This is a genomic window from Streptomyces sp. NPDC048696 (assembly GCF_043198895.1).
GTDB lineage: Bacteria > Actinomycetota > Actinomycetes > Streptomycetales > Streptomycetaceae > Streptomyces.
In genome coordinates, this window is sequence record NZ_JBICVJ010000004.1 from 233,319 (window position 1) to 347,373 (window position 114,055).

A 114,055-nucleotide genomic window follows, 5' to 3' on the forward strand; every position below is an offset into this window, starting at 1 on the left:
TCTTCGGCTGAGGGGTGTCGCCTTGCTGCGGGCAGGGGGCAGCAGGCGGGGTGCGGGTGCCTGGCGGCGGGCGGGGCGCGGGGATGGGCCGTATATTCGCGATATTCGGCGTGATGCGCGCGATATGCGCCATTCGGGGCAAAGGGCGGGGGACCGTCCGGCCCGTGATCGCCGCCGCCCGCGCCCCCGACCCTAGGTGAGACCCATGGACATCCTGGCCTTCGGTGTGCAGGCTGACGAGCGGCCGCTGATCGAGGCGGGCTTCGTGGGGCAGCACGACGTCCGGTGCCTCGACGTGTTCCTCACCGAGGACACCGCGCCCATCGCGGCCGGGTACGAGGTGATCTCGACCAGCGTGAACGCCGTCCTGGACCGGTCGGTGCTGCAGACGCTGGCGGTGGGCGGGACGCACATGATCGCCCAGCGTTCGACGGGGTTCAACAACATCGACCTGGAGGTCGCGGAGCGGCTCGGCATCACGGTGGCGCGGGTGTCGTACTACTCGCCGCACTCCGTGGCCGAGTTCGCCTGGACCCTGGCGATGGCGGTCAACCGCCGGATCGTCCGCGCCTCCAACCGCACCCGGGACTTCGACTTCCGGCTCGACGGGCTGATGGGCCGCGATCTGCGCGGGCGTACGGCGGGGGTGCTCGGCACCGGGAAGATCGGCGAGGCGTTCACCCGGATCGCCCATGGGTTCGGCATGAACCTGCTCGGCTGGGACGCGGCGGAGAATCCGGCGTGCCTGGAGCTCGGCATGAAGTACGTCGAGAAGGACGAGCTGCTGGCCGACGCGGACGTGGTCAGTCTGCATGTGCCGCTGCTGCCGTCGACGCATCACCTCATCGACCGGGCGGCGCTGAAGCTGATGAAGGACGACGCGATCCTGGTGAACTCCAGTCGGGGTGGGCTGGTGGACACGGAGGCGCTGGTGAGCGAGGTGCGGGCGGGGCGGTTCGCGGGGGTGGGGCTCGATGTGTACGAGGCCGAGGCGGGCCTCTTCTTCCTCGACAAGTCGCTGGAGGTCGTCGAGGACGACACGCTGGCGCGGCTGGTGACGTTCCCGAACGTGGTGGTGACGTCGCACCAGGCGTACTACACGCGGGACGCGGTGGGGCAGATCGTGGCGGCGACGGTCCGGAACGTGGCGGACTATGTGGCGGGCCACCGGAACGAAAACGTCCTGGTCCCCCGGGGGTGAGGCCCCTCCCCACCCCTTCCCCAAACCCTCCTGGGGTGGGTGGGGGCGGAGGTGGTTTCCCGGGGGCTGGGCCCCCGGACCCCCGGGCGGGGGCTGCGCCCCCTGCACCCCGCTTCGGGGCTCCGCCCCGGATTCCTGGGGTGGGTGGGTAGCAGCGTGCTCGTCTGCGGATCGTGCTGGGTTGCTCGCTCCCCCAAGTTCTCGACTCCGCTCGAACAGGGGGGACCCCCACCGCGGCGGAGCCGCAAATCGACACAGCCCCGCGCCCCTAAGAGGGCCCTTCGGGCCCATCTCCAGGAGGGCCCGAAGGGCCCATTGAGGGGCGCGGGGAACTGCGCGACCAGCCCCCACCGGCCCGCAGACGAACGACATCCGCCGGAGGCTTCAGGGAAGGGGCGGGGTGGGGAGGGAATCCCGCACGGCCGACAGGAGTTCCCCCACCACCCCCGGCCCCCGCAGGGTCAACACCGACTCCGGGTGGAACTGGACCCCCGCGAACCCCGGACCCCGCACCGCGTGCACCTCCCCCGTCGACGGGTCCGCCGACACCTCCACACCAGCCCGCACCACCCCGTCCCACCGCGCCACAAAGCTGTTGTAGAACCCCACCGTCTCCTCCCGACCGAACAGGTCGACCCGCACCTGCGCCCCCTGCTGGGGCACCCGCTTGCGCACGATCGGCAACCCCAGCTCCGCCACGATCAGTTCGTGCCCGAGGCACACGCCCAGCAGGCCGTGGCGGTGGGAGCGCAGGAGGTCGGCGGTCAGCGGGCGCAGCAGGCGCATCTTGGGGTCGTCCGGGTCGGACGGGTCGCCGGGGCCGGGGCCCAGGATCACCGGGCCGGGGTGCGCGAGCGCACGCTCCCGCAGGCCGGGCGTGTCGTAGCGCAGCACCGAGACCCCCAGCCCGGACGAGCGCAGCAGATGCGCCAGCATCGCCGTGAAGGTGTCCTCCGCGTCCACCACCAGCGCCTCGCCCACCGGCTCCACCACCCGGTCCTGCATCCGCAGCCAGAACGGCGCCAGGTCGGCCCGCCGGGCGTCCAGAGCCGCCCGCACCCGGGGGTCATCGGCGAGAGCCGGTGCGGGGGAGGCGCCCGGACCGGCCGGGCGGCCCTCCCGTACGCCCAGTGCCGCCAGCACCCCCGCCGCCTTCGCATGCGTCTCCGCCACCTCGCCCGCCGGATCCGAGTGGCGCACCAGCGTCGCGCCGACCGGGACCCGCAGCCGCCCGTCCGCCGCGATGTCGGCCGTACGGATCAGGATGGGGGAGTCCAGGGTCTGGGCGCCGCCCTCGTCGCGGCCGAGCAGAGCCAGGGCGCCCGCGTAGTAGCCGCGGCCGAGGCCGTCCGGGCCGGCGGGCTCGTACCGTTCGATCACCCGGCACGCGTTCTGCACCGGTGAGCCGGTCACCGTCGCCGCGAACATCGTCTCGCGCAGCACCTCGCGCGCGTCCAGCGAGGTGCGGCCGCGCAACTCGTACTCGGTGTGCGCGAGATGGGCCATCTCCTTGAGCCGGGGGCCGATCACCACGCCGCCCCGGTCGCCCACCGTGCACATCATCTTCAGCTCCTCGTCCACCACCATCGACAGCTCGTCGATCTCCTTGCGGTCGGAGAGGAAGGTCAGCAGATCCTCGGGCGTCGGACCGGCCGCCGGGTAGCGGTAGGTCCCGCTGATCGGGTTCATCACCACCGTCCCGCCCGACATCCGCACATGCACCTCGGGGCTCGCGCCCACCAGCGTGCGCTCGCCGGTGTGGACCACGAACGTCCAGTACGCCCCGCGCTCGCCCGCGAGCAGCCGACGGAACAGGGCGAGCGCGTCGGCCCGGCCGAAACCGGGGATCTCGCCGGTGAAGGTGCGCCGGATGACGAAGTTGGCGCCCTCGCCCTGCCCGATCTCGTCCTCGATCACCCGCCGTACGACCTGGGCGTACTCCTCGTCCGAGACGTCGAAGCCGCCCTCCTCGACCTGTACCTCGTGCGTGGGAAGCGCCGACAGGACCTCGGCGAGCGGCAGTTCGTACGTCTCGTCGGCGACCAGTACGGCCAGCGGAGTGCCGTCGTCGCGTACGTCGAAACCGCGCTCGCGGATCTGGCGGAACGGGACGAGGGAGAGGGACGGCCGCTCGCCGTACGGGATGTCGGCGAGCCGTTCCACCTCGCGCACCTCGCCGATCAGCAGCTCCACGACCTCGTGGTCGCGGCCCGGCGTGCGGCGCCGGAGCAGGGCGAAGGGCGGGCAGTCGGGGTCGAGGAGCCGGGCGAGGGCGAGGGCGGTGTGCGTGTTCGTGGACGGCATGGGGTTCCTTCCGGTGCATCGGAGAGGAACGGCCTGCGGAAAGCAGAAAAGGCCGCCCCTCGGGCGGCCTTTCGCGTTTTCGTGTACGCGCGATCAGTGGGCCGCCGGATGAGCGGTCCACCACCAGTTCTGGTTCGAGTGCGCGAACATGCCCCGCACCTTAGCGGAAGTTCTGGCGTCCTGCCCTCTCATCCCGAAGGGCCCGCTCCGTCCACTGGATGGAGCGGGCCCTTCCATGTACCGCCGGTCCGGCTCAGACCAGCAGGTTGAACATCTGCCAGCCGCCGCCGACCTGGGTGCGCCCGGCGAACGGGGCGCCCGTCGCGCTGCCCGTGCCCCGGTAGATCCAGAGCACGCCGGAGGAGTCCCGGGCCAGCAGGTCCGGGTCGCCGTCACCGTTCAGATCGCTCGGGCCGACCATCGCGTGGCAGGCGAGCGATGCTTTTCCGCCACCGGCTGGTTTCTTCACGTCTCACAGGGTGGGCGCGGGGCTGGACGTCTTGGCGGACCCCGTAAGGTTGTGGAGGTGACCGTGAACGAAAACACCTGGCGTGACCTTCCCGCGGCGCAGCAGCCCGAGTACCCGGATGCCGAGGCTCTGCGCGATGTGATCGCGGACCTTGAGTCGTATCCGCCGCTCGTCTTCGCGGGCGAGTGCGACCAGCTGCGCGCCCGGATGGGGGCCGTCGCCAAGGGCGAGGCGTTCCTGCTCCAGGGCGGCGACTGCGCCGAGGCCTTCGACGCCGTGTCGGCCGATCACATCCGGGCCAAGCTCAAGACCCTGCTCCAGATGAGCGCCGTGCTGACGTACGCCGCGTCCGTGCCGGTCGTCAAGGTCGGCCGGATCGCCGGCCAGTACTCGAAGCCGCGCTCCAAGGGCACCGAGACCCGCGACGGCGTGACCCTGCCGACCTACCGCGGCGACTCGGTCAACGGCTTCGACTTCACCGAGGCCGCCCGCGTCCCGGACCCCGAGCGGCTGAAGCGGATGTACCACGCGTCCGCCTCCACGCTCAATCTGGTCCGCGCCTTCACCACCGGTGGCTACGCCGATCTGCGCCAGGTGCACGCCTGGAACCAGGACTTCGTCAAGCAGTCCCCGTCCGGCCAGCGCTACGAGCAGCTGGCCCGCGAGATCGACAACGCGCTGAACTTCATGAAGGCGTGCGGCACCGACCCGGCCGAGTTCAAGGCCGTCGAGTTCTACGCCTCGCACGAGGCGCTGCTGCTCGACTACGAGTCGGCGCTCACCCGGGTGGACTCGCGTACCGGCAAGCTCTACGACACTTCCGGCCACATGGTCTGGGTCGGCGAGCGCACCCGCCAGCTCGACCACGCGCACATCGAGTTCGCCGCCCGCATCAGCAACCCGATCGGGATCAAGCTCGGCCCCACGACCTCGGTCGACGAGGCGCTGACCTACGTGGACCGGCTCGACCCGGACCGCGAGCCCGGCCGGCTGACCTTCATCGTCCGCATGGGCGCCGACAAGGTCCGCGACAAGCTGCCCGAGCTGGTGGAGAAGGTCACCGCCTCCGGCGCGGTCGTCGCCTGGGTCACCGACCCGATGCACGGCAACACCTTCGAGGCGGCCTCCGGCCACAAGACCCGCCGCTTCGACGACGTGCTCGACGAGGTCAAGGGCTTCTTCGAGGTCCACAAGGCGCTGGGCACCCACCCGGGCGGCATCCACGTCGAGCTCACCGGTGACGACGTCACCGAGTGCGTGGGCGGCGGCGACGAGATCTTCGTCGACGATCTGCACCAGCGCTACGAGACGGCCTGCGACCCGCGCCTGAACCGCAGCCAGTCCCTGGACCTGGCGTTCCTGGTCGCCGAGATGTACCGCGACCAGTGAGCGGCCTGCGATAGGCAGCTTCCTACGAGCCGTGGGGCGTGGATCTGTGATCCGCGCCCCACGGGCGTATCCGGGGCTTTCCGTCCACCCCGACATTGGGTACGGTTAGGTAAGCCTCACCGAATACGGGGATGGCTGGTCGGACCGTTCCTGTCAGGGAGGTGAACCGCGTGTACGTCTGCTCTTGCTTCGGCATCACCGACAAGCAGGTCGAGCAGCACGCGGCCGCCGGCGCCTGCACCCCGCGTCAGATCGCCTCCGCCACCAAGGCGGGCACCGACTGCGGCTCCTGCGTGCGCACCATCCAGGGCCTGCTCGGCCGGGGCGCCTGCCCCCGCCGGGAGCTGCTGGAGAAGGGCGAGGTCAGTGCTGTGCTGGCCACCGACCAGGAGCTGGCCGAAGCCGCCTAGGCGCGCCGGGAGCGTCAGCTCTCCGGCTGCTCGATCAGCTGCGCGATGTACAGCGCCTCTCCCAGCTTCTCCACGAGCTCCAGCTGGGTGTCGAGGTAGTCGATGTGGTGCTCCTCGTCCGCCAGGATCGACTCGAAGATGTTCGCCGAGGTGATGTCGCCCTTGGCCCGCATGACCTCGATCCCGCGCTTGAGCCGGTCGATCGCCTCGACCTCCACCTGCCGGTCCGCCTGGAACATCTCCGTGACGGTCTGACCCACCCGGACGTGGAAGAGCCGCTGGTAGTTGGGCAGCCCGTCCAGGAACAGGATCCGGTCGGTCAGCACCTCCGCGTGCTTCATCTCGTCGAAGGACTCGTGTCGCGTGTACTTGGCGAGCTTCGTCCAGCCGAAGTTCTCCTGCATCTTCGCGTGCAGGAAGTACTGGTTGATCGCGGTCAGCTCGGCGGTCAGCTGCTCGTTCAGGAACTCGATGACCTCGGGGTCGCCCTGCATCGCAGAGGCTCCTTCCACGGGGGAGAGGGGCAGATTCGCGCGCATCCTCGCATCGCGCGCAATGACCGTCCAGTAAGTGCACGCTTAGTACGAGTTGCCCGAATCCGGGCGCAGCTGGTCATGACCACCCCTCGCCGTCTGTCACCATGGAGTCATGGGTCAGCCGGAACGCCCGGAGCAACGGGAAGCAGCGCAGTCGGAGCTTCCCCCGGGGCAGCGGCTCCAGCGCGGCTGGCCGGTCACCCACTACGGCCCGGTCCCCAAGTTCAAGCCCGAGCGCTGGGAGTTCCGCGTTTTCGGGGCGACCGCCGACGGTGACAAGCACTGCTGGAACCACGAGGAGTTCACGGCGCTGCCGTTCGCCACCGTGGTCGCCGATCTGCACTGTGTCACGAAGTTCTCGATGACGGGGGCCGAATGGGGCGGAATCCTCGCCCGTACGGTCGCCGAACTCGCGCCGCCCGCCCCCGACGCCACCCATGTGATGGTCTGGGCCGAGTACGGCTTCAGCTCCAACCTGCGCCTTTCCGACTTCCTCTCCGACCGCACGGTCTTCGCCACCCACAAGGGCGGTGAGCTCCTGACCGCCGAGCACGGCTTCCCGGTGCGGCTGGTCGTGCCGCATCTGTACGCCTGGAAGGGCCCGAAGTGGGTCCGCGGCATCGAGTACATGACCGCGGACCGGCGGGGTTTCTGGGAGGAGCGGGGCTACCACAACATCGGCGACCCCTGGCGGGAGCAGCGCTACTCGTACCAGGAAGAGCCCGGGGACGGCCCCGAGCTCTGAGTCCTGCCGCCGCGCCGGTTCCGGCCGGTCAGTGGTGGTACCGGTGCACCACCGCGTGGCCCTTGCCGCGGCCGATCATCCACTTGTTGACGGGCGTCGTGGCCACGAAGGCGAGCGCCAGCGAGAGGGCCAGCGAGCCCCAGAACAGCCCCTGCCCGAGCGTCGCGTTCATGGCGGCCGGCCACACCGCGATCACCCCGTTGTCGATCAGCTCCATGACCGCGATCGACAGGGTGTCGGCGGCGAGGGCGACCTTGAACGCCGTACGGAAGTCGACACCGGCCTTGGTGATCCCGCGCAGGGTCAGCGAGTAGCCGAAGAAGAAGGCGAGCACGGTCGCCAGGACCATCGTCGCCATGTTGCCCCACCCGAAGGCGGTGCCCACGATCATGCCCAGGATCTCGCCGACGGCGCACCCGGTGAGGCAGTGCAGCGTGGCCTGAGCGGCCATGGCCCAGGTGACCTTGCCGCCGCCGTGGCCGTGGTGCTGGTGGCCCCCGTGCCCGGCGTGACCCTCGTGGCCCGTGTGCTCGGCGTGCGGGACGTGCAGGGCATGGCCCTCGTGGCCCGTGTGCCCGACGTGGCCTTCGTGCCCGGCGTGCTCATGGTGCTGGTGGTGCGCCGCGTGCTCGTCGTGGCCGTGGTGCTCGGTGTGCTCGGTCTGTACGTGTCCCTCGTGCCGCATGACTTCCCCCAACGCCGGATGACCGTCCCTGTCGATGACTGGAACGGTATACCCCCCAGGGGTATTCCTCAAGGGTTCATGAACGACTTCGTTGTCATGGACGCAGCTTCTTCAGCAGGGCGATGTCCGCCGCCTGCCCCTCCTTGCCGCCGGGCGTCTCGATGATCAGCGGTACGCCCTCGGTCGCCGGGTGGGCCAGGAGCTCGCGGAACGGCTCCGCCCCGATGTGGCCGGCGCCGATGTTCACATGGCGGTCCAGGTGCGAGTCCACCGCTTCCTTGGAGTCATTGGCGTGGATCAGCTTCAGACGGCCCGGGCCCACGGTCTCCACCAGCAGGTCGAGCGTCTGCGCCGCCCCGCCGGGTCCGGCCAGGTCGTGCCCGGCCGCGTGGATGTGGCAGGTGTCCAGGCAGACGCCCAGCTTGGGGTGGGCGTCCAGCGCCTCGAAGTACGGGCCGAAGTCCCAGGTCCGCGAGCAGAGCGAGTATCCCTGCCCGGCCGTCGACTCCAGGAGCAGATCCGGGTCGTCGTCGCGGGTGAGCTCGTCGAGCAGCGGCAGCAGCCGCTCGCGCACCTGCGCCAGCGCCTCGGCGCGCGGCCTGCCGCCGGTCGCCGAGCCGGTGTGCACGACCACGCCGAGCGCGCCGATCTCCCGGCCCCGCCGCAACGAGTGCCGCAGCGACTCCACCGACTTCTCGACGGTCGCCTCGGTGTGCGAGCCGAAGTTGATCAGATACGGGGCGTGCACGTACGCCGTGATCCGCTCGGCCTCGCACCGGGTACGGAAGAGCTCGTCCTGGGCCGGGTTGCCGACGGGGGTGGCCCAGCCGCGCGGGTTGGCGACGAAGACCTGGACGGTCTCCGCCTCCAGCTCGCGCGCGTAGCCGAGGCCGACCGTGGCGAGGCCGCCGGCCACCGGGACGTGGCCGCCGATGGGGTTGCGCATGGAGTGGTTCAGAGTCCCTTGGTCTTGATGGTGATCGTGGAGCCCTCGGGCGCCTGCTGGCCGCCGTCCACCGACTGGCTGGCGATCTCGTCGCTGAGGAACGGGAAGCCGTGGTCGACCTTGACCTTGAAGCCCGCCTTCTCCAGCTCCTTCTGCGCGTCACCCGACTTCTCGCCGGTCACCTTGGGCACGGTGATCATCCGCGGGCCCTTGGAGACGGTGAGCGTGACGGTGTCGCCCTTGGCGGCCTGGGAGCCCTCGGCCGCGGACTGGGCCGCGATCTTGCCCGCGTCCTCGGGCGAGTTGACCTGATCGGGCGCGATCTCCACGTTCAGACCGGCGTCCTTCAGGGCGGCGGTGGCGTCCGCCACCGAGTCGCCGACGACCTTGGGGACCTCGACGGGGGCGCCCTTGCTGACGACGAGGGCGACGGCGGAGTCCGCGCGGCGCGGGGCGCCGGCGGCCGGGGCCGTACTGACGACCGAGCCCTGGTCGGTGTCCTCGTTGAACTCCTGGGTCACCGAGCCCGGGGTCAGCCCCGCGTCGGTGAGCGCCTTCTTGGCCTCGTCCAGCGACTTGCCCGTGACGTCCGGGACCTTGACCATCTCCGGGCCGCGCGAGACCACCACGGTCACCGAGGCGTTGCCGCGCACGCGCGCGCCCGTCGCCGGGTCCGTCTCGATCACCTGGCCGCGCTGGACGGTGTCGCTGTAGCGGCGGTCGACCTTGCGTACGGAAAGACCGGCGTCCGAGAGCCGCTTCTTCGCGGCGCTCTCGCTCTGCCCGATGACGGCCGGGACGTGTGTGAACTGGCCGGAGTTGATGTACCAGACACCGGCACCGACGCCCAGGACCAGGAGCACGGCGGCGATCAGCGCGATCAGGCCGCGCCGCCCGTTCAGTACGAGCCGGGGGCGCCGCCCGCCGTGCCCGCGCGCGGGGGCGGGCTCGGGCGGCGGCATGACCAGCCTGCTCGTCCGGTTCATCGGGTCCTGCTCGGCCGGGAGCGGGGCGGCGCCCGCCGGGGTCGCGGAGGGCCGCGCCGGGGTCGCCACCGCGCGCGGTATGACGCTTGTACGGTCCTCCGAGCCGGAGGTGCCCGCGGCCGGGCGGGCCTGCGGCGGCACCGCGTCCAGCTGCTCGTCGCCCAGCGCGGCACGGGCCTGGCGGGCCTGCGCCAGCAGCCCCACCGCGTCGTACGGACGGACGTCGGGGTTGCGCGCGGTCGCCGACGCGACCAGGTCGTCCAGCTCGACGGCGAGGCCGGGCACGGCGGCGGACGGCGCGGGCACGCCCTCGTGGAGGTGGGCGTAGAGGATCTGGGCGGCGGTGTCGCCGGTGTGCGGCTTGGCGCCGGTCAGCATCTCGTAGAGGACGACACCGCACGCGTAGACGTCGGCGCGGGTGTCGGCGGTGCCCTGCTCGATCTGCTCGGGCGCCAGGTAGGAGACGGTGCCGAGGACGCTGCCGGTGGTGCTGGTCACCGCGTCCACCGCCCGTACCAGGCCGAAGTCGGCGACCTTGACCCGGCCGTCGTCCCCTATCAGCACGTTCTCGGGCTTCATGTCGCGGTGCACGAACCCGGCCCGGTGTGCGGCGCCGAGCGCGGCGAGGACCGGCTCCAGGATGTCGAGCGCGGCCCGGGGCTGCAGGGCGCCGCGCTCGCGCAGCACGTCCCGCAGGGTGCAGCCCGCCACGTACTCCATCGCCAGATACACGTATCCGCCGGCCGTGCCCTGGTCGAAGACGCCCACCACATTGGGGTGCGCGAGCCGGGCCACGGACTTGGCCTCGCGGATGAACCGCTCGACGAAGGAGCCGTCGGCGGCGAGCGCGGGGTGCATCACCTTGAGGGCGAGAACCCGGTCGAGCCGGGTGTCGACGGCCCGGTAGACCGTGGCCATACCGCCGACGGCGATGCGCGCCTCGACTCGGTAGCGGCCGTCGAGCACCTGCCCGACGAGGGGGTCCTGAAGGGTCGTATCCACGCAGGAGAGTCTACGAGCGGCCACGGACAGGGCTGCCGCCCTGGGTGTTTTCGGGGCGGGACTGCAGCGGAGCTGTGACGCGAGGGGCTTTTGGCGGGGCTGGCCGCGCCCCTAGGGGGCCCGAAGGGCCCATCCCGGGGCGCGGGGAACTGCGCGAGCAACCCAGCACGGCCCGCAGACAAAGGCGACCCGCAGGCCCTCCGAGGGGCGCGGGACTGTGTCATTGTGCGGCTCCGCCGCGATGGGGGTCCCCCCTGTTCGAGCGGAGTCGAGAACTTGGGGGAGCGACCAGCCCGCACCGGCCGGCAGTCGCAAAACTCCCGGCGGAGCCGGAGCGCGCCGCTCAGAACGCCGGGCGCTCCGGGTCCAGGACCGCACGGCCTTCCGTCGGCGACGACGCCTCGGCGAAGTGGCGGCGGGGGATGCGGCCCGCCCGGTGGGCCAGACGGCCCGCCTCCACCGCGTACCGCATCGCCTCCGCCATCAGCACCGGCTCCTGCGCGCGCGTGACGGCCGACGCGAGCATCACCGCCGCGCACCCCAGCTCCATCGCCAGCGACACATCGGACGCCGTGCCCGCGCCCGCGTCCAGGATGACCGGGACCGTCGCGCGGTCCACGATCAGCTCGAAGTTGTGCGGGTTGCGGATGCCGAGCCCGGAGCCGATGGGCGAGCCGAGCGGCATGATCGCCGCGCACCCCACGTCCTGGAGCTTCCGCGCCAGCACCGGGTCGTCGTTGGTGTACGGCAGCACCGTGAAACCGTCGTCGACCAGCACTTCCGCCGCGTCCAGGAGCTCGATCGGGTCGGGCAGGAGGGTGCGCTCGTCGGCGACCACCTCCAGCTTGATCCAGTCCGTGCCGAGCGCCTCGCGCGCGAGGCGGGCGGTGAGCACGGCCTCCCCGGCCGTGAAGCAGCCCGCCGTGTTCGGCAGGACGGCGATGTTCAGCTTCTCCAGGACGGACAGGACCGAACCCTGCACCGTCGGGTCCAGGCGGCGCATCGCCACCGTCGTCAGCTCGGTGCCGGAGGCGGCCAGGGAGCGCTCCAGGACGTCCAGGCTGGGCGCCCCGCCGGTGCCCATGATCAGGCGCGAGGAGAAGGTCGTACCGCCGAGCGTGAACAGGTCGTCGGCCATGGCTCAGCCTCCCTGTACGGCGGTCAGGACCTCGACGCGGTCGCCGTCGCCGAGCGTGGTGGCGGCCCACTCGCCGCGCGGCACCACGCTCTCGTTGACGGCGGCGGCGACCCCGGCGGGGGCGGGGGTCAGGGTGGCGACGAGCGCGTCGAGGGTGGTGCCCGCGGCGAGGTCGCGTACCTCGCCGTTCACGGAGACGGTCAGCACGGAGACGGTCATACGGTCAGCTCCTGCGGTGCGGACTCCGCCGGGGCGGAGGTGAAACGGCGGGGGGTGAAGGGTCGGGCCTCGTCCGGCAGTTCACCGGTGGTCAGCGCGTGCGCGAGCGCGTCGCCGGTGACGGGGGTGAGCAGCACCCCGTTGCGGTAGTGGCCGGTGGCCAGGTGCAGGCCGGGCAGCGCGGTCGGGCCGAGCAGCGGCGCGTTGTCGGGCGAGCCCGGGCGCAGCCCGGCGCGGGTCTCGGTCAGCGGCAGCTCGGTGATGCCGGGCACCAGCTCGTGCGCGTCGCGCAGCAGCTCGTAGACCCCGCCGGCGGTGACCGTGGTGTCCCAGCCCAGCTCTTCGCTGGTGGCGCCCACCACGAGCTCGCCGTCGGCGCGCGGCACCAGATAGACATGGCTGCCCCGGACCACCGCGCGGACCGTGCGGGACAGGAACGGCGCGTACGCGGGCGGCACGGTGAGCCGCAGCACCTGGCCCTTGACCGGCCGCACCGGCGGCAGCAGCTCGGCCGGGACGCCCGCGAGGCGCCCGCTGAGGCTGCCGCCCGCGAGCACCACCTGGTCCGCGGTGAGCGCCCTCCCGTCGGTCAGGACGGCGCCGGTGGCCCGCTCCCGTACCACCGAGAGCCGTTCGGCCCACGCGCGGTGGAACCGGACCCCGGCCCGCTCGCACGCCACGACCAGCGCTCCGGCGAGCCGGCGCGGGTCGATCTGGTGGTCGCCGTCGACGCGCAGGCCGCCGCGTACGCCGGGTGCCAGCATCGGTTCGAGCCGTCGGCACTCGCGCCCGGTCAGCCACTGCGAGTCGAGCCCGGAGCGCTGCTGGAGCGCGTGCAGTTCGCGCAGATGGGCGCGGTCGTCGGCGTCCAGGGCCACCGCGAGCGTGCCGCAGGCGCGATAGCCGGTCTCCTGGCCGCTCGCCTGCTCCAGCTCCGCCACGAAGTCCGGATAGCGGTGTGCGGAGGCCAGGTTGAGGCCGAGCAGTGTCTCCTCGCCGTAGTGCAGTTCGGTGACGGCGGCGAGCATGCCCGCGGCCACCTGGGCGGCCCCGCCGCCCGGTTCGGGGTCGGCGAGCGCGGTGCGCAGCCCGCGCTGCGCGGCCCGCCAGGCCGTCACGAGGCCGATGATGCCGCCTCCGACGACGAGCACGTCCGACCCGTTCTCGGATGAATGCATGGGCGTCCAGCCCCTCCCTTCGCCGGCATGACCCGGATCAGGTTCGTACGGTCGGAGGCCGCCTCAGCCTCCCTCTCAGCCCGGTGCGTCCGGGCTCCCGCGAGATGGTTTTCGTCCCGCCGGGGCCCTCGGGGCAGGGCCCCTGGACGACGGCGGTACGTCGGCCAGACTAACCCCAGCGCCCCGTCGGCAGTAGGGAGCGTCCGAGCCGGGGTACCTGACGCTTCGTCAGATGTTTATGGTGATCAGGTGAGCGAACAGCAGACGCATGCGGAACAGCGGCACGTGGTCGTCGTCGGCGCGGGCATGGCCGGCGTCCAGACGGCGGTGGCCCTGCGTGAACAGGGCTTTCCGGGCCGGATCACCCTCATCGGGGCCGAGCCCCACCAGCCGTACGACCGGCCCCCGCTCTCCAAGGCGGTGCTGCTCGGCAAGGCGGAGGGCTCGGCCTTCGAGGTGGACTTCGACGGGCTCGGCGTGGCGCTCCGTCTGGGCGAGAGCGTCACCGGCGTACGCGCGCGTGAGCACGAGATCGACACCGCGTCCGGTCCCGTCCCGTACGACGTCCTGGTGATCGCCTCCGGCGCGGAACCCATCACCCTGCCGGGTATTTCGGAGCTGCCCGACGTGCATCTGCTGCGCACCCTGGACGACGCCGGACGGCTGCGCGCGGTCCTGAGCGACCAGCGGCGGATCGTGGTGGTGGGGGCGGGCTGGATCGGCGCCGAGTTCGCCACGGCCGCGCGCGAGGCGGGCTGCGCGGTCACCGTCGTCGAGGCGGCCGAGCGGCCGCTCGCGGGCGCGCTGCCCGCCGAGGTCACCGAGCCGATGGCGGCCTGGTACGCGGAGAGCGGCGCCGAACTGCTCACCCGCGCGCGCGTGGCGGCCCTCGAACCCGGCGCTGTCCTGCTCGCGGACGGGCGGCGCCTGGCGGCCGACGCGGTCGTCGTCGGCATCGGCGCCCGGCCCACCACCGACTGGCTGGAGGGCACCGGCATCGAGCGCGGCCGCGAAGGCGCCATCACGGCCGACGACCGGCTGCGCACCTCGCTGCCCGATGTGTACGCGGTCGGCGACTGCGCCTCCTTCCCTTCGGGAAGGTACGGAGAGCGGCTGCTCATCCACCACTGGGACAACGCCCTGCAGGGGCCGCGCACGGTCGCCGCGGACATCGTCGGCGAGGCGGTGCGGCCGTACGACCCGGTGCCGTACTTCTGGTCGGAGCAGTTCGGGCGGTTCGTGCAGTACGTCGGCCACCACCGCGGCGCCGACCGGCTGCTGTGGCGGGGCGACCCGTCGGGCGCCGCGTGGACCGTGTGCTGGCTGCGGGACGGGGTGCTCGTCGCCCTCCTGGCCGTCGGCCGACCGCGCGATCTGGCGCAGGGCCGCAAGCTCATCGAGGCAGGTGCGGCACTGGATCCGGCCCGCGCCGCCGACCCGTCCGTCCCTCTCAAGGCGGCAGCTGGCTGAGCTCCGGCTACCGGCTGTCAGTGGCAGATGGCAGGCTTGTCCCGTGACCGAGATTGACGCAAAAACCGATGCACTCGTCCCCGCCTGGCTCCACCTCCCCGACATCGCGGAGATGCTCGATGTCGAGGTGACGCGCGTGCGGCAGCTGGTCAAGGAGGGCCAGCTCATCGCCGTGCGCCGCGGTGAGAGGCGGACGCTGCAGGTGCCCGCCGCCTTCATCGACGGCGACAAGGTCGTCAAGGGCCTGGCCGGGACCCTGACGCTCCTGCGGGACGACGGCTACTCCGACGAAGAGATGCTGGAATGGCTCTTCACCCCCGACCCGACCCTGCCCGGCACCCCCGCGCAGGCCCTGAGCGAGAATCGCGGCACGGAGGTGAAGCGCCGCGCCCAGGCGCTCGCCGTCTGACCTGATCGTTCGACAGGTGGGTACGGACCGGATCGCCCGGTCCGTACCGCACCGGACCCAACGGGGGACCTTCATGCCCACGGCCCGTGAGCGGCTCGCCGACGCCCGGCTCTACCTCTGCACGGACGCGCGCAGGCGCCAGGGCGACCTGCCCGCGTTCCTGGACGCCGTGCTCTCCTCGGGCGTGGACATCGTCCAGCTGCGGGACAAGGGCATGGAGGCCGCCGAGGAGCTGGAGCACCTGGCCGTCTTCGCCGACGCCTGCCGACGGCACGGCAAGCTGCTCTCGGTGAACGACCGGGCGGACGTGGCGCACGCCGTCGGCGCGGACGTGCTGCACCTGGGCCAGGGCGATCTGCCGGTCCCGGCGGCCCGCGCGATCCTCGGCGACGAGGTCCTGATCGGGCGCTCCACCCACGCCGACGCGGAGGCCTTCGCGGCCGCCGTCGAGCCGGGCGTGGACTACTTCTGCACCGGCCCCTGCTGGCCGACCCCGACCAAGCCGGGCCGCCACGCCCCGGGCCTCGACCTGGTGCGCTACACGGCCTCGCTCGGCACCACGCGGCCCTGGTTCGCCATCGGCGGCATCGACGCGAGCAACCTCGACGAGGTGCTGGACGCGGGCGCGGACCGGATCGTGGTCGTCCGCGCGATCACCGAGGCGGACGACCCCGCGGCGGCGACGGCGAACCTGGCGAAGCGCATACGTGAACGCGCGGTGGCTCGGTAAAGGTCATTTGTCCGAGGGGTGGACAAGAGTCCGACAACGCGGACAAATTACCTTCCCCTTGTTGGGCGACCGGCAGGGCCTGGCTAACCTGCGAGTATGGCCCTTGGCACAGCTTCCACCAGGACTCATCGCGCGCGCACCGTGCGCGAGATGCTCGCGACCGGTGAGACGACGTATTCGTTCGAGTTCTGGGCGCCCAAGACCGAGAAGGGCGAGCGGAACCTCTGGAACGCGCTGCGCCGGGTCGAGGCGGTCGCCCCGAGCTTCGTCTCCGTCACCTACGGTGCGGGCGGCTCCACCCGCTCGGGCACGGTCAAAGCCACCGAGCAGATCGCGGCCGACTCGACGCTGACCCCGGTCGCGCACCTCACGGCCGTCGGCCACTCCGTCGCCGAGCTGCGCAACATGATCGGGCAGTACGCGGACGCCGACATCCGCAACATCCTCGCGGTCCGGGGCGACCCACCCGGCGACCCGATGGGCGACTGGGTCCGGCACCCGGACGGCGTCACCTACGCGGCCGACCTCGTTCGGCTGATCAAGGAGTCCGGCGACTTCTGCGTCGGCGTCGCGGCCTTCCCCGAGATGCACCCGCGCTCCAGCGAATGGGACACCGACGTCCGGCACTTCGTCGACAAGTGCCGTGCGGGCGCCGACTACGCGATCACCCAGATGTTCTTCCGCCCCGAGAGCTATCTGCGGCTGCGCGACAAGGTCGCCTCGGCGGGCTGCACGACCCCGATCATCCCCGAGGTCATGCCCGTGACCAGCGTGAAGCAGCTGGAGCGGCTGCCGCAGCTCAGCAACGCCGAATTCCCGCCCGAGCTGAAAGAGCGGATCCTCGCGGTCAAGGACGACGCGGCCGCTGTACGCTCCATTGGCATCGAGTTCGCCACGGAGTTCTGCGCGCGGCTGCTCGCCGATGGCGTACCCGGGTTGCATTTCATTACCCTCAACAACTCCACGGCGACGCTCGAAATCTACGAGAATCTGGGGCTGCACCAGCAACCCTGATCTGTCGCATCAGGTGTACCGGCCGACCGTCCCGACAGGGGGCGGCGGCCGTCGGGAAGAGGGGCGTACATGGGCTGGGCGGTCCTCTACATCGCGTTCGGCGTCGTCGCGCTCTGGCTGCTCGGCGAGGTGCTCCTGCAGTACAAGGCGCGGCTGCGCTGGCGGCTGCTGGCCTTCGCGGGGTTCATGGGCGTGGTCCTCGGCGTGCTCCTCCCGTCCGTGTTCGTGATCATCGTGGGCGCCATCGCCTTCGCGGTCGGCCAGACCTACGTCACGCTCTCGTTCCGCCGGGGCTTCTCGACCGGGTGGGCGGTCGGCGGCAGGCCCGGCGCCAGTCGTCGGCGCCGCGCGGGCAGGGCGGCCCCGCTCCAGGACCCGGTGCTCCAGGTCTCGGACATGCGCGACGAGTCCGAGGGCCCGGCCACCGACTTCGACGCCACCTCCCAGCACCCGGCCGACGCCGCCGACCCGGCCACGGCCACGCAGGCGGGTTCCGTCTACGAGCCGCAGCCGCTGCCCGACGAGACCGGCCAGTACGGCATCTACACCGAGACGGCGTACGCCAACTCCCAGCAGCCGTACGGCGGCTACGACGCCGGACAGCAGCAGTACGCCGACCCGTACGCAGGCCAGTACGGCTACGGCACGGAGAGCGGACAGCAGCAGTACGCCGCGTACTCCGACCCGTACATCGGCAGCACCACCCAGGCGTACGGCTCCGGTGCCTATGACGTCTATGCCGCGCCCCAGCAGCCCTACGGCGACCCCTACACCCAGCAGTACGGCATGGACACGCCGCCCGGAGGCGTCTGGGTGCCGCAGCAGCGCGACAGCGAGCCGCAGCAGTACGGCGAGGAGCAGCCCCCGCCGTACCCGCCGGGCGGCGCGTACGGCAACGGCACCGGCTACACCAACGAGCAGCAGCCGTACCACTATTGAGTGACGGTGGCGCGGCGGCCGCGGCCTCGGCGCCGCGGCCCCCGCTCACCTCGGCCGCACAGGTTCACTGCGAGCCGCGGAAGTCGTCGCCCTCCACGATCAGTCCGCTCACCAGCGACCCGGACATCCCGGCGTGCGCGAGCCCGCCGCCCGGATGGGCCCAGCCGCCCGCGAGGTAGAGCCCGGGCAGCCGGGTCCTGTTGCCCGGGTGCAGATGGTGGGCCCGCGCTCCGGCGAGCGAGGGCGCCGGGACCGAGCCGCCCTCGGCGCCCGTCTCGGCCGCCGTCTCGGCGGGCGTGCGCACCACCCGCCACAGGGTCCGCTCCCGCAGCCCCGGCACCGCCGCCTCGGCGATCTCCGTCAGCGTGTCCGCGTAGCGCTCGCGCAGCTCCGCGTCGGTCCAGTCGACCGGGCCGTGCGGGGCCACCGTCGCGGTCAGCGTGACGGCCTCATGGGCGGCGTCCGGGCGGGTCGTGGGGTCGTCGGGGCGCAGCACCGTCACCGTCGGCCGTATCGCCGGGTGGCGGGTGGTGAAGACCGACGCCGCCTCCGCCGCCGTGTCGGGGGAGTGGATCACCGTACGGTGCACCGTGTCCGCCGGGCGCTCGCCGCGCAGGGCGAGCAGCACCGTGAACCGGCCGGGGGCCGGCGTCCCGCGCGGCCGCACATCACCGTCCTGCCAGGGCTCCCGCTCCCGCAGCGGACCGTTGCCGGGGCGGGGCTGGGCGGCGAGGACCACCGAGTCGGCCTCCTGCACGGTGCCATCGGCGAGCTCCACGCCCGCCGCGCGGCCGTCCTTCTCGTGGATGCCGGTGACCTCGGCGTCGAAGACGAACGTGACCCGCCGGGCCAGGCACCGCTCGTACACCGCGCGCGCCAGCTCCCGCATGCCGCCGCGCACGTACCAGCTCCCGAACGTCTGCTCCAGATACGGCAGCAGGGCCGCGCTCGCCGGGGCGGTGCGCGGGTCCAGGCCCTCCGCCAGCGCGTAGCCGCTCAGCAGCGCGGCGAGCCGGGGGTCGCCCAGCTCCCAGGCGCCGACCTCGGCCAGCGTGGTGGCCTGGCGCGCGGAGCGCAGCAGGCGGCGCTGCTTGGGCGCCGGATACGGGTCGCGGGCCAGGACCTGCCAGTCGGGCCACAGCGGCTCCTCCAGGAGCGGCCGGCGCGAGCGGTCCCAGGCGTCCCGCGCCCGGCCCAGGAAGTCGCCCCACTTCTCGCCCGCGCCCGCGCCGAGCGCCGCGTCGAGGGCCGAGACCACGCCCGCGCGCGAGGCGTTGGGCAGCGAGAGCGCCGTGCCGTCGGCGAAGAGATGGCGGGAGGCGGGGTCGGTCGGCGCGAGCTCGACGCGGTCCTCCAGCGGCTCCTTGCCGGTCTTGAGGAACAGATCCCGGTAGACCGCGGGCAGGCGCAGCAGACCTGGGCCGGTGTCGAAGGTGAACCCGTCCCGCTCGTACCGCCCCAGCGCGCCGCCGTACGTCGACGTGCGCTCGTACACCGTCACCCGGTTGCCCGCCACGGCCAGCCGGGCGGCAGCCGCCATGGCGCCCATCCCGGCGCCGATCACCGCAATCCTTGCCATGTCGGGGACTTTATCCGCCGCCACTGACAACGGGCTCCGGCGGGCGCGGCGAGCTATCGCTCAGGGCCCGTCGCACCAGCCGCGGCCAGGCGCTTCTCCTCGCGGCGCTGGGCGCGGCGGCGCCGGAAGCGGCGGATCTGGCGCCACAGGACGACCAGTGTCACCAGGCCGAGCAGGAGCAGGGCGCCCGCGATGATCGCGGCCGCCAGCGGGTGGAAGATCGCGAAACTTATGAGCGCGGCGACGCCCAGGTCCTCGGCCGTGCTGAGCGCGATGTTGCTGAACGGCTCGGGCGAGGTGTTCACCGCCATCCGCGTCCCGGCCTTCACCACATGGCTCAGCAGCGCGCTGGAGCCGCCGATCGCGCCCGCCGCGATGTCGGGCAGCGACCCGCTCTGCCCGGCGAGCAGCGCGCCCACCACGGCCCCCGCGATGGGCCGGATCACCGTGTGGACGGAATCCCAGACCGAGTCGACGTACGGGATCTTGTCGGCGACGGCCTCGCAGAGGAAGAGCACGCCGGCGACGATCAGGACGTCGGGGCGCTGGAGCGCGTCGGGCACCTGGTCGGTGACGCCGGTCGCGCCGAAGACGCCGAGCAGCAGGACCACCGCGTACGCGTTGACCCCGCTGGCCCAGCCGCTGGTGAATACCAAGGGGAGAACGGACACGGACATGATCGTAACGATTTCCGACTTTGCCGTGGCTGAGGTTGAGCGCGGACGCCTGAGTATCCGTACTTAGAACATGAGATGAGTAGGAGCGCGGATGGGGTGCCACCTGTGCGAACGGGAGAGTGGAGCGCACGGAGGGGGCAGACGCGTCCGGACCGCCGACACGGGGCGGCGGAACGGCGCGCCTCCCCTGACGAACGGGGTACGGGGGAGAGCCCCGTGAAGGGGGCGCGGGGACGTGCCCGGGCCCACGCGCCCGGCCCGGCCCCCTTCATCGGCGGCCCCTTATCGTCGGCGGCCCCCTGCGTCGGAGCCCTTGGGCTCAGCGGCGCCCTTCGGTTCAGCGCCCGCTGACCCGCCCGTGCAGCAGCCGCGAGAGCGCCGCGTGCACCTCGTCGAGGGAGCGCTCGCTCTGGAACGCCTGCCAGTCGAGCGCGGCCACCAGGACCATCCCGACCAGCGCGGCCGCCGTGAGCGGGATGTCGATCTCCTCGCTCAGCTCGCCCTCCGCGACGGCCTCCCGCAGCACCGTCTCGACCACGGCCACCGCCTCCTGGCGCACCACCATCAGGGTGGACTGCCAGGCCCGGTTCGTCCGCCACAGCTCGGCCACGTACAGCTGGGTGAAGGCCGGATACCGGTGGATGAACTCCAGACCGGCCCGGATCATGGCGTCCAGCGCCTCGACCCGGGTGCCACCGCGCGCGTGGGTGGCGTCGGCCGCGTCCCGCAGTGACACGGTCAGCAGCCCGACGCCGTGCCGCAGCAGCTCCTCGAAGAGCTCGGTCTTGCTCTTGAAGTTGTAGTAGACCGTGCCCTTGGCGACTCCGGCGCGCTCGGCGATCTCGTCCACGGTGGTGGCCGAGAAGCCCTGCTCGGCGATGAGCGTCACCGCCGCCTCGTAGAGCTTCTGCCGGGTCGCCTGCCGTCTGGTGCTGCTGTCCATGCCGTCGATTCTCACAGGTCTTCGCCCCTCAGAGGCTCAGCTCGGGGTGGAGCCGGTCCAGCGTCCAGACCTGCTTCTTGCGGGCCGAGAGCGCGGTCAGGGCCAGCGACCCCGCCGTGAACGCGGCCAGCACCGCGCACGCCTGCCAGACCGGGCCGAGCCCGCCGCCCGTGATCAGCCGCCGCAGGCCGTCCACCACGTAACTCATCGGCAGATACGGGTGGATCGCGGTGAAGAACGCCGGGCTCGTCTGGACCGGATAGGTGCCGCCCGCCGATGTCAGCTGGAGCATCAGGACCGCGAGCACCAGGATGCGTCCGGCCGCTCCGAAGCGGGCGTTGAGCCACTGCACCATGGCCGCGAAGCAGCCGGAGACCAGCACCAGGAAGCCGATCGTCCCGGCCGCGCGCTCCATCTCCAGGCCGAGCCCGAAGTGCAGCACGGCCATCAGCGCGCCCACCTGGAGCACCCCGACCGCCGCCACCGGCAGCCAGCCCGCCAGCGCGATCCGCCACGCCGAGGCGCCCGCCGCGAGCGCCCGCCGGTTCATCGGCTGGATCAGCATGTACGCGACCATCGCGCCCACCCACAGGGAGAGCGGGATGAAGTACGGGGCGAAGCCGGTGCCGTAGTTGGGGGCCTTGTGCAGCGCGTGCGAGGCGAGCTGGACCGGGTCGGCCATGACGCCGGTGCGCTTGTCGCGGTCCTGCTTGTCGTAGTCGGGGATCTTGCCGACACCGTCGTGCAGGCCGCCCGCGAGCTCCGCGGAGCCGTCGGAGAGCTTGAGCAGGCCGCCGTCGAGGGTTCCCGCGCCCTTCTTGAGCTTGCCGACGCCCGTGTCGAGTTCACCGGCGCCCGACTTGGCGGAGGCCAGGCCCGTGTGCAGGGCGCCCGCGCCCTTGGCGACCTGCTTGGCGCCCTTGTTGAGGGCGTTGACGTCACCCACGGCCTTGTCGAGGTCCGTGGCGAGCGTCGGGGCGTTCGCGGCGAGCCTGCGCGCCTGCTTCTGAAGGTCGGCGAGGTTCCTGTCGAGCGTCCTGACGTCGCTGTTCTGGTCCTTGACGACGGTGTTCAGGTCGTCGGCGATGGTCGCGACGGTGGCCGCCGCGTCCTTGGCGTCCTTCAGCTTCGGGCAGAGGGCGCCGGGCGTCGCGGTGGACTGGCACAGCGACTTGTAGTCGTCGTTCAGGCGCTCGGAGGCCTTGCGGGACGCGGACGCGGCGGCGGGCGCCGCCTTGATGACGTCGGCGAGGTGGTCGCGCACCGGCTGCACCGAGTCGTCGACCAGCTTGGCCGTGTCGCCGATCGCCTTGGCGTTCTCCTTGAGGAACGGACGCGCCTTGTCCGCCGTGGTGTTGACCTTGTCCGCGAGGGTCTGGGTGCCCGCGGCGACCTGCCGGGCGCCGTCCTGGAGGTCGGCGGAGCCGGAGTCGAGCTTCTTGATGCCGCCCGCCAGCTTGTCGCTGCCGTCCTTGGCGTCGCTGAGCCCGTCCGCGAGGTCCTTGGAGCCCTTCTTCGCCTTGCCGAGGCCGCCCTTGAGGTCGGCGGCGCCCTTGGCGGCCTTCTCGGTGGCGTCGTGGAGGTCGGAGAACGAGATGAAGATCTTGTCGAGGAACGTACGGGACGCCTTGGCGGAGGCCGCCGAGCGCACCTCGGAGAAGACCGTGCGGGAGATCGACCCCACGATGTAGTTGTTGGCGTCGTTGGTGCGCACCTGGAGGGCGCCGGTCTCGGGGGAGTCCCCGGAGCTCGACGCGACCCTCTTGCTGAAGTCGGCGGGCATCGTCAGGGACAGGTAGTACGTGCCGTCCTCGACGCCCTTGCGCGCCTCGGCGTCGCTGACCTCCCGCCAGTCGAACGTCTTGCTCGCGCGCAGCCGCTCGGCGATGCCGTCGCCCATGGTGATCTTCTGGCCGCCGACATCCGCGCCCTTGTCCTCGTTGACCAGCGCGACCGGCACCTTGTCGAGCCGCCCGTACGGGTCCCAGAAGGAGCACAGGTACAGGCCGCCGTACAGCAGCGGCAGCAGCAGGAGCGCGATCAGCGCGAGGCGCGGCATCTTCCCCCTGCCGAACCGCCTGAGCTCAAGCGCGGCCAGTTTCGGCGAACGCATCCCCCGCCCCCTCCTCGTCGTTCTGCCGAGCCCCGTCCCCCGGGACCGGTCCGGTCGTGCTCATGTCCGTGCGTACGTCGTCCGTCGGTATGCCGTGGGCGTCTTCCGTACTTCGTACGGTGATGTCGGCGTCCCCGGGAGCCTGGCTGCAGACGGCGATCACCGTCGTACCGGCGTCCGCGACCGACCGCAGCAGGGCCCAGGCCTCGGCGCGCTCGGCGTCGGAGAGCTTCAGGTCGATGTCGTCCACGCCGATGAGGCGGGGCCGGCCGATCAGCGCGAGCGCGACGGACAGCCGCAGCGCCTCCAGGCGCTCCAGATCGCGCACCGAGGTGCGCTCGCCCTTGGGCAGGGCGCCGAGGTCGAGCCCGGCCTCCTTCAGCGCCCGCGCGATCGCGGCCTTCGCCTCGGCCCGCCGCTCGGCGGGGGAGCGCAGCAGGGCGCGTACGGAGCCGTCGAACCAGCGCCCCAGCAGGGCCCGTTCACGCAGGTGCTCGGCGACGGTCAGGGCGGGGTCGAGTTCGCTGACCCCGGAGACCTGACCGAGCGCGCTGAACCGGCGCACGGCGGCCATCCGTCGCGGCAGCCGCTCGCCGCCCACTTCGGCATGGCCCTCGGCGGGCTTCATACGGCCGGTGAGCGCGAGCAGCAGACAGGTGCGGCCCGAGCCGGACGGTCCCTCGACGGCGATGAGCGAGCGGGGCGCCGCGTCGAGGCGCACGCCCCTGAAGGCCCAGCCGCGTGGGCCCTTGAGTCCGAAGTCCTCGGCGCTGACGCCTGCCCCGTGCGGGCTGTCCACGGTCCCCCCTCGTGCAAGGCAACTTTTGAACTGACTGGTCAGTACAAAAGATAGCCCGAACCTGCGTACGGGACAAAGGGGCAGGTCAAGAGCGGGCCGGAGGCGGGCCCTCGGCGGCCCGGCGGCGGGCCGCGGGGGCGCGAAAGCCGATTGTCAGTGGTGGCCCTCACGATGGACACATACGGCCACAGCGCCGTCACACGACGACAGGAGGTTCGTCATGGCCAGCCATCGCGCGGCAGCCGCCCAGCGGCACCGCACCACCGGCCCTGCCCCCTCACTGACCGGTCCCGCGAGCGACATCCACCCCGTGCTGCGCCGGGACGGCGCACCACCCGCCGCCCTCGATCTGCTCGCCCAGGCCCGCGGCGGTCTGGACGAGGCCGCCGTGCTCGAAACCCCCAACGAGCGGTACGCGACGGCGCATCTGGCCGCGCTGCGCACCGCCGCCGCCGTCCTCGCCGCCCGCGGCCGCCCCGAGACCGCGCCCCATCGGCGCCGCCGGATCCGCAGCGCGTGGGAGGTGCTGCCCGAGATAGCGCCCGAACTGACCGAGTGGAGCGCGCTGTTCGCCTCGGGCGCCACCCGCCGGGCCCGGGCGGAGGCGGGCATACCGGGCGCGGCGACGGGCCGCGACGCCGACGACCTGATCCGGGACGCCGCCATGTTCCTGCGTCTGGTCGAACGGCTCCTGGTGCTCCAGCCGCTGCTGCCCCAGCCCAGGCCCCGGGAGCCGGACGCCGGGTGAGGCATGGGGCGGGGCCGGGTGGGACGGACGGCATGCGCGGGGGGTGAGGTGCGGGGATGAGCCGGGGCGGGCACGCGAGGCAATAGGGTGGACGGGTCTTCACCGTTATTTGCCCCGCCGTCACGCGGCGGCACCGCGCCGAGGAGTCAACTGCCGTGCCGGACCCCATGCGCCCCCGCGCCTCCCTCCGTACCGCCGTGGTCTGGGACGTCCTCAAGGACGCTCTCGACCGCCGGGTCAAGGCGACCGGGCGCGAGGCGTTGGACGTCCTCGACACCGGCGGCGGCTCGGGCAACTTCGCGGTGCCCGTCGCCCGCCTCGGCCACCGCGTCACCGTCGTCGACCCCAGCCCCAACGCGCTCTTCGCCCTTGAGCGCCGCGCCGCCGAGGCCGGGGTGGCCGACCGGGTGCGCGGCGTCCAGGGCGATGTGCTCGGGCTCTTCGACGTGGTCGAGCGCGGCGGCTACGACGCGGTGCTGTGCCACGGCGTCCTCGAATACGTCGAGGACCCGGCCGAGGGCGTGCGCAACGCGGTGGACGCGCTGCGCTCCGAGGGCGCGCTCAGCCTGCTCGCCGCCGGGCTCGGCGGCGCGGTGCTCGCCCGCGCGCTCGCCGGGCACTTCACCGAGGCCCGCCGCGCGCTCGGCGACCCGGCCGGCCGCTGGGGCGACGGCGACCCGGTGCCCCGGCGGTTCACGGCCGAGCAGCTCACCGCGCTGGTCGCCGCGACCGGCGTCGAGGTGGGCGCGGTGCACGGCGTCCGGGTCTTCGCCGACCTGGTCCCCGGGGTCCTGGTGGACACCGAGCCGGGCGCCCTGGACGCGCTGCTCAAGCTGGAGGCGGCGGCCGCCGAGCTGCCCGCCTTCCACGCCGTGGCGACCCAGCTCCACGTCCTGGGCGAGAAGCGCGCCTGAGCCCGGCCGGGCGGCGCGGACCGATCCGGGGCGAACCCGGCGCACGCGTCCTTGGCACCCGGCGGGCCCGCGCCCGGCCGTCCCGGCGCTGATCAGCGGCGCAGTCCCGGACGGCGTAGCGCATGGAGTACGCCACAGGCCACCCGATCGGCGGCTCCGCCCCGTATGATCGAGGTACATGGTCCGGCATGGCGGGTCGGTCGATGGGGCATTGACTCCCCACCGGCCGAGCCGCCGTGGCGGCTCGGATTGGCGAATTGGCGTAGAGGGCGGGTTTCACGGGGGCGATTCCCTGCCTATCCTGAAGGGGCCGCATCCGGTCGCCCCCCGCGACCGACGAGTAGGAGGACTCCGTGCCGCTCTCGGAGCACGAGCAGCGCATGCTCGAGCAGATGGAGCGAGCGCTGTACGCCGAAGATCCCAAGTTCGCGACAGCGCTTGAGGGAAGCGGGCTGCGTACGTACACCCGACGACGGGTCTACCAGGCGGTCGCTGGCTTCCTGGTGGGTATCGCGCTCCTCATGATTGGTATCGGGCAGGGGATCTGGATCAGCGTGGTCGGGTTCCTCATCATGCTCGGCTGTGCCGTGCTCGCGGTCACCGGCTGGCGCAAGGCGCCACGGCGCGGTGAGCAGCCGGCGGGCGGCGGCGGTGCGACGCGGCGGCAGGCCGCGCGCGCACCGAAGCAGTCGATGATGGACCGTATCGAGCAGCGCTGGCAGCGGCGCCGCGACGAAGGCGGCCGCTAGGCCTGGCGGCCCTGCACCTGGATGTGGCTGAGGGGTGATCACCTGTGAGGTGATCACCCCTCAGTCGTGTTCGCGGGCATGACGTGCCCCGGTACCCGCGTCGGCCGCAGGCCGGAGCGGGGGGAACGCTCGGCCTGCGGCCTTGCTCGTCCTCGAACGCCGGACGGGCTGACAGTCCCGCCCGGCGTTCGCAGAAGAACGCCTACCCCCGCTGTCGCGAAGGCCTCCGGATCAGCGTCGTCGCACGCGCCGCCAAGCCCGCAGTCGCCTTCTCCCAGCGGGCCGAGGCCGACCACAGCACCCGTACGGCCGAGCGCGGGGCCAGGTTCGCGCGCAGGCGGGTCCAGGCGGTGACCGAGGCGCGCAGGCCCGCGCGGGTGCGGTGGGCATCCTCGGCGAGGTCCGCCACCGGCTGCGGCCGTGGCGCGTACAGCACCTGCTCCACCGCGCTCGCCGCCCGGTGCACCGACTCCGCCGCCGCGCCGTCCAGCCGGCCGAGCCGCACCATCCGCGCGGCCGCCCTGCGGGGGGTCAGCGACTCGTCGGGGACCAGGCCGTGGTCCCAGGCCGTGTCGATGATCTCCCGCCACACGGCCAGCGTGGCGGCGGTCGGGTCGGCGTCCGGATGCCCGCCCGCGCCGAGCCGCCTGGACCGCACCCGGACCCGCCACAGCCAGGGCAGCAGCGGCAGCCCCAGCGCGGCCAGCACGCCCAGCGACACCGCGGCGACGGTGGCCAGCGGGGTCCCGCTGTGACCGCCGACCGTGGTGGCCGCCGGGGCGACCGGGCCGCAGTCGTTCTGCTTGCGCTGCTGCGCCGTGCAGGAGGACGAGGGGGCCGGCTCGGCCGAGGGCTGCGCGGAGGGGCCCGCGGAGGGCTTCACCGGGTTGACGGGCGAGCCCGACGAGGTGTCCGGCCGGGTGTAGTCGGGGGCGTAGCCGCGCGAGGGGGTCGGCTCGAAGCGGGTCCAGCCCACTCCCTCGAAGTACAGCTCGGGCCACGCGTGCGCGTCCCGCAGACCCACCGACATCGTCCCGTCCGGGCGCGGGTCGCCGGGCGTGAAGCCCACCGCCACCCGGGCCGGGATGCCCAGCGTCCGCGCCATCGCGGCCATCGAGAACGCGAAGTGGACGCAGAACCCCTGCTTGTCCTTGAGGAAGCGGGCTATCGCCTCCGTACCGCTGCCGGACTCCACCTGGGTGTCGTACGTGAACCCGCCGCGCACCGCGAACCAGTCCTGGAGCATCACGGCCCGCTGGTAGTCGCTGGTCGCGCCCTTGGTGACCTGGCGGGCGGTGCTGTTCACCACGCGCGGCAGGGACGGCGGGACCTGGGTGTACTCCCGTACGAGAGCCGCGGGCGCGGGCTGGGCCGAGGCCAACTGGTCCGCCGTCGGGCGCACTTGCAGGCTGCTGACCTGGTACTGCGCGCCACGCGTGGTCTGCCCCCGGTCGCCGACCAGGGTCCGGCCGACCGGCTCGAACCGCCAGTGCCCGCTGATGTCGACCTTGGTCGCCGGATACGGCATCGGCAGCCAGTTCTGGGTGTACCAGCCGGCGGCCGACACGCTCGTCCTGATCTCGGCGGTGCCGATCGCCGGGCTCAGCCCCTCGGGCTGCGGAAGTACGTCCGGCACGTCCCTGATCTTGCGCTCGGACGACTTCCAGGAGGTGCCGTCGAACTGGTCGAGCGCCACGATCCGCAGATACATGTCCTGGCTGTCCTGCGCGTTGGTGCGATAGCGCAGGACCTCGCGGTCCTCGGGCTGGTTGAGGCTGTTCTGGAGCGAGACCAGCGGATTGACCGCCGAGATCGTGCCGCCCCCGCCGCCCTCGCCACTGCCGCCGCCGGCGCCGAGCAGCCCGCTGCCCATGGCGGGCAGCGCGGCCGGGATCACCAGGGCGATGCCGAGCGCGAGCGCGCCGATCCGCCGCCCGGTGCGCACCGGCGCGAGCGGGGCGCCGTCCCCCTCCAGCAGTGCCTGCGGCCGATGGGACGGCGCGGCGCCGCCGAACACCCGCCCCCACTGCGAGAGCCGGTCGCGGCCCTCGGCGAGCAGAAGCAGCAGATAGCCCGCGGCCGCGAGCACGAACCACAGCCAGCTCGCCCCGCCGTTCGACAGCCCCGCGGCCACCGAGTAGAGCGCGAGCAGCGGCAGCCCGGCCGGGGCGGCGCTGCGGAAGGTGACGGCCAGCGCGTCCACCGCGAGCCCGATCACCAGCGTGCCGGCGACCACCATCAGGCGGATGCCGTCGGTCGCGGGCGCCGGGATCGCGTACCGCCCGACGTCGTCGGAGCCCTGGCCGAGCAGGGTGGAGAGGTGCTCGAAGGCCTCCGGGCCGGGCAGCAGCCCGCCGAGCGCCTGGTCCCGGGCGAACACCAGGGTGAGCACCACCAGCGTCACCACGGCCTGCGCCAGCACGGTGAGCGGCCTGGCCAGCGGCACCCGCCGGGCCAGCGCGCCCACCCCGCTCTGGATCGCCAGCAGGAACGCGGCCTGCAGGATCCAGCTCGCCGGATTGACCAGCGGCAACAGCGAGCACGACGCCATCACCGTGGCGGCGAAGGCGCACAGCGCCAGCCGTCCGCGCCCGCTCATGACCATGCTCCCGACATTCCCGAGGTTCCCGACGCGTGCGTGGCGCTGGTGAAGGAGGCGCCCGAGCCCGTCCGTTCCTGACCCGCCTGGCGCCACAGCGCGGCGAGTTGCGCACCGGGCGGCACGGCGAGCGCCGACCAGCCCGCCTCGCGCAGCAGCCGCAGCGACCGCTCGGCCGGGCTCGGCCCGCCGGGCGGCGGCGAGCCGTGCGTCCACAGGTCGCTGTCGAGTACGAAGGCGACCGCCGCGCCACTGCGCCGCCGCATGTTCGCCGCGACCGCGGCCTGTTCGTCGTCGAGGTCGCCGAAGAACCCCACGAGCAGCCCTTCGTTGCCGCCGCGCAGCACGTCGTAGGCGCGTGAGAGGCCGCCGCCGTCGGAGTGGTCGACGACCGCGAGGGTGTCCATCATCAGCCCGGCCGAGTCCGAGGAGTCCTGGGAGGAGCCGGCGAACCCGCCGCCGCCCTCGCCCGGGACCGAACTGCCGGTGTCGGTCAGCAGCCGTACCGAGTAGCCGCGTTCCAGCATGTGCACCAGCGCCGAGGCCGCGCCCGAGACGGCCCATTCGAAGGCCGAGTCGGGGCCCGCGCCCGCGTACGCGATGTCACGGGTGTCCAGCAGCACCGTGCACCTGGCCCGCTGCGGCTGCTCCTCGCGGCGCACCATCAGCTCGCCGTAGCGCGCGGTGGAGCGCCAGTGGACCCGGCGCAGGTCGTCGCCGTGCCGGTAGCCGCGCGGGATCACGTCGTCCTCACCGGCCAGCGCCAGCGAGCGCTGGCGCCCCTCGCCGTACCCGGCGGCCTCGCCGGACAGCCGCACCGGCGGCAGCGGCTCGGTGCGCGGTATCACCGTGAGGGTGTCGTACGCGCTGAACGCGCGCGTGAGCTCGCACATCCCGAACGGGTCGCTGAGCCGCAGCTGGAGCGGCCCGAGCGGATAGCGCCCGCGCAGGTCGGAGCGGACCCGGTAGGACACCTCGCGCTTGCCGCCCGCCTCCACCCGGTCGAGCACGAACCGGGGCCGGGGCCCCAGCACGTACGGAACGCGGTCCTGGAGCATGAGCAGGCCGGTGGGCATCCGCGAGACGTTGTCGACCCGCAGGTGCACCCGGGCCTCGGAGCCGGCGGGCACGCGCGCGGGGGACAGGCGGCGGCTGCCCGCGACCCGGTACCGCGTGCGGTACAGCACCGTCGTGCAGACCAGCGGCAGCACGGCGAGCAGCAGCCCGACCCGCAGCAGATCCTCCTGGCCGAGGACGTACGCGCAGATCGCGGCGGCGATGCCGGCCGCCAGGAACGAGCGGCCGCGGGTGGTGAGCCCGGACAGGGCGGCGCGCACGCCGCCCTTCTCGGCGTCCTCGGGTCCGGCTCCCGCCGAGGGTCCGCCGCCCGCCATCACAGCCGCCGGTTGCCGGGCTGCTGCTGGCCGTAGAGCGGGCCGCCGGCCTGCGGCACCGGGGTGCGCTGCAGGATCTCCAGGACGACCTGTTCGGCGGTGCGGCGGTTCAACTGGGCCTGGGCGGTGGGCAGCAGGCGGTGTGCGAGGACGGCCACGGCGAGCGCTTGGACGTCGTCCGGCAGCGCGTAGTCCCGGCCGCTCAGGGCGGCGGACGCCTTGGCCGCGCGCAGCAGGTGCAGCGTGGCGCGCGGCGAGGCGCCGAGTCTGAGGTCCGGGTGGCTGCGGGTCGCCCCGACCAGCTCCACCGCGTATCTGCGGACCGCGTCGGCGACGTGCACCTTGCGGACCGCGTCGACCAGCTTGACGATGTCGTGCGCGTGCGCCACCGGCTGCAGATCGTCCAGCGGCGAGACCGAGCCGTGCACGTCGAGCATCTGGAGCTCGGCCTCGGCCGACGGGTAACCGATCGAGACGCGGGCCATGAAGCGGTCGCGCTGGGCCTCGGGGAGCGGGTAGGTGCCCTCCATCTCCACCGGGTTCTGGGTCGCCACCACCATGAACGGGCTGGGCAGTTCGTAGGTCTGCCCGTCGATGGTGACCTGGCGCTCCTCCATGGACTCCAGGAGTGCCGACTGGGTCTTGGGCGAGGCGCGGTTGATCTCGTCGCCGATCACGATCTGGGCGAAGATCGCGCCCGGCTTGAACTCGAAGTCCCGCCGCTGCTGGTCGTAGATCGACACGCCGGTGATGTCCGACGGCAGCAGGTCCGGCGTGAACTGGATGCGCCGCACCGAGCAGTCGATGGACTTCGCCAGCGCCTTGGCCAGCATGGTCTTGCCCACGCCGGGCACGTCCTCGATGAGGAGGTGCCCCTCCGCGAGCAGTACGGTCAGCGAGAGCCGTACGACCTCGGGCTTGCCCTCGATCACACCCTCCACCGACCTGCGGACACGCTCCGCAGTGGCGGTCAGATCTGTGAGGCTCGCTCGCTCGTCATAGGTCGTCACCCGGCCCTCCTCGGCCCTTCCCCGCGCTCGTCGAGCAGGGATACCCCAGTTACCTGGTGGGCCGGCGCGCTGAGAGCGGCCCGGCCCACCTCGACATACGGACACCTGGCCCGAGGCGTTCGGACGGTGTCACAACCGCATTCTTGTTGCCGTCGCCGCGTTGTGTCACTCGCCTGTGGATAACTGGAGGGGATATGTCGGGGGTTGCCGTGTTTTTATCCCCGAAGGCACGGCGAAAAGATGCCGAAGCGATGCTTCCGCTTGTCCTGCGAGAGCCCCCGAGAGCCCCCGAGAGCCCCCGAGAGCCGCTCGGGCCCGGCGAGGCCTCAGTCCGCCGGGTCGATCTCGCGCAGCAGACCGGTGGTGACGTCGAAGACGAAGCCGCGTACGTCGTCGATGTGCGGCAGGAACGGCGAGGTGCGCACCCGCTGCATGGACTGGCGTACGTCCTGGTCGACGTCGCGGAAGGACTCCACGGCCCAGGCGGGGCGCTGGCCGACCTCGTCCTCCAGCTCATGGCGGAAGTCCTCGGTGAGCGCCTCCAGGCCGCAGCCGGTGTGGTGGACCAGCATGACGCTGCGGGTGCCGAGCGCCCGCTGGCTGATCGTGAGCGAGCGTATGACGTCGTCGGTGACCACGCCGCCCGCGTTGCGGATGGTGTGGCAGTCGCCGAGTTCCAGGCCGAGGGCGGCGTGCAGGTCGAGCCGGGCGTCCATGCAGGCCACGACGGCGACGCGCAGGACCGGCCGGGCGTCCATGCCCGGGTCGCTGAACGCGTCCGCGTACCTGCGGTTCGCGTCGACCAGCCGGTCCGTGACGGTTCCTCCGTCACTGACCGCGAGGTGGGGGCGGACGGGGGGCTCTGCGGGGCGGTGCGCAGGAGTCGACATGTCTATGACGGTAGTCGCCGGAGATCGTCCAGTCGCGTCCTGGAGAGGGAAAAATCCCGTCAACTCGGTCGGTTGTGAGGTAACCCACAAGAGTGCTAACCGGTAATCCGTACGGGTGAAAAGCGAACCCCGCGACGCGCTGGGCCGTTGATTGACCGAAAGGACCGGTGGACTAAAGTGACGCGAAGTGGGAGGGGTGACACGCTCCGGCCCGCTTGCGGGGACACACCTCGTGTCCGCAGTACAGAGCAGTTGCACAGTTTCCCCCCGCGTGCGCGGCGTGCGTACGGCTCGGCCTCCTCCCGCTCGCCGGTCGGCTGACGCCACTTCCCCGGCGCCAGCAGACCCGCCCCTTACGAGGGGCACCTCCCGGCGTCAGCCGGGGGAGGGCGGGGGCCCGGCAGTATGCGCGGCGTCCGCCGGACCTGAGAGGGCCAAAGTGACAGGGCGCGAAGCGCTTCCTTGCAAGGGTGGCGGTGGGCGACGGGAGGGACAGAGTCGACACGTCCCGGTGATGCTCCAGCGGTGCCTGGACCTGTTGGCCCCGGCCCTGACCGAGCCGGGCGCGGTCGTCGTCGACTGCACCCTGGGCCTCGGCGGCCACAGCGAGGCCCTGCTCACCCGGTTCCCCGAGGCGCGCCTGATCGCCCTCGACCGGGACAAGGAGGCCCTGCGGCTCTCGGGTGAGCGCCTGGCGCCCTATGGAGAGCGCGCCACGCTGGTCCACGCCGTCTACGACGAGCTCCCGGACGTACTGGACCGGCTCGGCGTCCCGCGCGTCCAGGGCGTCCTCTTCGACCTCGGCGTCTCCTCGATGCAGCTCGACGAGGCCGACCGCGGCTTCGCGTACGCGCAGGACGCCCCGCTGGACATGCGCATGGACCAGACCACCGGTGTCAGCGCCGCCGAGGTCCTGAACACCTACCCGCCGGGCGAGCTGGTGCGGATCCTGCGGGCGTACGGCGAGGAGAAGCAGGCCAAGCGGATCGTGTCGGCGATCGTCCGCGAGCGCGAGAAGGAGCCGTTCAGCAACAGCGCCCGGCTCGTCGAGCTGATCCGCGACTCGCTGCCGCAGGCCGCCAAGCGCACCGGCGGCAACCCGGCCAAGCGCACCTTCCAGGCCCTGCGCATCGAGGTCAACGGCGAGCTCTCGGTCCTGGAGCGGGCGATCCCGGCCGCGGTGAAGGCGCTCGCCGTGGGCGGCCGGATCGCGGTCCTGTCGTACCACTCACTGGAGGACCGGCTGGTCAAGCAGGTCTTCGCGGCCGGGGCCGCCAACACCGCCCCGCCCGGCCTGCCGGTCGTGCCCGAGCAGTACCAGCCGCGTCTGAAGCTGCTGACCCGAGGCGCCGAACTGCCGACGGAGGAGGAGATCGCCGAGAACCGGCGGGCCGCCCCCGCCCGGTTCAGGGGCGCGGAACGCATCCGGGAGGATCTGTGAGCGAACCGGCCGGGCAGTTCAGGGGGCGGGCCGCGCGGCTCGGCAGGCTGCTGCCCTCCACCGGCGGGCGCAGCGCCGCCCGCACCCCGTTCGTGCTGCTGGTCGTGGCGCTCCTGGGCGGCGGCCTCATCAGTCTGCTGCTGCTCAACTCCTCGCTCAACGAAGGCTCGTTCAAACTGAGCGAGCTGCGCCGCAAGACCACCGAGCTCACCGACGAGCAGCAGGCGCTCCAGCACGACGTGGACGGCCTGTCCGCCCCCGACGCGCTCTCCCGCCGGGCCACCGAGCTCGGCATGGTCCCCGGCGGCAGCCCCCTCTTCCTCAACCCGGACGGCACGGTCAAGGGCGTCCCCGCCGCGGGCTCCGTCCAGCCGTCCCCGGCGCTCAGCCCCGAGCTGGTCCAGGGGGCGGCGGTGACGGTCCCGGCCGCCGAGCCCCCGGCCCCCGCCGCCTCCCCGGCCCGCCCCGCGCCCGAACCGGCCGCGTCCGCGCACCCCGCCCCGGAGCCCGCCGCGCGCACCCCGCAGGCCGCCTCGCCGCACCTCGCCGAGCCCCCGGCGCACGCCCCCGCGAAGACCTCCCCGACCCCCGGCAGGTGACGCAGTGAGCCCCCAGGAACCTCCGCGCCGCCGGGTGCCCGGGCCCGCGCGGCCGCGTCCGGCGGCCCGCCCCGCGCAGCGCCGCCCCAAGGCCCCCGCCCGCATAAGGCTCGGCAGCCCCCGGCCCCGGCTGCGCCTGGTCAGCGTGCTGCTCGCGCTGGTGATGATCGCCTTCGTGGTGCGGCTGCTCCAGGTGCAGGCGGTCGACGCCAGCGCGTACTCCGCCAAGGCGGAGAAGAACCGGTACGCCAGCTACGCGCTGCCCGCCGAGCGCGGTGAGATCACCGACCGCTCCGGCGTCGCCCTGGCCACCAGCGTCGACGCGTACGACATCACCGCCGACCCGTCGCTGTTCACCCCCGCGTCCAGCAAGGCCGACGACGCCCCGGAGCAGGCCGCGGCGCTGCTGTCGCCGCTGATCGGCAAGGACCAGGAGGAGATCGCCAAGAAGCTGAAGACGCCCAAGAGCCGCTATGTGGTCCTCGCCCGGCGCCAGACCCCGCAGGTCTGGAACCAGATCAAGGACCTGAAGAAGGTCTTCGCCGGGAAGGCCCGCGCCGACCTGGCCAAGGGCGGCCGCGGCGCCAATGTGCTCGCCGGTGTCTTCAACGAGTCCAGCAGCAAGCGGGTCTACCCGAACGGCGACCTCGCCGCCGGGATACTGGGCTACGTCAACGCCGAGGGCCGCGGCGGCGGGGGCCTGGAGGCCCAGCTCGACAAGGCTCTGGCCGGCCAGGACGGCAAGATCACCTACGCGCAGTCGGGCGGGCGCCGGGTGCCCACGGCGGGCACCCACGAGACCCCGGCCGTGCCCGGCTCGGGCGTCGAGCTGACCATCGACCGGGACATCCAGTGGATGGCGCAGAAGGCCATCACGGACCAGGTCCGCAAGTCCCGGGCCGACCGGGGCTATGTGGTGGTCCAGCGGACCGACACCGGTGAGGTGCTGGCCATGGCCAACGCCCCCGGCTTCGACCCCAACGACCTCTCGCAGGCGAACAGGGCCGCGATGGGCAACGCCGCCGTCCAGGACGCGTACGAGCCCGGTTCCACCGCCAAGGTCATGTCCATGGCGGCCGTCCTGGAGGAGAACGCGGCGACGCCGCTGACCCATGTCACCGTGCCCAACCGGCTGCACCGGGGCGACCGGCTCTTCAAGGACGACATCGACCACGCCACCTGGAACCTGACGCTCAACGGCGTCCTGGCCAAGTCCAGCAACATCGGCACGATCCTGGCGGTCGAGCAGCTGGGCAAGACCGACGCCGAGGCCGACCAGGTCCTCTACTCGTATCTGCGCAAGTTCGGCATCGGCTCGCCGAGCGGCCTCGGCTACCCCGGCGAGACCCCCGGCATCCTCGCCCCGCCGCAGAAGTGGTCCACCTCCCAGCAGTACACGGTCCGCTTCGGCCAGGGCCTCTCGCTCAACGCCATGCAGGCGGCCTCCGTGTACTCCACGATCGCCAACGGCGGGGTGCGGATCGAGCCGACGCTCGTACGGGGCACCAAGGGCCCCGACGGCAGGTTCGCGCCGGCGCCCGCGCCCAAGCAGTCGCGGGTGGTCAGCGAGAAGACCGCCAGGACGCTGGCGCAGATGCTGGAGTCGGTCGTCGGGGACGAGGAGGGCACCGGAGTCAAGGCCCGCATCCCCGGCTACCTGGTCGCGGGCAAGACCGGCACGGCCAACCGGGTCGACCCCAAGACCGGCCGCTACCACGGCTACACCGCGTCCTTCGCCGGTTTCGCCCCCGCCGACAAGCCCGCCGTCACCGTCTACTGCGCCATCCAGAACCCCACCAAGGGCAGCTACTTCGGCGGCCAGATCTGCGGCCCGATCTACAAGCAGGTGATGGAGTTCGCGCTCAAGACCCTGCAGGTCCCGCCGACCGGCGCCGCCGCCCCCAATCTGCCCGTCTCCTTCGGCGCCAACGACTGAATCCGGAACCATCAGTGACAACCATCACCCCCGGCCCGGGGAACCAGGACCGCAACCACCACGCCCCGCCCCCCTCTTTTGGCGACCCGGCGGGTACGCCCGGTACGCTCACCGCCGTGCCACACGCTGATCAGTACCGAACCGCCCCGAAGGACGCCCCCGAGCAGCAGCCGGGAGCGCCCCGCCCGGACCAGGTCCGCCCGACATCCCTGGGCGAGCTGGCCGACCGGCTGGGCGCCGGGAACCCAGGATCGGGCGAGGTCAGTGGCATCACCCACGACTCCCGCGCGGTCCGCCCCGGCGATCTCTACGCCGCGCTGCCCGGTGCCCGCTTCCACGGCGCCGACTTCGCCGCCCAGGCCGCGGGCCTCGGCGCGGCCGCCGTCCTCACCGACCCGGCGGGCGCCGAGCGCGCCGCCGCCACCGGCCTGCCGGTGCTGGTCACCGCGGACCCGCGGGCCGTGATGGGCGGCCTGGCCGCCGAGATCTACGGCCACCCCGGCCGTGACCTGCTCCAGCTGGGCATCACCGGGACCTCGGGGAAGACCACCACCGCGTACCTCGTCGAGGGCGGGCTGCGCGGCGCCGGGCACCGCACGGGCCTGGTCGGCACCGTCGAGACCCGCATCGGCGACGAGCGCATCAAGTCGGAGCGCACCACCCCCGAAGCCACCGATCTGCAGGCCCTGTTCGCGGTGATGCGCGAGCGCGGGGTCGAGTCGGTCGCCATGGAGGTCTCCAGCCACGCGCTGGTGCTCGGCCGGGTCGACGGCTGCGTCTTCGACGTCGCCGTCTTCAACAACCTGAGCCCGGAGCACATGGAGTTCCACTCCGACATGGAGGACTACTTCCGGGCCAAGGCGCAGCTGTTCACACCGGAGCGCGCGCGGCTGGGCGTGGTGAACCTCGACGACGAGTACGGCCGCAGGCTGGCCGCCGGCGAGTCCGGCATCGAGGTCACCACCTTCTCGGCCGAGGGCCACCCGGACGCCGACTGGCGCGCCGAGGACGTGGACGTACGCCAGGACAGCTCCACCTTCACGGCTGTCGGCCCCAAGGGCGAGCGGATCTCGGCCACCGCCCCGCTGCCCGGCCCCTTCAACGTGGCCAACACGCTCGCCTCGATCGTCACGCTGGCCGTCGCGGGCATCGACCCGCAGACCGCCGCCGACGGTGTGGCCGCCGTGCCCGGCGTGCCCGGACGCCTTGAGCGGGTGGACGCGGGCCAGGAGTTCCTGGCCGTCGTCGACTACGCGCACAAGACGGACGCCGTCGAATCGGTTCTGCGCTCGCTGCGCAAGGTCACCAGGGGCAGGCTGCACATCGTGCTGGGCTGCGGCGGCGACCGTGACCAGACCAAGCGCGGCCCGATGGGCGCGGCCGCCGCACGGCTCGCCGACACCGCCGTGCTGACCTCCGACAACCCCCGCTCCGAGGACCCCCTCGCCATCCTCGCCGCCATGCTCGCGGGCGCCGCCGAGGTGCCCGCGCACGAGCGCGGCGACGTCGTGGTCGAGGCCGACCGGGCCGCGGCGATCGCCGCGGCCGTGGCCCGCGCCGAGCCGGGCGACACCGTCCTGGTCGCGGGCAAGGGCCATGAACAGGGCCAGGACACCGCCGGAGTGGTCCGCCCCTTCGACGACCGCCTGGTGCTCCGGGCCGCGATCGAAGAACGCCGATCGAACACCGCCAAGAACAGTCAGGGATGAAGCAGTGATCGCCCTCTCCCTCGCCGAGATCGCCGCAATCGTCGGCGGGCAGTCGTGCGACATACCGGATCCGGCCGTCCAGGTCACGGGTTCCGTCGTCATCGACTCCCGCCAGGTGGCGCCCGGTTCCCTCTTCGCCGCCTTCGCGGGCGAGCACCTCGACGGCCACGACTACGCGCGCGTGGCGTACGAGGCGGGCGCGGTGGCCGTGCTGGCCACCCGCCCCGTCGGCGTGCCCGCGATCGTGGTCGACGACGTCCAGGGCGCGCTCGGCGCGCTGGCCCGCGAGGTCGTGCTGCGCCTGGGCACCGACGTGGTCGCGCTCACCGGCTCGTCCGGCAAGACGTCCACCAAGGACCTGATCGCCCAGGTGCTCCAGCGCCACGCCCCGACGGTCTACACGCCGGGCTCGCTCAACAACGAGATCGGCCTGCCGCTCACCGCCCTCACCGCCACCGCCGAGACCCGGCACCTGGTCCTGGAGATGGGCGCGCGCGGAATCGGCCACATCCGCTATCTGACCGGGCTCACCCCGCCGCGCATCGGTCTCGTCCTCAACGTCGGGACCGCCCACATCGGCGAGTTCGGCGGCCGCGAGCAGATCGCCGAGGCCAAGGGCGAGCTGGTGGAGGTGCTGCCGCCGGACGGCTGCGCGGTGCTCAACGCGGACGATCCGCTGGTACGGGCCATGGCGCCGCGCACCAAGGCGCGCGTCGTGCTGTTCGGCGAGGCCGAGGACGCGGACGTACGCGCCGAGAATGTCCGGCTCACAGCTGCCGGACAGCCCTCCTTCAGGCTTCACACACCCTCCGGGTGCAGCGACGTGACCTTGCGCCTGTACGGTGAGCACCACGTGTCGAACGCGCTCGCCGCGGCCGCCGTCGCCCATGAGCTGGGCATGCCTGTGGACGAGATCGCCCTCGCGCTCTCCGAGGCGGGCACCCTCTCCCGCTGGCGTATGGAGGTCACCGAGCGTCCGGACGGTGTGACAGTCGTCAACGACGCCTACAACGCGAACCCCGAGTCCATGCGAGCCGCCCTGCGCGCGCTCGCGGCCATGGGCGAGGCCTCACGGGCAAAGGGGGGACGGACGTGGGCGGTGCTCGGTCCGATGGCCGAGCTCGGCGACGAATCGCTCGCCGAGCACGACGCGGTCGGACGGCTCGCCGTCCGGCTCAACGTCAGCAAGCTCGTGGCAGTCGGGGACCGGGAAGCGTCCTGGCTGCAACTGGGCGCATATAACGAGGGTTCGTGGGGTGAGGAGTCGGTGCACGTGTCCGACGCACAGGCGGCCGTCGACCTGCTGCGCAGTGAACTGCGCCCGGGAGACGTCGTGCTGGTGAAGGCATCGCGGTCGATCGGCCTGGAACGGGTGGCACTCGCGCTGCTCGACGGTGGCGTCGAGGGCGAGGTCGCCGCCCGATGAGGCAGATCCTCTTCGCGGGAGCCATCGGTCTCTTCCTGACCCTGGTCGGCACCCCGCTGCTCATCAAGCTGCTCGCCCGCAAGGGCTACGGCCAGTTCATCCGCGACGACGGCCCGCGCGGCCACGCCGGGAAGAAGGGCACACCCACCATGGGTGGCATCGCCTTCATCCTGGCCACGCTCATCGCGTACGCCGCCACCAAGGTGATCACCAGTGAGGACCCGACGTTCTCGGGCCTGTTGGTGCTCTTCCTGACCGCCGGCATGGGCCTGGTCGGCTTCCTGGACGACTACATCAAGATCGTCAAGCAGCGTTCGCTCGGTCTGCGGGCCAAGGCGAAGATGGCCGGTCAGCTGATCGTCGGCATCGCCTTCGCGGTGCTCGCGCTGCAGTTCGCCGACCACCGCGGCAACACCCCGGCCTCCACCAAGCTGTCGTTCATCACGGACTTCGGCTGGACGATCGGCCCGGTCCTGTTCGTGGTCTGGGCGCTGTTCATGATTCTCGCCATGTCCAACGGCGTGAACCTGACGGACGGCCTGGACGGTCTGGCCACCGGCGCGTCGGTGATGGTCTTCGGTGCGTACACGTTCATCGGGCTCTGGCAGTTCCAGGAGTCCTGCGCCAACGCGCAGACCCTCACCAACCCCAACGCCTGCTTCGAGGTGCGCGACCCGCTGGACCTCGCGGTGGTCGCCTCGGCCCTGATGGGCTCCTGCTTCGGCTTCCTGTGGTGGAACACCTCGCCCGCCAAGATCTTCATGGGCGACACCGGTTCGCTGGCGCTCGGCGGCGCGCTCGCCGGCCTCGCGATCTGCTCGCGGACCGAGTTCCTGATAGCGCTGCTCGGCGGCCTCTTCGTCATGATCACCATGTCGGTGGTCATCCAGGTCGGCTCCTTCAAGATGACCGGCAAGCGGGTCTTCCGGATGGCGCCGCTCCAGCACCACTTCGAACTCAAGGGGTGGTCCGAAGTCCTTGTGGTGGTCCGGTTCTGGATCATCCAGGGCATGTGCGTCATCGTGGGTCTGGGACTCTTCTACGCGGGATGGGCAGCCGACAAGTGAGTCAGAGCTGGCAGGGCAGGCGGATCACCGTCGCCGGTCTCGGAGTGAGCGGCATCAGCGCCGCCCGCGCCCTGGCCGGTCTCGGCGCCGTGGTCACGGTCGTGGACGGCGGCGACTCCGGTACGCACCGGGAGCGCGCGGCGGACCTGGCGGAGGAAGGTATCTCCGTACGCCTGGGGGACGCGGCAACGCTCCCCGAGGGGACCGACCTGGTCGTCACCTCGCCCGGCTGGAAGCCCGACTCCCCGCTGTTCGCGGCGGCCGCCGAGGCGGGCGTCGACGTGGTCGGCGACGTCGAGATCGCCTGGCTGCTGCGCGGCGAGAACGCGGCGCCGTGGCTGGCGATCACCGGGACCAACGGCAAGACCACCACCACCCAGATGCTCGCCTCGATCCTGCGCGCGGCCGGTCTGCGGACCGCCGCCGTCGGGAACATCGGCACCCCGATCATCGACGTGGTGCTCGGCGAGGAGACGTACGACGTGCTCGCCGTCGAGCTCTCCAGCTACCAGCTGCACTGGGCGCCCTCGCTGCGCGCCCACTCGGCCGCCGTGCTCAACCTGGCGCCGGACCACCTCGACTGGCACGGCTCCATGCAGGCGTACGCCGCCGACAAGGGCCGGATCTACGAGGGCAACACGGTCGCCTGCGTCTACAACGTGGCCGACCCCGGGACCGAGGCCCTGGTGCGCGAGGCGGACGTGGAGGAGGGCTGCCGGGCGATCGGCTTCACCCTCGGCACGCCCGGCCCGTCCCAGCTCGGCGTCGTGGACGGCATCCTGGTCGACCGCGCCTTCGTCGCCAACCGGCAGAAGAACGCGCAGGAGCTGGCCGAGGTCGCCGACATCACCCCGGCGGCCCCCCACAACATCGCCAACGCCCTCGCGGCGGCGGCCCTGGCCCGCGCCTTCGGCGTCGAGCCCAAGGCCGTACGGGACGGGCTGCGGGCCTTCACGCCCGACGCCCACCGGATCGCACACGTGGCGGACGTCGACTCGGTCGCCTACGTGGACGACTCCAAGGCGACGAACACGCACGCCGCCGAGGCGTCGCTGGCCGCGTACGAGTCGATCGTCTGGATCGCCGGAGGGCTCGCCAAGGGCGCGTCCTTCGACGAGCTGGTGCGGGGCGCGGCGCAGCGGCTGCGCGGGGTCGTCCTGATCGGCGCCGAGCGCCACCTGATCGCCGAAGCGCTGGCGCGACACGCCCCCGAGGTACCGGTGGTCGACCTCGACCGGACCGACACTGGGGCGATGTCCGCGGCGGTCCGCGAGGCGGCCGGGCTCGCGAAGGCCGGGGACACCGTCCTGCTGGCCCCGGCCTGCGCCTCGATGGACATGTTCACCAACTACAACAAGCGCGGCGAGGCGTTCGCGGAAGCGGTCCGCGAACTCGCCGCGGAGCGCGCCTAGCCGGTCGGGACCCGTCCCGCGGACCGGCGGCGCCGGGCACGACTGGAGGGGACAGCACACATGCCGGCCGAAGCGACCCCGCCCGGGCTCGTACTGCGCAGCCGTGCCGTCGGAGCCGTTCGCCGCCCGGCGGTCCGGCGCACCACAACCAGCGGCTCCGGCCGTACTCCCCGGGGCGGTCCCAGACGCCTCTTCGAGCAGCTCCGGCGGGCCTGGGACCGGCCGCTCACCGCGTACTACCTGATCCTCGGCAGCTCGCTGCTGATCACCGTGCTCGGCCTGGTGATGGTCTACTCGGCCTCGATGATCAAGGCCCTTGAGCTCTCGCTGCCGGCCTCGTACTTCTTCCGCAAGCAGTTCCTCGCCGCGCTGATCGGCGGGGCGCTGATGGCGGCGGCCGCCCGGATGCCGGCCAAGCTGCACCGGGCGCTGGCGTACCCGATCCTGGTCGTGACCGTCTTCCTGATGATCGTGGTGCAGATCCCCGGGATAGGGATGCGGGTCAACGGCAACCAGAACTGGATCTATCTGGGTGGCCCCTTCCAGCTCCAGCCCAGCGAGTTCGGGAAGCTGGCGCTGGTCCTGTGGGGCGCCGACCTGCTCGCCCGCAAACAGGACAAACGGTTGCTCACCCAGTGGAAGCACATGCTGGTGCCGCTGGTCCCGGTCGCGTTCCTGCTGCTCGGGCTGATCATGCTCGGCGGCGACATGGGCACCACCATGATCCTGTCGGCCATCCTCTTCGGTCTGCTGTGGCTCGCCGGCGCCCCCACCAGGCTGTTCGCGGGCGTCCTGTCGGTGGCCGGGGCGCTCGCGGTGCTCTTCATCAAGACCAGCCCCAACCGGATGGGCCGGCTCGCCTGCATCGGCGCCACCGACCCCGGCCCGCAGGACAAGTGCTGGCAGGCGGTCCATGGAATCTACGCGCTGGCCTCGGGCGGATGGTTCGGTTCCGGCCTGGGTGCGAGTGTGGAAAAATGGGGTCAACTCCCCGAACCGCACACCGACTTCATCTTCGCCATCACCGGTGAGGAACTGGGCCTGGCGGGGACACTGTCGGTGCTCGCCCTGTTCGCGGCTCTAGGCTATGCGGGTATCCGCGTGGCCGGACGCACGGAGGACCCCTTCGTGAGGTACGCCGCGGGAGGTGTGACCACCTGGATCGTGGCCCAGGCCGTGATCAACATCGGTGCGGTGCTCGGCCTGCTGCCGATCGCCGGTGTCCCGCTCCCGCTGTTCTCCTACGGTGGGTCCGCCCTGCTGCCGACCATGTTCGCCGTGGGGCTGCTGATCTCGTTCGCGCGGGACGACCCCGCGGCGCGGGCGGCGCTGGCCATGCGGCAGCCTCGGGTGAGTTGGAAGTCGATGAGACGGCGCGTCAAGAAGCGTCCGTCCGGAGAGCGGTGAATTTCGGTGCATGTCGTACTCGCCGGTGGGGGGACCGCCGGCCACATCGAGCCCGCGCTCGCCCTCGCGGACGCCCTGCGCAGGCAGGACCCCACCGTGGGGATCACGGCACTCGGTACGGAGAAGGGCCTGGAGACACGGCTCGTCCCCGAGCGCGGCTATGAGCTCGCGCTCATCCCGGCCGTTCCGCTGCCCCGCAGGCCCACCCCGGAACTGATCACCGTCCCGGGGCGGCTGCGCGGCACCATCAAGGCCGCCGAGCAGATCCTGGAGCGCACCAAGGCGGACTGCGTCGTCGGCTTCGGCGGCTATGTCGCCCTGCCCGGCTACCTCGCGGCCAAGCGCCTCGGGGTGCCGATCGTGGTCCACGAGGCCAACGCCCGCCCGGGCCTGGCCAACAAGATCGGCTCGCGGTACGCGGCCGGGGTCGCCGTCGCCACGCCCGACAGCAAGCTGCGGGGCGCGCGCTACATCGGCATCCCGCTGCGGCACTCCATCGCCACCCTCGACCGCGCCCGGGTCCGCCCCGAGGCGCGCGCCGCGTTCGGGCTCGACCCCAACCTGCCGACGCTGCTGGTCTCCGGCGGCTCGCAGGGCGCCCGCCGCCTCAACGAGGTCATCCAGCAGGTCGCGCCGGTGCTCCAGCGCTCCGGAATCCAGATCCTGCACGCGGTCGGCCCGAAGAACGAACTGCCGCGCGCCGACAACATGCCCGGAATGCCGCCCTACATCCCGGTACCGTACGTGGACCGGATGGATCTCGCGTACGCCGCGGCCGACATGATGCTCTGCCGCGCGGGCGCGATGACCGTCGCCGAACTCTCGGCCGTCGGGCTGCCCGCCGCCTACGTACCGCTGCCGATCGGCAACGGCGAACAGCGGCTCAACGCCCAGCCGGTGGTGAAGGCGGGCGGCGGTCTGCTGGTCGACGACGCCGAGCTCACCCCCGAGTGGGTGCAGGGCCAGGTCCTGCCCGTGCTCGCCGACCCGCACCGGCTCTACGAGATGTCCCGAGCGGCCAGCGAGTTCGGCCGCCGCGACGCCGACGACCTGCTCGTCGGCATGGTGTACGAGGCGATCGCCGCGCGCTGACGGAGCGGCAGAAGGCAGGGGACCGTGGCCGGACAGGCGACCGCTCGACGCGGGGCGGGGCAGGCGAAGAAGTCCGGCCCGTCCGGCCCCCGCCGGCCGCGCCCGCGCCTTCGGCTGCCGCTGCGGCCCCGGGTGCTGCTGGTGCTGGCCGCCGTAGTGGTGCTCGGCGCCGCCGCCACCTGGGTGCTGTACGGCTCCACCTGGCTGCGGGTCGAGCGGGTGAAAACCACCGGGACCGAGGTGTTGAGTGCCGCCGAGGTCGAGGCGGCCGCCAAGGTGCCGGTCGGCTCGCCGCTGGTCTCGGTCGACACGGGGGCGATCGAGGCGCGGCTGCTGCGCGCGCTGCCGCGCATCGACTCGGTGGACGTCGGCCGTTCCTGGCCGCACGGCATCACCCTGGAGGTGACCGAGCGAAAGCCCGTTCTCCTCATGCGAAAAGGCGCGAAGTTCATCGAAGTGGACGCCAAGGGTGTGCGGTTCGCCACGGTCGCCAAGGCGCCCACGGGCGTACCGCTGCTGGAGCTGAACCCGGACAACTCACCGGCTCTGCGCCGATTTCCGGCCGAAGCGCTGCTGCGCGAGGCGGTGAAGGTCACGGGCGAACTCCCGGCGCCGGTGGCCAGGGACACCCGACTGGTCCGAGTCACCTCGTACGACGCCGTCTCCCTGGAGTTGAGCCGCGGGCGTACCGTCCTGTGGGGGAGTGACGAGGACGGTGAACTCAAGGCCCGTACCCTGGTCGCTCTCATGAAAGCGGCGGCCAGGGCGCGGTACTTCGATGTGAGTGCGCCCACCGCCCCTGCGGTATCGGGGAGTTGACGCACATTTGCGCTGGCCAGCACCCTGGTTGGTCATCGCTACGGGTGATCACATAGGGTGAAAAGAAAAACGGGAGGTTCGGCGTGTTCGTTGAACGTGCGCCACTTGTCGACTTAGTGTCCTGTTCGGAAGAGTCCAGGGAACAGACACATTGGTAACCCTAAACTTCAACGTTAGGGTTCGGGTCGGCGTTCGGACCGTCCCACATCGGCAGTCGTCGTCGCCGTGCGGCAACCGCACGTGACGACCCGTAACTCGAGGCGAGAGGCCTTCGACGTGGCAGCACCGCAGAACTACCTCGCAGTCATCAAGGTCATCGGTGTCGGCGGCGGTGGTGTCAATGCCATCAACCGAATGATCGAGGTCGGTCTCAAGGGCGTCGAGTTCATCGCGATCAACACCGACGCACAAGCTCTGTTGATGAGCGACGCCGACGTCAAGCTCGACGTCGGCCGTGAACTCACCCGCGGCCTCGGGGCCGGAGCCAACCCGGCAGTCGGGCGCAAGGCGGCAGAGGACCACCGCGAGGAGATCGAGGAGGTCCTCAAGGGGGCCGACATGGTCTTCGTCACCGCGGGCGAAGGCGGTGGCACCGGCACCGGCGGCGCGCCCGTCGTCGCCAACATCGCGCGCTCGCTCGGCGCCCTCACGATCGGTGTGGTCACCCGGCCGTTCACCTTCGAGGGCCGCCGTCGCGCCAACCAGGCGGAGGACGGCATCGCCGAGCTCCGCGAAGAGGTCGACACCCTCATCGTCATCCCCAACGACCGGCTGCTGTCCATCTCGGACCGCCAGGTCAGCGTGCTCGACGCGTTCAAGTCGGCCGACCAGGTGCTGCTCTCCGGCGTTCAGGGCATCACCGACCTGATCACCACCCCGGGCCTGATCAACCTCGACTTCGCCGACGTCAAGTCGGTCATGTCCGAGGCCGGTTCGGCGCTCATGGGCATCGGCTCGGCGCGCGGCGACGACCGCGCGGTGGCCGCCGCCGAGATGGCGATCTCCTCGCCGCTCCTGGAGGCGTCCATCGACGGCGCCCGTGGCGTGCTGCTCTCCATCTCCGGCGGCTCGGACCTCGGCCTGTTCGAGATCAACGAGGCCGCCCAGCTGGTCAGCGAGGCCGCCCACCCCGAGGCCAACATCATCTTCGGCGCGGTCATCGACGACGCGCTCGGCGACGAGGTCCGGGTCACGGTCATCGCGGCCGGGTTCGACGGCGGACAGCCGCCGGCCCGCCGGGACAACGTGCTCGGCAGCGCCGGCGCCAAGCGCGAGGAGCCCACGCCGGTCCGCGCCACCGAGCGCCCGCTCGGCGGGCTCGGCACCGTGAGCGCCCGCGAGGACACCCCGGCGCCCGCGCCGGTCGACCCCGCCCCGGTCGCCGAGGCCAACCCGCCGCACGTGCCGACGGCCCGCCCGTACCAGGACAGCCAGGCCGAAGAGCTGGATGTCCCGGACTTCTTGAAGTGATAGGGCAGCACTCCCTCGTGAGCGGCGCGCACTTCGCCTTCACCGACCGGTGGGGCGGGGTGAGCGCCGCTCCGTACGAGGAGCTCAACCTCGGCGGGGCGGTCGGCGACGACCCCGCGTCGGTGCGGACCAACCGCGAGCTCGCCGCCAGGTCGCTGGGGCTCGACCCCGGCCTGGTGGTCTGGATGAACCAGGTGCACGGGCCGGACGTCGCGGTGGTGGACGGGCCATGGGGAACGGGCGCGGAGATTCCGTCGGTGGACGCGGTGGTGACGGCCCGTCGTGGGCTCGCCCTCGCGGTCCTGACCGCCGACTGCACACCCGTTCTGCTCGCCGACCCGGTCGCCGGGGTGGTGGCCGCCGCGCACGCGGGGCGGCCTGGGATGGTCGCGGGCGTGGTGCCCGCGGCGGTACGGGCGATGATCTCGCTCGGCGCCGAGCCGTCCCGCATCACGGCCCGGACGGGGCCCGCGGTGTGCGGGCGGTGCTACGAAGTCCCGGCCGCCATGCGGGACGAGGTCGCCCTGGCCGAACCGGCCGCCCGGTCCGAGACCAGCTGGGGTACGCCCGCGGTGGACGTCACCGCCGGGGTGCACGCCCAGCTCGAAGCGCTCGGCGTGACGGACCGGCAGGCCTCCTCGGTGTGCACCCTGGAATCGCGCGACCACTTCTCGTACCGCCGCGACCGCACCACCGGTCGGCTCGCCGGGTACGTCTGGCTGGACGCCGAGGGAGGAAGCGGGCATGACGGACCGTAAGGCGGAACTCGCCGCGAATCTGGCCCAGGTGGAGGAACGTATCGCCTCGGCGTGCGCGGCCGCCGGGCGCAAGCGGGACGAGGTGACGCTCATCGTGGTCACCAAGACCTACCCCGCCGACGACGTACGACTCCTCCATGAACTGGGTGTGCGTCAGGTCGCCGAGAACCGGGACCAGGACGCCGCCCCCAAGGCCGCCGCCTGTGCCGACCTCGACGGACTGCGCTGGCACTTCGTCGGGCAGCTCCAGACGAACAAGGTCCGTTCCGTGGTGGGTTACGCGGATGTGGTGCAGTCCGTCGACCGGCCCCGGCTGGTCACCGCGCTCTCCGCCGCCGCCGTGAAGGCGGAGCGGGAGGTGGGGTGCCTGATCCAGGTGGCGCTGGACGCGGAGTCGGGCGCGCGGGGCGACCGAGGGGGCACCGCCCCGGACGGAATCGAGGAGTTGGCCCGACTTGTGGCGGACGCGCCCGGTCTGCGCCTGGACGGCCTGATGACCGTGGCGCCGCTGGCGGGCGAGTACGCGGACAGGCAACGGGCCGCGTTCGAGCGGCTGATGGATTTGTCGACTGACCTGCGCCGCGCTCATCCGGCTGCGAACATGGTGTCAGCAGGGATGAGTGCGGACCTCGAAGAGGCTGTTGCGGCCGGAGCGACACATGTACGCGTCGGTACGGCGGTACTCGGAGTCCGACCCAGGCTCGGGTAACGTCGCGAAGCAAGTCGGACCACAGTAGAAAATATGGTCATTCCCACTCTTTGGTGGGCAGACCTAGTGGATCGTGGGCACTTGGTGACACTGCGACATATGGCTACAAGGGCGATCCACCACAGAGCGGAGGAATCGGAGAATGGCCGGCGCGATGCGCAAGATGGCGGTCTACCTCGGTCTCGTGGAGGACGACGGGTACGACGGCCCGGGGTTCGACCCCGATGACGAGTTCGAACCCGAGCCGGAGCCCGACCGTCGGCGGCACCAGCCCCCGCATCAGGTCGAACGGGACGAACCGGTACGAGCCGTACAACCCCCCGCGCAGCGCGAGCCGATGGTCCACGCGGCCGCTCTGCCTGCGGAATCAGGGCGTCCGGCGCGAATCGCCCCCGTGGCGTCCATCACACCCGAACGTCCGAGCCTGGAGAAGAACGCACCGGTGATCATGCCCAAGGTCGTGTCCGAGCGAGAGCCCTACCGCATCACCACGCTGCACCCGCGGACGTACAACGAGGCCCGTACCATCGGGGAACACTTCCGCGAGGGCACGCCTGTGATCATGAATCTCACCGAGATGGACGACACGGATGCGAAGCGACTTGTCGACTTTGCCGCCGGACTCGTGTTTGGTTTGCACGGCAGCATTGAACGGGTGACGCAGAAGGTGTTCCTGTTGTCGCCTGCTAACGTCGATGTCACGGCGGAGGACAAGGCCCGTATCGCAGAGGGCGGTTTCTTCAACCAGAGCTGAGAACACGACACCGGGAACGAACCGGCCGAGCGGCCGGGGCATTGAGTGCAAGGGGAGAGGGAAGCGCGAGATGAGCGTGGCGCTACAGGTGGTCTACATCGCGCTGATGTGCTTCCTCATCGTGCTGATCTTCCGGCTTGTCATGGACTACGTCTTGCAGTTCGCCCGCTCATGGCAACCCGGCAAGGCGATGGTGGTCGTTCTTGAGGCCACCTACACTGTCACCGATCCACCGCTCAAGCTTCTGCGGCGGTTCATTCCGCCGCTGCGTCTCGGGGGCGTGGCACTCGACCTGTCCTTCTTCGTTCTGATGATCATCGTCTACATCCTGATCTCCATCGTCACGAGCGTGGGGAGATAGATGTGAGCGATACGGGTTCCTGCCGACTGCCGACGACTACGTAGAGGTGAAGAAGAGATGCCGCTGACCCCTGAGGACGTGCGGAACAAGCAGTTCACGACCGTCCGCCTCCGAGAAGGCTACGACGAGGACGAGGTCGATGCCTTCCTGGACGAGGTCGAAGCCGAACTGACCCGCCTGCTTCGCGAGAACGAGGACCTGCGCGCCAAGCTGGCCGCCGCGACGCGTGCCGCCGCGCAGAACCAGCAGCAGGGCATGCGCAAGCCGGAGCCGCAGGACCAGCGAGGCCCGGGCGCTCCCGTGCCCGCCGCCATATCCGGACCGCCGCAGGTGCAGCAGCAGCCGCAGATGGGCGGTCCGCCCCAGCTGCCGAGCGGTGCCCCGCAGCTGCCGGCCGGCCCCGGTGGCCACGGCCCGCAGGGCCAGCACGGCCAGGGCCCCATGGGCCAGGGTCCGATGGGCCAGAACCAGCTCGGCCAGGGCCCCATGGGCCAGCAGGGTCCGATGGGTCAGGGTCCGATGGGCCAGAACCAGCTCGGCCAGGGTCCGATGGGCCAGCAGGGCCAGATGGGCCAGAACCAGCTCGGCCAGGGCCCCATGGGCCAGCCGATGGGCGGCCCCATGGGCGGCCACGGTCCGCAGATGGGGCAGCCCGGCCAGGGCCCCGGTGGCGACAGCGCCGCGCGTGTCCTCTCGCTGGCCCAGCAGACCGCCGACCAGGCGATCGCCGAGGCCCGCTCCGAGGCCAACAAGATCGTCGGCGAGGCCCGGTCGCGTGCCGAGGGCCTGGAGCGGGACGCCCGCGCCAAGGCGGACGCGCTGGAGCGGGACGCGCAGGAGAAGCACCGTGTCGCGATGGGCTCCCTGGAGTCCGCCCGCGCCACCCTTGAGCGCAAGGTCGAGGACCTGCGCGGCTTCGAGCGCGAGTACCGTACGCGTCTGAAGTCCTACCTGGAGTCGCAGCTGCGTCAGCTGGAGACCCAGGCGGACGACTCGCTGGCTCCGCCGCGTACCCCGGCGACCGCGTCGCTGCCGCCGGCCCCGCAGATGAGCGGGTCGATGGCGTCGGCCGGTGCGGGCTCGATGGGGCACACGATGGGTGGCCAGCCGTCCATGGGTGGCGCGCCGTCGTACGGCGGGCAGCAGCAGATGTCGCCCGCGATGACGCAGCCGATGGCGCCGGTGCGGCCGCAGGGCCCGTCGCCGATGCAGCAGGCTCCGTCGCCGATGCGCGGCTTCCTTATCGACGAGGACGACAACTGACGGGCGCGTCGCGCGTAACGCGCGCGTAGCCGTCGGCAGGCTGAGGGCCGGGCCCCCGGATCATTCCGGGGGCCCGGCCCGTTTCGCGCCTACGGCGCCGCTTCGGGGCTTCGCCTGAAGGGGCGCGGGGAACTGCGCCACCAGCCACGCACGGTCCGCAGCCGAAGACCCCGGCTGCCCGCCCAGGGCTTTCGGGAAGGGGCGGGGTGGGGAATGCGAAAGCGGCCCGCCACCCCGGCGTGCGGGGAAGCGGGCCGCTCAGGGCCGTTGGCCAGGGCTGTTGGCTATGCCTTGCGGAGGCGGAACGTCAGGGACAGGGGCTCGTCCGTGAACGGGGCGCCGTAGGACGCGTCCGCCTCGCCGGACGCGTAGTCCGTCGCCAGGACCTCCTCGGCGATCAGCTCCGCGTGCGCCGTCAGCGCCGAGGAAACCTCCGCGTCCGTCGACGACCACCGCACCGCGATCCGGTCCGCCACATCGAGCCCGCTGTTCTTGCGCGCCTCCTGGATCAGCCGGATCGCGTCCCGGGCCAGGCCCGCGAGGCGCAGCTCCGGGGTGATCTCCAGGTCGAGCGCGACCGTCGCGCCGGAGTCCGAGGCCACGGACCAGCCCTCACGCGGCGTCTCCGTGATGATCACCTCGTCCGGGGCCAGCGACACCTGCTCGCCGCCCACCTCGACCGACGCGGCCCCCGTGTCCCGCAAGGACGCCGACAACGCCGCCGCGTCCGCCGCCGCGACCGCCTTGGCCACGTCCTGGACGCCCTTGCCGAAGCGCTTGCCCAGGGCACGGAAGTTGGCCTTGGCCGTGGTGTCGACCAGCGAGCCGCCGACCTCGGAGAGCGAGGCCAGGGACGAGACGTTCAGCTCCTCCGTGATCTGCGCGTGCAGCTCGGGCGACAGCGACTCGAAGCCCGCCACCGCCACCAGCGCGCGCGACAGCGGCTGACGCGTCTTGACGCCCGACTCCGCGCGCGTGGCGCGGCCCAGCTCGACCAGCCGGCGCACGAGCAGCATCTGCTGCGACAGCGTCGGGTCGATCGCCGACGTGTCCGCCTTCGGCCACGACGACAGGTGCACGGACTCCGGGGCGTCCGGCGTCACCGGCACCACCATGTCCTGCCACACCCGCTCGGTGATGAACGGCGTCAGCGGGGCCAGCAGCCGCGTGACGGTCTCCACCACGTCGTGCAGCGTGCGCAGCGCCGCCTTGTCGCCCTGCCAGAACCGGCGCCGCGAACGGCGTACGTACCAGTTGGACAGGTCGTCCACGAACGCCGACAGGAGCTTGCCCGCGCGCTGGGTGTCGTAGGCCTCCAGGGCCTGCGTCACCTGGTCGACCAGCGCGTTCAGCTCGCTCAGCAGCCAGCGGTCCAGGACCGTGCGCTCGGCCGGGGCCGGGTCGGCCGCGCTGGGCGCCCAGCCGGACGTACGGGCGTACAGGGCCTGGAAGGCCACCGTGTTCCAGTACGTCAGGAGCGTCTTGCGCACGACCTCCTGGATGGTGCCGTGGCCCACCCGGCGGGCCGCCCACGGGGAGCCGCCGGCCGCCATGAACCAGCGCACCGCGTCGGCGCCGTGCTGGTCCATCAGCGGGATCGGCTGCAGGATGTTGCCCAGGTGCTTGGACATCTTGCGGCCGTCCTCGGCCAGGATGTGGCCCAGGCACACCACGTTCTCGTACGACGACTTGTCGAAGACGAGCGTGCCGACCGCCATCAGCGTGTAGAACCAGCCACGCGTCTGGTCGATCGCCTCGGAGATGAACTGCGCCGGGTACCGGCTCTCGAACAACTCCTTGTTCTTGTACGGGTAGCCCCACTGCGCGAACGGCATCGAGCCCGAGTCGTACCAGGCGTCGATCACCTCGGGGACGCGGACCGCCGTGTGCGAGCAGCCCTCGGCCGTGCAGGTGAAGGTGACGTCGTCGATGTACGGGCGGTGCGGGTCCAGCTCGGCGTGGTCCTGGCCGGACAGCTCGGAGAGCTCCGCGCGCGAGCCGACGCAGGTGAGATGGTCGTCCTCGCAGCGCCAGATCGGCAGCGGCGTGCCCCAGTAGCGGTTGCGGGAGAGCGCCCAGTCGATGTTGTTGTTCAGCCAGTCGCCGAAGCGGCCCTGCTTGACCGACTCCGGGAACCAGTTGGTCTTCTCGTTCTCCCGCAGCATCGCGTCCTTGACGGCGGTGGTGCGGATGTACCAGGACGGCTGCGCGTAGTAGAGCAGCGCGGTGTGGCAGCGCCAGCAGTGCGGGTAGCTGTGCTCGTACGGCACGTGGCGGAAGAGCAGACCGCGGTCGGCCAGGTCCTGGGTCAGCTTCTCGTCGGCCTTCTTGAAGAAGACGCCGCCGACCAGCGGGACGTCCTCCTCGAAGGTGCCGTCGGGGCGGACCGGGTTCACCACCGGCAGGTCGTACGCCTTGCAGACCAGGAGGTCGTCGGCGCCGAACGCGGGGGACTGGTGGACCAGACCCGTACCGTCCTCGGTGGTGACGTAGTCGGCGTTCACCACGTAGTGGGCGGGCGCCGGGAACTCGACGAGCTCGAAGGGGCGCTGGTAGGTCCAGCGCTCCATCTCGGCGCCGGTGAAGGTCTGGCCGGTGGCCTCCCAGCCCTCGCCGAGCGCCTTCTCAAGCAGCGGCTGGGCGACGACCAGCCTCTCCTCGCCATTGGTGGCGACGACGTACGTGACCTCGGGGTGGGCCGCGACCGCCGTGTTGGACACCAGGGTCCACGGGGTCGTCGTCCACACCAGGAGCGCCGCCTCGCCCGCCAGCGGGCCGCCGGTGAGCGGGAAGCGGACGAAGACCGAGGGGTCGACGACCGTCTCGTAGCCCTGCGCCAGCTCGTGGTCGGAGAGGCCGGTGCCGCAGCGCGGGCACCAGGGGGCGACGCGGTGGTCCTGGACCAGCAGGCCCTTGTTGAAGATCTCCTTCAGCGACCACCAGACGGACTCCACGTACTCGGGGTCCATCGTCCGGTAGGCGTCGTCGAGGTCGACCCAGTAGCCCATCCGGGTCGTGAGCTCGGCGAAGGCGTCGGTGTGGCGGGTCACGGACTCGCGGCACTTGGCGTTGAACTCGGCGATGCCGTACGCCTCGATGTCCTTCTTGCCGTTGAAGCCGAGCTCCTTCTCGACGGCGAGCTCGACCGGCAGGCCGTGGCAGTCCCAGCCGGCCTTGCGGGCCACGTGGTAGCCCTGCATGGTCCGAAAGCGCGGGAAGACGTCCTTGAAGACGCGGGCCTCGATGTGGTGGGCCCCGGGCATGCCGTTGGCGGTCGGCGGGCCCTCGTAGAAGACCCACTCGGGGCGGCCCTCGGACTGGTCGAGGCTCTTCGCGAAGACCTTGGCCTCGCGCCAGAAGTCGAGCACGGCGTGCTCAAGCGCGGGCAGGTCGACCTGGGCGGGCACCTGGCGGTACTGCGACATCCGTTCATCCTCCGGCGGATCGTCGTACGTTTCCGTCGGAGGGACGAGAGCTGCGGCCGTCGTACGGCCCCGCGCTCCCGCGGTACCACCCTCCTTGGCGGTGTGCGGAACACCGCCCCCTCATTGGGGTCGCGAAGCCGGTTCTACTCGCTCCCGCGGGGCGCGGGTGCTTTCTTCCGGCGGCTCCGGGGTGATCTTCACATCGCGCTCGCCTCCGGGCTCACACCGTCCCCGGATCGCTCTTGGCTGCGTACGACGCTACTCGTCCCATTCACGCCTCTCGCTCCGCCCAGTGTACGGGCCCGCACCGACAGCGGCCGACCGCTTTTCGGCGGACCGGGGCGGGCGGTCCGGGAGTGGTCCGGTCGGCGCCGCCCACGCGTGCGCGGATGACCCGAATGGCCATACGTGGCCGGGCGGAGTCCGGCTCCGCCCGTGTGGCGGATTACGGGCCACGGAGCTGGGCACAACGGATGCAGGTTCGTCTCCGGGCGTGCGTGGCGGGGCCGGACCGGCGGCGTGCCCCGTTGCCGCGGGCCTGGGGTCGATTTATCGTCCCAGCACGATTCGCGAGCAAGATCACAATATGTGAAGGGGCCGCGGCCATGGTGGCGAAGAAGACCGCGTTGGCGTCCAAGGACGCCGTGGAGGCCGCGGCCACGAAGGGCTCCTCCGGGAAGAAGACCGCGGCCAAGAAGGAGGCGGCCCCGAAGAAGGCCGCGGCCCGAAAGACCCCGGCCGAGCCGGCCAAGAAGACCGTGACCGAGGAGGCCGGCGCCAAGAAGGCCACGCCGAAGAAGGCCGCGGCCAAGACGACCGCGGCCGACGAGACCGGTACCAAGAAGGCCGTCGCCAAAAAGGCTCCGGCCAAGAAAGCCGTCGCCAAGAAGGTTCCGGCCAAGAAAGTCGTGGCCGAGAAGGCCGTGACCAAGAAGGCGGTGACCAAGAGGGCTCCGGCCAAGAAGGCCGTGGCCGAGAAGGCCGCCGTTGAAAAGGCGGCTCCGGCCGACAAGGCTGCCGCCAGGAAGACGGCGTCTGCCAAGAAGGCACTACCGGGCAAGGCCGCCGGTGGGGCAGCGAAGAAGGCCGCCACCGCGGCCAAGGGGGCGGCCCAGGCCGCGGAGCAGAGGGGAGCCAAGAAGGTGGTTGCCAAGAACACGGCGGACGGGGCGCAGGCCAGGAAGTCCACGGCGGCGTCGACCGTGCCCAAGGCGAGGGCCGTCGACTCGGCTGTGCCCGGCGTGCTGCCGGTGCGGCCCGGCGAGGACCCGTGGACCCCGTTGGAGGTCTCCGAGGCCCGTAACGAGCTCTCCAGCGAGGTGCTGCGGCTGCGCAGCGAGATCGAGTCGTCCGAGCAGGCCCTGAACGGGCTGATGCGCGACTCCGGGGACGGCGCGGGCGACGACGACGCCGACACCGGCACCAAGAACATCACCCGCGAACACGAGATGGCGCTCGCCGCCAACGCGCGCGAGATGCTGGAACAGACCGAGCGGGCCCTGGAACGGCTCGACGCCGGGACCTACGGCTACTGCGAGGTCTGCGGCAATCCGATCGGCAAGGCGCGGATGCAGGCGTTCCCGCGCGCGACCCTCTGCGTCGAGGACAAGCAGAAGCAGGAACGGCGGGGCTGAGCCCGTACGGGTGTGTCGTACCCTCGTCCTCAGTCAAGTACCTAGGGTTGGTTGAGGGACTCACGTGGCAGAGGCGGAGCGCATCATCGGTACGCCGGACGTAGACGGGCCCGACGAGGCCGCTGTCCCCGCCGAGCGGCCCAGGGGCAGGCGCAGGATCGCCGTGCTGTTCGCGGTGGCGCTCTTCGCGTTCCTCCTCGACCTCGGCAGCAAGATGCTCGTGGTGGCCAGGCTGGAGCACCACGAGCCGATCGAGATCTTCGGCGACGTACTGAAGCTGGAGGCGATCCGGAACCCGGGAGCCGCCTTCGGCATGGGCGAGGCGTTCACGGTGATCTTCACGGTCATCGCGGCGACCGTCATCGTGGTGATCTTCCGGCTCGCCCGCAAGCTCTACAGCCTGCCGTGGGCGATCGCGCTCGGGCTGCTCCTCGGCGGTGCGCTCGGCAACCTCACCGACCGCATCTTCCGTTCCCCGGGCGTCTTCGAGGGCGCGGTGGTCGACTTCATCGCCCCGGCCCACTTCGCGGTCTTCAACCTGGCCGACTCCGCGATCGTCTGCGGCGGCTTCCTGATCGTGATCCTCTCGTTCCGGGGTCTGGACCCGGACGGAACGGTCCACAAGGACTGATCAAAGGCCTGATCAACGGGCTGATCAACGGTTCACGAGGACTGATCCACCACCTCGTGCGACCAGGGTTGTCGGTGCGACAAGGCATACTCGACGGGTGAGTACGATTCCCGAGATCCGCACCTTGCCCGTTCCCGACGGCCTGGAGGGCGAGCGCGTCGACGCCGCCATCTCCCGCATGTTCGGGTTCTCCCGTACGAAGGCGGCCGAACTCGCCGCGGCGGGGAAGGTCCTGGTCGACGGCTCCGTGGTGGGCAAGTCCGAGCGGGTGCACGGGGGTGCGTGGCTGGAGGTCGAGATGCCCCAGGCGCCCGCGCCGGTGCAGATCGTGGCCGAGCCGGTCGAGGGCATGGAGATCGTGCACGACGACGACGACTTCGTCGTCATCGTGAAGCCGGTCGGCGTCGCCGCCCACCCGAGCCCGGGCTGGACCGGGACGACGGTCATCGGCGGCCTCGCGGCGGCCGGGTACCGGATCTCGACCTCGGGCGCCGCCGAGCGCCAGGGCATCGTCCACCGGCTCGACGTCGGCACCTCGGGCCTGATGGTCGTCGCCAAGTCGGAGCGGGCGTACACCTCGCTGAAGCAGCAGTTCCGCGAGCGGACCGTCGACAAGCGCTACCACGCCCTGGTCCAGGGCCACCCGGACCCGATGAGCGGCACGATCGACGCCCCGATCGGGCGCCACCCCAACCACGACTACAAGTGGGCGGTCACGGCCGAGGGCAAGGCGTCCGTGACGCACTACGACCTGATCGAGGCGTTCCGGGCGGCCTCGCTGCTCGACATCAAGCTGGAGACGGGCCGCACGCACCAGATCCGCGTGCACATGTCCGCCCATCGCCACCCGTGCGTGGGCGACCTGACGTACGGCGCGGATCCCACCATCGCCAAGCGCCTCGGGCTGACCCGCCAGTGGCTGCACGCGGTGCGCCTCGGCTTCACGCACCCCGGTGACGGCGAGTGGGTCGAGTTCGAGAGCCGCTACCCGGACGACCTCCAGCACGCGCTGGACGTGATCCGCGCGGAGAGCGAGTGACGGCGTTCGCCGTCCGGGTCGTCGACGGCCCGGGTGACCTCCAGGCGTGCTTCGCGGTACGCCGGGAGGTCTTCGTCGTCGAGCAGGGTGTGCCGGAGGAGATCGAGTACGACGCGTACGACTCGGTCGCGGTGCATGTCCTGGCGGACGGCGTGGGCGGGTCTCCGCTCGGTACGGGGCGGCTGCTGCACGGTGCGGCGGCGGTTGGGCGGACCGGTGGCGACGCCTCCGTGGGCTCGCTCGGGCGCCTCGCCGTGACGGCCGCCGCGCGTGGACTCGGCGTGGGCGTCGCGCTGGTCCGGGCCATCGAGGACGAGGCCCGGCGGCTCGGCCTGGCGGCCGTGGATCTGCATGCGCAGACGCGGGCGGTGGGGTTCTACGAGCGGTTGGGGTACGTGGCGTACGGGCCGGAGTTCCCCGATGCGGGGATTGCGCATATCGCCATGCGCAAGGCGCTGTAAGCGCCGGGAGCCCGCATTTCGTCTGCGGGTGTATGTGGCTGGTCGCGCAGTTCCCCGCGCCCCTTAGATGGGCCCTTCGGCCCTCCTGTAGGGGCGCGGGGCTGTGACATTGTGCGGCTCCGCCGCGTGGGCGCGACCAGCCCAGCACGGTTCGCAGTTTGGCGACTCGGGGGGTTTACCCCTATTCGAGGGGATTCCCCGTGGCACGCTGAGGGTCTTGGTCGGATCGTCGCCCGGAGGGCATCCGTGGATCAGCTGGCCCTGCTGTTCGTGCTGCTGCTCGGAGCGGTGGTCACGGTCCCGATCGGTGACCGGCTGGGACTGCCCGCGCCGGTTCTGATGACCCTGCTCGGCGGCGTCCTCGCGCTCATCCCGTACGTCCCGAACGTCGCCGTTCCGCCGGACTACATCCTTCCGCTCGTTCTGCCGCCGCTGCTCTACGCCTCCGTACAGCGCACCTCCTGGCGGCAGTTCGCCGCCAACGTACGGCCGATCCTGCTGCTCGCGGTCGCGCTCGTCTTCGTCACCACGGCGGCCGTCGCGGCCGTCGCGCAGGCGGTCGTGCCGGGGCTGCCGATCGCCGCCGCCGTCGCGCTCGGCGCCCTCGTCGCACCGCCCGACCCCGTCGCCGCCACCGCCGTCGCGGGCTCGCTCGGGCTGCCCCGCCGGCTGGTGTCGATCCTGGAGGGCGAGGGTCTCTTCAACGACGTCACCGCGATCGTGCTGTACCACGTGGCCATCGCGGCGGCCGTCAGCGGCGACTTCTCCTGGCCCGACGCGGTCGGCGAGCTGGTGCTCTCGGCCGTGGTGGCCGTCGCCGTCGGGCTCGCACTCGGCTGGGCCGCCAACAAACTGATGGGCCTGCTCGACGACGCCACCCTCCAGATCGGGCTGACCCTTCTGGTGCCGTTCGTCGGGTACGTACTGGCCGAGGAGTTCGGCGGGTCCGGGGTGCTCGCCGTGCTCACGCTCGCGCTGTTCCTGGCCGAGCACGCGCTCGACGCCGACGACGTGCAGGGGCGGCTCGCCGGGGCCACGTTCTGGCAGATCGTCGACACCCTGGTCACCGGGATCGCGTTCGGGCTTATCGGCCTCGAACTGCACAACGTGTTCGGCACCGCGACCGGCCGCGTGGGCGAGATGGCGTTCTGGGGCGCGGCGGTCGTCGGGGTCGTGGTGGGCGTACGGCTGCTGTGGCTGCTGCCCGCCACCTGGCTCGCCAAGCGGCTGCACACGCGGCGGGACTACGACGAGGAGATCCCCACCAGCTGGCGGGAGACCATCGTCATGTGGTGGGCCGGGATGCGCGGCGTGGCCTCGGTGGCGCTCGCGCTCGCGATCCCGTTCACGACCGACGACGGGTCGCCCTTCCCCGGGCGCGACGAGATCGTGTTCATCGCCTTCTGCGTGATCATGACCACGCTGGTGTTCCAGGGTCTTACGCTGCCGTCCCTGGTGCGGCGGCTCGGCGTACGGGCCGACACCGACGCCGAGCGGGCGCTCGAACGCGAGCTCGCGATCCGCGCGGCGAAGGCCGCGAAGCGGCGGCTGCGGGAGATCGAGGACGTGGAGGAGCTGCCGGAGGAGGTCATGGAGCAGCTGCTGCGGCGGGCGTACGACGTGGGGGCGAGGATCAGTCCGGACATGGTGGACGAGGAGCGGCGGGAGGCGTACGCGAAGCGGGTGGAGCGGTTGCGGACGGTGCAGCGGATTCAGCGGGAGATGATGTCCGCGGCGCGGCATGAAGTGCTGTCCGCGCGCAGTGAGGCGGGCGCGGACCCGGAGATCGTGGACCGGGTCCTGCGCCAGCTCGACGTGCGGAGCTTGCGGTGACCTGGACGTCGGGGGCTTCGCCCCCGAACCCCCTGTTCGTCTGCGGACCGTAGGGGCTGGTCGCGCAGTTCCCCGTGCCCCTGGGGGGTGCTGGTGGCCCGTCCCCGTGCCCCTGGGGGGTGCTGGTCGCTCCCCCAAGTTCTCGGCTCCGCTCGAACAGGGGGGACCCCCATCGCGGCGGAGCCGCACAATGTCACAGCCCCTCGGCCCTGGGTAGTACCGGCTCAGCCGTGACCGGGGCTCGGGGGTGGGCTGGGCTCGTCCGCCTCCGCCGTGGCGATGCGTGGCAGGGCGTACGGGTGGTGGGTGTGGAGCCAGGCGATCATTTGTTCCCGGACCGTGCAGCGGACCGTCCAGATGTCGCCCGCGTCCTTCGCCGTGACCGTCGCGCGGACCACGATCGTCGACGGGGTGGTGTCCGTGACGGCCAGGGCGCTGTCGCGGCCGTCCCAGGCCGCGCACTCCCGCAGGATGTCCGCCAGCTTCTCGCGCATCAGCGCGATGGGCGCCGCGTGGTCCAGGTGGAAGAAGACCGTGCCGGTCATCTGCACCCCGCCGCGCGACCAGTTCTGGAACGGCTTGCTGGTGAAGTACGAGACCGGCATCGTCAGGCGGCGCTCGTCCCAGGTGCGGACCGCGAGGAAGGTCAGCGTGATCTCCTCGACCACGCCCCACTCGCCGTCCACGACCACCGTGTCCCCGATCCGCACCATGTCGCCGAACGCGATCTGCAGGCCCGCGAAGAGGTTGCCGAGGGTCGACTGGGCGGCCACACCGGCCACGATGCCGATGATGCCGGCCGAGGCGAGCAGCGAGGCCCCGGCCGTCCGCATCGCCGGGAACGTCAGCAGCATCGACGCCGCCGCGACCACGCCCACGACCGCCGTCACCACGCGCTGGATGAGCGTCACCTGGGTACGCACCCGGCGCACGCGCGCGGGATCCAGCGCGGAGGCCGCGTACCGGGCGTACGACGCCTCGACGACCGCCGCCGCGATCCGTACCACCAGCCAGGCGCTCGCGCCGATCAGGACCAGCGAGAGCGTCTGTCCCAGGCCCTCCTCGTGGTCCTTTACCGGCCGCCATTTGATCTGGCCGTACGTCCCTCTCAGGAGCGCGGCCAGGACCACGACCTGCAAGGGGACGCGGCAGCGGCGCAGCAGGCCCCACAGCGGGGTCTCGCTGTGCCGGGCGTCGGTTCGTCGCAGCAGTCGGTCGGCCAGCCACACCAGGGCCAGCGTGAGCACGACCGAGCCGCCGATCACGATCAACGGGCGCAGCACGTTCTCCATGCCCCCGACCGTAGCTGGCACCATGGCCTCATGAACATCATGCTTTTCCATTCGGCTTACGGCCTGCGGCCCGCCGTGCACGAGGCGGCCGAGCGGCTGCGCGCCGCCGGACACCTGGTGCACGTGCCCGACCTCTACGACGGGCGCACTGCCGAGACGGTGGAGGAGGGCATGACGATCCGCGACGAGATCGGCAACGACGAGCTGCTCAAGCGGGCGATCCTGGCCGCCGCTCCGCACTCCGACGAGGGTCTGGTCTACGCCGGGTTCTCGCTGGGCGGCTCGCTCGCCCAGACCGTGGCGCTCGGCGACGAGAAGGCGCGCGGGCTGCTGCTCTTCCACGGCACCGCCGACATCGCCGAGGGCGCCTCGGTGGACGAGCTGCCCGTACAGCTGCACGTGGCGGACCCGGATCCGTTCGAGACGCACGACTGGCTGAACACCTGGTACCTGCGCATGGGCCGGATCGGGGCCGACGCCGAGATCTACCGGTACCCGGGGGCGGGGCATCTCTACACCGACCCCGGGCTGCCCGACTACGACGAGGCGGCCGCCGAGCGGAGCTGGCGGACCGCGCTCGCCTTCCTCGAAACGCTGTAGTCCCGGCCGTCGCAAGCCCTGGTCGTCAGACGACCGGCGAGTAGACCCGCTCGGCCTTCTGGGTGCCGGTGAGCGTGCGGTACGAGCGGGTCCACGAGGCCGTCGCGTCGCGGCGGCGCTTGTCGGACAGCGAGTAGTAGTCCATCTGCGAGCGCTGGGCGGTGACGTCCAGGACGCCGTAGCCGTGCCCGTCCATGTCGACCCACTTCACATGGCGGTTGGCGGCCTTGACCGCGGCGGCCGCGACCAGCGAGACCGTGTGCGCGGGCACATGGAGGGTGTCGTCGAGGTTGTCGGAGGTCACGGAGGTCACCACGAACTCGGTTGCCGCCGACTTCGACAGCGGGTACGTGCCCGCCTTCACCGGTACGTCGTTGGCCCACGCCATGTGGATGTCACCGGTGAGGAAGACGGTGTTGGAGATGCCGTTGTCCACCAGGTGACTCAGGAGCTCGCGGCGGTCGTCCGTGTAGCCGTCCCACTGGTCGACGTTGATGGCGATGCCCTCCCGGGGCAGGCCCAGCAACTCCGCGATGGGCGCGGTCAGTTCGGCCGGGAGCGAGCCGAAGGCCACCGGCGAGATCATCACCGGGTTGCCGACCAGCTTCCAGGCGGCCCGCGACTGCGAGAGCCCGCTCTTGAGCCAGTCCAGCTGGGCCCGGCCGGTGATCGTGCGGTCCGGGTCGTCCACCTTGCCGCTGCCCACCTTCGCCTGCTGCGAGCGGAAGGAGCGCAGGTCGAGGAGGTGCAGATCGGCCAGCTTGCCGTACTGGATGCGGCGGTAGGTGGTGCCCGCGATCGACGGGCGCACCGGCATCCACTCGAAGTACGCCTGCTTGGCGGCGGCCACCCGGTCCGACCAGTCGCCCTCGGCGCCCGGCGTGTGGTTCTCCGCCCCGCCGTTCCAGGCGTCGTTGGCGAACTCGTGGTCGTCCCAGATCGCGATCATCGGGTGCGCGTGGTGCATCGCCTGGGTGTCGGCGTCCGACTTGTACTGGCCGTGCCGGGTGCGGTAGTCGGCGAGGCTGATGATCTCGTGCGTCGGCTGGTGCTGTCGTACGACGTACTTGGCCGCGGGGTAGATGCCCGTCGCGTACTCGTAGATGTAGTCGCCCAGGTGCAGTACCGCGTCCAGGTCCGAGCGGGCGGCGAGGTGGCGGTACGCGGAGAAGTAGCCGGACTCCCAGTTGGAGCAGGAGACCACGCCGAAGCGGACGTTGGCGGCCGTCGCGTCGGTGGCGGGCGCGGTGAGCGTACGGGCGACGGGGGAGACGGTGGCGCCCGCCGTGAACCGGTACCAGTACGAGGTCGCCGGGCGCAGACCGCGCACATCGGCCCGGACGGTGTGGTCCGAGGCGGCGGTCGCGGTCGTGGTGCCCTTGGCGACGATCCGCCCGAAGCCCTTGTCCTCGGCTATCTCCCAAGTGACATCCGTGTCCGGGCCCTTGCCGGAGCCCGGCACGGCCTCGGGGACGGGGGTGACCCGGGTCCACAGCAGGATCCCGTCGGGCAGCGGGTCCCCGGAGGCGACGCCGTGCAGGAAGGCGGGGGCCGTCGGCGCGGTGTCGGCGACGGCGGCGGTCACACCGGCCACCAGGGGCGCGGCGACGACAGCGGTGGCGGCGGCGGCCTTGACGACCGTGCGGCGGGTGGGCGTTGAGGTGAATCGACTGGTCACAGCCGCACACCTTACTGACGGGTAGTGAGAACGGGCAGACTCACGGCCAATGTTCGTCCGCCCGTTCACATACCGTTACCTACGCAGGTCAGCCCTTCAGGGCCTTGTCGATGGCCTTGGTGAACGACGCCGGGTCCTGCGGCGCGTTGTCGCTGCCGTCGGCGGTGATCTTCTTGCCGTCCATCTTGAGCGTAGGCGTACCGGTCACACCGCTGTCGTCGAACTTCTTCGACATGGTGAGCGCCCACTTGTCGAACGTGCCGTCCTGCACGTCCTTCTGGAACTTGGCGTTGCCCTTGAGCGCGGGCACGGTGTCGGCGACCTGGAGCAGGTAGTCGTCCTTGGCGAACTTGTCGCTGGTCTCCTGCGGGTGCCACTTGGCCGAGTAGAGCTGCGCCTTGTACTCCATGAACGCCTCGGGGCTCACGTTGAGCGCGGCGCCGAGCGCGCTGAGCGCGTTCTTGGAACCGGTGCCCGGGCTGCCGTTGTCGATGAAGGTGGCGCCGATGAACTGGATCTTGTACTTGCCGGCGTCGACGTCCTTCTTCACCGTGGGGCCGACCTGCTCCTCGAAGACCGAGCAGATCGGGCAGCGCGGGTCCTCGTACATCTCCAGGGTCTTCTTGGCCGTCGGCTTGCCGATGACGACGGTGGTGCCGTCGGTGCCCGTGGTGTTCGCGGGCTTCACCAGCGCCTTGTCCTTGGCTGCGTCCCACGCGTCGGGCTTGTTGGCCTGCATCACCGCGTAGCCGACGCCGCCGGCTATCGCGAGGACGCCGACGATCGAGGCGGCGACGACCACCTGGCGGCGGGCCTTGTCCTTCTTGGCCTGGCGCTCGCGCTCCAGTCGCAGCCGGTCGCGGGCGGCAGCCTTGTTGGCCTGGCTGTTGCGTGAACTCATGATCGTTTACTCCGTGTGGCAGGTGTGGCAGGTGAGAAAGTGCTGTGGGGACTGCTGTGTTCGACGGCGGCCGTGCTCAGACGGCCGCGAGCAGCGCCGAGCAGGGCGGTCCCCGCCGGCCCACGGAGTGCACGAGCAGCCGCGCGCGGGACGCCGACTGATGGACGCGTACGGGACGTACCCGCGGCCGTACGGTACGGAACGCCCCGCCCACCACGGCGACCGCGAGCAGCAGCGGCCGGAACGCGAGCAGCGCGACCGTGCGGACAAGCCGGGCCAGCGCCGCCTCACCGCGCCGCAGCCACAGCGCGGCCAGCAGCCCGATCACCAGATGGGCCGCGAGCAGCAGCCACGGCACGGCCGGTCCGGGCCCGGCGAGCAGCGCGGCCGCGCGCGCCCGGGAGCCGGCCACCCCGGGCAGTTCGCCGCCCATGCCCCCGCCGCACAGCACGTTCACGCCGACCGCCTTCAGCGCGCCCGCGACCGGGCCGCCGGACGGCCCGTAACAGACGTGCTGGCCGGTCGAGAAGACGGTGTCGGCGGCCAGTTCCAGCGGGACGAGCAGCCCGGCGATCGACCAGAAGCCGCGCTCGCGGCCCGCCAGCGCGTACGCGACGAGGAAGACCGTCGCGGCGGCCCCGGCCACCAGCGGCGTCGGCAGCGGGACCCGGGAGAGCAGGACGTGGGACGCGCTGGAGAGCGTCACGACGAGCGCCGTGAAAAGCGCCGCGCGTGCCGCTCTGAGTCGCGTATCCGATATGTCCACTGCGTTGGCCTCGGGGTGATCCGGGGTCCGGGGAGGGTCCCCGGGAATGCTGTCGTCGGCGACGAGTGTCCCACGGGCCGCTGTCGGGGGCGCCTAAGAAATCGGTGAGACTGCCGACCCGGAGTGAGATTACAGACCCGGGATCCGGCCGTTGCGGAACAGGTCGACGAAGATCTGGTGGTCGGCGCGGGCCCGCGCCCCGTAGTCGTGCGCGAAGTCGACCAGCAGCTCGCCGAAGCCCTCCTCGTCGGCCGCGATCGCCGCGTCGATGGCCCGCTCGGTGGAGAACTGCACGAGATCCGAGTGGCCGCTCTCGTCGTCCGCCGCCGCGTGCATGGTGGCCGTCGCACGGCCGAGGTCGGCGACGACCGCGGCTATTTGCTCCGGGTCGTCGATGTCCGACCAGTCCAGGTCCACCGCGTACGGCGAGACCTCGGCGACCAGCTGCCCGGCCCCGTCCAGCTCGGTCCAGCCCAGCCACGGGTCGGCGGCGGCCTGCAGCGCCCGCTGCGAGATCACCGTGCGGTGGCCCTCGTGCTGGAAGTAGCCGCGCACCGAGGGGTCGGTGACGTGCCGCGAGACCGCCGGGGTCTGCGCCTGCTTCATGTAGATCACGACGTCGTTCTCCAGGGCGTCGCTGTGCCCTTCGAGCAGGATGTTGTACGAGGGCAGACCGGCCGAGCCGATCCCGATCCCGCGCCGGCCGACGACGTCCTTGACCCGGTAGGAGTCGGGGCGCAGCAGGCTGGAGTCCGGCAGCGTCTCCAGGTAGCCGTCGAAGGCGGCCAGGACCTTGTACCGGGTCGCCGCGTCCAGCTCGATCGAGCCGTCGCCCTCGGTGAACCGGCGTTCGTACTCGCGGATCTCGGTCATCGAGTCAAGGAGCGAGAAGCGCGTACGCGCGCGTGCCGAACGCAGGGCGCCGAGCAGCGGCCCCTCGGCCGTGTCGAGCGTGAACGACGGCACCTCGTCATCGTTGGCGCCGGCGGCCAGCACGTGGATCCGCTCGCGGTAGGCGGCGGCGTAGGTCCGCACCAGCTCGGTGATCTGCTTGTCGCTGAGCGCCTTGGCGTGGCCGATCAGCGCGAGCGAGGCGGCGAAGCGCTTGAGGTCCCAGGTGAAGGGGCCGACGTACGCCTCGTCGAAGTCGTTCACATTGAAGATCAGCCGGCCGTTGGCGTCCATGTACGTACCGAAGTTCTCGGCGTGCAGATCGCCGTGGATCCACACCCGCCCGGTGCGCTCGTCCAGGTACGGCCCGCTCGCCATGGCGGTGCCGCCCTGCCCGGCGCTCTCCGCGTCCAGGTCCGCGTAGAACAGGCACGCCGTGCCCCGGTAGAAGGCGAACGCGGAGGCCGCCATCTTGCGGAACTTGACCCGGAACGCGGCCGGGTCGGCGGCCAGGAGCTCGCCGAAGGCGGTGTCGAAGACGGAGAGGATCTGCTCGCCGCGCTGCTCGGCGGTGTGCTGCGGGACCGACATCTCCGGGTGCCTCCTGGTGCGTGTCAAGCTGGGTGACGAGGTCGTGCTGCGTGACGAAGTGGACGGCTGTGCTGCCCCTTCAACGCGCGACCGTACCTCGTAGTGCCCGGGGTCCCGCACCCGCCGCGGTCGTCCACAGAGCCCTCCGAGTGTCACTGGGGCCACGTAGACTTCCAGGCTGTCCCCTCGCTATGAGACCCCCCAAGCCGCCGGAGGCCGCAGCCGTGTCAAAGCCGCCGTTCACGCACCTTCACGTCCACACCCAGTACTCGCTGCTGGACGGTGCCGCGCGGCTCAAGGACATGTTCGACGCGTGCAATGAGATGGGCATGACGCACATCGCCATGTCCGACCACGGCAACCTGCACGGGGCGTACGACTTCTTCCACACGGCCAAGAAGGCCGGTGTGACGCCGATCATCGGCATCGAGGCGTACGTCGCCCCCGAGTCCCGGCGCAACAAGCGCAAGATCCAGTGGGGCCAGCCGCACCAGAAGCGGGACGATGTGTCCGGTTCCGGTGGTTATACGCACAAGACGATCTGGGCGGCGAACCGGACCGGACTGCACAACCTCTTCCGGCTCTCCTCCGACGCGTACGCCGAGGGCTGGCTGCAGAAGTGGCCCCGGATGGACAAGGAGACCATCTCCCAGTGGTCGGAGGGCCTGATCGCCTCCACCGGCTGCCCCTCCGGCGAGCTCCAGACCCGGCTGCGGCTCGGGCAGTACGAGGAGGCCCGCAAGGCCGCCGGCGAGTACCAGGACATCTTCGGCAAGGACCGGTACTTCCTGGAGCTCATGGACCACGGCATCGACATCGAGCGCCGGGTCCGCGACGACCTCCTGAAGATCGGCAAGGAGCTCGGCATCCCGCCGCTGGTCACCAACGACTCGCACTACACGTACGCGCACGAGGCGACCGCGCACGACGCGCTGCTGTGCATCCAGACCGGCAAGAACCTCTCGGACCCCGACCGCTTCCGCTTCGACGGCACCGGCTACTACCTGAAGTCCACGGACGAGATGTACGCGATCGACTCCTCGGACGCCTGGCAGCAGGGCTGCGCCAACACGGCGCTCGTCGCCGAGCAGGTCGACGTCAGCGGCATGTTCGAGGCCAAGAACCTGATGCCGAAGTTCGACATCCCCCAGGGCTACACCGAGGTCACCTGGTTCCGCGAGGAGACCATGCGCGGCATGCACCGCCGCTTCCCGGGAGGCATCCCCGAGGACCGCATGAAGCAGGCCGAGTACGAGATGGACACCATCATCTCGATGGGCTTCCCCGGCTACTTCCTCGTGGTCGCCGACTTCATCATGTGGGCGAAGAAGCAGGGCATCGCGGTCGGCCCCGGCCGAGGCTCCGCGGCCGGCTCGATCGTGGCGTACGCGATGGGCATCACCGACCTCGACCCGATCCCGCACGGTCTGATCTTCGAGCGGTTCCTCAACCCCGAGCGCGTCTCGATGCCCGATGTCGACATCGACTTCGACGAGCGTCGGCGCGTCGAAGTGATCAGGTACGTGACCGAGAAGTACGGGGCCGACAAGGTCGCCATGATCGGTACGTACGGAAAGATCAAGGCGAAGAACGCCATCAAGGACTCCGCGCGCGTCCTCGGCTACCCGTACGCGATGGGCGACCGGCTCACCAAGGCGATGCCCGCCGACGTCCTCGGCAAGGGCATCGACCTCAACGGCATCACCGACCCCAAGCACCCCCGCTACAGCGAGGCGGGCGAGATCCGGGCGATGTACGAGAACGAGCCGGACGTGAAGAAGGTCATCGACACCGCCAAGGGCGTCGAGGGCCTGGTCCGGCAGATGGGTGTGCACGCGGCCGGCGTGATCATGTCCAGCGAGCCCATCGTCGACCACGCCCCGATCTGGGTGCGGCACACGGACGGCGTGACCATCACGCAGTGGGACTACCCGCAGTGCGAGTCGCTCGGCCTGCTGAAGATGGACTTCCTCGGCCTGCGCAACCTGACGATCATGGACGACGCCGTCAAGATGGTGAAGTCCAACAAGGGCGTCGAACTCGACCTGCTGGCCCTGCCGCTCGACGACCCGACGACCTTCGAACTGCTCCAGCGCGGTGACACCCTCGGCGTCTTCCAGTTCGACGGCGGGCCCATGCGGTCCCTGCTGCGGCTGATGAAGCCCGACAACTTCGAAGACATCTCCGCCGTGTCCGCGCTCTACCGCCCGGGCCCGATGGGCATGAACTCGCACACGAACTACGCGCTGCGCAAGAACAAGCAGCAGGAGATCACCCCGATCCACCCCGAGCTGGAGAAGCCGCTCGAAGAGGTCCTGGCGGTCACCTACGGCCTGATCGTCTACCAGGAGCAGGTGCAGAAGGCCGCCCAGATCATCGCCGGGTACTCGCTCGGCGAGGCCGACATCCTGCGCCGTGTGATGGGCAAGAAGAAGCCCGACGAGCTGGCGAAGAACTTCACCATCTTCCAGAGCGGTGCCCGCAAGAACGGCTACTCCGACGAGGCCATCCAGGCCCTGTGGGACGTGCTGGTCCCGTTCGCCGGCTACGCCTTCAACAAGGCGCACTCCGCCGCGTACGGCCTCGTCTCCTACTGGACCGCCTACCTGAAGGCGAACTACCCCGCCGAGTACATGGCGGCGCTGCTGACCTCGGTCAAGGACGACAAGGACAAGTCGGCGGTCTACCTCAACGAGTGCCGCCGCATGGGCATCAAGGTGCTGCCGCCCAACGTCAACGAGTCCGAGTCCAACTTCTCGGCGCAGGGCGACGACGTGATCCTGTTCGGCCTCACCGCCGTGCGCAACGTCGGCCAGAACGTGGTGGACTCGATCATCAAGTGCCGCAAGGCCAAGGGGAAGTACGCCTCGTTCCCCGACTACCTCGACAAGGTCGAGGCGGTCGTCTGCAACAAGCGCACCACGGAATCGCTGATCAAGGCCGGCGCCTTCGACACCATGGGCCACACCCGCAAGGGTCTGACCGCGCAGTTCGAGCCGATGATCGACAACGTGGTGCAGGTCAAGCGCAAGGAGGCCGAGGGGCAGTTCGACCTCTTCGGCGGGATGGGCGACGAGGGCGCCGACGAGCCGGGCTTCGGGCTCGACGTCGAGTTCGGCGACGTGGAGTGGGAGAAGGCGTATCTGCTCGCCCAGGAGCGGGAGATGCTGGGCCTGTACGTTTCGGACCACCCGCTCTTCGGCCTGGAGCACGTGCTCAGCGACAAGGCGGACGCGGGCATCGGCCAGCTCACCGGCGGGGACTACGCGGACGGCTCGATCGTCACCATCGGCGGCATCATCTCGGGCCTCCAGCGCAAGATGACCAAGCAGGGCAACGCCTGGGCGATCGCCACCGTGGAGGACCTGGCGGGCTCCATCGAGTGCATGTTCTTCCCGGCCACCTACCAGCTGGTCTCGACCCAACTGGTCGAGGACGCGGTGGTGTTCGTCAAGGGCCGCCTCGACAAGCGCGAGGACATCCCGCGCCTGGTCGCGATGGAGCTGATGGTCCCCGACCTGTCGTCGGCGGGCACCAACGCGCCGGTGGTGCTGACCATCCCGACGGTGAAGGTGACGCCGCCGATGGTCAGCCGCCTGGGCGAGATTCTCGGCCACCACAAGGGCAACACCGAGGTGCGGATCAAGCTCCAGGGGCCGCGCAAGACCACGGTGCTCCGGCTCGACCGCCACCGGGTCCAGCCGGACCCGGCGCTCTTCGGCGATCTCAAGGTGCTGCTCGGCCCGTCCTGCCTGGCGGGCTGAGCGGGCCGACGGCTTTTATTTCCCGCAGTTGTACGGGGCGTACGGCCGGGTACGGACATAAGGGCATACGGAAGGGGCGCGTCCAATTGGGGCGCGCCCCTTCCGTATTTGTGTGCCTGGTGCGTGTGCAGTTATCAGTTGTGACCGAAGCGACGCTGGTGCTTACGGGCAACATCCGCAGGGCTGCCCTGTGCCTGAGCTTGCGGCTGGGCCTGGGCCTCCATCGCGGAGGTCTGCGCCTGCTGCTGACCGCGCTCCGCCTGGGAAGCCTGCTTCTCCTTGCGGTTCTGCTTGTTCTTGGCCATGGTGTTGCCTCCTGGGGGGACTAGGGGCCAGGGCCGCTGTCAGACTCACACACCTTGACAAAGCGCGCATTTCGGATCATTACCGTGCGTAGTTGCTCGTGAGGGACGCGGAGCGTGCGGGTTCGCCACGCCGATGATCGAGTTCCGGCCGTTAAGGCTCACCAGGTCGGGCAGACTCGAAGGAAACCCGAAGTTCGTTCCCTGATCTCTCGATCTCCTGCACTCTTATCTCCCTGATCTCTTTGCCGCTGATCTTTTGATTTTCGAGGTTATGAAAGAGGGTGGAACGCGTGGACCGCTGCGTCGTCCTGGTGGATGCCGGTTACTTGTTGGGCGCCGCCGCGAGCCTTCTGGCCGGAGAGCCGGCCCGTTCACGGATCACCGTCGATCACGCCGCCCTGATCCAGGCGCTGCGCGAACGGGCGGAGGCCGACACCGAGCAGCCGCTGCTGCGGATCTACTGGTTCGACGGGGCCCCCGACCGCGTACCGCAGCCGGAACACCGCAGGCTGCGGGTGATGTCACGGGTGACGGTCCGGCTCGGCGCACTGACCCGCAGCGACGGGCGGTGGGCGCAGAAAGGCGTCGATGCGGCGATGCATGCCGAGCTCACCGAGTTGGCCAGAAATCGTGCCTGCTCGGATGTGGTGCTCGTGACCGGTGACGGCGATCTGCTGCCCGGTCTGATGTCGGCCAAGGAGCACGGGGTCGCCGTGCACCTGTGGGCCGTGCAGGCCGCCGACGGCGACTACAACCAGTCCGAGGACCTGGTGGCCGAGGCCGACGAGCGGCGGGTGCTCGACCGGGCGTGGATCACCCAGGCGGTCCGGGTCAAGGACCTCACCACCATCTACGCCCCCGCCGCCGCCCCCCGCCCCGAGATCGCGGCGATCCTCTCGGCCCCGCTGCCCGAGTCGGCGCTCGCCGCGTCCGCCGAGCGGGCCGCCGAGGCCCAGGCCGCGGCCGTACGCAACGGGACGGCGCCGCCCGCGACGGCCAACGGCAACGGCGCCTCGGCCCCGGCGCCCGGGCCCGGCGTCAAGGGCGTGCCCACCCCGAAGGACCTGGCGGGCCTGCGCGGGCCGGGGGCGCCCGCCGCGTCGCCGCACGCCCCGCACGCGACCCTGCGCTGGTCCTCCGACAAGGGATGGGTCGAGCGGCCCGGCTCGACGCTCGGCGAGTCCCCGGAGACCGCCTCGCTGCCCACGCTGGCCCAGCTGACCAGCGCGGAGCAGCGGTGGGCGGACCGCGAGGAGGACATCACCACGGTCGGGGGCGACCCGTACGAGGTGGGGCAGGTCTTCGCGCGCCGCTGGATGGAGCGGCTGCCGGAGTCCGCGCACGTACAGAAGCTGTCCACGATGTACCCGCGCATTCCGCACCGCATCGACGGGGAACTGCTGCGGTACGCGGCGAGGTTCGGGCTGCTCGCCCACAAGGACGATCAGATCGACGAGCACGACCGGTATGCGATCCGGGCCGGGTTCTGGCGGGAGATCGACGTCCGGGCGGCGGCGGAGCGGGCCCCTGTCGGGGAGTGACGAAGGTTTGGGGCGCGGTGTGCGGCCGCGGGCCTGCCCGGTCGCTGGTTGTCCGCGGGCCGGTGGGGGCTTGTCGCTCCCCCAAGTTCTCGACTCCGCTCGAACAGGGGGGGGGACCACCATCGCGGCGGAGCCGCACATGTCACCGCCCCGCGCCCCTGATCGGCTGGGGTAGTCGTTCGGCGTGTGGAAGTAACTGGGGGTCCGGGGGTCGGGCTGGCTGGATGACCCCGTAGGCTCGTTGTCCGTGAGTATCGGCACAGCAGTGGCGGGGGGCGGCACCGTGTGCGCGGTGCGGGGCCTCGTCAAGACGTACCCTGCCGCGCGCGGCAGACGTGGCAGGGCCGGTACGCCCGAGATCAGGGCCACCGACGGGGTCGACCTCGACGTGCGGCGCGGCGAGATCTTCGGCCTGCTCGGGCCCAACGGCGCGGGCAAGTCGACCTTGGTGCGCCAGCTGACCGGGCTGATGCGGCCGGATTCCGGCAGCGTCGACGTGCTCGGCCACGACCTGGTGCGCCACCCGGAGCGGGCGGCGCGGCTGATCGGCTACCTCGGGCAGGAGTCGACGGCCCTGGACGAGCTGACCGTGGCGCTCGCGGCCGAGACCACCGGGCGGCTGCGCGGGCTGAGCGCCCGCGACGCACGGGCCGAGCGCGACGCCGTACTGGAGGAGCTCGGGCTGACCGAGATCGCCGGGCGGCCGCTGAAGAAGCTCTCCGGCGGCCAGCGGCGGCTCGCCTGTTTCGCCGCCGTACTCGTCGGCGACCGGCCCGTCCTCGTACTCGACGAGCCGACGACCGGGATGGACCCGGTGGCCCGGCGGGCCGTCTGGGGCGCCGTCGACCGGCGCCGGGCCGAGCGCGGCGCGACCGTGCTGCTCGTCACCCACAACGTCATCGAGGCCGAGACAGTGCTCGACCGGGTCGCGGTCCTCGACCGCGGCAAGGTCATCGCCTGCGACACCCCGGCGGGCCTGAAGGAACGGGTCGCGGACGAGGTACGGGTCGAACTGGTCTGGCGCGAGCGGGCGCCCCTGGAACTGCCCGAGGTCGCCGCGCTGCGCGCGTCGGCGCAGGAGTCGGGGCGCCGCTGGGTGCTGCGGCTCGGCCCGGACGCGGCGCGCGCCGCCGTCGCGGCGGTCACCGGCGGTCCGGCCTTCGCCGCCCTCGACGACTTCACGCTGGCCACGCCGAGCCTGGAAGACGTCTACCTCGCCCTCGGCGGACGCATGGAAGGTCTGGTGAAGGCGTGAGCGCGATTCCCCTGGAGGTTTCCGTGGAGGCGGCGGCCCCCGGTGCGCGCGTACACACCGCCGCGCCGCTGGCGCCCCGGGCCCGGCTGTTCCCCGCCCTCGCGGCCGTCTACCGGGCCCAGCTCTCCCGGGCGAAGGTGGCCCGCATCCCGCTGCTGTTCGTGGCGACCTTCCAGTCCATCGGGATCATGGTCCTGATGCGGGGCGTCGTGGACGGCGGCAGCGAGGCGCGGGCCGTGGTCGCCGGATCCAGCGTCCTGGTGGTCGCGTTCGTCGCGCTCAACCTGCTCGCCCAGTACTTCGGACAGCTGCGGGCGGGCGGCGGGCTCGACCACTACGCGACGCTGCCGGTGCCGCCCGCCTCCGTGGTGCTGGGCGCGGCGGCGGCGTACGCCTCGTTCACCGTGCCCGGCACGCTGGTCACCGCCGTCACAGGGTGCGTCCTCTTCGGGCTGCCGCTGGCGCATCTGTGGGTGCTCGCGGCGGTGATCCCGCTGTCGGGCGCGGCGCTGGCGGGCCTGGGCGCGGCGCTCGGGCTGCTCGCCCCCCGGCAGGAACTGGCGACCCTGCTCGGCCAGTTGGGCATGTCGGCGGCGCTGCTGCTCGGGGTGCTCCCGGCGGACCGGCTGCCGGGGCCGATCGCGTACGCGCGTGATCTGCTGCCCTCGACGTACGGGGTGGAGGCGTTCGCGCGGACCTTCGGCGGGCATCCCGACTGGGCCGTCGTCGGGCTCGACCTGGGGGTCTGCGCGGCGGTGGGGGTCGTCTCGCTCGCGCTGGCCACCTGGGCGTACCGCCGGGCGGCGGTCTCCCGGTGAGGCGGCGCACAGGAGCGCCTGGCACGATGGCGGGGTGACCGCACCTCTGACGCCGCCTCACCAGCAGCCGCCGCACGACGACGCCCGGCAGGACCGTACGCCCGGCTCCGGGCCCGGGGCCATGGGCTCCGCCGATGCCATGCCCGTCGGCGAGGAGGGAAGCGGGATGCGGACCGAGCTGAAGGCGGAGCTGCGGGACGCCGTGGTCGCGGCGGTCGCGGTGGCGGTGTCGGGCGTGCTGCTCGGACTGCTGTGGGTGTGGCTGGCGCCCCGGGTGCCGCTCGTCGCCGACGACAAGGCCGTGTTCCTGAAGGACACGGAGGGCGAGGAGGCGATCGGGGCGGACGGAACGTTCATCCTGCTCGCGCTCGGGTTCGGGGTGGTGTGCGCGGCCGTCGTCTTCCTGCTGCGCAAGCGGGGCGGGATTCCGGTGGTGTCCGGTCTCGCGCTCGGTGCGCTGCTCGGGTCGTTGCTGGCGTGGCGGGTGGGGATATGGCTGGGGCCGAACCAGGACGTGGTCGCGGCGGCGCGGGCGGCGGGGAAAGGGGTGACGTTCTCTGCTCCGCTGAAGCTGAACGCGAAGGGGGCGTTGTTGGCGTGGCCGGTGGCCGCGATGGCGGTCCACCTGGGCCTCACGGCCCTGTTCGCCCCCCGCGACCCGGACCCGACCCCGGACCTCTGGTCCCCACCGGAGCTTTAGCCCCACCCCGCCCCTTCACCTGAACCCTCCGGGGGTGGGTGGGGGCGAAGGCGGTTTTCCCGGGGGCTGGGCCCCCGGCCCCCGTTGCGGGGCCTGCGGCCCCTGCGCCCCGCTGGAGCTTTGCTCCCCACGCTCCCTTGCGGGGCCTGCGGCCCCTGCGCCCCGCTGGAGCTTCGGCTCCCCGTTTTCGGCTGCGGGGCGGTGGGGGCTGGTCGCGCAGTTCCCCGCGCCCCTTGAGGGGTGCGGCCACAGAGCGGGGTTCAGCTCCGGAGTCCACCCCCATGCCTTGGGGTCCGGGGCGCAGCTCCGCCCAGCCCCAGGACCGGGGTCCGGGGCGGAGCCCCGTAGCGGGGTGCAGGGGCCGCAGGCCCCGCTGGGGGTCCGGGGGCTTCGCCCCCGGGAAACCACCTTCACCCCCGCCCACCCCCGGAGGGTTCAGGGAAGGGGCGGGGTGGGGGATACCGCCGTCGTTACGCCGGGCGGTGGCCGTGGTTGGATTTGGCTTTGCGGATGCGCCACTTGCGCTTGCGGGTGCGTTTCGACATGGGGGCAACGTGCTCGCCCCGCGGCGATGTGTCCAGGTTGATTACCGGTCACGCGCGGCCCACGGGCGCCACCACCGCGCCCGTCAGGGCCACGAGGTCGGACGGCGCCAGTTCGACCTCCAGGCCCCGGCGCCCCGCCGAGACGCAGATCGTCGCGTGAGCGGACGCCGACGCGTCGACGACCGTACGAAGGCGCTTGCGCTGGCCCAGCGGTGAGATTCCGCCCCGGACGTACCCCGTCGTGCGCTCCGCCGCCACCGGATCCGCCATCGCCGCCCGCTTGCCCCCCACCGCCGCCGCCAGCGCCTTGAGGTCGAGCGAGCCCGCCACCGGGACCACCGCGACCGTCAGCTCGCCGTCGACGTCGGCCACCAGCGTCTTGAAGACGCGGTCGGGGGAGACCCCGAGGGCCTGCGCCGCCTCCTCGCCGTACGACGGGGAGGCCGGGTCGTGCTCGTACGCGTGCAGGGTGAACGACGTGCCCGCCGCCGCCAGCGCCACCGTCGCCGGTGTGCCCCCGGCCGCCTTCTTCTTCGCCAACGCGCCTGTTCCTTACGTCAGTTGGGGCTCGTGGGAGCGCGGGTCAGGTCCACCGCCGGGAGCGACGGCAGGTGGCGGATCACCGCCGTCTCGGCGCGCAGCAGCTGAAGCTCCTCGCGCAGCCGCGTCGCCGTGTCCGGCGCCTGGAGCAGGCGCTGCTTGGCCGGTACGTCCAGGACGGCGGCCGCCGCCACCAGGTACGAGACCACCGACGGCTCGTCGGGCAGCTCGGCCGAGCCCGTCATCGAGCGCTCACGCGCCCCCGCCAGCCGCTTCTGATACGACCGGAACGCCCGCAGCACGCCCTCCGCGAGCGCCCCCGCCTCCTCGCCCGGCTCCTCCGGCAGCTCCTCCAGCTCGGCCGTCAGATACGGGCCGCTCGCGTCCACCGAGAGGAGCTTCACGCGGGTGGTGCCGGTCGCCAGGACCTCGAAGCTGCCGTCCGAGCGCTCCCGGATCGTCGCCGCGTCGGCGATACAGCCCACCTGGTGGAACGCCTGGATCGGGTCCGGGCCGAACCCGGCGGCCGGGCCCTTCTCGGGCAGCGCGGTCTGGTCCGGCAGGCCGGGCCCGGTCGGCGCGACCTCCCGGCCGTCACGGATCGCGACCACGGCGAACCGGCGCGGCTCGTCGTCGTCCGCGCCGGAGCCGGAGTCCGGGCCGGACTTCAGCAGATCGCGCATCATGGCGCGATACCGCTCCTCGAACACGTTCAGCGGCAGGACGAGGCCGGGGAACAGTACCGAGTTGAGCGGAAAGAGGGGGAGGCGTGCGGTGGTCACAACGCTCAAGCGTAATGGTCGCCGGACCGGCTGCGTCCGGGCTTCCCGAGGGCGCTCGCACCCGGCGGCCCGGCGGCCCGGTCGACGGCCTTCGCCGGTGCGTCCCGCAGCGGGTCCACCGGGCTGGCCGGATGTGCCGCCGGACCCTGCTCGCGCCCCAGCGGGATGCTCGCCGCCACCTCCTTGCGCGCCCCGTCGCGCAGCTCCACGAAGCGGCCCAGCGGGTCGTCGTCCAGGCGCGCCCACGGGAAGGCGGTCACATACGGGCCGATGCGCCGGAACTGCTCAAGGGACTCCTCCCACCGCCCGCGCACGACCAGGACGTACGCCAGCAGGTTGCGCACCTCGGCGGGCCACGGGTCGCCCACCTCGTACGCGGCGGAGAGCGCGATGGCGAGGTCGGCCGCCGTGTCGATCCGGTCGCTGAACAGCTCCTGCGGGCTCTGCCGCCCCGGCAGCGGCGGCGCCCCGGCGGCCAGGCACGCGAACGCGGCCCGCACCGGCAGCGCCTGCACCAGCGAACCGGGCAGCGCGTCCGCCGCCGCCTCCTCGGCGAACCCGAAGCACTCGCGGTGCGAGCCGTACCACTGCGCGGAGAGATACTGCAGGGCGGCGACATGGCAGCCGTAGTGGTGCGAGGAGCGCCCGACCGCCTCCGCCCACAGCGACTCGAAGACGGTGTGCGGCGCATGGGTGCCGCGCGCGTGGTCCAGCGCGATGCGCCACGGCACCGGGTCGGCGGGCTCGGCCGAGGCCGCCGCGTCGATCAGCGGCGCGACCTCCCGCAGCAGCTCCGCGCGGGCGGGCGAGCCCCAGGCCCGTACGATCGCCAGCTCCGCCTTGACCAGCAGGGCGTCCGGGTCCCGTGGCGCGGCGGCCAGCCAGTCGGCGAGCCAGTCCGGACGGCTGGCGGCGAACGCCGCGAGCCGCATCGTGTACCGGTCGCGGTTCTCCCACTCGGCGGACTCCCGGGTGGTGGCGAGGAGTTCGGCCACCGCCCCGTACTCGCCCCGGGCGGCGGCCACCAGCGCGGGACCGAGCCGCCCGTCGGGCGCGTCGAGGAGCAGTTCCTCGTCGGCCGGGAGGGCGGCCGCGAGGTGCGGGGTGTGCCTGACCGCGCGGACGGCACGGATCAGGGCGCGTACGAATGACATGGTGCGAACCATTCAAAACCGCAGGTGGGAGCTCCGCCAGTGGTGTGCGGTGAAGAGTCTGTGGCGGCCGTGACGGTTGTACGGGCGCGGGTCAAGGCCGTGCAAATTTCGTCCATGGCGGGGGGTCGGTTGTGCAGGGCGTCGACCCCGAAGCCGCGCCCGCCCCGAAGCCGCGGCCGCATCGGAAAGGCCGGCCCGCGACCGCCTCAGCCCCGTCGCAGCAGCCGTGAGGCCCCCGCCGCCACCGTCGTCGCCAGGATCCAGCCCAGCAGGATCAGCACCGCCGAGACCCACTGCCAGCCGCCGTGCAGCTTCCAGTAGCCGTCCTGACCGAGGTTGACCACGGGGATCAGGAGGTCGAGGGCGTACAGGGACGCGTTCCAGTCGGGGTGCTCGTCCGCCTTGATCGGCTGCGGGTCGTAGTGCGAGAACGCCAGCGCGCCCATCGCCCACAGCACCGCCATCCACAGCGCGGCCCGGCCGGGCCGGTAGCCGTACGCCACGGTCACGTCCTGGAGCACGCCCCACAGCTTGCCCGCGAGCGGCAGCGTCTCGCGGCGCCGGCGCTGCTTGGCGAGCAGCACCTCGCGCGCGTCCGCGTCCTCGCCGCTGTTGCGCAGCACCGTCGCCAGGCGCTCGTACGGCTCCGGCGCGTACTCGGGGGTCGCCGCCGCCACCCACTCCAGCCGTCTGGCCAGCGGGAACAGTCCGCGCGGGATCAGGTTCTCATAGCTGAAGCCGCCCATCGCGAGGCCCCCGGGCCCCGGCCAGCTGGTCGACATGTCGACCAGGTTCACGACCCGGGCGCCCGAGAGCACCACCTTGCCGTGCTCCGGGCGCTCGCCGAGGAAGCGCAGCTCCGGCGTCTGCACCCGGCGCAGCGACAGCTCCTGGTAGTCCCGCATCACGAAGCGCGCGCTCTGCAGGTCCAGGGCGTCCCCGAACCGCCCGTCGTCCAGGCGCAGCCCGCCCTCGCAGACGAACGGCTGGACGCGGGTGCCGCGCGCCGGGGTGCTGGTGTAGTTCGTCCCGTACGGCGGTGTGGTGGTCTCGGTCGCGCCCGGGGCGACGGCGGCCGCCGTCATGTAGACCGTGCGCTCCACGGTGAGCTGCGGGGCGTTGAGCGCGCGGCGGCCCTCCGGATTCACCAGTTTGCTGCCGCGCAGACTCAGCGTCACCCCGACCTTGGCGGAGCGCAGGCTCACCTCGCCGTACGACTCGATCAGCTCGGCCTGGAGGTCCTGGGCGACCGAGAGGCCGTCGGCCGCGAGCGAGCGGCCTTTGCGGTCGGCGTGGATCACCGCCTCGTTGAGCAGCAGATCCGTACCGATGTGGGCGTCGGTGAGCCGGATGCCGTGGGCGATCCGGCAACGCGGCAGATGCAGATCGCCCTCGGTCTGCAGGCGGGCCGCCTCAAGGCGGGGAATGGCGCAGCGCACCATCCGCACGGTGGTGACCCGGCACTCGGGCAGCAGCACCTCGTTCTCGAACCGGCAGTTGTTGAGCTCGACGTACGGGGTGACCGTGCCGCCGGCGAGGTTGAGGGCGCCCATGATCTGCACGCCGTTCAGCTTCAGCGCGGCGACCCGCCCGGGCATCGCGGACGGCCCGTTGAGCAGCACCCGCGCCACCGCCCGCCCGCGCACCGTGCGCTCGGGCCCCCAGGCCCGCCCGGAGAACGGGTCGTCCCGCAGCGGATTGCGGGTGCGCAGGTCGTAGGTGCTGCCGTTGCGGAAGGCCGTCCACATCCCCCGCTCCACCGGGCTGAACCAGTCCGGCGGCGTCTCGTCGTCCGGCGCCACGGTCACTGCCGTCCCCCTCGTCCCCTGCTGGTCCCGCACCCTCGCGTGCGTGTGTAACGCGGTGAACGCTAGTGGTCACCGCGCGCGTGCGGGACGGGCGGGACACGTATCAGCCAGTGATACGGGCGACCGGTGGCGCGAAGCAGTCTGAGAGAATTGGTTCCGTGATCTCTCGAATCGATCTGCGCGGCAACGCCCTCCCCGAGGGCGCCGCCCTGCGCGACCTGCTGCCCCGTGCCGAGTTCGACGTGGAAGCCGCCCTGGAGAAGGTGCGGCCCATCTGCGAGGACGTGCATCATCGTGGCACGGCGGCGCTGATCGAGTACGCGGAGAAGTTCGACGGTGTGACCCTGGAGCGCGTCCGGGTGCCCGCCGAGGCGCTCGCCGAGGCGCTGGAGCAGCTGGACCCGCAGGTCAGGGCCGCTCTGGAGGAGTCGATCCGGCGGGCCAGGATCGTCCACCGCGAGCAGCGCCGCAGCGAGCACACCACCCAGGTGGTGCCCGGCGGCACGGTCACCGAGAAGTGGGTGCCGGTCGAGCGCGTGGGCCTCTACGCGCCGGGCGGGCGCTCGGTCTACCCGTCGTCCGTGGTCATGAACGTCGTCCCGGCCCAGGAGGCGGGCGTCGAGTCCATCGCGCTCGCGTCGCCGCCGCAGAAGGAGTTCGGCGGCCTGCCGCACCCGACGATCCTCGCCGCGTGCGCGCTGCTCGGGGTCGACGAGGTGTACGCGGTGGGCGGCGCCCAGGCCGTCGCGATGTTCGCGTACGGCACCTCGGGACCCGACGGATGTGCGCCCGCGAACATGGTGACCGGCCCCGGCAACATCTGGGTCGCCGCCGCCAAGCGCTACTTCACCGGCCGCATCGGCATCGACACCGAGGCCGGGCCGACCGAGATCGCCGTCCTCGCGGACGAGACCGCCGACCCGGCGCACGTCGCCGCCGACCTGATCAGCCAGGCCGAGCACGACCCGATGGCGGCCGCCGTCCTGGTCACCGACTGCGCCGCGCTCGCCGACGCGGTCGAGCGCGAGCTGGAGCCGCAGGTCGCGGCGACCAAGCACGTCGAGGACCGGATCAAGCCCGCGCTGGCCGGCAAGCAGTCCGCGATCGTCCTGGTCGACGGCCTGGAGCAGGGCCTGAAGGTGGTCGACGCGTACGGCGCCGAGCACCTGGAGATCCAGACCGCCGACGCCGCCGCGGTGGCCGGCCGGGTCCGCAACGCGGGCGCGATCTTCGTCGGCCCGTACGCCCCGGTCTCGCTCGGCGACTACTGCGCGGGCTCCAACCACGTGCTGCCCACCGGCGGCTGCGCCTGCCACTCCTCGGGCCTGTCCGTGCAGTCCTTCCTGCGCGGCATCCACATCGTCGACTACACGCGCGACGCCCTCGCCGAGGTCACCCACCACGTGGTGGCGCTCGCCGAGGCCGAGGACCTGCCCGCGCACGGGGCGGCCCTGAAGGCGAGGTTCGGATGGCAGGTGCCCGGCCAGTGAGCACGCACGACATCGGCATCGACGACCTCCCGATCCGGGACGAGCTGCGCGGCAAGTCCCCGTACGGGGCCCCGCAGCTCGACGTGCCGGTCCAGCTGAACACCAACGAGAACCCGTACCCGCTGCCCGAGCCGCTGGTCGCGCGGATCGCCGAGCGGGTCGCCGAGGCCGCGCGCGGGCTCAACCGCTACCCCGACCGGGACGCGGTGGAGCTGCGCACCGAGCTCGCCCGCTATCTCACCCGCACCGGCGGGCACCCGGTCGGCGCCGAGAACGTCTGGGCGGCCAACGGCTCCAACGAGGTCATCCAGCAGCTGCTCCAGACCTTCGGCGGTCCGGGCCGCACCGCGATCGGCTTCGAGCCCTCGTACTCGATGCACGGCCTCATCGCGCGCGGCACCGGCACCGGCTGGATCTCCGGGCCCCGGCGCGAGGACTTCACCATCGACGTCGAGGCCGCCGAGAAGGCGATTGCCGAGCACCGGCCGGACGTCGTCTTCATCACCTCGCCCAACAACCCGACGGGCACGGCGGTCGAGGCCGAGACGGTCCTCGCGCTCTACGAGGCCGCGCAGGCCGCGAAGCCGTCGCTGGTCGTCGTCGACGAGGCGTACGTCGAGTTCAGCCACCGCGCCTCCCTGCTGCCGCTCATCCAGGGCCGCCCGCGCCTGGTCGTCTCGCGGACCATGTCCAAGGCGTTCGGCGCGGCCGGGCTGCGGCTCGGCTATCTCGCCGCGCACCCGGCGGTGGTCGACGCGGTCCAGCTCGTCCGGCTGCCCTACCACCTCTCCGCCGTCACCCAGGCGACCGCGCTCGCGGCCCTGGAGCACACGGACACGCTGCTCGGCTATGTCGAGCAGCTGAAGCGGGAGCGGGACCGGCTGGTCGTCGAGCTGCGCACGGCCGGATACGAGGTGACCGAATCGGATGCCAACTTCGTCCAGTTCGGCCGCTTCGAGGACTCCCACACCGCCTGGCAGCAGATCCTCGACCAGGGTGTCCTGGTCCGTGACAACGGAGTGCCCGGGTGGCTGCGCGTCACCGCCGGCACCCCGACCGAGAACGACGCGTTCCTGGACGCGGTCCGTCAACTGCTGAGCCCAATGGGGGACACCCCCAAACCCCCGAAGGAGCAGAGAGCATGAGCCGCGTCGGCCGTGTCGAACGCACTACCAAGGAGACGTCCGTCCTTGTCGAGATCGACCTCGACGGGACCGGAAAGGTCGATGTGTCGACGGGAGTCGGCTTCTACGACCACATGCTCGACCAGCTCGGCCGCCACGGCCTCTTCGACCTGACGGTCAAGACCGACGGCGATCTGCACATCGACTCGCACCACACCATCGAGGACACCGCCCTCGCGCTCGGCGCCGCCTTCAAGCAGGCGCTCGGCGACAAGGTCGGCATCTACCGGTTCGGCAACTGCACGGTCCCGCTCGACGAGTCCCTGGCGCAGGTGACCGTGGACCTCTCCGGCCGCCCGTACCTGGTGCACACCGAGCCCGAGAACATGGCGCCGATGATCGGCGAGTACGACACCACGATGACCCGGCACATACTGGAGTCGTTCGTGGCGCAGGCGCAGATCGCGCTGCACGTCCACGTCCCGTACGGGCGCAACGCGCACCACATCGTGGAGTGCCAGTTCAAGGCGCTGGCCCGTGCGCTGCGGTACGCGTCCGAGCACGACCCGCGTGCCGCGGGCATCCTTCCTTCGACCAAGGGCGCGCTGTGACCGGCCTCAACACCATCCTCATCGTCCTCGGGCTCTTCCTCGCCGGCGGCGTCTACTCCTTCATCAAGCAGGAGATGCCCAAGAGCCTGATCACGCTGCTCGCGATCAGTTCGGCGCTGTGCCTGGCCGCCGGCGTCCTGCGCCTGGAGGTGTGGAATTGAGCACGACCGCTCCTCGTAAGAAGGTCGTGGTCTTCGACTACGGCTTCGGCAACGTCCGCTCCGCCGAGCGGGCGCTCGCCCACGTCGGCGCGGACGTCGAGATCACGCGTGACTACGACACGGCGATGAACGCGGACGGGCTCCTGGTGCCCGGCGTCGGCGCCTTCTCGGCGTGCATGCAGGGGCTGCGCGAGGCGCGCGGCGACTGGATCGTGGGCCGCCGGCTCTCCGGCGGGCGCCCCGTGATGGGCATCTGCGTCGGTATGCAGATCCTCTTCGCCAAGGGCATCGAGCACGGCGTGGAGACCGAGGGCCTGGACGAGTGGCCCGGCACGGTCGGGCCGCTGAAGGCCCCGGTCGTCCCGCACATGGGCTGGAACACGGTCAAGGCCCCCGAGGACACCGAGCTCTTCGCGGGCCTGGACGCCGACACCCGCTACTACTTCGTGCACTCGTACGCGGTCCACGACTGGACGCTGGAAGTCGGCAACGTCAACATCCGCGCCCCCAAGGTCACCTGGGCCACCCACGGCGAGCCGTTCGTGGCCGCGGTGGAGAACGGCGCGCTGTGGGCGACCCAGTTCCACCCCGAGAAGTCCGGCGACGCCGGCGCCCAGCTGCTGACCAACTGGATCGGAACCCTGTGATGTCCTCCGCGAAGCTCGAACTCCTCCCCGCCGTCGACGTCCGCGACGGCCAGGCCGTCCGTCTCGTCCACGGCGAGTCCGGCTCGGAGACCTCCTACGGCTCCCCGCTCCAGGCGGCGCTCGCCTGGCAGAAGTCCGGCGCCGAGTGGCTGCACCTGGTCGACCTGGACGCGGCCTTCGGCACCGGCGACAACCGCGCGGTGATCTCCGAGGTCGCCGCCGCCATGGACATCAAGGTGGAGCTGTCCGGCGGCATCCGCGACGACGCCTCGCTCGCCGCCGCCCTCGCCACCGGCTGCACCCGGGTCAACCTGGGCACCGCGGCGCTGGAGACCCCCGAGTGGGTCGCCAAGGTCATCGCCGAGCACGGCGACAAGATCGCGGTGGGCCTGGACGTCCGCGGGACGACGCTGCGCGGCCGCGGCTGGACGCGCGACGGCGGCGACCTCTACGAGACGCTGGCCCGCCTCGACTCCGAGGGCTGCGCCCGGTACGTGGTGACCGACATCGCCAAGGACGGCACGCTCACCGGCCCCAACCTGGAGCTGCTGCGCAACGTCTGCGCGGCCACCGACAAGCCGGTGGTGGCCTCCGGCGGCGTCTCCTCGCTCGACGACCTGCGGGCGCTCTCGGGCCTGGTGCCGCTGGGTGTCGAGGGGGCGATCGTGGGCAAGGCTCTGTACGCGAAGGCGTTCACCCTCGAAGAGGCCCTGGAGGCTGTGTCAGCATGACCGGTGCGCGGCGGGTACAGAGCGACAGTCCCTGGGAAGAGGCGTTCGGCTTCGCGCGCGCCGTCGCGGCGGGCGACCATGTACATGTCGCGGGCACCACACCCTTCAAGGGCACGGTCCTGTACGGCGAGGGCGACCCGTACGAACAGGCCAAGGTCGCCTTCGCCAACGCGCTGGCCGCGCTGGCGGAGTTCGGACTCGGGGTCGAGTCCGTGGTCCGCACCCGGATGTACCTGACCCACGCGCGCGACATAGACGAGGCGGGACGGGCCCACAAGGAGCTCTTCGACGCCGTCCGTCCGGCGGCCACGCTGGTCATCGTGACCGGCCTGGTCGACCCGCGCGTGCTGGTCGAAGTAGAAGTAGACGCGTACCGGGGCGCCGCCGGCGGCGCCCCCGAAGGAGCCTTGGCATGACCCTCGCGGTCCGAGTCATCCCCTGCCTGGACGTCGACAACGGCCGGGTGGTCAAGGGGGTCAACTTCCAGAACCTGCGCGACGCCGGCGACCCGGTCGAGATGGCCAGGCTCTACGACGCCGAGGGCGCGGACGAGCTGACGTTCCTGGACATCACGGCGTCCTCCGGCAACCGCGAGACCACGTACGACGTGGTCCGGCGCACCGCCGAGCAGGTCTTCATCCCGCTGACGGTGGGCGGCGGGGTGCGCTCCGCCGACGACGTGGACCGGCTGCTGCGGGCCGGGGCGGACAAGGTGGGCGTGAACACGGCGGCGATCGAGCGCCCCGAGCTGATCCGCGAGATCGCGGAGCGCTTCGGGCGTCAGGTGCTCGTCCTGTCGGTCGACGCGCGCCGCACCGCGTCCGGGTCCTTCGAGGTCACCACCCACGGCGGCCGCAAGGGCACCGGCCTCGACGCGGTGGAGTGGGCGCACCGGGCGGCGGAGCTGGGGGCGGGGGAGATCCTGCTCAACTCGATGGACGCGGACGGGACGAAGGACGGGTACGACGTCGAGATGATCTCGGCGGTGCGCCGCCATGTCACCGTGCCGGTGATCGCCTCGGGCGGCGCGGGCCGCCTCGCCGACTTCGCCCCGGCGGTGGCGGCGGGCGCGGACGCGGTCCTGGCGGCGTCGGTGTTCCACTTCGGTGACCTGCGGATCGGGGATGTGAAGTCGGCCTTGCGCGACGCGGGCCACCCGGTCCGCTGAGAATCCCCCACCCCGCCCCTTCCCGAAACCCTGCCGGGGGCTCACGTTCGTCTGCGGCCCGGTGGGGGCTGATCGCGCAGTTCCCCGCGCCCCTTGATGGGCCCTTCGGGCCCTCCTTCAGGGGCGCGGGGAACTGCGCGCGCAACCACACACGGTCCGCAGACGAACGAGTTCAGACCCCCAGCTTCGCTTCCAGCGCCTTCGCCGCCGCGTCCTCGTCGCCCTCGATCTGGACCGCCGCCGCGGCTTGGCGGCCCGACGCGAACAGGGCCAGTTCCCCGGGCTCGCCGGTGACCGTCACCACCGGCGTCCCCCGGCGCGCGACCGCCGTCTGGCCGTCGGGACGGCGCAGTACCAGGCCGACCGGCGAGCGCCGCCCCATCAGCCGCGCCATCTTCTCCAGCCGCGACCACAGCACGTCCGAGAACACCGGATCCAGCTCACGCGGGGTCCAGTCGGGCTGCGCCCGGCGGACGTCCTCGGCGTGGACGTAGAACTCCACCGCGTTCGCCCCCTCGTCGACCTGCTTGAGGCTGTACGGCGAGAACTTCGGCGGCCCCGTACGGATCAGCTGGATCAGCTCCTCGTACGGCTTCGCGGCGAACTCCGCCTGCACCCGGTCGAGCCGCGCCTTGAGCGCGCCGACCAGGAGCCCGCCCGCCGCGTCCAGCCGGCGCTCGCGCACGACCAGATGGGCGGCGAGGTCCCGGGTGGTCCAGTCGTCGCACAGGGTCGGGGCCTGCGGGCCCGCCGCCTCCAACAGATCGGCGAGCAGAAGCCGTTCACGCTTGGCATGGGTCGACATGGGGGTCAGCGTACGACCGTGGGCCCGGTCCGCCCAGTGGACGCTCCCCCAAGCTCTCAACTTCGTTCGAGCAGGGAGGGACCCCCAGCCCGCCGACCGCCCGCGCCACGGCACAATGGACCCATGACCAGCAATCTCGACCCCGCCGTCGCCGCCCGCCTCAAGCGCAGCGCCGATGGTCTGGTCCCGGCCATCGCCCAGCAGTACGACACCGGCGAGGTGCTCATGCTCGGCTGGATGGACGACGAGGCCCTGCACCGCACGCTGACCACCGGCCGCTGCACGTACTGGTCGCGCAGCCGTGGGGAGTACTGGGTCAAGGGCGACACCTCGGGGCATTTCCAGCACGTCAAGTCCGTCGCGCTGGACTGCGACGCGGACACGCTGCTCGTCAAGGTCGACCAGGTCGGGGCCGCCTGCCACACCGGTAACCGGACGTGTTTCGACGCCGACGTGCTGTTGCCCGCCGCCGGTCAGTAGGGTCGGGCGGCATGGATCTCGAAACCTTCCGCAAGCTGGCCGTGGACCGCCGCGTCATCCCGGTCAGCCGCCGCCTCCTCGCGGACGGCGACACCCCGGTGGGGCTGTACCGCAAGCTCGCCGCCGAGCGCCCCGGCACGTTCCTGCTGGAGTCGGCCGAGAACGGCCGGTCCTGGTCGCGCTACTCGTTCGTCGGCGTCCGCTCGGCCGCCACCCTCACCGCCCGCGACGGCCGGGCCCACTGGCTCGGCACCCCGCCGGTCGGCGTCCCCACGTCGGGTGATCCGCTGGCCGCCCTGCGGGCCACGGTCGAGGCGCTGCACACCCCGCGCGACCTGGTGGCCGGGATGCCCCCGTTCACCGGCGGCATGGTCGGCTACCTCGGCTACGACATCGTGCGGCGGCTTGAGAAGATCGGCGAGCACGGCGGCGACGACCTCAAGCTGCCCGAGCTGACGATGCTGCTCACCTCCGACCTCGCCGTCCTCGACCACTGGGACGGCTCGGTGCTCCTGATCGCCAACGCGATCAACCACAACGACCTCGACACGGGCGTCGACGAGGCGTACGCGGACGCCGTCGCCCGTCTCGACGCGATGGAGGCGGACCTGGCCAAGCCGGTCGAGTACGCCCCCGTGGCGCTGCCGAAGTCGGAGCTGCCCGAGTACACCGCGCTGTGGGGCGGCCCGGCCTACCAGGACGCCGTCGAGGACATCAAGGAGCGCATCCGGGCCGGCGAGGCCTTCCAGGTGGTGCCCTCGCAGCGGTTCGAGACCCCGTGCCACGCGGGCGCGCTCGACGTCTACCGGGTGCTGCGGGCCACCAACCCGTCCCCGTACATATATCTCTTCCGCTTCGACGGCTTCGACGTCGTGGGCTCCAGCCCCGAGGCGCTGGTCAAGGTCGAGGACGGGCGGGCGATGGTGCACCCGATCGCCGGGACCCGGCACCGGGGCGCCACCCCGCAGGAGGACCACGACCTCGCCGAGGAACTGCTCGCCGACCCCAAGGAGCGGGCCGAGCACCTGATGCTGGTGGACCTGGGCCGCAACGACCTGGGCCGGGTCTGCGAGCCGGGCTCGGTCGAGGTCGTCGACTTCATGTCCATCGAGCGGTACTCGCACGTCATGCACATCGTGTCGACCGTGACGGGCCGGGTGGCCCCGGGCCGTACCGCCTTCGACGTCCTCACCGCGTGCTTCCCGGCCGGGACCCTGTCCGGGGCGCCCAAGCCGCGCGCGATGCAGATCATCGAGGAGCTGGAGCCCAGCCGCCGGGGGCTCTACGGCGGCTGCGTCGGCTACCTCGACTTCGCGGGCGACTCCGACACCGCGATCGCCATCCGCACCGCCCTGCTCCGCGACGGCACGGCATACGTCCAGGCCGGAGCCGGCGTGGTGGCCGACTCCGACCCGGTGGCGGAGGACAACGAGTGCCGCAACAAGGCGGCGGCGGTACTGCGAGCGGTACACACGGCGAACAGGATCAGCGGCTGACCCGCCCCCCCTTGATGGGCCCGTCAGGGCCCTCCAAGGGGCGCGGGGCTGTGTCATTGTGCGGCTCCGCCGCGATGGGGGTCCCCCCTGTTCGAGCGGAGTCGAGAACTTGGGGGAGCGACCAGCCCCCACCGGTCCGCACCCGAACGGTCAACCGGTAAACGCAGCGGTCCCGTTAGGCGTACCAAGCCCCGACGGCCCGTCGTACCCACTGCCACCCGAGCAGAGGTAAGCCGGCGAGCAGCTGCCGTTCGACCCGCTGGTCACGTCGTTGAGCGAGGACGTGTGCGCGTACGGGAACGACGACGGGGTCGAGCCCGACGAGGGCGCGCCCGCCAACGCGTACACCGCGGCGATCAGCGGAGACGACGCCGACGTACCGCCGAACACCTCCCACCCCGTGTCCGTCCCGTACGTGTCGTACACGGCGACACCGGTGGCCGGGTCGGCCACGGCCGACACGTCCGCGACCGTGCGCTTCGCGCAGCCGGTGTCCTTCTGCCAGCTCGGCTTCGCGTCGTAGCCCGAGCAGCCGGACCCCGCGCCGCTCCACACCGACTCGCTCCAGCCCCGGCTGTTGGAGGCCGAGCTGAGCGAGGTGCCGCCGACGGCGGTGACATAGCGGGAGGCGGCCGGGTACTCCACGCCGTAGCCGCCGTCACCGGAGCTGACGGTGATGGCGACGCCCGGGTGGTTGAAGTACGAGGAGTCGTACGACGTGTCGGAGGACGACTCGCCGCCGCCGTAGCTGTTCGAGACGTACTTCGCGCCCAGCGAGACCGCGGTGTTCACGGCCGCGCCCAGGTTGGTCATGCTCGCCGAACTCGCCTCGACCAGCAGGATCTTGCAGTTGGGGCAGGCCGCGCTGACCATGTCGAGGTCGAGGGATATCTCCTCGGCCCAGCCGGAGTTGGCCCGAGGCAGCTTGCTGGTGCCGCTCTGGCCGACCTTCTTGAAGCAGCCGTTGGCGGTGGTGCAGGCGGACAGGCCGAACTGGGAGCGGTAGGCGGCCAGGTCGGACTCGGCCTTGGGGTCGTCGTACGCGTCGACGATGGCGACGGTCTGCCCCGAACCGGCCGTGGCGGACGGCAGTTTGTACGCCGACTGGAGCGAGGCCGGGCCGTAGCCCGAGGGCGCGGCGGCGGCGGTCAGGGAGCGCTCGGCGTTCGCCGACCGAAGCGTGCCGCCGGTCACCTTGAGCGCCTTGCAGGCCATGACGTCCTTGTGCGTGGGGAGCGCACAGGAGCGGGCGGTCGTCACGCCGTGCGAGGAGCTCGGCGCCGCCTGGGCCAGGGGAGTCGCCAGGGCGAGCGCGGCCGCGGCCAGCGAGGCGGCCACGGCGGTGGGGGAGAGGTTTCTGCGCAACTTAGTTCCTCCGGGAGGTGGGTGAACCAGGGAGTACGTGCGAGTGCGCCGTTCCGGGCGTGACGCGTGGTGCGCGGCACGGACCGCCCGTGAACCTAGGGGTGACCGGCTCATGTCAACAAGATGAGGGCTGGACTATCTACCTCCGCTTTGCCTTGCGGGAGGATCGATGACGCGCCGATGGCGGATCGCTTGCCGGACCCGGGCCGGCCCTTGCCCGATCGAGGGGTTGACTCCGGCTGGCGGGCGGCGCGAAATCGCGCCATTACGCGGCCCCGGGTGACAAGATCCGTGCGCCGCAGGCGATAGTGGAGTACGTGAGTGCCGTTCCCGTACCCCAGCCGCGTGCCGAATCCGCGTCGCCCCACCGTGGCGGCGGCCGCCGCACCCTCGCCGCCGCCCTGCTCTTCGGCGCCGCCGGAGCCGCCGTCGTCCTGCTCGCCTCCGGGCAGACCTGGGCCAAGGGCCACGCGGCCGTCGGGGGCGGCACGGTGCCGCTGCACGCCACCGGGCAGAACGTGACCGGAGTCCCCGCCGCCCTGGCGATAGTCGGCCTCGCGGCCCTGGTCGCGGTCTTCGCGGTCCGCCGGGCCGGGCGCCTCCTGGTCTCCGCGATGCTGGCGCTGAGCGGCGCCGGAGCCTCGGTCGCCGCCTTCCTCGGCGCCGACAACAGTGCGGCACTCGACGAGAAGGCGGCCCGCACCAGCGGCGACGCCGCCGCGACCATCGGCGGCCTCACCCACACCGCCTGGCCGTACGTGACCTTCGCGGGCGGGCTCCTCATCCTGATCGCCGGGCTCCTTGCGCTGCGCTTCGGCGCGAACTGGCCCGCCATGGGCGGCCGCTACGAGCGCGACGGCAGCCCCCGGGCGCGCAAGCCCCGCCCGGTGAAGGACCCGGACCGGCCCGAGGAGCTGTGGAAGGCGCTGGACCGGGGCGAGGACCCGACCGGCGTGTGAGCTGCCCCACGGCGGCCACCCCCGGCCGAGGGCACGCGCGCGGGTGCGCGACAATGGTCGATGAGCGGTCGGCGTCCCCGGGACAGAGCGACCGGCCAGTCGACCCAGAGATTCACCAACGAGGAGCAACTCATGGCGGGCAGCAGCGGCGGCCACGGACACACCCCGGCCGCCTGGACCGGTGTCATCATCTCCTTCATCGGCTTCTGTGCGGCTTCGGTCTTCATCGTCGCCGGCAACCCGATCGGCTTCTGGGCCGGTACGGCCCTCACCGTGCTCGGCGCGGTGGTCGGCGGGATCATGAAGATGGCCGGAATGGGCACCCCCAAGGAGACCCCCGAGATGGCGCGCGCCCGCGAGGAGGCCGGCCTCAAGGCCCGCGCCCGCCTCGCCGAGGCCCGCTGAGAATCCGCAGTACGCAGGTGAGGCGCGGTCCCGACGGGGCCGCGCCTTTCCGCGTGAACGGGGACGTCGGGGCTGCGCCCTTCCCGGCGAACGGGGACAATCGCCGGGTGGACGCCACCGAGACCCCGAGACCCGCAGCGGCCCCCGCCCCGGCACGCCGGCTGCTCGTGCCGCTCGGCACCCTCGCCGCGGTCGGCGCGGCCTTCGCGTACGTGGGCACGGTCGACCCGAACGAGCCGGGCCACTACCCCGTCTGCCCGCTGTACCGGCTGACCGGGATCTACTGCCCCGGCTGCGGCGGTCTGCGCAGCGCCCACGACTTCATCACCGGGCACTTCGGCGCGGCGCTGGGGGCCAACGCGCTCGCCGTCGTCGGCTATCTGCTCTTCGCCGTCCTGTGGACGCTCTGGGCCACCCGTTCGGCGCGCGGGCTGCCGTTCCGTATCGACCTCAAGGACGCCCACTGGTGGGGCATCGGAGTGGTTCTGGTGATCTTCTCGGTTGTCCGGAATCTACCGTTCGGGTCTGTGCTCGCACCGTGACATTCCGTATATCTGCGCATGTCCCGGCTGTCCGCACAGTGGGACGGACGTCAACCGGATGTGAGGTCGGCGGCCAGGTGCGGATACCATCGTGGTGGCTGATCCCGGCCGATCGTCAACGTCACCACCGTTTCGGAAGGGGGCCGCTCGCGTGAGTGTGCTCGACGAGATCATCGAGGGCGTCCGCGCCGATCTGGCGGAGCGGCAGGCGCGGGTCGGCCTCGACGAGCTCAAGGAGCGCGCCGCCAAGGCGCCCCAGGCTCGGGACGGCGTCGCGGCTCTGCGCGGCGAGGGTGTCAAGGTCATCTGCGAGGTCAAGCGCTCCAGCCCCTCCAAGGGCGCGCTCGCGGCCATCGCCGACCCGGCGGGCCTGGCCGCCGACTACGAGGCGGGCGGCGCCGCCGTCATCTCCGTGCTCACCGAGCAGCGCCGCTTCGGCGGCTCGCTGGCCGACCTGGAGGCCGTTCGCGCCAAGGTCGACATCCCGGTGCTGCGCAAGGACTTCATCGTCACCGCCTACCAGCTGTGGGAGGCCCGCGCGTACGGGGCCGACCTGGCGCTCCTGATCGTGGCCGCCCTGGAGCAGCCCGCCCTGGTCTCCCTGATCGAGCGGGCCGAGTCCATCGGGCTCACCCCGCTGGTCGAGGTGCACGACGAGGAGGAGGTCGAGCGGGCCGTCGACGCGGGCGCGAAGATCATCGGCGTCAACGCGCGCAACCTCAAGACCCTCAAGGTCGACCGCACCACGTTCGAGCGCGTCGCCCCCGAGATCCCCTCGCACATCGTGAAGATCGCCGAGTCGGGCGTGCGCGGCCCGCACGACCTGATCGCGTACGCCAACGCGGGCGCCGACGCCGTCCTGGTCGGCGAGTCCCTGGTCACCGGCAAGGACCCCCGGGCGGCCGTCGCCGACCTGGTGGCCGCCGGCGCCCACCCGGCCCTGCGGCACGGGCGGAGCTGACCCCCCGATGCCGATTTCCGCCCGCCCGCCCGTCACCCGCCGCCGCCCCGAGTGGAGGCGCTGCGCGCCGCTGGGTCTGATGCCCGGCTGCCGCCCGCGCGGCTGCCGCGCCCCCGCACGCCGGGTGCACGGGCGACGCGTGCGGTACGTAATCGGCTCGGAGCCGGGCCAGGTCAACGGGATGCGATGGCGTCGCCGCTGAGCTGAGCGGCTTTCAGGGGCGCGGGGAACTGCGCGACCAGCCCACGACGGCGGTCGGACGCGGGATCAACGCGCACCCGAACGGCGCTCGGCGTACGCGACAAGACGCCACCACACAGGACCCGGGGCCGAGACGGCCCCCTGGGAGGTATCCCCATGCCCCACGAGCACGAGTTCTTCATCCCGGACCCGGAGGGTCAAGTCCCCACACAAGAGGGCTACTTCGGCATCTTCGGCGGCAAGTTCATCCCCGAGGCCCTGGTCGCCGCCGTGGACGAGGTCGCCGTCGAGTACGAGAAGGCCAAGGCCGACCCCGCCTTCGCGGCCGAGCTCAACGACCTCATGGTCAACTACACCGGCCGGCCGAGCGCGCTGACCGAGGTGCCCCGGTTCGCCGAGCATGCGGGCGGCGCCCGGGTCTTCCTCAAGCGCGAGGACCTGAACCACACCGGCTCGCACAAGATCAACAACGTGCTCGGCCAGGCGCTGCTCACCCGGCGCATGGGCAAGACGCGGGTCATCGCCGAGACGGGAGCGGGCCAGCACGGCGTGGCCACCGCCACCGCCTGCGCCCTGTTCGGCCTCGAATGCACCATCTACATGGGCGAGGTCGACACCGAGCGCCAGGCGCTGAACGTCGCCCGGATGCGGATGCTCGGCGCCGAGGTCGTCCCCGTGAAGTCCGGCAGCCGCACCCTGAAGGACGCCATCAACGAGGCGTTCCGCGACTGGGTCGCCAACGTGGACCGTACGCACTACCTCTTCGGCACGGTCGCGGGCCCGCACCCGTTCCCGGCCATGGTCCGCGACTTCCACCGGGTCATCGGCGTCGAGGCCCGCCGCCAGATCCTGGAGCGCGCCGGACGGCTCCCGGACGCGGCCGTGGCGTGCGTCGGCGGCGGCTCCAACGCCATCGGGCTCTTCCACGCCTTCATCCCCGACGCGGGCGTCCGCCTGATCGGCTGCGAGCCCGCCGGGCACGGCATCGAGACCGGCGAGCACGCGGCGACGCTGACGGCGGGCGAGCCGGGCATCCTGCACGGCTCGCGTTCGTACGTACTCCAGGACGAGGAGGGCCAGATCACCGAGCCCTACTCGATCTCGGCGGGTCTGGACTACCCGGGCATCGGGCCCGAGCACTCCTACCTCAAGGACATCGGCCGCGGCGAGTACCGCGCGGTGACCGACGACGCGGCGATGCAGGCGCTGCGGCTGCTGTCGCGCACCGAGGGCATCATCCCGGCGATCGAGTCCGCGCACGCCCTCGCGGGCGCCCTCGAAGTCGGCCGGGAGCTGGGCAAGGACGGGCTGCTCCTGGTCAACCTGTCCGGCCGGGGCGACAAGGACATGGACACGGCGGCCCGCTACTTCGGGCTGTACGACAACGGGGCCGAGGGGGACGCGAAGTGAGCGGGAACGTGCAACTGCTGAGCGACACCCTGGCCAAGGCGAAGGCCGAGGACCGGGCCGCGCTCATCGCGTATCTGCCGGCCGGGTTCCCGACCGTCGACGGCGGCATCGAGGCGATCAAGGCCGTCTTCGACGGCGGCGCCGACGTGGTCGAGGTCGGTCTGCCGCACAGCGACCCGGTGCTGGACGGGCCGGTCATCCAGACCGCCGACGACATCGCGCTCAAGGGCGGGGTGAAGATCGCCGACGTGCTGCGCACGGTCCGCGAGGCGTACGCGGCGACCGGCAAGCCGGTGCTGGTGATGACCTACTGGAACCCCATCGACCGGTACGGCGTGGAGCGCTTCACCGCCGAGCTGGCCGAGGCGGGCGGCGCCGGGTGCATCCTGCCCGACCTGCCGGTCCAGGAGTCCGCGCTGTGGCGCGAGCACGCCGACAAGCACGGCCTCGGCACGGTCTTCGTGGTCGCGCCGAGCAGCAAGGACGAACGGCTCGCGCAGATCACCGCCGCCGGTTCCGGCTTTGTGTACGCGGCGTCCCTGATGGGCGTCACGGGCACGCGCGCGTCGGTCGGCGCGCAGGCCGAGGACCTGGTGCGGCGGACCCGGGCGACCACTGAACTGCCGGTGTGCGTCGGGCTCGGCGTCTCCAACGCGGCCCAGGCGGCCGAGGTCGCAGCCTTCTCCGACGGTGTGATCGTCGGCTCGGCGTTCGTGCAGCGGCTCCTGGACGCCCCGGACCACGCGAGCGGGCTCGCGGCGGTGCGGGAGCTCGCGGGTGAACTCGCCCGGGGCGTACGCCGTACGCCGTAGGGGTGCGGGCCGTGCGCCGTGACGTTCCGTAACCTCCACGGGGTCGTTGCGGTGCGGAGCGCGTTAGCTCGTACGGGTGGATCTGGGACCGGGGAGGCACGTGGGTGCCTCCCCGGTTCGTTGCTGCGGGTGTGAGCGAGAAGAACCAAGAAGGCAAACGAACGGCCCGCGAACGACTGGCCGAGGAGCGCGAGCGGCAGCGGGCGCACGACCGGCGGCGACGCACGATGATCGTCGGCGCGGCGGTGGTGTGCGTGCTGGGGCTGGCCGCGGTGATCGGCGTGATCGCGGCGAACACCAAGGGCGGCGGCAGCGGCAAGAAGGCGGCGGGCCCCGTGATGGCGCCCTCCGGAGCCGACGGCAAGGACAGCCTGGCGATCCCGGTGGGCGCGTCCGACGCGCCGTCCACCCTGACCGTCTGGGAGGACTTCCGCTGCCCGGCCTGCGCCGCGTTCGAGACGAGCTTCAGGCCCACGATCCACGAGTTGGAGAACAGCGGCCAGATCCGTGTCCAGTACCACCTCGCCACCCTCATCGACCGCAACCTCGGCGGTAGCGGCTCGCTGCACGCGGCGAACGCGGCGGGCTGCGCGCAGGACGCCGGGAAGTTCCCGGAGTACCACGACGTGCTCTACACGAACCAGCCGCAGGAGACGGACGACGCGTACGCGAAGGACGCCAAGCTGATCGAGCTGGCCGGGAAGGTCCCGGGCCTGGACACGGCGGGCTTTCGCGCGTGCGTGCAGGACGGCAGGCACAACAGCTGGGTGGCCAAGTCGAACGACGCGTTCCAGAACGGCGGGTTCAACGGAACGCCGACGGTCCAGCTGAACGGGGAGTCGGTCTTCCCGCAGAAGGGCAGCGAGCAGATCAGCCCCGCGAACCTGAAGAAGTGGGTGGCGGAGGCGAACAAGGGCAAGCAGCCGGGGAAGCCGACGCCGGGTGCGGCGACGGGTTCGGCGACCGGTTCGGCTTCTCCGGCCCCGGGTGCGGATTCCGGCGACGGACGGGGCGGGCCCGCGCACCCGGGCGCGGGCGTGGGCGCGAAGTCAGGTATGGCGACGACGGGTTCGCACAGCGCCACGAAGGCGAAGAAGCACCCCTCGGGGGCGCCTTCGGGGGCGGCCTCGACGACGGGGGCGGTGCCCGTCCCGGCGGCCTCGTAGCCGCTCTCCGGCAGCTCGTTACTCATAAGTTGCCGGGTGGGTGGTCCGCGTGCCCGCCCGGCAAGGTAGCGTCGACCCTGCCATGAACCTCGCTTTCATTCCCAGCCCGTCGACCGGCGTGATCCACCTCGGACCGATCCCGCTGCGCGGCTACGCGTTCTGCATCATCATCGGTGTCTTCGTCGCCGTCTGGTACGGCAACAAGCGCTGGATCGCCCGGGGCGGCAAAGCCGGCACCGTGGCCGACATCGCTGTCTGGGCGGTGCCCTTCGGCCTCGTCGGCGGCCGCCTCTACCACGTCATCACCGACTACCAGCTGTACTTCAGCGACGGTGAGGACTGGGTCGACGCCTTCAAGATCTGGCAGGGCGGACTCGGCATCTGGGGCGCGATCGCCTTCGGCGCCGTGGGCGCGTGGATCGGCTGCCGCCGCCGGGGCATCCCGCTGCCGGCCTGGGCCGACGCGCTGGCCCCCGGTATCGCCTTCGCCCAGGCCATCGGCCGCTGGGGCAACTGGTTCAACCAGGAGCTGTACGGCAAGCCCACGGATGTGCCCTGGGCGCTGAAGATCACCGAGGGCACGAACCGGGTGGCGGGCACGTACCACCCGACCTTCCTGTACGAGTCCCTGTGGTGCCTCGGCGTCGGCTTCCTCGTCATCTGGGCCGACCGCCGCTTCAAGCTGGGCCATGGGCGGGCGTTCGCGCTGTACGTCGCGGCGTACTGCGTGGGCCGGGGCTGGATCGAGTACATGCGCGTCGACGAGGCCCACCATGTGCTGGGCCTGCGCCTCAACGACTGGACGGCGATCACGGTCTTCGTCCTCGCGGTGACGTACATCGTGATCTCGGCGCGGGTGCGGCCGGGGCGCGAGGAGATCGTGGAGCCGGGTGCGTCGGACTCCGCGGAGTCGGTTGATTCCGCCGAGCCCGCCGACGCGGAGGCGAAGCCGACGCCGGATCCGGAGTCGGGGGCTGCGCCTGCCGACACCCCCGCCGCCGAGGCGGATGCTCCGACGCCGTCGGAGAACGGGACGCCGAGCAAGAGCTGAGGCGGTCGGGGTCTGGGGGTTCCATTCCCCCACCCCACCCCTCCCCGGCTGTGACATTTTGCGGCTCCGCCGCGTGGCTCCGGCGGGTGTCGTTTCGTCTGGCCGCCGGTGGGGGCTGGTCGCGCAGTTCCCCGCGCCCCTGAAAAGCGGGCTGTCGGTCATGTGCGGGCCGTCTTGGGCTGGTCGCAACCCAGCACGGTCGGCAGACGAGCGCTCAGAGTGGGGTGCAGGGGCGCGGCCCCGCCAGGGGGTCCGGGGGCGTAGCCCCCGGGAGACCACCTCCGCCCCCACCCACCCCCGGAGGGTCAGCCCGGGCGGTGGGAGAGGGCGACGGTGCGGCGGGCTGCTTCCAGTACCGCCGCGTCCACGAAGCGGCCATCCGGTAGCGCCAGCGCCCCCGTGTCCGTGGGGGACGCCGTCAGGACCTCCTGGGCGGCCGCCACCTCCGACGGCGGCGGCAGATAGGCGCGTTCGATCACCGGCAGCTGCGCCGGATGAATCGCCGCGCGGCCCAGAAAGCCCAGCGCCCGGCCGCGCGCGCACGACGCCGCCAGGCCCGCCAGATCGCCGATGTGGCGGAAGACCGACTGCGCCGGGGGCGCAAGACCCGCCGCCCGCGCCGCCACCACCACCCGGCTGCGCGACCAGTCGAGCCCGGCCTCACCCCGTACACCCAGATCCGCGCACAGATCCGCCTCGCCCAGCGCGATCCCCCGTACCGAGGGGTGGGACACGGCGATCGCGTACGCGTGCTCCACGCCCAAGGCGTTCTCCAGCAGGGGGTACAGCGGCACCCCCGGCGCCAGATCGGCCATGCGCCGTACCTGGTGCGGGTGGGTGATCTTGGGGAGGCGGAAGCCGGAGACGCCGGGCAGGTCCGCCAGGACCAGGACGTCCTCCTCGGCCGCCACCCGGACGTGCACGGGGACCGAAGGACGCTCCGCGAGCAGCTCCGCCGTCGCCGACCGCGCGTACTCCTTGCGCCCCGCCCCCACCGCGTCCTCCAGATCGACGATCACCACATCCGCCCCCGCCGACAGCGCCTTCTCGACCACCTGCGGCCGGTCGCCGGGGACGTAGAGCCAGGTGAGCGGGATCCTCGGCGAAGACGGCGTCACAGCGCGCCCGCCTTGCGCAGGGCCGTGATCTGAGGCCCGGACAGGCCCAGTTCGGTCAGCACCGCCTCCGTGTCCGCGCCGTGCGGGCGGCCCGCCCAGCGGATCGCGCCGGGCGTCTCGGAGAGGCGGAACAGTACGTTCTGCATCCGCAGCGGCCCCAGCTCCGGATCGTCGACGGTGGTGAGCGTGTCCAGCGCCCGGTACTGGGGATCCGCCATCACCTCGCGGATGTCGTAGACCGGCGCGATCGCCGCCTCCGCCTTCTCGAACGCCGCCATCGCCTCCTCTCGGGTGCGGCGCGCGATCCAGCCGCCGACCGCCTCGTCCAGGATGTCCGCGTGCTCGGCCCGCCCCGCGCCCGTCGTGAACCAGGGCTCCAGGATCAGCTCCGGGCGCCCCACCAGGCGTATCACCCGCTCGGCGACCGACTGCGCGGAAGTCGACACGGCGACCCAACTCCCGTCCGCCGTACGGTAGGTGTTGCGCGGGGCGTTGTTGCGGGAGCGGTTGCCGGTGCGCGGCTGGACGTAACCGAGCTGGTCGTACCAGAGGGGCTGCGGGCCGAGCACCGTCAGGATCGGCTCGATGATCGCCATGTCGATGACCTGCCCGCGCCCGGTGGCGGCGCGCGCGGTCAGCGCGGTCAGTACGGCGTACGCGGTGGCCAGCGCGGCGATCGAGTCGGCGAGGCCGAACGGGGGCAGCGTCGGCGGCCCGTCCGGCTCGCCGGTGACGGCGGCGAAGCCGCTCATCGCCTCGGCGAGGGTGCCGAATCCGGGCCGGTGGGCGTACGGGCCCAACTGGCCGAAGCCGGTGACCCGGGTGAGAATCAACTCGGGGTTCACGGCGGCGAGTTCCGGCCAGCCGAGGCCCCAGCGCTCCAGTGTGCCCGGGCGGAAGTTCTCGATGATGACGTCGGTGGAGGCGGCGAGCCGGAGCAGGGTGTCGCGGCCGCCGGGCGCCGAGAGGTCCAGGGTGATGGCCCGTTTGTTGCGGCCGAGCAGCTTCCACCACAGGCCCACGCCGTCCTTGGCCGGGCCGTGGCCGCGCGAGGGGTCGGGGCGGCGGGGGTGCTCGACCTTGATGACCTCGGCGCCGAAGTCGCCGAGCATCGTCGCCGCGAGCGGTCCGGCGAAGAGCGTGGCCAGATCCAGCACCCGCAGATCGTGCAGCGGGGTGGTCATTGCCCGCTCCCACCGGCCTCGGCCACATCGGACCCGTCCCCGCCCGCCGCCTTGTCGATCTCCGCGCGGTACGGCATCGACGTGACGGCGCCGACGCGCTGGACCGAGAGCGCGGCGGCGGCCGAGGCCCAGGCCAGCGCGTCCGGCATCGCGCGGCCCTCGCCGAGCGCGACCGCGAGCGCGCCGACGAAGGTGTCGCCCGCGCCCGTCGTGTCCACCGGGGTGACCTCGGGGGCCGCCACGGCGACGGGGTCCTGTCCCCGGGCCGCGTACAGGCTGCCCCGCGCGCCCAGCGTGACCACGGCCTCGGGCACCAGGTCGAGCAGCGCGCGGACGGCCGCCTTGGGGTCCTCGGCGTGGGTGAGGGAGGTGGCCTCGTGCTCGTTGGCCACCAACAGATCGGTGGCGGCGAGGAGTTCGGTCGGCAGCGGCTGGACGGGGGACGGGGTGAGGACCGTGCGCACGCCGTGGCGGCGGGCCGCCTTCGCACCCTCCACGACGGTGTCCATCGGCAGCTCCAGCTGGAGCAGCAGCAGTTCGGCCGAGGCGATCTCGGCCTCGTCGCCGGGGCCGAGGTGGCTGACGGAGCCGTTGGCGCCGGGGATGACGACGATCGCGTTGGCGCCTGCCGCGTCCACCACGATGTGGGCCGTGCCGGACGGGCCCTCGGTGGTGCGCAGCAGATCGGTGTCGACGCCGGCGCCGTCGAGCGCGGCGCGCAGCCGGGGGCCGAAGTCGTCCGTGCCGACCGCGCCGATCATCGCGACGTCGCCGCCCGCGCGGGCCGCGGCGACGGCCTGGTTGGCGCCCTTGCCGCCGGGGATCGTACGGAAGTCGTGACCGGTGACGGTCTCGCCGCGGCGCGGGGCGGCCGACACATAGGCGACCAGGTCCATGTTGGTGCTGCCGAGCACCGCGATTCGGGTCATGCTCTGCGTACCTCCCGTTGGGTGAGTTCTGCGAGGGTGTCGAAGCCGACGCCGTCGAAACCGGCGACGGTGGTGGCGAGGCGGTTCCCCAGCGGCGCGGTCCAGCGTGCGGGCAGCGCGTCGGGGTGTCCGGCGAGGAGTCCGGCGATCGATCCGGCGGTGGCCCCGTTGGAGTCGGTGTCCCAGCCGCCGGAGACCGCGCGGCAGATGGAGCCGCTGAAGTCGCCGTCGGCGTGGGTGAGGGCGGCGGCGAGCAGGGCGGCGTTGGGGACGGCGTGCACCCAGTGGTACGCGCCGAGGGCGGCGTGGAGCCGGTCGACGACGAGGTCGAAGTCGCCTTCTTCGGTGGCGAGTCGGATGCCGAGGCGGACGGCGGCGGCGAGCCGTGAGCGGGGCGGCACCACCGAGAGCCCGGTCCGCAGGCAGGCGTGGACGTCCGGGGTGCGCGCCGCCTCGGCGATGGCGGCGGCCACGAACATCGCGCCGTACACGCCGTTGGCGGTGTGGGTGAGGACGGCGTCGCGGTGGGCCTGCTCGGCGGCGGCCGCCGGGTCGCCGGGGTTGGTCCAGCCGTGGATGTCGGCGCGGATGGCGGCGCCGATCCACTCGCGGAACGGGTTGCGGTGGGTCGCGGTGTGCGGCGGTTCGATCCCGTCGAGCAGATTGCGGTACGCGACCCGCTCCGCGGTGAACGTACGCCCCGCCGGGAGCTCGTCCAGCCAGAGCCGGGCGAGGTCGTCGGTGGTGAAGGCGGGGCCGTGGCGCTGGAGGAGGAGCAGGCCGAGGAGCGGGTGGTCGAGGTCGTCGTCCTCGGGCATGCCGTCGATGTTCTCGGCGAGCGAGGTGGGCGCGGAGCGGCGGTTCCAGGGGTACGCGGCGGCGAGCTCGGCGGGCACTCCGCGGGCGGTGAACCAGGTGGTCAGGGGCCAGTTGCCGGTGGCCCGCGCGAGCTGTCGGATCCCGTCGAGAGGCAGCTTCTCGACGGGCTTGCCGAGCAGACAGCCAACGGCCCGGCCGAGCCAGGCGGCGTGGAGGGCGTTGATTTCCCCCACCCCGCCCCTTCCCGCTGTGACATGTGCGGCTCCGCCGCGTGGCCTCCGGGGGTGGGGGTGGGTGACGGAAGGGGGTGTTTCCGGGGGCTCCGCCCCCAGGCCCCCGAGCGGGGCTGCGCCCCTGCACCCCCTCGGGGGCCCCGCCCCCGGACCCCCGGCTGGGCCTTCGCCCTCTGCACCCCGCTTTCGGGGCGCCGCCCCCGGACCCCCGGCGAGGACTTCGCCCGCCCCCGTACCCCCTGCCGCCCTTCTGATCGCCGCCAGATCCGTCGGCTCCTCGGCCGTCAACGGGCAGGGCAGCTCCGCCAGTTCGTCCAACAGGCGGATCGCCAGGGCTCGTAGTGCCGGGGGTGCCGGGGGTGTGGAGGCGCCGCCGGGGACGGGGAGTGTGGTGCCGCCTGCCGTCGTCCAGCGGGTGGCGATGCGGGTCACGTCGCGGCCGTCCTCGCTCGCCTGGCGGAGTTCGTGGGCGATCAGGTCCTCCGGCTGGACCCAGGTCACGCGCAGCGGGGTCATCGGGTCAGGGCTTCGAACGCGGTGTGGTGGGCGGACTGGCGGGCGCGGTCCCTCGCGTGGATCTCGCGGGTCACCGCCGCCAGTGCCCGCGCGGGGGCGTGCAGGTCGAGACGGCTGGCCTCGGCTACCGGTTTGGACCAGGCGGCGGGGACGGCGTCCTCGCCCCGCAGCGCGCCCGCCAGCGCGCCCGCCATGGTGGCGATCGAGTCGCAGTCGCGCCCGTAGTTCACCGAGGCGAGGACGGCCGTACGGAAGTCGCCCCGGGCCACCAGCAGCATGCCGAGCGCGATCGGCAGCTCCTCGATCGCGTGCAGGCGGGAGGGGCGCCGGGCGGCGAGGGAGGGGGCGCGGTAGTCGGGGCCGACCGTGTCGAAGGGGGCGATCGCCGCCCGCAGGGGCGCGAGCGCCGACTCGAAGTCCGGCTGGCGCGCGGCCACTTCGGCCACCGCCTCGATCGCCGCGCGCGTACCGTCCTTCGCGAGGGACAGACACACCTCGACGACGGATTGAGCGGTGGCGCCCGGCACGCACGCGGCCGCCACCGCCGCCGCGAAGACGCCCGCCGCCTCGCGCCCGTACGAGGACTGGTGCGGGGCGGCCACCTCAAGGGCCTCCGTGTACGCCCCCGCCGGGTTCGCCGCGTTGACCAGGCCGACCGGCGCCATGTACATCGCCGCGCCGCAGTTGACGATGTTGCCGGTGCCCGCCTCGCGCGGGTCGACGTGCCCGTAGTGCAGCCGCGCCACCAGCCACTTCTCGGCGAGGAAGATCCGGTGCAGCGGGATCGTCTCGGCCTCCAGCTCCGGGATCCAGACCGGGCGGGAGACGAGGTCGGGCACGAGGTGGTCCGCGATCGCGTACGCGTCCAGGTGGTCGCGGACCTTCTCGTACACCCGGATCAGCGCATGTGTCATCAAGGTGTCGTCGGTGATGTGGCCGTCGCCCTTGTGGTACGGGGCGACGGGGCGCGCCGTGCGCCAGTCGGCGCCGTGCCAGGGGCCGACGATCCCGTGGACACGGCCGCCGTGCCGCTCCACGATCTGCTCGGGGGAGTAGCCCTCGACCGGGCCGCCGAGCGCGTCGCCGACGGCCGCGCCGACCAGCGCGCCGGTGATGCGGTCCTCAAGAGTGGGCGTCGTGTACGACGTCGTGAGCGTCATGCCGGAATTGTCCACCCCGGGCGATCAGTTCGGGGTGGTTCGCCGCACTGTGGCGCAAAGGTCAGCCGCCCGGGTGGTGGCGCAGCGTGTCGGCGAGGAGTCCGGCGAGCTCCACGAGGTCGGTACCGGCCAGCCGGGGCAGGGCGCAGCCGGACAGGGTGCGGCAGGCGTCCCGCCAGGGCGCGGGGATCGCGGCGCCGCCGCCGAGCGCGCCGGTGAGCGCCCCGGCGAGCGCGGGCGCCGAGTCCGCGACCCGGGACAGGCAGGCCGCGGCCGGGACCGCGCTCGACACCGTGCCGCGCGAGGCGAGGGTGAGGGCGAGCGCGACGGGGACGGTCTCGGCTGCGGCGATCCCGTAGCTGTAGACATGGTCGACGATCTGATGCTCAAGCAGCGGTACGAGGGCGAACGCGCCCGCCGTGTCGTCGGCGAAGTCGTGCGCGAGCTTGACGGCGAGTTCGGCGTTGCGGGCGATCTCGGTGTCGGGCGGGAGCTCGGCGAGGGCGGCGTCGACGGCGGCCTCGGCGGTGGCCCCGCCGAGCGCCGCCGCGACGGCCGCCGCCACGGCCCGCGCGCCGTGCACCCCGTCGCCGTCCTGGGTGTAGCGGGCGTCGAACTCGGCGAGCTCGGCGGCGGCCCTGGGCGCCCCCGGGTGGACCACGGCGAGCACGGCCGCCCGTACGCAGGCGGCGTCGTCGAAGTAGTGCGGGTTGTCGTGGCCGGTGGCGGGCGGCCGCAGGCCGGTGACGAGGTTGCCGAGTCCGGCCCGTACGGAGATACGGGCGCGCAGCGGCAGTACGGCCGACTCGACCTCGGGGGCGCGGGCGGCGGCCGCCGCGACCTCGGCGGCCAGCAGGTTCCAGGCCCGGTCGACGGCGGCGCGGACGCGGCGGGCCGGGGCGAGGTGGGCGAGCAGCGGCTCGGCGGCGGTAAGGACGGACTCGGCGGCGAACGCGGCCCACTCCGCGTCGTCGGAGGGGCCCAGGCGCAGCGGTTCGGGGGGCTGGTTGAGGGCGATGGGGACGGGCAGGGTGGTGGTGGCGTTCTGCTCGGCGAAGGTGTCGAGCTCGCGGGTGAGCCGTCGGGTCCAGTCGGGCATCCGGGCGGCCCGGTGCCGCGCGGCGGGCCAGCCCGCGGCGTCGCCCGCGGCGAGGCCCAGGAGGAGGCCCTCGATCCGGATCCGGGTGGCGTCCCCCCGGACCGGCCGCGCAACCGGTGTGCGCCCGCCCCCACCTGAACCCTCGTCATCCATGTCCGTATCCATGTCCGTCATGTACCGCTCTCCTCCTCCGCGTCCGGCGTCAGCAGATCCGCGATGTCCAGGACGTGGTAGCCGCGCATCTCGGGCAGGCAGCTGCCGCGGACCGGGCCGATCGTGGCGGACCAGGCGGCGGGGATCGACGCGGTGCCGCCGAACGCGCCGGACAGGGCGCCCGCCACCGCCGCCGTGGTGTCCGCGTCGCGGCCCATGTTCACGGCCGTCAGGACCGAGTCCGTGAAGTCGCCCCGGGCCGTGGCGAAGGCGCCGAACGCCAGCGCCACCGCCTCGGGGGCCAGATCCGTCCAGGGGTAGCCGCCGATCACCACGGCCGAGCGGACCGCCCGTTCGCCCTGGTCGGCCACCGCCACCGCGCGCCGCAGCGAGCGCGCGGTCCAGGAGTCCAGCGGGATCACCGAGAGGGCCGCCGCGATCACCGCGTCCAGGCCGGCGCCCGCCATCGCCGCGGCCACGCCCGCCGCCACCGCCTGGCCGCCGTAGATGCCCTCGCCCTCGTGGCTGACGCAGCCGTCGATCGCCACCAGCCGCGCCGCCTCCCGCGGCCGCCCCGCCGCGAACACCCCGAAGGGGGCCGCCCGCATCGCAAGTCCGTCGCTCCAGGCGTGGCGGTGCTGGGCGGAGATCGGGGCGGCGAGTCCCCGGCGCAGGTTCTCCAGGGTGCCCCGCTCGCTGAAGCCCGCGCCCCGGAACGGGCCCTCGTCCCGGTCCGCGATCCAGTCGTGCCAGGCGTGTTCGACGTGCTGGACGGTGAGCGCCGAGCCGTGCCGGGCGAGCAGGAGGCCGGAGAAGATGGCGTACTCCGTGTCGTCCGTACCGGCCGGGTCGTCGCTCACGAAGCCCTCGATGCGGCCCCAGCGGCGGCGGATCTCCGACGGTTTCATGTTCTCGGCGGGGGAGCCCAGCGCGTCCCCGACGGCGAGGCCCAGCAGCGCGCCCCTGGCTCGCTCGCGGATGGCCTCGACTGTTCCCGGGCCGCTGGCGATCAACTCCATGGGAGGGCCTTTCGCTCGCCTGATCCTTCGCTTGATCTCTGCCACGGCGAACGATCGGGGAGTCCTTGTGTCACCCGCCCGCCACATCTGTGCAGCAGTGGGCACGGATGAGCGAAAACCCGCTCTGACCTGGGTAAGTACGGCCTGCCTTGCTAGCGCGGGGCTTACATCGAGCGTAATTTCGACTCTGTCGAGGGGTGCGGGAGACACGAGGGCCCGCTGCTTAACGCAAGGGGAGAGCTGTGTCCATCATCGATACGACGGCGACGCTGCACGAGGCGCACCGGGACAACCACACGCACCGGGACGTCAACGGCGGCTGGCTGCGCCCCGCCGTCTTCGGCGCGATGGACGGGCTCGTCTCCAACCTGGCGCTGATGACCGGTGTCGCGGGCGGCGCCGTCTCGCACAACACCCTCGTCATCACCGGGCTCACGGGCCTGGCCGCCGGCGCCTTCTCGATGGCCGCCGGCGAGTACACCTCGGTCGCCTCGCAGCGCGAGCTCGTCGAGGCCGAACTCGACGTCGAGCGGCAGCAGTTGCTGGGGCACCCGGTGGACGAGATGGAGGAGCTGGCCGAGCTGTACGTGTCGCGCGGCGTCGAGCCCGCGCTCGCCCGCGAGGTCGCCATGCAGCTTTCCCGCGACCCCGAGCAGGCCCTTGAGATACACGCCCGCGAGGAGCTCGGCATCGACCCGGACGACCTGCCGTCGCCGCTCGTCGCCGCCGTCTCGTCGTTCGGCTCGTTCGCGCTGGGCGCGATCCTGCCCGTACTGCCGTATCTGCTCGGCGCGACCGCGCTGTGGCCCGCCGTGCTGCTCGCGCTGATCGGTCTCTTCGGCTGCGGCGCCGTGGTCGCCAAGGTCACCGCGCGCTCGTGGTGGTTCAGCGGGCTGCGCCAGCTGGCCCTCGGCGGCGCGGCCGCCGCCGTCACCTTCGGCCTCGGCTCGCTCTTCGGCACGGCGGTGGGCTGACCCGCCGATGTGACTCCCCCGACCTCCCGAGAGGCCCGCCCGGCGGCACCGTGAACCCCGCCCGGCGGGTCTTTTGCGTCCGTGTGAACGGCGTGTGACCTACCTCCCTGCGCGGAATCCCGGTAACCCCCGTAGAATGGGGGAGTATGCAGGACCCCACATAAGTAATCGTTACTCGGCGGTTTCGCATCCTCGATGGCCGGGCATAGGCCGTACACACTCCGCCGCCGTAGGCAATGAAGCCTGCTCTGGGATGCGCGGTGAAGCGCCGCGAGAGTGTCCGCGTGTCCGCATGCTGGAATGGAACTATCCGGTTCGCGAGATCCGCTCCATCATGTAACCTGCACGAAATTTCGCAGAGGGCCAACGTCGTCCCTCGGCAATCTCTATGCCACGACGACGACGGGAGAGCCCATGCGTTCCGACGCCTGGTCGCCCATGGACGGTCGACCCGCCCCGCAGGGGATGTACGACCCCCGTAACGAACACGACGCCTGCGGTGTCGGGTTCGTGGCCACCCTCACCGGTGAGGCCAGCCATGAGCTGGTCGAGCAGGCGCTGACCGTACTGCGCAATCTCGAACACCGCGGTGCCACCGGCTCCGAGCCGGACTCCGGTGACGGCGCCGGCATCCTGCTCCAGGTGCCGGACGCGTTCCTGCGCGAGGTCACCTCCTTCGAGCTGCCCGAGGCCGGTGCGTACGCGGTCGGCATCGCCTTCCTGCCCGTCGAGGGGCACGACGCGGACACCGCCGCCGTCTCGAAGATCGAGACGATCGCGGCCGAGGAGGGCCTGGACGTCCTCGGCTGGCGCGAGGTCCCCGTCACCCCCGAACTGCTCGGCAACGGCGCCCGCGCCACCATGCCCGCCTTCCGTCAGCTCTTCGTCGCCGACGGTGCCGGCACCGGCATCGCGCTCGACCGCAAGGCGTTCGTGCTGCGCAAGCGCGCCGAGCGCGAGGCGGGGGTGTACTTCCCCTCGCTCTCCGCCCGGACGATCGTCTACAAGGGCATGCTCACCACCGGGCAGCTGGAGCCGTTCTTCCCGGACCTCTCCGACCGCCGGTTCGCCACCGCCGTCGCGCTGGTCCACTCGCGTTTCTCGACGAACACGTTCCCGAGCTGGCCGCTGGCCCACCCGTACCGCTTCGTCGCGCACAACGGCGAGATCAACACGGTCAAGGGCAACCGCAACTGGATGGTCGCCCGTGAGTCGCAGCTCGCCAGCGGGCTGCTCGGCGGCGACCTGGCGCGGATCTTCCCGGTCTGCACGCCGGACGCCTCCGACTCCGCCTCCTTCGACGAGGTCCTTGAGCTGCTGCACCTCGGCGGCCGTTCGCTTCCGCACAGCGTCCTGATGATGGTTCCCGAGGCGTGGGAGAACCACGACTCGATGGACCCGGCCCGGCGCGCCTTCTACCAGTACCACTCCACGATGATGGAGCCCTGGGACGGCCCGGCCTGTGTCACCTTCACCGACGGCGTCCAGGTCGGCGCGGTTCTCGACCGCAACGGTCTGCGCCCCGGCCGGTACTGGGTCACCGACGACGGCCTCGTCGTGCTCTCCTCCGAGGTCGGCGTGCTCGACATCGACCCCGCCAAGGTCGTCCGCAAGGGCCGCCTCCAGCCCGGCAAGATGTTCCTCGTCGACACCGCCGAGCACCGCATCATCGAGGACGACGAGATCAAGGCGGGCCTCGCCGCCGAGAACCCGTACAAGGAGTGGCTGGAAGCCGGCGAGATCGAGCTGGAGGACCTGCCCGAGCGCGAGCACATCGTGCACACGCACGCCTCGGTCACCCGCCGCCAGCAGACCTTCGGCTACACCGAGGAAGAGCTCCGCGTCATCCTCGCGCCGATGGCCCGCACCGCCGGCGAGCCGCTGGGCTCGATGGGCACGGACTCCCCGATCGCCGCCCTCTCCGAGCGCCCCCGGCTGCTCTTCGACTACTTCACCCAGCTGTTCGCGCAGGTCACCAACCCGCCGCTGGACGCCATCCGCGAGGAGCTCGTCACCTCGCTGCGCTCCTCGCTGGGCCCGCAGGGCAATCTGCTCGACCCGACCGCCGCGTCCTGCCGCTCCGTCACGCTGCCCTTCCCGGTCATCGACAACGACGAGCTGGCCAAGCTGATACACATCAACGCCGACGGCGACATGCCGGGCATGAAGGCCGCCACGCTCTCCGGCCTCTACCGCGTCTCCGGCGGCGGCACGGCGCTCGCCGCCCGGATCGAGGCGATCTGCGCCGAGGCCGACGCGGCCATCGAGGACGGCGCCCGCCTGATCGTCCTGTCCGACCGGCACTCCGACGCCGAGCACGCGCCGATCCCGTCGCTGCTGCTCACCGCCGCCGTCCACCACCACCTCATCCGTACGAAGCAGCGCACCCAGGTGGGCCTGCTCGTCGAGGCGGGCGACGTGCGCGAGGTGCACCATGTGGCGCTGCTGATCGGCTACGGAGCCGCGGCCGTCAACCCGTACCTGGCGATGGAGACCGTCGAGGACCTGGTCCGCGCGGGCACCTTCATCGAGGGCTTCGAGCCCGAGCAGGCCATCCGCAACCTGATCCACGCGCTCGGCAAGGGCGTCCTGAAGGTCATGTCCAAGATGGGCATCTCCACGGTCGCCTCCTACCGCGGCGCCCAGGTCTTCGAGGCCGTCGGCCTCGACGAGGCCTTCGTCGAGAAGTACTTCAACGGTACGGCGACGAAGATCGGCGGCGCCGGTCTCGACGTCATCGCCACCGAGGTCGCCGCCCGGCACGCCAAGGCGTACCCCGCCTCCGGCGTCCCCTCGGCGCACCGCGCGCTGGAGATCGGCGGCGAGTACCAGTGGCGCCGCGAGGGCGAGCCGCACCTGTTCGACCCGGAGACGGTCTTCCGCCTGCAGCACGCCACCCGCAGCCGCCGGTACGACATCTTCAAGAAGTACACCGAGCGCGTGAACGAGCAGTCCGAGCGCCTGATGACGCTGCGCGGCCTGTTCGGCTTCTCCTGTGACCGCCCCTCGATCCCCCTCGACGAGGTCGAGCCGGTCTCCGAGATCGTCAAGCGCTTCTCCACCGGCGCCATGTCGTACGGCTCGATCTCACGCGAGGCGCACGAGACGCTGGCCATCGCGATGAACCAGCTCGGCGGCAAGTCGAACACCGGTGAGGGCGGCGAGGACCCGGACCGCCTCTACGACCCGGCGCGCCGCTCGTCCATCAAGCAGGTCGCCTCCGGCCGCTTCGGTGTGACCTCGGAGTATCTGGTCAACGCGGACGACATCCAGATCAAGATGGCCCAGGGCGCCAAGCCCGGCGAGGGCGGCCAGCTGCCCGGCCACAAGGTCTACCCGTGGGTCGCCAAGACCCGGCACTCCACCCCGGGTGTCGGTCTGATCTCCCCGCCGCCGCACCACGACATCTACTCCATCGAGGATCTGGCCCAGCTGATCCACGACCTCAAGAACGCCAACCCGGCCGCGCGCATCCATGTGAAGCTCGTGTCCGAGGTCGGCGTCGGCACGGTCGCCGCCGGTGTCTCCAAGGCGCACGCGGACGTCGTCCTCATCTCCGGCCACGACGGCGGCACCGGCGCCTCCCCGCTCACCTCGCTCAAGCACGCGGGCGGCCCCTGGGAGCTCGGCCTCGCCGAGACCCAGCAGACCCTGCTGCTCAACGGTCTGCGCGACCGGATCGTGGTGCAGACCGACGGCCAGCTCAAGACCGGCCGCGACGTGGTCATCGCGGCGCTGCTCGGCGCCGAGGAGTTCGGTTTCGCCACCGCTCCGCTGGTCGTCTCGGGCTGCGTGATGATGCGCGTCTGCCACCTGGACACCTGCCCGGTCGGCATCGCCACCCAGAACCCGGTCCTGCGCGACCGCTTCTCCGGCAAGCCCGAGTTCGTCGTCAACTTCTTCGAGTTCATCGCCGAAGAGGTCCGGGAGCTGCTGGCCGAGCTCGGTTTCCGCAGCATCGAGGAGGCCGTCGGCCACGCCGAGCTCCTGGACACCGGCCGGGCCGTGCGGCACTGGAAGGCGCAGGGCCTCGACCTGGACGCGCTCTTCCACGTGCCCGAGCTGCCCGAGGGCGCGGTGCGCCACGCGGTGATCGCCCAGGACCACGGTCTGCAGAAGGCGCTCGACAACGAGCTCATCGAGCTCGCCGCCGACGCCCTGGGCGCGGCCACCGCCGAGGACGCCCAGCCGGTCCGCGCGCAGGTCGCGATCCGCAACATCAACCGGACCGTCGGCACCATGCTCGGCCACGAGGTGACGAAGAAGTTCGGCGGCGCGGGTCTGCCCGACGACACCGTCGACATCACCTTCACCGGCTCGGCCGGCCAGTCCTTCGGCGCCTTCCTGCCGCGCGGTGTCACCCTGCGCCTGGAGGGCGACGCCAACGACTACGTCGGCAAGGGCCTCTCCGGCGGCCGCGTGATCGTCCGCCCCGACCGGGGCGCCGACCACCTCGCCGAGTACTCCACGATCGCGGGCAACACCATCGCGTACGGCGCGACCGGCGGCGAGCTGTTCCTGCGCGGCCGCACCGGCGAGCGGTTCTGCGTCCGCAACTCCGGCGCCCTGGTGGTCTCGGAGGGCGTGGGCGACCACGGCTGCGAGTACATGACCGGCGGACACGCGGTGGTCCTGGGCGAGACCGGGCGCAACTTCGCGGCCGGTATGTCCGGCGGTATCGCGTACGTGATCGACCTCGACCCGAACCACGTCAACTCCGGCAACCTGGCGGCCGTCGAGCCGCTGTCGCCGGCCGACGGGCAGTGGCTGCACGACGTCGTGCGCCGCCACCACGAGGAGACCGGCTCCACGGTCGCCGAGAAGCTGCTCGCCGACTGGGACGCCGCGCTGCCCCGGTTCAGCAAGATCATCCCGTCCACGTACAAGGCAGTGCTCGCCGCCAAGGAAGCCGCTGAGCTCGCCGGTCTCTCCGAGCAGGAGACCACCGAGAAGATGATGGAGGCGGCGACCAATGGCTGACCCCAAGGGCTTTTTGACCACGGGCCGCGAGGTCGCGAAGACCCGCCCCGTGGCCGAGCGCGTCAAGGACTGGAACGAGGTCTACGTTCCCGGTTCGCTGCTGCCGATCATCAGCAAGCAGGCCGGGCGCTGCATGGACTGCGGCATCCCGTTCTGCCACAACGGCTGTCCGCTGGGCAACCTCATCCCCGAGTGGAACGACTACGCCTACCGCGAGGACTGGTCGGCGGCGCAGGAGCGGCTGCACGCCACCAACAACTTCCCGGAGTTCACCGGGCGGCTGTGCCCGGCGCCCTGCGAGTCGGCGTGCGTGCTCGGTATCAACCAGCCCGCCGTCACCATCAAGAACGTCGAAGTCTCGATCATCGACAAGGCGTGGGACACGGGCGACGTCAGGCCGCAGGCGCCCGAGCGCCTGTCCGGCAAGACCGTCGCGGTGATCGGTTCGGGCCCGGCGGGCCTGGCCGCCGCCCAGCAGCTGACCCGGGCGGGCCACACGGTCGCGGTGTACGAGCGCGCCGACCGCATCGGCGGGCTGCTTCGCTACGGCATCCCCGAGTTCAAGATGGAGAAGGTGCACATCAACCGGCGCATCGAGCAGATGCGCGCGGAGGGCACCAAGTTCCGCACCGAGGTCGAGATCGGCGTCGACATCGACGCGGCGAAGCTGCGTCGGCGCTACGACGCGGTGGTCATCGCGGCCGGCGCCACCGTCTCCCGCGACCTGCCGGTCCCCGGCCGCGAGCTGAACGGCGTCCACTTCGCGATGGAGTACCTGCCGCTGGCGAACAAGGTGCAGGAGGGCGACTTCGTGGCCCCGCCGATCACCGCCGAGGGCAAGCACGTCGTCGTGATCGGCGGCGGTGACACGGGCGCGGACTGCGTGGGCACCGCCCACCGCCAGGGCGCGGCCTCCGTCACCCAGCTGGAGATCATGCCGAAGCCGGGCGAGGAGCGGAACCCGGGCCAGCCGTGGCCGACCTTCCCCATGCTCTACAAGGTCACCTCGGCCCACGAGGAGGGCGGCGAGCGCGTCTACTCGGTCTCGACCACCCACTTCGAGGGCGACGAGGACGGCAACGTCCAGTTCCTGCACCTCGTCGAGGTCGAGTTCGTCGACGGCAAGCTGACCCAGAAGCCGGGCACCGAGCGGAGGATCCCCGCGCAGCTGGTCACCCTGGCGATGGGCTTCACCGGCACCGACCAGGCCAACGGTCTGGTCCAGCAGTTCGGCCTTGAGCTCGACGAGCGCGGCAACGTCGCCCGCGACGCCGACTTCGCGACCAACGTCGACGGCGTCTTCGTCGCCGGTGACGCGGGCCGCGGCCAGTCCTTGATCGTCTGGGCGATCGCGGAGGGCCGTTCGGCGGCACGGGGTGTGGACAGGTACCTTACGGGTGCGAGCGAATTGCCGGCCCCGATCCGTCCGACCGACCGGGCCCTGACCGTCTGATCCGCTCACCAAGATCGTTCCGTACAACGGTGTACGGGCTGCGTAGGTTCGGGGCTCACCCCTCGATCCCCGTAGCGCGGCGCCTGCCCCACTGTCCCCGACCGGACGACTGGGTGGGCGCCGCGGCACGTCTCGCTCCGCGGGGGCCTGGTGTTTGTCTGCGGGCCGGTGGGGGCTGGTCGCGCAGTTCCCCGCGCCCCTGTAAGGGCCCGGAAACGTAGCCTCAGCGCACCTTCAGCTGGCTGAACTCCACGCTTGCGTCCTCCGTGTACGCCCCCACCGCCCCCCGTAGATAGGGGCGTTCTATGTCCGTGAAGTCGGCCAGGCCCGCTGTGTTCACCGCTACCTGGAGGCGGGCGCCGTGTTGGATCACCGCCACCGAGTACCACTTGCCGACCGGGAACGGCTGTTGGCCGGTCGCCAGGAAGCGTTGGCCGCCGGGGTAGGCGGGGTCGCGCTTGCCGAGCTCCCAGCCGTTGGGCTTGAGGGTGATGTAGTAGAAGTGCTCCGGGTCGCTGTATCCCCACACCAGCCAGGCCACTTCCCAGCTGTTGGGCGTCGGCGTGCGCAACTGGCGCACCGTGCGCATCCTGGCCTCGTACTGGACATCGCCGTACGAGGCCAGGCTCACCACCAGGCCCGCGTGTGTCGCGCCGGGGTCGGTGGCCTGCTCCGGGGCGAGCCGGAGGCCGTGGTCGTCCCCGGTGTTGACGCCGTGGCCGTTGAACACGGACTGCCACTGGCCGTGCGTGGTGCCGTCGGCCCAAGGCTCTTGTGATCCGGGGCTGTTGCCGGCGGCGCACCGGCTGAGCCCGAAGGCACCGGCCGCGATCAGAGCTGCGGCCAGTGCCAGGGCGGTGGCTCTGCGCCGCCGGCTCCCGGGTTCGCCCGGCAGGACCGGGCGCCGAAGACGCGGAGCTGTCGTCATGCCGTCGAGTATGGACCCGGTTCCGTGGAGACGGCGGGGACATCGGCCGCGAAGTCCTCGGAGAGCTGGGTGAGGATCCGCTCGGTCGCCCGGCCGTCGCCGAACGGGTTGCCCGCGCCCGCCATCCGCGCGTACGCGGCCGGGTCGTCCAGGAGCGCGGCCGTGGCGGCCACGATCGCGTCCGGGTCGGTGCCCACCAGCCGGGCGGCCCCGGCCTCCACGGCCTCCGGCCGCTCGGTCGTGGTCCGCAGGACGAGGGCGGGCTTGCCCAGGCTCGGGGCCTCCTCCTGGATGCCGCCGGAGTCGGTCAGGACCAGGTCGCAGCCCGCGAGCGTGGCGGTGAAGTCCGGGTAGTCCAGCGGCTCCACGAGATGGATGCCCTCCTGGCGGGCCAGCGGCAGCAGCGCGTCCCGCACCGCCGGGCTCTTGTGCAGCGGCAGCACGATCTCCACGTCCCCGCGCTCCGCGAGCCGGCACAGCGCCCGGCCCATGCCGCGCATCCGTTCGCCCTGGTTCTCCCTGCGGTGCAGGGTGACCAGGACG

103 protein-coding genes and 1 riboswitch (2 of these 104 only partly in view) are annotated in these 114,055 nt (G+C 72.0%); of the genes, 62 read left to right on the plus strand and 41 right to left on the minus strand.

The window, feature by feature from the left end; genetic code table 11:
• Both ACGFRG_RS10220 and ACGFRG_RS10225 read left to right on the plus strand, forming a co-directional pair.
• Positions 1 to 11, plus strand: partial view of a 6-phosphofructokinase gene (locus ACGFRG_RS10220; protein ID WP_361428051.1) — the end only. Its footprint begins 1,018 nt before the window's first position; only the last 11 of its 1,029 coding nucleotides appear in the window; its start codon lies off the left edge, out of view; it ends in the stop codon at positions 9 to 11.
• A 194-nt stretch (positions 12 to 205) separates the two neighbouring features.
• Complete coding sequence (locus ACGFRG_RS10225; RefSeq protein WP_393263012.1) at positions 206 to 1,201, plus strand: 2-hydroxyacid dehydrogenase; 996 nt, start codon at positions 206 to 208, stop codon at positions 1,199 to 1,201.
• 384 nt (positions 1,202 to 1,585) lie between these two features.
• Here the strand turns inward: ACGFRG_RS10225 and ACGFRG_RS10230 are convergent, their stop codons facing one another.
• From ACGFRG_RS10230 to ACGFRG_RS10240, 3 genes are all read right to left on the minus strand, one after another.
• On the minus strand, positions 1,586 to 3,505 hold the full coding sequence (locus ACGFRG_RS10230; RefSeq protein WP_393263015.1) for a chorismate-binding protein: 1,920 nt from the start codon (positions 3,503 to 3,505) through the stop codon (positions 1,586 to 1,588).
• Positions 3,506 to 3,598: 93 nt separating this feature from the next.
• A complete protein-coding gene (locus ACGFRG_RS10235; RefSeq protein ID WP_393263018.1) occupies positions 3,599 to 3,742 on the minus strand; it encodes a trp operon leader peptide in 144 nt (47 codons plus the stop codon).
• Between the two features lie 16 nt (positions 3,743 to 3,758).
• Positions 3,759 to 3,974, minus strand: coding sequence for an FG-GAP repeat domain-containing protein (locus tag ACGFRG_RS10240; protein ID WP_393263023.1), 216 nt, complete (start codon positions 3,972 to 3,974; stop codon positions 3,759 to 3,761).
• Positions 3,975 to 4,025: 51 nt separating this feature from the next.
• Here ACGFRG_RS10240 and ACGFRG_RS10245 point away from each other — a divergent pair, with 51 nt between their 5' ends.
• Together ACGFRG_RS10245 and ACGFRG_RS10250 are read left to right on the plus strand one after the other, a co-directional pair.
• A complete protein-coding gene (locus tag ACGFRG_RS10245; RefSeq protein ID WP_393263026.1) occupies positions 4,026 to 5,363 on the plus strand; it encodes a class II 3-deoxy-7-phosphoheptulonate synthase in 1,338 nt (445 codons plus the stop codon).
• A gap of 161 nt (positions 5,364 to 5,524) precedes the next feature.
• Positions 5,525 to 5,773 carry a bacterioferritin-associated ferredoxin gene (locus ACGFRG_RS10250; RefSeq protein ID WP_067158222.1) on the plus strand — a complete coding sequence of 83 codons (249 nt, stop codon included), beginning with the start codon at positions 5,525 to 5,527 and terminating at the stop codon, positions 5,771 to 5,773.
• Between the two features lie 14 nt (positions 5,774 to 5,787).
• On the opposite strand, the gene bfr is transcribed toward ACGFRG_RS10250, so the two are convergent.
• Positions 5,788 to 6,267 carry a bacterioferritin gene (bfr, locus tag ACGFRG_RS10255; protein WP_188274092.1) on the minus strand — a complete coding sequence of 160 codons (480 nt, stop codon included), beginning with the start codon at positions 6,265 to 6,267 and terminating at the stop codon, positions 5,788 to 5,790.
• A gap of 154 nt (positions 6,268 to 6,421) precedes the next feature.
• Between bfr and ACGFRG_RS10260 the strand changes: the two genes are divergently transcribed.
• Positions 6,422 to 7,054 (plus strand): sulfite oxidase-like oxidoreductase, encoded by a 633-nt coding sequence (locus tag ACGFRG_RS10260; protein ID WP_361428063.1) that lies wholly within the window; start codon positions 6,422 to 6,424, stop codon positions 7,052 to 7,054.
• Between the two features lie 28 nt (positions 7,055 to 7,082).
• On the opposite strand, the gene ACGFRG_RS10265 is transcribed toward ACGFRG_RS10260, so the two are convergent.
• The 6 genes from ACGFRG_RS10265 to thiO form a co-directional block, all read right to left on the minus strand.
• Positions 7,083 to 7,739, minus strand: a complete 657-nt coding sequence (locus ACGFRG_RS10265; protein ID WP_393263031.1) for a DUF4396 domain-containing protein — start codon at positions 7,737 to 7,739, stop codon at positions 7,083 to 7,085.
• Between the two features lie 94 nt (positions 7,740 to 7,833).
• Positions 7,834 to 8,685, minus strand: coding sequence for a deoxyribonuclease IV (locus ACGFRG_RS10270; protein ID WP_393263033.1), 852 nt, complete (start codon positions 8,683 to 8,685; stop codon positions 7,834 to 7,836).
• Between the two features lie 8 nt (positions 8,686 to 8,693).
• Positions 8,694 to 10,673, minus strand: a complete 1,980-nt coding sequence (gene pknB, locus ACGFRG_RS10275; protein WP_361428067.1) for a Stk1 family PASTA domain-containing Ser/Thr kinase — start codon at positions 10,671 to 10,673, stop codon at positions 8,694 to 8,696.
• Positions 10,674 to 11,016: 343 nt separating this feature from the next.
• Entirely contained in the window at positions 11,017 to 11,811 is a 795-nt protein-coding gene (locus ACGFRG_RS10280; protein WP_361428069.1) for a thiazole synthase, read from the minus strand.
• Positions 11,812 to 11,814: 3 nt separating this feature from the next.
• A complete protein-coding gene (gene thiS / locus ACGFRG_RS10285) occupies positions 11,815 to 12,030 on the minus strand; it encodes a sulfur carrier protein ThiS (RefSeq protein WP_361428071.1) in 216 nt (71 codons plus the stop codon).
• Positions 12,027 to 13,208 (minus strand): glycine oxidase ThiO, encoded by a 1,182-nt coding sequence (gene thiO / locus ACGFRG_RS10290; RefSeq protein ID WP_361428073.1) that lies wholly within the window; start codon positions 13,206 to 13,208, stop codon positions 12,027 to 12,029. Before thiO ends, thiS begins: the two co-directional genes overlap by 4 nt.
• Positions 13,206 to 13,319: riboswitch (TPP riboswitch) on the minus strand. Its footprint overlaps the gene before it by 3 nt.
• A gap of 138 nt (positions 13,320 to 13,457) precedes the next feature.
• Between thiO and ACGFRG_RS10295 the strand changes: the two genes are divergently transcribed.
• The 5 genes from ACGFRG_RS10295 (at position 13,458) to ACGFRG_RS10315 (ending at position 17,770) form a co-directional block, all read left to right on the plus strand.
• Positions 13,458 to 14,678 (plus strand): NAD(P)/FAD-dependent oxidoreductase, encoded by a 1,221-nt coding sequence (locus ACGFRG_RS10295; protein WP_393263036.1) that lies wholly within the window; start codon positions 13,458 to 13,460, stop codon positions 14,676 to 14,678.
• 43 nt (positions 14,679 to 14,721) lie between these two features.
• Positions 14,722 to 15,087, plus strand: a complete 366-nt coding sequence (locus ACGFRG_RS10300; protein ID WP_361428077.1) for an Rv2175c family DNA-binding protein — start codon at positions 14,722 to 14,724, stop codon at positions 15,085 to 15,087.
• 73 nt (positions 15,088 to 15,160) lie between these two features.
• On the plus strand, positions 15,161 to 15,817 hold the full coding sequence (gene thiE / locus ACGFRG_RS10305) for a thiamine phosphate synthase (protein WP_361428079.1): 657 nt from the start codon (positions 15,161 to 15,163) through the stop codon (positions 15,815 to 15,817).
• 96 nt (positions 15,818 to 15,913) lie between these two features.
• A complete protein-coding gene (gene metF, locus ACGFRG_RS10310; protein ID WP_361428081.1) occupies positions 15,914 to 16,831 on the plus strand; it encodes a methylenetetrahydrofolate reductase [NAD(P)H] in 918 nt (305 codons plus the stop codon).
• A gap of 69 nt (positions 16,832 to 16,900) precedes the next feature.
• Positions 16,901 to 17,770 (plus strand): hypothetical protein, encoded by an 870-nt coding sequence (locus ACGFRG_RS10315; RefSeq protein ID WP_393263040.1) that lies wholly within the window; start codon positions 16,901 to 16,903, stop codon positions 17,768 to 17,770.
• 64 nt (positions 17,771 to 17,834) lie between these two features.
• Here the strand turns inward: ACGFRG_RS10315 and ACGFRG_RS10320 are convergent, their stop codons facing one another.
• The 5 genes from ACGFRG_RS10320 to ACGFRG_RS10340 form a co-directional block, all read right to left on the minus strand.
• The gene (locus ACGFRG_RS10320) at positions 17,835 to 19,349 is read right to left on the minus strand and encodes an NAD(P)/FAD-dependent oxidoreductase (protein WP_361428085.1); all 1,515 of its coding nucleotides are present in this window, start codon (positions 19,347 to 19,349) and stop codon (positions 17,835 to 17,837) included.
• 53 nt (positions 19,350 to 19,402) lie between these two features.
• Positions 19,403 to 20,020, minus strand: coding sequence for a DUF4126 domain-containing protein (locus ACGFRG_RS10325; protein ID WP_393263043.1), 618 nt, complete (start codon positions 20,018 to 20,020; stop codon positions 19,403 to 19,405).
• A 343-nt stretch (positions 20,021 to 20,363) separates the two neighbouring features.
• Positions 20,364 to 20,969, minus strand: coding sequence for a TetR/AcrR family transcriptional regulator (locus ACGFRG_RS10330; protein WP_361428089.1), 606 nt, complete (start codon positions 20,967 to 20,969; stop codon positions 20,364 to 20,366).
• A 28-nt stretch (positions 20,970 to 20,997) separates the two neighbouring features.
• Positions 20,998 to 23,082, minus strand: a complete 2,085-nt coding sequence (locus ACGFRG_RS10335) for a YhgE/Pip family protein (RefSeq protein ID WP_393263046.1) — start codon at positions 23,080 to 23,082, stop codon at positions 20,998 to 21,000.
• Positions 23,054 to 23,881: an ATP-binding cassette domain-containing protein gene (locus ACGFRG_RS10340; protein WP_393263049.1), complete on the minus strand. Its 828-nt coding sequence runs from the start codon at positions 23,879 to 23,881 to the stop codon at positions 23,054 to 23,056. The genes ACGFRG_RS10335 and ACGFRG_RS10340 overlap by 29 nt, the downstream gene beginning before the upstream one ends.
• A gap of 220 nt (positions 23,882 to 24,101) precedes the next feature.
• Here ACGFRG_RS10340 and ACGFRG_RS10345 point away from each other — a divergent pair, with 220 nt between their 5' ends.
• From ACGFRG_RS10345 to ACGFRG_RS10355, 3 genes are all read left to right on the plus strand, one after another.
• Positions 24,102 to 24,629, plus strand: coding sequence for an SAV_6107 family HEPN domain-containing protein (locus ACGFRG_RS10345; protein ID WP_393263051.1), 528 nt, complete (start codon positions 24,102 to 24,104; stop codon positions 24,627 to 24,629).
• Between the two features lie 155 nt (positions 24,630 to 24,784).
• Complete coding sequence (locus ACGFRG_RS10350; RefSeq protein ID WP_361428099.1) at positions 24,785 to 25,543, plus strand: methyltransferase; 759 nt, start codon at positions 24,785 to 24,787, stop codon at positions 25,541 to 25,543.
• A gap of 353 nt (positions 25,544 to 25,896) precedes the next feature.
• The gene (locus ACGFRG_RS10355; protein ID WP_361428101.1) at positions 25,897 to 26,292 is read left to right on the plus strand and encodes a DUF3040 domain-containing protein; all 396 of its coding nucleotides are present in this window, start codon (positions 25,897 to 25,899) and stop codon (positions 26,290 to 26,292) included.
• A gap of 202 nt (positions 26,293 to 26,494) precedes the next feature.
• Here the strand turns inward: ACGFRG_RS10355 and ACGFRG_RS10360 are convergent, their stop codons facing one another.
• From ACGFRG_RS10360 to ACGFRG_RS10375, 4 genes are all read right to left on the minus strand, one after another.
• On the minus strand, positions 26,495 to 28,891 hold the full coding sequence (locus ACGFRG_RS10360) for a DUF3488 and DUF4129 domain-containing transglutaminase family protein (RefSeq protein WP_393263054.1): 2,397 nt from the start codon (positions 28,889 to 28,891) through the stop codon (positions 26,495 to 26,497).
• Positions 28,888 to 30,285 (minus strand): DUF58 domain-containing protein, encoded by a 1,398-nt coding sequence (locus ACGFRG_RS10365; protein ID WP_361428105.1) that lies wholly within the window; start codon positions 30,283 to 30,285, stop codon positions 28,888 to 28,890. The genes ACGFRG_RS10360 and ACGFRG_RS10365 overlap by 4 nt, the downstream gene beginning before the upstream one ends.
• Positions 30,285 to 31,295: a MoxR family ATPase gene (locus ACGFRG_RS10370; protein WP_361428107.1), complete on the minus strand. Its 1,011-nt coding sequence runs from the start codon at positions 31,293 to 31,295 to the stop codon at positions 30,285 to 30,287. Before ACGFRG_RS10370 ends, ACGFRG_RS10365 begins: the two co-directional genes overlap by 1 nt.
• Positions 31,296 to 31,621: 326 nt before the next feature.
• Entirely contained in the window at positions 31,622 to 32,185 is a 564-nt protein-coding gene (locus ACGFRG_RS10375) for a carbonic anhydrase (RefSeq protein WP_361428109.1), read from the minus strand.
• A gap of 514 nt (positions 32,186 to 32,699) precedes the next feature.
• Between ACGFRG_RS10375 and rsmH the strand changes: the two genes are divergently transcribed.
• The 16 genes from rsmH to ACGFRG_RS10455 all read left to right on the plus strand — a co-directional run bounded on the left by rsmH (position 32,700) and on the right by ACGFRG_RS10455 (position 50,408).
• A complete protein-coding gene (gene rsmH / locus ACGFRG_RS10380; RefSeq protein ID WP_361428111.1) occupies positions 32,700 to 33,626 on the plus strand; it encodes a 16S rRNA (cytosine(1402)-N(4))-methyltransferase RsmH in 927 nt (308 codons plus the stop codon).
• Positions 33,623 to 34,225, plus strand: a complete 603-nt coding sequence (locus ACGFRG_RS10385) for a septum formation initiator (RefSeq protein WP_361428113.1) — start codon at positions 33,623 to 33,625, stop codon at positions 34,223 to 34,225. The genes rsmH and ACGFRG_RS10385 overlap by 4 nt, the downstream gene beginning before the upstream one ends.
• 4 nt (positions 34,226 to 34,229) lie before the next feature.
• Positions 34,230 to 36,161: a penicillin-binding protein 2 gene (locus ACGFRG_RS10390; protein ID WP_361428115.1), complete on the plus strand. Its 1,932-nt coding sequence runs from the start codon at positions 34,230 to 34,232 to the stop codon at positions 36,159 to 36,161.
• A 14-nt stretch (positions 36,162 to 36,175) separates the two neighbouring features.
• Positions 36,176 to 37,870 (plus strand): UDP-N-acetylmuramoyl-L-alanyl-D-glutamate--2,6-diaminopimelate ligase, encoded by a 1,695-nt coding sequence (locus tag ACGFRG_RS10395; RefSeq protein ID WP_393263058.1) that lies wholly within the window; start codon positions 36,176 to 36,178, stop codon positions 37,868 to 37,870.
• A gap of 4 nt (positions 37,871 to 37,874) precedes the next feature.
• A complete protein-coding gene (murF, locus tag ACGFRG_RS10400) occupies positions 37,875 to 39,296 on the plus strand; it encodes a UDP-N-acetylmuramoyl-tripeptide--D-alanyl-D-alanine ligase (RefSeq protein WP_393263060.1) in 1,422 nt (473 codons plus the stop codon).
• Positions 39,293 to 40,363, plus strand: coding sequence for a phospho-N-acetylmuramoyl-pentapeptide-transferase (gene mraY, locus ACGFRG_RS10405; RefSeq protein ID WP_361428121.1), 1,071 nt, complete (start codon positions 39,293 to 39,295; stop codon positions 40,361 to 40,363). Before murF ends, mraY begins: the two co-directional genes overlap by 4 nt.
• Positions 40,345 to 41,775, plus strand: a complete 1,431-nt coding sequence (murD, locus tag ACGFRG_RS10410) for a UDP-N-acetylmuramoyl-L-alanine--D-glutamate ligase (RefSeq protein WP_361428123.1) — start codon at positions 40,345 to 40,347, stop codon at positions 41,773 to 41,775. Before mraY ends, murD begins: the two co-directional genes overlap by 19 nt.
• Positions 41,776 to 41,835: 60 nt before the next feature.
• Entirely contained in the window at positions 41,836 to 43,182 is a 1,347-nt protein-coding gene (gene ftsW, locus ACGFRG_RS10415) for a putative lipid II flippase FtsW (RefSeq protein ID WP_393263063.1), read from the plus strand.
• Between the two features lie 6 nt (positions 43,183 to 43,188).
• The gene (gene murG, locus ACGFRG_RS10420) at positions 43,189 to 44,274 is read left to right on the plus strand and encodes an undecaprenyldiphospho-muramoylpentapeptide beta-N-acetylglucosaminyltransferase (RefSeq protein WP_188274122.1); all 1,086 of its coding nucleotides are present in this window, start codon (positions 43,189 to 43,191) and stop codon (positions 44,272 to 44,274) included.
• Positions 44,275 to 44,298: 24 nt separating this feature from the next.
• Complete coding sequence (locus ACGFRG_RS10425; RefSeq protein WP_361428127.1) at positions 44,299 to 45,093, plus strand: FtsQ-type POTRA domain-containing protein; 795 nt, start codon at positions 44,299 to 44,301, stop codon at positions 45,091 to 45,093.
• 276 nt (positions 45,094 to 45,369) lie between these two features.
• Positions 45,370 to 46,563, plus strand: coding sequence for a cell division protein FtsZ (ftsZ, locus tag ACGFRG_RS10430; RefSeq protein ID WP_361428129.1), 1,194 nt, complete (start codon positions 45,370 to 45,372; stop codon positions 46,561 to 46,563).
• Positions 46,560 to 47,321: a peptidoglycan editing factor PgeF gene (gene pgeF, locus ACGFRG_RS10435; protein ID WP_393263066.1), complete on the plus strand. Its 762-nt coding sequence runs from the start codon at positions 46,560 to 46,562 to the stop codon at positions 47,319 to 47,321. The genes ftsZ and pgeF overlap by 4 nt, the downstream gene beginning before the upstream one ends.
• Complete coding sequence (locus ACGFRG_RS10440; protein ID WP_393263068.1) at positions 47,308 to 48,030, plus strand: YggS family pyridoxal phosphate-dependent enzyme; 723 nt, start codon at positions 47,308 to 47,310, stop codon at positions 48,028 to 48,030. The genes pgeF and ACGFRG_RS10440 overlap by 14 nt, the downstream gene beginning before the upstream one ends.
• 142 nt (positions 48,031 to 48,172) lie before the next feature.
• Positions 48,173 to 48,784: a cell division protein SepF gene (locus ACGFRG_RS10445; protein ID WP_361428135.1), complete on the plus strand. Its 612-nt coding sequence runs from the start codon at positions 48,173 to 48,175 to the stop codon at positions 48,782 to 48,784.
• Positions 48,785 to 48,854: 70 nt separating this feature from the next.
• A complete protein-coding gene (locus ACGFRG_RS10450; protein WP_361428137.1) occupies positions 48,855 to 49,145 on the plus strand; it encodes a YggT family protein in 291 nt (96 codons plus the stop codon).
• Positions 49,146 to 49,202: 57 nt separating this feature from the next.
• The gene (locus ACGFRG_RS10455; protein WP_361428139.1) at positions 49,203 to 50,408 is read left to right on the plus strand and encodes a DivIVA domain-containing protein; all 1,206 of its coding nucleotides are present in this window, start codon (positions 49,203 to 49,205) and stop codon (positions 50,406 to 50,408) included.
• A 284-nt stretch (positions 50,409 to 50,692) separates the two neighbouring features.
• Here the strand turns inward: ACGFRG_RS10455 and ileS are convergent, their stop codons facing one another.
• Entirely contained in the window at positions 50,693 to 53,833 is a 3,141-nt protein-coding gene (gene ileS, locus ACGFRG_RS10460) for an isoleucine--tRNA ligase (protein WP_361428141.1), read from the minus strand.
• 605 nt (positions 53,834 to 54,438) lie between these two features.
• Between ileS and ACGFRG_RS10465 the strand changes: the two genes are divergently transcribed.
• The 5 genes from ACGFRG_RS10465 to ACGFRG_RS10485 all read left to right on the plus strand — a co-directional run bounded on the left by ACGFRG_RS10465 (position 54,439) and on the right by ACGFRG_RS10485 (position 59,431).
• Positions 54,439 to 55,467 carry a TraR/DksA family transcriptional regulator gene (locus tag ACGFRG_RS10465; protein ID WP_393263071.1) on the plus strand — a complete coding sequence of 343 codons (1,029 nt, stop codon included), beginning with the start codon at positions 54,439 to 54,441 and terminating at the stop codon, positions 55,465 to 55,467.
• Between the two features lie 64 nt (positions 55,468 to 55,531).
• On the plus strand, positions 55,532 to 56,098 hold the full coding sequence (gene lspA, locus ACGFRG_RS10470) for a signal peptidase II (RefSeq protein WP_361428145.1): 567 nt from the start codon (positions 55,532 to 55,534) through the stop codon (positions 56,096 to 56,098).
• Positions 56,099 to 56,195: 97 nt separating this feature from the next.
• A complete protein-coding gene (locus ACGFRG_RS10475; RefSeq protein WP_361428147.1) occupies positions 56,196 to 57,137 on the plus strand; it encodes an RluA family pseudouridine synthase in 942 nt (313 codons plus the stop codon).
• Positions 57,134 to 57,598, plus strand: coding sequence for a GNAT family N-acetyltransferase (locus tag ACGFRG_RS10480; RefSeq protein WP_361428149.1), 465 nt, complete (start codon positions 57,134 to 57,136; stop codon positions 57,596 to 57,598). Before ACGFRG_RS10475 ends, ACGFRG_RS10480 begins: the two co-directional genes overlap by 4 nt.
• Positions 57,599 to 57,844: 246 nt before the next feature.
• Positions 57,845 to 59,431, plus strand: coding sequence for a Na+/H+ antiporter (locus ACGFRG_RS10485; RefSeq protein WP_361428151.1), 1,587 nt, complete (start codon positions 57,845 to 57,847; stop codon positions 59,429 to 59,431).
• 224 nt (positions 59,432 to 59,655) lie between these two features.
• Here ACGFRG_RS10485 and ACGFRG_RS10490 read toward each other — a convergent pair whose 3' ends face one another.
• Positions 59,656 to 60,723: a mechanosensitive ion channel domain-containing protein gene (locus tag ACGFRG_RS10490; protein WP_361428152.1), complete on the minus strand. Its 1,068-nt coding sequence runs from the start codon at positions 60,721 to 60,723 to the stop codon at positions 59,656 to 59,658.
• A 30-nt stretch (positions 60,724 to 60,753) separates the two neighbouring features.
• On the opposite strand from ACGFRG_RS10490, the gene ACGFRG_RS10495 reads away from it, so the two are divergent.
• On the plus strand, positions 60,754 to 61,323 hold the full coding sequence (locus ACGFRG_RS10495) for a dienelactone hydrolase family protein (protein ID WP_361428153.1): 570 nt from the start codon (positions 60,754 to 60,756) through the stop codon (positions 61,321 to 61,323).
• A 25-nt stretch (positions 61,324 to 61,348) separates the two neighbouring features.
• Here the strand turns inward: ACGFRG_RS10495 and ACGFRG_RS10500 are convergent, their stop codons facing one another.
• From ACGFRG_RS10500 to ACGFRG_RS10515, 4 genes are all read right to left on the minus strand, one after another.
• Entirely contained in the window at positions 61,349 to 63,001 is a 1,653-nt protein-coding gene (locus tag ACGFRG_RS10500; protein WP_393263075.1) for an alkaline phosphatase D family protein, read from the minus strand.
• 88 nt (positions 63,002 to 63,089) lie between these two features.
• On the minus strand, positions 63,090 to 63,902 hold the full coding sequence (locus ACGFRG_RS10505; protein ID WP_393263076.1) for a thioredoxin domain-containing protein: 813 nt from the start codon (positions 63,900 to 63,902) through the stop codon (positions 63,090 to 63,092).
• Positions 63,903 to 63,978: 76 nt separating this feature from the next.
• The gene (locus ACGFRG_RS10510; RefSeq protein ID WP_393263078.1) at positions 63,979 to 64,668 is read right to left on the minus strand and encodes a hypothetical protein; all 690 of its coding nucleotides are present in this window, start codon (positions 64,666 to 64,668) and stop codon (positions 63,979 to 63,981) included.
• Between the two features lie 129 nt (positions 64,669 to 64,797).
• Positions 64,798 to 66,150, minus strand: coding sequence for a DUF2252 domain-containing protein (locus tag ACGFRG_RS10515; RefSeq protein WP_393263080.1), 1,353 nt, complete (start codon positions 66,148 to 66,150; stop codon positions 64,798 to 64,800).
• A 224-nt stretch (positions 66,151 to 66,374) separates the two neighbouring features.
• On the opposite strand from ACGFRG_RS10515, the gene dnaE reads away from it, so the two are divergent.
• The gene (dnaE, locus tag ACGFRG_RS10520) at positions 66,375 to 69,914 is read left to right on the plus strand and encodes a DNA polymerase III subunit alpha (RefSeq protein WP_361428161.1); all 3,540 of its coding nucleotides are present in this window, start codon (positions 66,375 to 66,377) and stop codon (positions 69,912 to 69,914) included.
• A 134-nt stretch (positions 69,915 to 70,048) separates the two neighbouring features.
• Here the strand turns inward: dnaE and ACGFRG_RS10525 are convergent, their stop codons facing one another.
• Positions 70,049 to 70,219 (minus strand): hypothetical protein, encoded by a 171-nt coding sequence (locus ACGFRG_RS10525; protein ID WP_361428163.1) that lies wholly within the window; start codon positions 70,217 to 70,219, stop codon positions 70,049 to 70,051.
• 281 nt (positions 70,220 to 70,500) lie between these two features.
• On the opposite strand from ACGFRG_RS10525, the gene ACGFRG_RS10530 reads away from it, so the two are divergent.
• The 4 genes from ACGFRG_RS10530 (at position 70,501) to ACGFRG_RS10545 (ending at position 74,533) form a co-directional block, all read left to right on the plus strand.
• Positions 70,501 to 71,760: an NYN domain-containing protein gene (locus tag ACGFRG_RS10530; RefSeq protein WP_361428165.1), complete on the plus strand. Its 1,260-nt coding sequence runs from the start codon at positions 70,501 to 70,503 to the stop codon at positions 71,758 to 71,760.
• A gap of 283 nt (positions 71,761 to 72,043) precedes the next feature.
• On the plus strand, positions 72,044 to 73,015 hold the full coding sequence (locus tag ACGFRG_RS10535; RefSeq protein WP_361428196.1) for an ABC transporter ATP-binding protein: 972 nt from the start codon (positions 72,044 to 72,046) through the stop codon (positions 73,013 to 73,015).
• A gap of 5 nt (positions 73,016 to 73,020) precedes the next feature.
• Positions 73,021 to 73,833: an ABC transporter permease gene (locus tag ACGFRG_RS10540; RefSeq protein ID WP_393263310.1), complete on the plus strand. Its 813-nt coding sequence runs from the start codon at positions 73,021 to 73,023 to the stop codon at positions 73,831 to 73,833.
• A 34-nt stretch (positions 73,834 to 73,867) separates the two neighbouring features.
• Positions 73,868 to 74,533 carry a DUF2567 domain-containing protein gene (locus tag ACGFRG_RS10545; protein WP_361428167.1) on the plus strand — a complete coding sequence of 222 codons (666 nt, stop codon included), beginning with the start codon at positions 73,868 to 73,870 and terminating at the stop codon, positions 74,531 to 74,533.
• Positions 74,534 to 75,126: 593 nt separating this feature from the next.
• Here the strand turns inward: ACGFRG_RS10545 and ybaK are convergent.
• From ybaK to ACGFRG_RS10565, 4 genes are all read right to left on the minus strand, one after another.
• Positions 75,127 to 75,618 (minus strand): Cys-tRNA(Pro) deacylase, encoded by a 492-nt coding sequence (gene ybaK / locus ACGFRG_RS10550; protein ID WP_361428168.1) that lies wholly within the window; start codon positions 75,616 to 75,618, stop codon positions 75,127 to 75,129.
• 17 nt (positions 75,619 to 75,635) lie between these two features.
• Positions 75,636 to 76,400: an LON peptidase substrate-binding domain-containing protein gene (locus ACGFRG_RS10555; RefSeq protein WP_361428170.1), complete on the minus strand. Its 765-nt coding sequence runs from the start codon at positions 76,398 to 76,400 to the stop codon at positions 75,636 to 75,638.
• Between the two features lie 5 nt (positions 76,401 to 76,405).
• A complete protein-coding gene (locus ACGFRG_RS10560) occupies positions 76,406 to 77,566 on the minus strand; it encodes a hypothetical protein (RefSeq protein WP_393263083.1) in 1,161 nt (386 codons plus the stop codon).
• 194 nt (positions 77,567 to 77,760) lie between these two features.
• Positions 77,761 to 79,302 carry an oxidoreductase gene (locus ACGFRG_RS10565; protein WP_361428200.1) on the minus strand — a complete coding sequence of 514 codons (1,542 nt, stop codon included), beginning with the start codon at positions 79,300 to 79,302 and terminating at the stop codon, positions 77,761 to 77,763.
• Between the two features lie 218 nt (positions 79,303 to 79,520).
• Between ACGFRG_RS10565 and hisD the strand changes: the two genes are divergently transcribed.
• From hisD to hisF, 8 genes are read left to right on the plus strand one after another with little or no spacing between them, the layout of a single operon-like run.
• Positions 79,521 to 80,852: a histidinol dehydrogenase gene (gene hisD, locus ACGFRG_RS10570; RefSeq protein ID WP_393263085.1), complete on the plus strand. Its 1,332-nt coding sequence runs from the start codon at positions 79,521 to 79,523 to the stop codon at positions 80,850 to 80,852.
• Positions 80,849 to 81,997 (plus strand): histidinol-phosphate transaminase, encoded by a 1,149-nt coding sequence (locus ACGFRG_RS10575; RefSeq protein ID WP_361428176.1) that lies wholly within the window; start codon positions 80,849 to 80,851, stop codon positions 81,995 to 81,997. The genes hisD and ACGFRG_RS10575 overlap by 4 nt, the downstream gene beginning before the upstream one ends.
• A complete protein-coding gene (gene hisB / locus ACGFRG_RS10580) occupies positions 81,994 to 82,587 on the plus strand; it encodes an imidazoleglycerol-phosphate dehydratase HisB (RefSeq protein ID WP_067158063.1) in 594 nt (197 codons plus the stop codon). Before ACGFRG_RS10575 ends, hisB begins: the two co-directional genes overlap by 4 nt.
• On the plus strand, positions 82,584 to 82,748 hold the full coding sequence (locus tag ACGFRG_RS10585; RefSeq protein WP_361428178.1) for a hypothetical protein: 165 nt from the start codon (positions 82,584 to 82,586) through the stop codon (positions 82,746 to 82,748). Before hisB ends, ACGFRG_RS10585 begins: the two co-directional genes overlap by 4 nt.
• A complete protein-coding gene (hisH, locus tag ACGFRG_RS10590; protein ID WP_361428180.1) occupies positions 82,745 to 83,395 on the plus strand; it encodes an imidazole glycerol phosphate synthase subunit HisH in 651 nt (216 codons plus the stop codon). Before ACGFRG_RS10585 ends, hisH begins: the two co-directional genes overlap by 4 nt.
• Positions 83,395 to 84,126, plus strand: coding sequence for a bifunctional 1-(5-phosphoribosyl)-5-((5-phosphoribosylamino)methylideneamino)imidazole-4-carboxamide isomerase/phosphoribosylanthranilate isomerase PriA (gene priA, locus ACGFRG_RS10595; protein WP_361428182.1), 732 nt, complete (start codon positions 83,395 to 83,397; stop codon positions 84,124 to 84,126). Before hisH ends, priA begins: the two co-directional genes overlap by 1 nt.
• Positions 84,123 to 84,542 carry a RidA family protein gene (locus ACGFRG_RS10600; RefSeq protein ID WP_361428184.1) on the plus strand — a complete coding sequence of 140 codons (420 nt, stop codon included), beginning with the start codon at positions 84,123 to 84,125 and terminating at the stop codon, positions 84,540 to 84,542. The genes priA and ACGFRG_RS10600 overlap by 4 nt, the downstream gene beginning before the upstream one ends.
• Positions 84,539 to 85,294: an imidazole glycerol phosphate synthase subunit HisF gene (hisF, locus tag ACGFRG_RS10605; RefSeq protein ID WP_361428186.1), complete on the plus strand. Its 756-nt coding sequence runs from the start codon at positions 84,539 to 84,541 to the stop codon at positions 85,292 to 85,294. The genes ACGFRG_RS10600 and hisF overlap by 4 nt, the downstream gene beginning before the upstream one ends.
• A 172-nt stretch (positions 85,295 to 85,466) precedes the next feature.
• Here hisF and ACGFRG_RS10610 read toward each other — a convergent pair whose 3' ends face one another.
• Entirely contained in the window at positions 85,467 to 86,099 is a 633-nt protein-coding gene (locus ACGFRG_RS10610) for a TIGR03085 family metal-binding protein (protein WP_361432737.1), read from the minus strand.
• 123 nt (positions 86,100 to 86,222) lie between these two features.
• Here ACGFRG_RS10610 and hisI point away from each other — a divergent pair, with 123 nt between their 5' ends.
• Entirely contained in the window at positions 86,223 to 86,579 is a 357-nt protein-coding gene (gene hisI / locus ACGFRG_RS10615) for a phosphoribosyl-AMP cyclohydrolase (protein WP_361432739.1), read from the plus strand.
• 11 nt (positions 86,580 to 86,590) lie between these two features.
• Positions 86,591 to 88,075 carry an anthranilate synthase component I gene (locus ACGFRG_RS10620; protein WP_393263090.1) on the plus strand — a complete coding sequence of 495 codons (1,485 nt, stop codon included), beginning with the start codon at positions 86,591 to 86,593 and terminating at the stop codon, positions 88,073 to 88,075.
• Positions 88,076 to 88,225: 150 nt separating this feature from the next.
• Here the strand turns inward: ACGFRG_RS10620 and ACGFRG_RS10625 are convergent, their stop codons facing one another.
• A complete protein-coding gene (locus ACGFRG_RS10625; protein ID WP_361432743.1) occupies positions 88,226 to 89,440 on the minus strand; it encodes a S53 family peptidase in 1,215 nt (404 codons plus the stop codon).
• Positions 89,441 to 89,748: 308 nt separating this feature from the next.
• On the opposite strand from ACGFRG_RS10625, the gene ACGFRG_RS10630 reads away from it, so the two are divergent.
• The 9 genes from ACGFRG_RS10630 to lgt all read left to right on the plus strand — a co-directional run bounded on the left by ACGFRG_RS10630 (position 89,749) and on the right by lgt (position 96,947).
• Entirely contained in the window at positions 89,749 to 90,399 is a 651-nt protein-coding gene (locus ACGFRG_RS10630; protein WP_361432746.1) for a TIGR02234 family membrane protein, read from the plus strand.
• 132 nt (positions 90,400 to 90,531) lie between these two features.
• Positions 90,532 to 90,804 carry an HGxxPAAW family protein gene (locus ACGFRG_RS10635; RefSeq protein WP_361432748.1) on the plus strand — a complete coding sequence of 91 codons (273 nt, stop codon included), beginning with the start codon at positions 90,532 to 90,534 and terminating at the stop codon, positions 90,802 to 90,804.
• Positions 90,805 to 90,911: 107 nt separating this feature from the next.
• On the plus strand, positions 90,912 to 91,346 hold the full coding sequence (locus ACGFRG_RS10640) for a DUF2752 domain-containing protein (RefSeq protein ID WP_361432751.1): 435 nt from the start codon (positions 90,912 to 90,914) through the stop codon (positions 91,344 to 91,346).
• Between the two features lie 151 nt (positions 91,347 to 91,497).
• Complete coding sequence (gene trpC / locus ACGFRG_RS10645; protein WP_188274162.1) at positions 91,498 to 92,307, plus strand: indole-3-glycerol phosphate synthase TrpC; 810 nt, start codon at positions 91,498 to 91,500, stop codon at positions 92,305 to 92,307.
• A 79-nt stretch (positions 92,308 to 92,386) separates the two neighbouring features.
• Positions 92,387 to 92,509, plus strand: coding sequence for a tryptophan biosynthesis modulator TrpM (trpM, locus tag ACGFRG_RS10650; RefSeq protein ID WP_393263312.1), 123 nt, complete (start codon positions 92,387 to 92,389; stop codon positions 92,507 to 92,509).
• Positions 92,510 to 92,664: 155 nt separating this feature from the next.
• Positions 92,665 to 93,918, plus strand: a complete 1,254-nt coding sequence (gene trpB, locus ACGFRG_RS10655) for a tryptophan synthase subunit beta (protein ID WP_361432753.1) — start codon at positions 92,665 to 92,667, stop codon at positions 93,916 to 93,918.
• Entirely contained in the window at positions 93,915 to 94,730 is an 816-nt protein-coding gene (gene trpA / locus ACGFRG_RS10660) for a tryptophan synthase subunit alpha (protein ID WP_361432756.1), read from the plus strand. The genes trpB and trpA overlap by 4 nt, the downstream gene beginning before the upstream one ends.
• 131 nt (positions 94,731 to 94,861) lie before the next feature.
• Complete coding sequence (locus tag ACGFRG_RS10665; protein ID WP_393263094.1) at positions 94,862 to 95,896, plus strand: DsbA family protein; 1,035 nt, start codon at positions 94,862 to 94,864, stop codon at positions 95,894 to 95,896.
• Between the two features lie 82 nt (positions 95,897 to 95,978).
• Complete coding sequence (lgt, locus tag ACGFRG_RS10670) at positions 95,979 to 96,947, plus strand: prolipoprotein diacylglyceryl transferase (RefSeq protein ID WP_361432761.1); 969 nt, start codon at positions 95,979 to 95,981, stop codon at positions 96,945 to 96,947.
• A gap of 305 nt (positions 96,948 to 97,252) precedes the next feature.
• Here lgt and ACGFRG_RS10675 read toward each other — a convergent pair whose 3' ends face one another.
• The 7 genes from ACGFRG_RS10675 to ACGFRG_RS10705 all read right to left on the minus strand — a co-directional run bounded on the left by ACGFRG_RS10675 (position 97,253) and on the right by ACGFRG_RS10705 (position 105,177).
• Positions 97,253 to 98,065 (minus strand): CoA ester lyase, encoded by an 813-nt coding sequence (locus ACGFRG_RS10675; protein WP_361432763.1) that lies wholly within the window; start codon positions 98,063 to 98,065, stop codon positions 97,253 to 97,255.
• A complete protein-coding gene (locus ACGFRG_RS10680; RefSeq protein WP_393263096.1) occupies positions 98,062 to 99,249 on the minus strand; it encodes a CaiB/BaiF CoA transferase family protein in 1,188 nt (395 codons plus the stop codon). The genes ACGFRG_RS10675 and ACGFRG_RS10680 overlap by 4 nt, the downstream gene beginning before the upstream one ends.
• Positions 99,246 to 100,178, minus strand: coding sequence for a ribokinase (rbsK, locus tag ACGFRG_RS10685; RefSeq protein ID WP_361432767.1), 933 nt, complete (start codon positions 100,176 to 100,178; stop codon positions 99,246 to 99,248). The genes ACGFRG_RS10680 and rbsK overlap by 4 nt, the downstream gene beginning before the upstream one ends.
• Positions 100,175 to 101,746 carry an ADP-ribosylglycohydrolase family protein gene (locus ACGFRG_RS10690; RefSeq protein WP_393263098.1) on the minus strand — a complete coding sequence of 524 codons (1,572 nt, stop codon included), beginning with the start codon at positions 101,744 to 101,746 and terminating at the stop codon, positions 100,175 to 100,177. Before ACGFRG_RS10690 ends, rbsK begins: the two co-directional genes overlap by 4 nt.
• Positions 101,743 to 102,906, minus strand: a complete 1,164-nt coding sequence (locus tag ACGFRG_RS10695) for an ADP-ribosylglycohydrolase family protein (protein WP_393263100.1) — start codon at positions 102,904 to 102,906, stop codon at positions 101,743 to 101,745. The genes ACGFRG_RS10690 and ACGFRG_RS10695 overlap by 4 nt, the downstream gene beginning before the upstream one ends.
• 61 nt (positions 102,907 to 102,967) lie before the next feature.
• Complete coding sequence (locus tag ACGFRG_RS10700) at positions 102,968 to 104,179, minus strand: ADP-ribosylglycohydrolase family protein (RefSeq protein ID WP_361432773.1); 1,212 nt, start codon at positions 104,177 to 104,179, stop codon at positions 102,968 to 102,970.
• Positions 104,176 to 105,177 (minus strand): ADP-ribosylglycohydrolase family protein, encoded by a 1,002-nt coding sequence (locus ACGFRG_RS10705; RefSeq protein WP_361432776.1) that lies wholly within the window; start codon positions 105,175 to 105,177, stop codon positions 104,176 to 104,178. Before ACGFRG_RS10705 ends, ACGFRG_RS10700 begins: the two co-directional genes overlap by 4 nt.
• Before the next feature lie 242 nt (positions 105,178 to 105,419).
• Here ACGFRG_RS10705 and ACGFRG_RS10710 point away from each other — a divergent pair, with 242 nt between their 5' ends.
• From ACGFRG_RS10710 to ACGFRG_RS10720, 3 genes are all read left to right on the plus strand, one after another.
• A complete protein-coding gene (locus ACGFRG_RS10710) occupies positions 105,420 to 106,151 on the plus strand; it encodes a VIT1/CCC1 transporter family protein (RefSeq protein ID WP_361432778.1) in 732 nt (243 codons plus the stop codon).
• A gap of 414 nt (positions 106,152 to 106,565) precedes the next feature.
• On the plus strand, positions 106,566 to 111,131 hold the full coding sequence (gene gltB, locus ACGFRG_RS10715) for a glutamate synthase large subunit (RefSeq protein WP_393263103.1): 4,566 nt from the start codon (positions 106,566 to 106,568) through the stop codon (positions 111,129 to 111,131).
• Positions 111,124 to 112,584: a glutamate synthase subunit beta gene (locus tag ACGFRG_RS10720; RefSeq protein ID WP_361432784.1), complete on the plus strand. Its 1,461-nt coding sequence runs from the start codon at positions 111,124 to 111,126 to the stop codon at positions 112,582 to 112,584. Before gltB ends, ACGFRG_RS10720 begins: the two co-directional genes overlap by 8 nt.
• Before the next feature lie 223 nt (positions 112,585 to 112,807).
• Here the strand turns inward: ACGFRG_RS10720 and ACGFRG_RS10725 are convergent, their stop codons facing one another.
• Both ACGFRG_RS10725 and wecB read right to left on the minus strand, forming a co-directional pair.
• Complete coding sequence (locus tag ACGFRG_RS10725) at positions 112,808 to 113,512, minus strand: family 16 glycoside hydrolase (protein WP_361432786.1); 705 nt, start codon at positions 113,510 to 113,512, stop codon at positions 112,808 to 112,810.
• A protein-coding gene (gene wecB / locus ACGFRG_RS10730; RefSeq protein WP_393263108.1) for a non-hydrolyzing UDP-N-acetylglucosamine 2-epimerase crosses the window boundary here: on the minus strand, positions 113,509 to 114,055 show its 3' portion. 614 nt of this gene lie beyond the right edge of the window; only the last 547 of its 1,161 coding nucleotides appear in the window; its start codon lies beyond the right edge, outside the window — the gene reads right to left on this strand; its stop codon occupies positions 113,509 to 113,511. The genes ACGFRG_RS10725 and wecB overlap by 4 nt, the downstream gene beginning before the upstream one ends.

Excerpts from the sequence above, each read along its gene's own strand:
- ACGFRG_RS10225 (WP_393263012.1), top strand. The coding sequence starts at position 206 with ATGGACATCCTGGCCTTCGGTGTGCAGGCTGACGAGCGGCCGCTGATC.
- ACGFRG_RS10230 (WP_393263015.1), bottom strand. The coding sequence starts at position 3,505 with ATGCCGTCCACGAACACGCACACCGCCCTCGCCCTCGCCCGGCTCCTC.
- ACGFRG_RS10235 (WP_393263018.1), bottom strand. The coding sequence starts at position 3,742 with ATGGAAGGGCCCGCTCCATCCAGTGGACGGAGCGGGCCCTTCGGGATG.
- bfr (WP_188274092.1), bottom strand. The coding sequence starts at position 6,267 with ATGCAGGGCGACCCCGAGGTCATCGAGTTCCTGAACGAGCAGCTGACC.
- ACGFRG_RS10260 (WP_361428063.1), top strand. The coding sequence starts at position 6,422 with ATGGGTCAGCCGGAACGCCCGGAGCAACGGGAAGCAGCGCAGTCGGAG.
- ACGFRG_RS10265 (WP_393263031.1), bottom strand. The coding sequence starts at position 7,739 with ATGCGGCACGAGGGACACGTACAGACCGAGCACACCGAGCACCACGGC.
- ACGFRG_RS10270 (WP_393263033.1), bottom strand. The coding sequence starts at position 8,685 with ATGCGCAACCCCATCGGCGGCCACGTCCCGGTGGCCGGCGGCCTCGCC.
- ACGFRG_RS10280 (WP_361428069.1), bottom strand. The coding sequence starts at position 11,811 with ATGGCCGACGACCTGTTCACGCTCGGCGGTACGACCTTCTCCTCGCGC.
- thiS (WP_361428071.1), bottom strand. The coding sequence starts at position 12,030 with ATGACCGTCTCCGTGCTGACCGTCTCCGTGAACGGCGAGGTACGCGAC.
- thiO (WP_361428073.1), bottom strand. The coding sequence starts at position 13,208 with ATGCATTCATCCGAGAACGGGTCGGACGTGCTCGTCGTCGGAGGCGGC.
- thiE (WP_361428079.1), top strand. The coding sequence starts at position 15,161 with ATGCCCACGGCCCGTGAGCGGCTCGCCGACGCCCGGCTCTACCTCTGC.
- metF (WP_361428081.1), top strand. The coding sequence starts at position 15,914 with ATGGCCCTTGGCACAGCTTCCACCAGGACTCATCGCGCGCGCACCGTG.
- ACGFRG_RS10315 (WP_393263040.1), top strand. The coding sequence starts at position 16,901 with ATGGGCTGGGCGGTCCTCTACATCGCGTTCGGCGTCGTCGCGCTCTGG.
- ACGFRG_RS10320 (WP_361428085.1), bottom strand. The coding sequence starts at position 19,349 with ATGGCAAGGATTGCGGTGATCGGCGCCGGGATGGGCGCCATGGCGGCT.
- ACGFRG_RS10330 (WP_361428089.1), bottom strand. The coding sequence starts at position 20,969 with ATGGACAGCAGCACCAGACGGCAGGCGACCCGGCAGAAGCTCTACGAG.
- ACGFRG_RS10335 (WP_393263046.1), bottom strand. The coding sequence starts at position 23,082 with ATGCGTTCGCCGAAACTGGCCGCGCTTGAGCTCAGGCGGTTCGGCAGG.
- ACGFRG_RS10345 (WP_393263051.1), top strand. The coding sequence starts at position 24,102 with ATGGCCAGCCATCGCGCGGCAGCCGCCCAGCGGCACCGCACCACCGGC.
- ACGFRG_RS10360 (WP_393263054.1), bottom strand. The coding sequence starts at position 28,891 with ATGAGCGGGCGCGGACGGCTGGCGCTGTGCGCCTTCGCCGCCACGGTG.
- ACGFRG_RS10365 (WP_361428105.1), bottom strand. The coding sequence starts at position 30,285 with ATGGCGGGCGGCGGACCCTCGGCGGGAGCCGGACCCGAGGACGCCGAG.
- ACGFRG_RS10375 (WP_361428109.1), bottom strand. The coding sequence starts at position 32,185 with ATGTCGACTCCTGCGCACCGCCCCGCAGAGCCCCCCGTCCGCCCCCAC.
- rsmH (WP_361428111.1), top strand. The coding sequence starts at position 32,700 with ATGCTCCAGCGGTGCCTGGACCTGTTGGCCCCGGCCCTGACCGAGCCG.
- mraY (WP_361428121.1), top strand. The coding sequence starts at position 39,293 with ATGAGGCAGATCCTCTTCGCGGGAGCCATCGGTCTCTTCCTGACCCTG.
- murD (WP_361428123.1), top strand. The coding sequence starts at position 40,345 with ATGGGCAGCCGACAAGTGAGTCAGAGCTGGCAGGGCAGGCGGATCACC.
- ftsW (WP_393263063.1), top strand. The coding sequence starts at position 41,836 with ATGCCGGCCGAAGCGACCCCGCCCGGGCTCGTACTGCGCAGCCGTGCC.
- ACGFRG_RS10440 (WP_393263068.1), top strand. The coding sequence starts at position 47,308 with ATGACGGACCGTAAGGCGGAACTCGCCGCGAATCTGGCCCAGGTGGAG.
- ACGFRG_RS10445 (WP_361428135.1), top strand. The coding sequence starts at position 48,173 with ATGGCCGGCGCGATGCGCAAGATGGCGGTCTACCTCGGTCTCGTGGAG.
- ACGFRG_RS10450 (WP_361428137.1), top strand. The coding sequence starts at position 48,855 with ATGAGCGTGGCGCTACAGGTGGTCTACATCGCGCTGATGTGCTTCCTC.
- ACGFRG_RS10455 (WP_361428139.1), top strand. The coding sequence starts at position 49,203 with ATGCCGCTGACCCCTGAGGACGTGCGGAACAAGCAGTTCACGACCGTC.
- ileS (WP_361428141.1), bottom strand. The coding sequence starts at position 53,833 with ATGTCGCAGTACCGCCAGGTGCCCGCCCAGGTCGACCTGCCCGCGCTT.
- ACGFRG_RS10465 (WP_393263071.1), top strand. The coding sequence starts at position 54,439 with ATGGTGGCGAAGAAGACCGCGTTGGCGTCCAAGGACGCCGTGGAGGCC.
- ACGFRG_RS10490 (WP_361428152.1), bottom strand. The coding sequence starts at position 60,723 with ATGGAGAACGTGCTGCGCCCGTTGATCGTGATCGGCGGCTCGGTCGTG.
- ACGFRG_RS10495 (WP_361428153.1), top strand. The coding sequence starts at position 60,754 with ATGAACATCATGCTTTTCCATTCGGCTTACGGCCTGCGGCCCGCCGTG.
- ACGFRG_RS10505 (WP_393263076.1), bottom strand. The coding sequence starts at position 63,902 with ATGAGTTCACGCAACAGCCAGGCCAACAAGGCTGCCGCCCGCGACCGG.
- ACGFRG_RS10515 (WP_393263080.1), bottom strand. The coding sequence starts at position 66,150 with ATGTCGGTCCCGCAGCACACCGCCGAGCAGCGCGGCGAGCAGATCCTC.
- ACGFRG_RS10525 (WP_361428163.1), bottom strand. The coding sequence starts at position 70,219 with ATGGCCAAGAACAAGCAGAACCGCAAGGAGAAGCAGGCTTCCCAGGCG.
- ACGFRG_RS10560 (WP_393263083.1), bottom strand. The coding sequence starts at position 77,566 with ATGGTTCGCACCATGTCATTCGTACGCGCCCTGATCCGTGCCGTCCGC.
- ACGFRG_RS10565 (WP_361428200.1), bottom strand. The coding sequence starts at position 79,302 with ATGTGGACGGCCTTCCGCAACGGCAGCACCTACGACCTGCGCACCCGC.
- hisB (WP_067158063.1), top strand. The coding sequence starts at position 81,994 with ATGAGCCGCGTCGGCCGTGTCGAACGCACTACCAAGGAGACGTCCGTC.
- priA (WP_361428182.1), top strand. The coding sequence starts at position 83,395 with ATGTCCTCCGCGAAGCTCGAACTCCTCCCCGCCGTCGACGTCCGCGAC.
- ACGFRG_RS10600 (WP_361428184.1), top strand. The coding sequence starts at position 84,123 with ATGACCGGTGCGCGGCGGGTACAGAGCGACAGTCCCTGGGAAGAGGCG.
- hisF (WP_361428186.1), top strand. The coding sequence starts at position 84,539 with ATGACCCTCGCGGTCCGAGTCATCCCCTGCCTGGACGTCGACAACGGC.
- ACGFRG_RS10610 (WP_361432737.1), bottom strand. The coding sequence starts at position 86,099 with ATGTCGACCCATGCCAAGCGTGAACGGCTTCTGCTCGCCGATCTGTTG.
- hisI (WP_361432739.1), top strand. The coding sequence starts at position 86,223 with ATGACCAGCAATCTCGACCCCGCCGTCGCCGCCCGCCTCAAGCGCAGC.
- ACGFRG_RS10620 (WP_393263090.1), top strand. The coding sequence starts at position 86,591 with ATGGATCTCGAAACCTTCCGCAAGCTGGCCGTGGACCGCCGCGTCATC.
- ACGFRG_RS10635 (WP_361432748.1), top strand. The coding sequence starts at position 90,532 with ATGGCGGGCAGCAGCGGCGGCCACGGACACACCCCGGCCGCCTGGACC.
- trpM (WP_393263312.1), top strand. The coding sequence starts at position 92,387 with ATGCCCGGCTGCCGCCCGCGCGGCTGCCGCGCCCCCGCACGCCGGGTG.
- trpB (WP_361432753.1), top strand. The coding sequence starts at position 92,665 with ATGCCCCACGAGCACGAGTTCTTCATCCCGGACCCGGAGGGTCAAGTC.
- lgt (WP_361432761.1), top strand. The coding sequence starts at position 95,979 with ATGAACCTCGCTTTCATTCCCAGCCCGTCGACCGGCGTGATCCACCTC.
- ACGFRG_RS10680 (WP_393263096.1), bottom strand. The coding sequence starts at position 99,249 with ATGACCACCCCGCTGCACGATCTGCGGGTGCTGGATCTGGCCACGCTC.
- rbsK (WP_361432767.1), bottom strand. The coding sequence starts at position 100,178 with ATGACCCGAATCGCGGTGCTCGGCAGCACCAACATGGACCTGGTCGCC.
- ACGFRG_RS10690 (WP_393263098.1), bottom strand. The coding sequence starts at position 101,746 with ATGACCCCGCTGCGCGTGACCTGGGTCCAGCCGGAGGACCTGATCGCC.
- ACGFRG_RS10695 (WP_393263100.1), bottom strand. The coding sequence starts at position 102,906 with ATGACGCTCACGACGTCGTACACGACGCCCACTCTTGAGGACCGCATC.
- ACGFRG_RS10700 (WP_361432773.1), bottom strand. The coding sequence starts at position 104,179 with ATGACGGACATGGATACGGACATGGATGACGAGGGTTCAGGTGGGGGC.
- ACGFRG_RS10705 (WP_361432776.1), bottom strand. The coding sequence starts at position 105,177 with ATGGAGTTGATCGCCAGCGGCCCGGGAACAGTCGAGGCCATCCGCGAG.
- gltB (WP_393263103.1), top strand. The coding sequence starts at position 106,566 with ATGCGTTCCGACGCCTGGTCGCCCATGGACGGTCGACCCGCCCCGCAG.
- ACGFRG_RS10720 (WP_361432784.1), top strand. The coding sequence starts at position 111,124 with ATGGCTGACCCCAAGGGCTTTTTGACCACGGGCCGCGAGGTCGCGAAG.
- ACGFRG_RS10725 (WP_361432786.1), bottom strand. The coding sequence starts at position 113,512 with ATGACGACAGCTCCGCGTCTTCGGCGCCCGGTCCTGCCGGGCGAACCC.